General features: G+C 64.2%; 109 protein-coding genes and 1 pseudogene (1 of these 110 cut by a window edge). 48 read left to right on the top strand and 62 right to left on the bottom strand.

Going from position 1 to position 111406, the window contains the following annotated elements:
- Positions 1–722, top strand: a 722-nt coding sequence (locus ACLE20_RS06830) for a porin (RefSeq protein ID WP_410939529.1), incomplete at its 5' end; no start/stop codon positions are given.
- A 178-nt stretch (positions 723–900) separates the two neighbouring features.
- Complete coding sequence (locus ACLE20_RS06835) at positions 901–1848, top strand: tyrosine-type recombinase/integrase (RefSeq protein WP_410939885.1); 948 nt, start codon at positions 901–903, stop codon at positions 1846–1848.
- 207 nt (positions 1849–2055) lie between these two features.
- On the opposite strand, the gene ACLE20_RS06840 is transcribed toward ACLE20_RS06835, so the two are convergent.
- The 3 genes from ACLE20_RS06840 to ACLE20_RS06850 form a co-directional block, all read right to left on the bottom strand.
- Positions 2056–2343: a DUF6894 family protein gene (locus ACLE20_RS06840; RefSeq protein WP_410939530.1), complete on the bottom strand. Its 288-nt coding sequence runs from the start codon at positions 2341–2343 to the stop codon at positions 2056–2058.
- 840 nt (positions 2344–3183) lie between these two features.
- Positions 3184–3363 carry a hypothetical protein gene (locus ACLE20_RS06845; RefSeq protein ID WP_410939531.1) on the bottom strand — a complete coding sequence of 60 codons (180 nt, stop codon included), beginning with the start codon at positions 3361–3363 and terminating at the stop codon, positions 3184–3186.
- Positions 3364–3585: 222 nt separating this feature from the next.
- Positions 3586–5571 (bottom strand): methyl-accepting chemotaxis protein, encoded by a 1986-nt coding sequence (locus ACLE20_RS06850; protein ID WP_410939532.1) that lies wholly within the window; start codon positions 5569–5571, stop codon positions 3586–3588.
- A 308-nt stretch (positions 5572–5879) separates the two neighbouring features.
- Here ACLE20_RS06850 and ACLE20_RS06855 point away from each other — a divergent pair, with 308 nt between their 5' ends.
- The gene (locus ACLE20_RS06855; protein WP_410939533.1) at positions 5880–6116 is read left to right on the top strand and encodes an acyl carrier protein; all 237 of its coding nucleotides are present in this window, start codon (positions 5880–5882) and stop codon (positions 6114–6116) included.
- A 21-nt stretch (positions 6117–6137) separates the two neighbouring features.
- Here the strand turns inward: ACLE20_RS06855 and ACLE20_RS06860 are convergent, their stop codons facing one another.
- The 5 genes from ACLE20_RS06860 to ACLE20_RS06880 form a co-directional block, all read right to left on the bottom strand.
- Positions 6138–6659, bottom strand: coding sequence for a hypothetical protein (locus tag ACLE20_RS06860; protein WP_410939534.1), 522 nt, complete (start codon positions 6657–6659; stop codon positions 6138–6140).
- Between the two features lie 947 nt (positions 6660–7606).
- Positions 7607–7792 carry a hypothetical protein gene (locus ACLE20_RS06865; protein WP_410939535.1) on the bottom strand — a complete coding sequence of 62 codons (186 nt, stop codon included), beginning with the start codon at positions 7790–7792 and terminating at the stop codon, positions 7607–7609.
- Positions 7789–8517 carry a hypothetical protein gene (locus ACLE20_RS06870; protein WP_410939536.1) on the bottom strand — a complete coding sequence of 243 codons (729 nt, stop codon included), beginning with the start codon at positions 8515–8517 and terminating at the stop codon, positions 7789–7791. Before ACLE20_RS06870 ends, ACLE20_RS06865 begins: the two co-directional genes overlap by 4 nt.
- Before the next feature lie 66 nt (positions 8518–8583).
- The gene (locus tag ACLE20_RS06875) at positions 8584–8973 is read right to left on the bottom strand and encodes a hypothetical protein (protein WP_410939537.1); all 390 of its coding nucleotides are present in this window, start codon (positions 8971–8973) and stop codon (positions 8584–8586) included.
- Positions 8970–9281 carry a hypothetical protein gene (locus ACLE20_RS06880; RefSeq protein WP_410939538.1) on the bottom strand — a complete coding sequence of 104 codons (312 nt, stop codon included), beginning with the start codon at positions 9279–9281 and terminating at the stop codon, positions 8970–8972. Before ACLE20_RS06880 ends, ACLE20_RS06875 begins: the two co-directional genes overlap by 4 nt.
- Before the next feature lie 105 nt (positions 9282–9386).
- Between ACLE20_RS06880 and ACLE20_RS06885 the strand changes: the two are divergent.
- The 6 genes and pseudogenes from ACLE20_RS06885 to ACLE20_RS06910 all read left to right on the top strand — a co-directional run.
- Positions 9387–9503, top strand: a pseudogene (locus ACLE20_RS06885) (transcriptional regulator); the annotation flags it as partial.
- Between the two features lie 21 nt (positions 9504–9524).
- Positions 9525–9650, top strand: a complete 126-nt coding sequence (locus tag ACLE20_RS06890; RefSeq protein WP_410939911.1) for a hypothetical protein — start codon at positions 9525–9527, stop codon at positions 9648–9650.
- Positions 9647–9847 (top strand): hypothetical protein, encoded by a 201-nt coding sequence (locus tag ACLE20_RS06895; RefSeq protein WP_410939539.1) that lies wholly within the window; start codon positions 9647–9649, stop codon positions 9845–9847. The genes ACLE20_RS06890 and ACLE20_RS06895 overlap by 4 nt, the downstream gene beginning before the upstream one ends.
- A gap of 231 nt (positions 9848–10078) precedes the next feature.
- Positions 10079–10753, top strand: a complete 675-nt coding sequence (locus ACLE20_RS06900; RefSeq protein ID WP_410939540.1) for a hypothetical protein — start codon at positions 10079–10081, stop codon at positions 10751–10753.
- A gap of 231 nt (positions 10754–10984) precedes the next feature.
- Positions 10985–11218 carry a hypothetical protein gene (locus ACLE20_RS06905; protein WP_410939541.1) on the top strand — a complete coding sequence of 78 codons (234 nt, stop codon included), beginning with the start codon at positions 10985–10987 and terminating at the stop codon, positions 11216–11218.
- A 10-nt stretch (positions 11219–11228) separates the two neighbouring features.
- Positions 11229–11441 carry a hypothetical protein gene (locus ACLE20_RS06910; protein ID WP_410939542.1) on the top strand — a complete coding sequence of 71 codons (213 nt, stop codon included), beginning with the start codon at positions 11229–11231 and terminating at the stop codon, positions 11439–11441.
- A 565-nt stretch (positions 11442–12006) separates the two neighbouring features.
- Here ACLE20_RS06910 and ACLE20_RS06915 read toward each other — a convergent pair.
- From ACLE20_RS06915 to ACLE20_RS06925, 3 genes are all read right to left on the bottom strand, one after another.
- On the bottom strand, positions 12007–12732 hold the full coding sequence (locus tag ACLE20_RS06915) for a hypothetical protein (RefSeq protein WP_410939543.1): 726 nt from the start codon (positions 12730–12732) through the stop codon (positions 12007–12009).
- A 126-nt stretch (positions 12733–12858) separates the two neighbouring features.
- A complete protein-coding gene (locus ACLE20_RS06920) occupies positions 12859–13311 on the bottom strand; it encodes a terminase small subunit protein (RefSeq protein WP_410939544.1) in 453 nt (150 codons plus the stop codon).
- A 26-nt stretch (positions 13312–13337) separates the two neighbouring features.
- The gene (locus ACLE20_RS06925) at positions 13338–13685 is read right to left on the bottom strand and encodes a hypothetical protein (protein ID WP_410939545.1); all 348 of its coding nucleotides are present in this window, start codon (positions 13683–13685) and stop codon (positions 13338–13340) included.
- 30 nt (positions 13686–13715) lie between these two features.
- On the opposite strand from ACLE20_RS06925, the gene ACLE20_RS06930 reads away from it, so the two are divergent.
- The gene (locus ACLE20_RS06930) at positions 13716–13949 is read left to right on the top strand and encodes a hypothetical protein (protein WP_410939546.1); all 234 of its coding nucleotides are present in this window, start codon (positions 13716–13718) and stop codon (positions 13947–13949) included.
- Here ACLE20_RS06930 and ACLE20_RS06935 read toward each other — a convergent pair.
- The 16 genes from ACLE20_RS06935 to ACLE20_RS07010 all read right to left on the bottom strand — a co-directional run bounded on the left by ACLE20_RS06935 (position 13920) and on the right by ACLE20_RS07010 (position 26664).
- Complete coding sequence (locus ACLE20_RS06935) at positions 13920–15689, bottom strand: hypothetical protein (protein ID WP_410939547.1); 1770 nt, start codon at positions 15687–15689, stop codon at positions 13920–13922. The two genes, ACLE20_RS06930 and ACLE20_RS06935, sit on opposite strands and share 30 nt — an antisense overlap.
- A gap of 1 nt (position 15690) precedes the next feature.
- Complete coding sequence (locus ACLE20_RS06940) at positions 15691–17886, bottom strand: phage tail tip lysozyme (RefSeq protein WP_410939548.1); 2196 nt, start codon at positions 17884–17886, stop codon at positions 15691–15693.
- Positions 17886–18170 carry a hypothetical protein gene (locus ACLE20_RS06945; RefSeq protein ID WP_410939549.1) on the bottom strand — a complete coding sequence of 95 codons (285 nt, stop codon included), beginning with the start codon at positions 18168–18170 and terminating at the stop codon, positions 17886–17888. The genes ACLE20_RS06940 and ACLE20_RS06945 overlap by 1 nt, the downstream gene beginning before the upstream one ends.
- Complete coding sequence (locus ACLE20_RS06950) at positions 18167–18481, bottom strand: hypothetical protein (protein ID WP_410939550.1); 315 nt, start codon at positions 18479–18481, stop codon at positions 18167–18169. Before ACLE20_RS06950 ends, ACLE20_RS06945 begins: the two co-directional genes overlap by 4 nt.
- A gap of 131 nt (positions 18482–18612) precedes the next feature.
- Positions 18613–18912 (bottom strand): hypothetical protein, encoded by a 300-nt coding sequence (locus ACLE20_RS06955; protein ID WP_410939551.1) that lies wholly within the window; start codon positions 18910–18912, stop codon positions 18613–18615.
- Positions 18905–19873 (bottom strand): transposase, encoded by a 969-nt coding sequence (locus tag ACLE20_RS06960; protein ID WP_410939552.1) that lies wholly within the window; start codon positions 19871–19873, stop codon positions 18905–18907. The genes ACLE20_RS06955 and ACLE20_RS06960 overlap by 8 nt, the downstream gene beginning before the upstream one ends.
- On the bottom strand, positions 19870–20061 hold the full coding sequence (locus ACLE20_RS06965; protein WP_410939553.1) for a hypothetical protein: 192 nt from the start codon (positions 20059–20061) through the stop codon (positions 19870–19872). Before ACLE20_RS06965 ends, ACLE20_RS06960 begins: the two co-directional genes overlap by 4 nt.
- Complete coding sequence (locus tag ACLE20_RS06970; RefSeq protein ID WP_410939554.1) at positions 20058–20963, bottom strand: hypothetical protein; 906 nt, start codon at positions 20961–20963, stop codon at positions 20058–20060. The genes ACLE20_RS06965 and ACLE20_RS06970 overlap by 4 nt, the downstream gene beginning before the upstream one ends.
- Entirely contained in the window at positions 20963–22432 is a 1470-nt protein-coding gene (locus ACLE20_RS06975) for a replicative DNA helicase (RefSeq protein ID WP_410939555.1), read from the bottom strand. Before ACLE20_RS06975 ends, ACLE20_RS06970 begins: the two co-directional genes overlap by 1 nt.
- Positions 22422–22691, bottom strand: a complete 270-nt coding sequence (locus ACLE20_RS06980; protein WP_410939556.1) for a hypothetical protein — start codon at positions 22689–22691, stop codon at positions 22422–22424. Before ACLE20_RS06980 ends, ACLE20_RS06975 begins: the two co-directional genes overlap by 11 nt.
- Positions 22688–22888: a hypothetical protein gene (locus ACLE20_RS06985; protein WP_410939557.1), complete on the bottom strand. Its 201-nt coding sequence runs from the start codon at positions 22886–22888 to the stop codon at positions 22688–22690. The genes ACLE20_RS06980 and ACLE20_RS06985 overlap by 4 nt, the downstream gene beginning before the upstream one ends.
- Before the next feature lie 11 nt (positions 22889–22899).
- Entirely contained in the window at positions 22900–23118 is a 219-nt protein-coding gene (locus tag ACLE20_RS06990; RefSeq protein WP_410939558.1) for a helix-turn-helix transcriptional regulator, read from the bottom strand.
- A gap of 180 nt (positions 23119–23298) precedes the next feature.
- A complete protein-coding gene (locus ACLE20_RS06995) occupies positions 23299–23994 on the bottom strand; it encodes a hypothetical protein (protein ID WP_410939559.1) in 696 nt (231 codons plus the stop codon).
- A 205-nt stretch (positions 23995–24199) separates the two neighbouring features.
- Positions 24200–25543, bottom strand: a complete 1344-nt coding sequence (locus ACLE20_RS07000; RefSeq protein ID WP_410939560.1) for a tyrosine-type recombinase/integrase — start codon at positions 25541–25543, stop codon at positions 24200–24202.
- Positions 25544–25812: 269 nt separating this feature from the next.
- A complete protein-coding gene (locus ACLE20_RS07005; RefSeq protein ID WP_410939561.1) occupies positions 25813–26139 on the bottom strand; it encodes a hypothetical protein in 327 nt (108 codons plus the stop codon).
- Positions 26140–26154: 15 nt separating this feature from the next.
- Positions 26155–26664 carry a hypothetical protein gene (locus ACLE20_RS07010; protein WP_410939562.1) on the bottom strand — a complete coding sequence of 170 codons (510 nt, stop codon included), beginning with the start codon at positions 26662–26664 and terminating at the stop codon, positions 26155–26157.
- Between the two features lie 298 nt (positions 26665–26962).
- Between ACLE20_RS07010 and ACLE20_RS07015 the strand changes: the two genes are divergently transcribed.
- Positions 26963–27931 carry a ketopantoate reductase family protein gene (locus tag ACLE20_RS07015; RefSeq protein ID WP_410939563.1) on the top strand — a complete coding sequence of 323 codons (969 nt, stop codon included), beginning with the start codon at positions 26963–26965 and terminating at the stop codon, positions 27929–27931.
- 336 nt (positions 27932–28267) lie between these two features.
- The gene (locus ACLE20_RS07020; RefSeq protein WP_410939564.1) at positions 28268–28957 is read left to right on the top strand and encodes a peroxiredoxin-like family protein; all 690 of its coding nucleotides are present in this window, start codon (positions 28268–28270) and stop codon (positions 28955–28957) included.
- A gap of 169 nt (positions 28958–29126) precedes the next feature.
- Here the strand turns inward: ACLE20_RS07020 and ACLE20_RS07025 are convergent, their stop codons facing one another.
- Positions 29127–31406, bottom strand: coding sequence for an MHYT domain-containing protein (locus ACLE20_RS07025; protein ID WP_410939565.1), 2280 nt, complete (start codon positions 31404–31406; stop codon positions 29127–29129).
- A gap of 508 nt (positions 31407–31914) precedes the next feature.
- Between ACLE20_RS07025 and ACLE20_RS07030 the strand changes: the two genes are divergently transcribed.
- Positions 31915–32295: a response regulator gene (locus ACLE20_RS07030; protein ID WP_410939566.1), complete on the top strand. Its 381-nt coding sequence runs from the start codon at positions 31915–31917 to the stop codon at positions 32293–32295.
- 316 nt (positions 32296–32611) lie between these two features.
- Positions 32612–32851, top strand: a complete 240-nt coding sequence (locus tag ACLE20_RS07035; RefSeq protein ID WP_410939567.1) for a DUF6894 family protein — start codon at positions 32612–32614, stop codon at positions 32849–32851.
- Between the two features lie 263 nt (positions 32852–33114).
- Here ACLE20_RS07035 and ACLE20_RS07040 read toward each other — a convergent pair whose 3' ends face one another.
- Positions 33115–34026 (bottom strand): hypothetical protein, encoded by a 912-nt coding sequence (locus tag ACLE20_RS07040; protein WP_410939568.1) that lies wholly within the window; start codon positions 34024–34026, stop codon positions 33115–33117.
- A gap of 323 nt (positions 34027–34349) precedes the next feature.
- Between ACLE20_RS07040 and ACLE20_RS07045 the strand changes: the two genes are divergently transcribed.
- The 4 genes from ACLE20_RS07045 (at position 34350) to ACLE20_RS07060 (ending at position 36768) form a co-directional block, all read left to right on the top strand.
- Positions 34350–34784, top strand: a complete 435-nt coding sequence (locus ACLE20_RS07045) for a ketopantoate reductase family protein (protein ID WP_410939569.1) — start codon at positions 34350–34352, stop codon at positions 34782–34784.
- Between the two features lie 225 nt (positions 34785–35009).
- Positions 35010–35384 (top strand): YsnF/AvaK domain-containing protein, encoded by a 375-nt coding sequence (locus ACLE20_RS07050; RefSeq protein ID WP_410939570.1) that lies wholly within the window; start codon positions 35010–35012, stop codon positions 35382–35384.
- Positions 35385–35414: 30 nt separating this feature from the next.
- Positions 35415–36332, top strand: a complete 918-nt coding sequence (locus ACLE20_RS07055) for a YsnF/AvaK domain-containing protein (RefSeq protein WP_410939571.1) — start codon at positions 35415–35417, stop codon at positions 36330–36332.
- Positions 36333–36495: 163 nt separating this feature from the next.
- Positions 36496–36768: a hypothetical protein gene (locus ACLE20_RS07060; protein ID WP_410939572.1), complete on the top strand. Its 273-nt coding sequence runs from the start codon at positions 36496–36498 to the stop codon at positions 36766–36768.
- Between the two features lie 81 nt (positions 36769–36849).
- Here ACLE20_RS07060 and ACLE20_RS07065 read toward each other — a convergent pair whose 3' ends face one another.
- The gene (locus tag ACLE20_RS07065) at positions 36850–37548 is read right to left on the bottom strand and encodes a FadR/GntR family transcriptional regulator (RefSeq protein WP_410939573.1); all 699 of its coding nucleotides are present in this window, start codon (positions 37546–37548) and stop codon (positions 36850–36852) included.
- A gap of 155 nt (positions 37549–37703) precedes the next feature.
- Here ACLE20_RS07065 and ACLE20_RS07070 point away from each other — a divergent pair, with 155 nt between their 5' ends.
- From ACLE20_RS07070 to hydA, 5 genes are all read left to right on the top strand, one after another.
- Positions 37704–38504: a transporter substrate-binding domain-containing protein gene (locus ACLE20_RS07070; protein ID WP_410939574.1), complete on the top strand. Its 801-nt coding sequence runs from the start codon at positions 37704–37706 to the stop codon at positions 38502–38504.
- Positions 38505–38588: 84 nt separating this feature from the next.
- A complete protein-coding gene (locus ACLE20_RS07075) occupies positions 38589–39260 on the top strand; it encodes an amino acid ABC transporter permease (RefSeq protein WP_410939575.1) in 672 nt (223 codons plus the stop codon).
- On the top strand, positions 39260–40000 hold the full coding sequence (locus ACLE20_RS07080; protein WP_410939576.1) for an amino acid ABC transporter ATP-binding protein: 741 nt from the start codon (positions 39260–39262) through the stop codon (positions 39998–40000). Before ACLE20_RS07075 ends, ACLE20_RS07080 begins: the two co-directional genes overlap by 1 nt.
- A 138-nt stretch (positions 40001–40138) precedes the next feature.
- Positions 40139–41404, top strand: coding sequence for a cysteine desulfurase-like protein (locus ACLE20_RS07085; protein WP_410939577.1), 1266 nt, complete (start codon positions 40139–40141; stop codon positions 41402–41404).
- A 25-nt stretch (positions 41405–41429) separates the two neighbouring features.
- On the top strand, positions 41430–42836 hold the full coding sequence (hydA, locus tag ACLE20_RS07090) for a dihydropyrimidinase (RefSeq protein ID WP_410939578.1): 1407 nt from the start codon (positions 41430–41432) through the stop codon (positions 42834–42836).
- 64 nt (positions 42837–42900) lie between these two features.
- On the opposite strand, the gene ACLE20_RS07095 is transcribed toward hydA, so the two are convergent.
- Positions 42901–44502: an inorganic phosphate transporter gene (locus tag ACLE20_RS07095; protein ID WP_410939579.1), complete on the bottom strand. Its 1602-nt coding sequence runs from the start codon at positions 44500–44502 to the stop codon at positions 42901–42903.
- A gap of 204 nt (positions 44503–44706) precedes the next feature.
- Between ACLE20_RS07095 and ACLE20_RS07100 the strand changes: the two genes are divergently transcribed.
- Positions 44707–45330, top strand: coding sequence for a pyridoxamine 5'-phosphate oxidase family protein (locus ACLE20_RS07100; RefSeq protein ID WP_410939580.1), 624 nt, complete (start codon positions 44707–44709; stop codon positions 45328–45330).
- A 34-nt stretch (positions 45331–45364) separates the two neighbouring features.
- Here ACLE20_RS07100 and ACLE20_RS07105 read toward each other — a convergent pair whose 3' ends face one another.
- The 3 genes from ACLE20_RS07105 to ACLE20_RS07115 are packed head-to-tail and all read right to left on the bottom strand — an operon-like array spanning position 45365 to position 47912.
- Entirely contained in the window at positions 45365–46123 is a 759-nt protein-coding gene (locus ACLE20_RS07105; RefSeq protein WP_410939581.1) for an ABC transporter ATP-binding protein, read from the bottom strand.
- A complete protein-coding gene (locus ACLE20_RS07110; protein WP_410939582.1) occupies positions 46123–46959 on the bottom strand; it encodes an ABC transporter permease subunit in 837 nt (278 codons plus the stop codon). Before ACLE20_RS07110 ends, ACLE20_RS07105 begins: the two co-directional genes overlap by 1 nt.
- Entirely contained in the window at positions 46959–47912 is a 954-nt protein-coding gene (locus ACLE20_RS07115) for a sulfonate ABC transporter substrate-binding protein (protein ID WP_410939583.1), read from the bottom strand. Before ACLE20_RS07115 ends, ACLE20_RS07110 begins: the two co-directional genes overlap by 1 nt.
- A gap of 384 nt (positions 47913–48296) precedes the next feature.
- On the opposite strand from ACLE20_RS07115, the gene ACLE20_RS07120 reads away from it, so the two are divergent.
- The gene (locus tag ACLE20_RS07120; RefSeq protein WP_410939584.1) at positions 48297–49322 is read left to right on the top strand and encodes a zinc-dependent alcohol dehydrogenase family protein; all 1026 of its coding nucleotides are present in this window, start codon (positions 48297–48299) and stop codon (positions 49320–49322) included.
- A gap of 17 nt (positions 49323–49339) precedes the next feature.
- Positions 49340–51100 carry a D-lactate dehydrogenase gene (gene dld / locus ACLE20_RS07125; RefSeq protein ID WP_410939585.1) on the top strand — a complete coding sequence of 587 codons (1761 nt, stop codon included), beginning with the start codon at positions 49340–49342 and terminating at the stop codon, positions 51098–51100.
- Here dld and ACLE20_RS07130 read toward each other — a convergent pair.
- A complete protein-coding gene (locus ACLE20_RS07130) occupies positions 51097–51984 on the bottom strand; it encodes a LysR family transcriptional regulator (RefSeq protein ID WP_410939586.1) in 888 nt (295 codons plus the stop codon). The two genes, dld and ACLE20_RS07130, sit on opposite strands and share 4 nt — an antisense overlap.
- 98 nt (positions 51985–52082) lie before the next feature.
- On the opposite strand from ACLE20_RS07130, the gene ACLE20_RS07135 reads away from it, so the two are divergent.
- On the top strand, positions 52083–53186 hold the full coding sequence (locus ACLE20_RS07135; protein ID WP_410939587.1) for an aldo/keto reductase: 1104 nt from the start codon (positions 52083–52085) through the stop codon (positions 53184–53186).
- A gap of 30 nt (positions 53187–53216) precedes the next feature.
- Here the strand turns inward: ACLE20_RS07135 and ACLE20_RS07140 are convergent, their stop codons facing one another.
- From ACLE20_RS07140 to ACLE20_RS07150, 3 genes are all read right to left on the bottom strand, one after another.
- The gene (locus ACLE20_RS07140; protein ID WP_410939588.1) at positions 53217–58934 is read right to left on the bottom strand and encodes a translocation/assembly module TamB domain-containing protein; all 5718 of its coding nucleotides are present in this window, start codon (positions 58932–58934) and stop codon (positions 53217–53219) included.
- A 162-nt stretch (positions 58935–59096) separates the two neighbouring features.
- Positions 59097–61013, bottom strand: coding sequence for an autotransporter assembly complex protein TamA (locus ACLE20_RS07145; RefSeq protein ID WP_410939589.1), 1917 nt, complete (start codon positions 61011–61013; stop codon positions 59097–59099).
- A gap of 247 nt (positions 61014–61260) precedes the next feature.
- Positions 61261–61521 (bottom strand): glycine zipper domain-containing protein, encoded by a 261-nt coding sequence (locus ACLE20_RS07150; protein ID WP_410939886.1) that lies wholly within the window; start codon positions 61519–61521, stop codon positions 61261–61263.
- A gap of 418 nt (positions 61522–61939) precedes the next feature.
- Here ACLE20_RS07150 and hemA point away from each other — a divergent pair, with 418 nt between their 5' ends.
- The 4 genes from hemA (at position 61940) to ACLE20_RS07170 (ending at position 65266) form a co-directional block, all read left to right on the top strand.
- The gene (gene hemA / locus ACLE20_RS07155) at positions 61940–63154 is read left to right on the top strand and encodes a 5-aminolevulinate synthase (protein WP_410939590.1); all 1215 of its coding nucleotides are present in this window, start codon (positions 61940–61942) and stop codon (positions 63152–63154) included.
- A 135-nt stretch (positions 63155–63289) separates the two neighbouring features.
- Positions 63290–63775 (top strand): DUF2938 domain-containing protein, encoded by a 486-nt coding sequence (locus ACLE20_RS07160; RefSeq protein WP_410939591.1) that lies wholly within the window; start codon positions 63290–63292, stop codon positions 63773–63775.
- Positions 63776–63919: 144 nt separating this feature from the next.
- Positions 63920–64804, top strand: coding sequence for a formyltetrahydrofolate deformylase (gene purU / locus ACLE20_RS07165; RefSeq protein WP_410939592.1), 885 nt, complete (start codon positions 63920–63922; stop codon positions 64802–64804).
- Positions 64805–64876: 72 nt separating this feature from the next.
- Positions 64877–65266 carry a winged helix-turn-helix domain-containing protein gene (locus tag ACLE20_RS07170; protein ID WP_410939593.1) on the top strand — a complete coding sequence of 130 codons (390 nt, stop codon included), beginning with the start codon at positions 64877–64879 and terminating at the stop codon, positions 65264–65266.
- Here ACLE20_RS07170 and modC read toward each other — a convergent pair.
- From modC to modA, 3 genes are all read right to left on the bottom strand, one after another.
- Entirely contained in the window at positions 65241–66314 is a 1074-nt protein-coding gene (gene modC / locus ACLE20_RS07175) for a molybdenum ABC transporter ATP-binding protein (protein ID WP_410939594.1), read from the bottom strand. The two genes, ACLE20_RS07170 and modC, sit on opposite strands and share 26 nt — an antisense overlap.
- Positions 66311–67012: a molybdate ABC transporter permease subunit gene (gene modB / locus ACLE20_RS07180; protein ID WP_410939595.1), complete on the bottom strand. Its 702-nt coding sequence runs from the start codon at positions 67010–67012 to the stop codon at positions 66311–66313. Before modB ends, modC begins: the two co-directional genes overlap by 4 nt.
- Positions 67013–67104: 92 nt before the next feature.
- The gene (modA, locus tag ACLE20_RS07185; protein WP_410939596.1) at positions 67105–67902 is read right to left on the bottom strand and encodes a molybdate ABC transporter substrate-binding protein; all 798 of its coding nucleotides are present in this window, start codon (positions 67900–67902) and stop codon (positions 67105–67107) included.
- Positions 67903–68064: 162 nt separating this feature from the next.
- Here modA and ung point away from each other — a divergent pair, with 162 nt between their 5' ends.
- Positions 68065–68769 (top strand): uracil-DNA glycosylase, encoded by a 705-nt coding sequence (ung, locus tag ACLE20_RS07190; protein WP_410939887.1) that lies wholly within the window; start codon positions 68065–68067, stop codon positions 68767–68769.
- Positions 68770–68874: 105 nt separating this feature from the next.
- Here the strand turns inward: ung and ACLE20_RS07195 are convergent, their stop codons facing one another.
- Both ACLE20_RS07195 and ACLE20_RS07200 read right to left on the bottom strand, forming a co-directional pair.
- Positions 68875–69774, bottom strand: a complete 900-nt coding sequence (locus ACLE20_RS07195; protein WP_410939597.1) for a DMT family transporter — start codon at positions 69772–69774, stop codon at positions 68875–68877.
- Between the two features lie 68 nt (positions 69775–69842).
- Positions 69843–70247, bottom strand: coding sequence for a TetR/AcrR family transcriptional regulator C-terminal domain-containing protein (locus ACLE20_RS07200; protein WP_410939598.1), 405 nt, complete (start codon positions 70245–70247; stop codon positions 69843–69845).
- A 10-nt stretch (positions 70248–70257) separates the two neighbouring features.
- Between ACLE20_RS07200 and ACLE20_RS07205 the strand changes: the two genes are divergently transcribed.
- Positions 70258–70836 (top strand): class I SAM-dependent methyltransferase, encoded by a 579-nt coding sequence (locus ACLE20_RS07205; protein ID WP_410939599.1) that lies wholly within the window; start codon positions 70258–70260, stop codon positions 70834–70836.
- A gap of 97 nt (positions 70837–70933) precedes the next feature.
- Here ACLE20_RS07205 and ACLE20_RS07210 read toward each other — a convergent pair whose 3' ends face one another.
- Both ACLE20_RS07210 and ACLE20_RS07215 read right to left on the bottom strand, forming a co-directional pair.
- A complete protein-coding gene (locus tag ACLE20_RS07210) occupies positions 70934–72196 on the bottom strand; it encodes an HlyD family type I secretion periplasmic adaptor subunit (RefSeq protein ID WP_410939600.1) in 1263 nt (420 codons plus the stop codon).
- A gap of 116 nt (positions 72197–72312) precedes the next feature.
- The gene (locus ACLE20_RS07215) at positions 72313–74082 is read right to left on the bottom strand and encodes a type I secretion system permease/ATPase (RefSeq protein ID WP_410939601.1); all 1770 of its coding nucleotides are present in this window, start codon (positions 74080–74082) and stop codon (positions 72313–72315) included.
- 294 nt (positions 74083–74376) lie between these two features.
- Here ACLE20_RS07215 and cobF point away from each other — a divergent pair, with 294 nt between their 5' ends.
- The 5 genes from cobF to ACLE20_RS07240 all read left to right on the top strand — a co-directional run bounded on the left by cobF (position 74377) and on the right by ACLE20_RS07240 (position 78906).
- Entirely contained in the window at positions 74377–75153 is a 777-nt protein-coding gene (gene cobF, locus ACLE20_RS07220) for a precorrin-6A synthase (deacetylating) (protein WP_410939602.1), read from the top strand.
- A 78-nt stretch (positions 75154–75231) separates the two neighbouring features.
- Positions 75232–76641, top strand: coding sequence for a precorrin-3B synthase (gene cobG / locus ACLE20_RS07225; RefSeq protein WP_410939603.1), 1410 nt, complete (start codon positions 75232–75234; stop codon positions 76639–76641).
- Positions 76642–76643: 2 nt separating this feature from the next.
- The gene (locus ACLE20_RS07230; protein ID WP_410939604.1) at positions 76644–77291 is read left to right on the top strand and encodes a precorrin-8X methylmutase; all 648 of its coding nucleotides are present in this window, start codon (positions 76644–76646) and stop codon (positions 77289–77291) included.
- Positions 77288–78127 (top strand): precorrin-2 C(20)-methyltransferase, encoded by an 840-nt coding sequence (locus ACLE20_RS07235; RefSeq protein WP_410939605.1) that lies wholly within the window; start codon positions 77288–77290, stop codon positions 78125–78127. The genes ACLE20_RS07230 and ACLE20_RS07235 overlap by 4 nt, the downstream gene beginning before the upstream one ends.
- Positions 78124–78906, top strand: coding sequence for a precorrin-3B C(17)-methyltransferase (locus ACLE20_RS07240; RefSeq protein WP_410939606.1), 783 nt, complete (start codon positions 78124–78126; stop codon positions 78904–78906). The genes ACLE20_RS07235 and ACLE20_RS07240 overlap by 4 nt, the downstream gene beginning before the upstream one ends.
- Here the strand turns inward: ACLE20_RS07240 and ACLE20_RS07245 are convergent.
- Positions 78870–79640 carry a cobalt-precorrin-6A reductase gene (locus ACLE20_RS07245; RefSeq protein WP_410939607.1) on the bottom strand — a complete coding sequence of 257 codons (771 nt, stop codon included), beginning with the start codon at positions 79638–79640 and terminating at the stop codon, positions 78870–78872. The genes ACLE20_RS07240 and ACLE20_RS07245 overlap by 37 nt on opposite strands.
- On the opposite strand from ACLE20_RS07245, the gene cbiE reads away from it, so the two are divergent.
- Positions 79639–80895: a precorrin-6y C5,15-methyltransferase (decarboxylating) subunit CbiE gene (cbiE, locus tag ACLE20_RS07250; protein ID WP_410939608.1), complete on the top strand. Its 1257-nt coding sequence runs from the start codon at positions 79639–79641 to the stop codon at positions 80893–80895. The genes ACLE20_RS07245 and cbiE overlap by 2 nt on opposite strands.
- A complete protein-coding gene (gene cobM, locus ACLE20_RS07255; protein ID WP_410939609.1) occupies positions 80892–81656 on the top strand; it encodes a precorrin-4 C(11)-methyltransferase in 765 nt (254 codons plus the stop codon). Before cbiE ends, cobM begins: the two co-directional genes overlap by 4 nt.
- Before the next feature lie 19 nt (positions 81657–81675).
- On the opposite strand, the gene mnhG is transcribed toward cobM, so the two are convergent.
- Genes mnhG through ACLE20_RS07285 form a run of 6 tightly spaced genes read right to left on the bottom strand, consistent with a single transcriptional unit; the run spans position 81676 to position 87676 of the window.
- On the bottom strand, positions 81676–82065 hold the full coding sequence (mnhG, locus tag ACLE20_RS07260; RefSeq protein ID WP_410939610.1) for a monovalent cation/H(+) antiporter subunit G: 390 nt from the start codon (positions 82063–82065) through the stop codon (positions 81676–81678).
- On the bottom strand, positions 82062–82343 hold the full coding sequence (locus tag ACLE20_RS07265; protein WP_323103484.1) for a K+/H+ antiporter subunit F: 282 nt from the start codon (positions 82341–82343) through the stop codon (positions 82062–82064). The genes mnhG and ACLE20_RS07265 overlap by 4 nt, the downstream gene beginning before the upstream one ends.
- Positions 82340–82828 (bottom strand): Na+/H+ antiporter subunit E, encoded by a 489-nt coding sequence (locus ACLE20_RS07270; RefSeq protein ID WP_410939611.1) that lies wholly within the window; start codon positions 82826–82828, stop codon positions 82340–82342. Before ACLE20_RS07270 ends, ACLE20_RS07265 begins: the two co-directional genes overlap by 4 nt.
- Positions 82828–84441, bottom strand: a complete 1614-nt coding sequence (locus ACLE20_RS07275; RefSeq protein ID WP_410939612.1) for a monovalent cation/H+ antiporter subunit D — start codon at positions 84439–84441, stop codon at positions 82828–82830. Before ACLE20_RS07275 ends, ACLE20_RS07270 begins: the two co-directional genes overlap by 1 nt.
- A complete protein-coding gene (locus tag ACLE20_RS07280; RefSeq protein ID WP_410939613.1) occupies positions 84438–84779 on the bottom strand; it encodes a Na+/H+ antiporter subunit C in 342 nt (113 codons plus the stop codon). The genes ACLE20_RS07275 and ACLE20_RS07280 overlap by 4 nt, the downstream gene beginning before the upstream one ends.
- Positions 84779–87676 (bottom strand): monovalent cation/H+ antiporter subunit A, encoded by a 2898-nt coding sequence (locus ACLE20_RS07285; RefSeq protein ID WP_410939614.1) that lies wholly within the window; start codon positions 87674–87676, stop codon positions 84779–84781. The genes ACLE20_RS07280 and ACLE20_RS07285 overlap by 1 nt, the downstream gene beginning before the upstream one ends.
- Before the next feature lie 319 nt (positions 87677–87995).
- Between ACLE20_RS07285 and ACLE20_RS07290 the strand changes: the two genes are divergently transcribed.
- The 3 genes from ACLE20_RS07290 (at position 87996) to ACLE20_RS07300 (ending at position 90524) form a co-directional block, all read left to right on the top strand.
- Entirely contained in the window at positions 87996–88709 is a 714-nt protein-coding gene (locus ACLE20_RS07290) for a response regulator (RefSeq protein WP_410939615.1), read from the top strand.
- Between the two features lies 1 nt (position 88710).
- Positions 88711–89973, top strand: a complete 1263-nt coding sequence (locus ACLE20_RS07295; RefSeq protein WP_410939616.1) for an ATP-binding protein — start codon at positions 88711–88713, stop codon at positions 89971–89973.
- Positions 89974–90107: 134 nt separating this feature from the next.
- Positions 90108–90524, top strand: coding sequence for a DUF3830 family protein (locus ACLE20_RS07300; protein WP_410939617.1), 417 nt, complete (start codon positions 90108–90110; stop codon positions 90522–90524).
- A 74-nt stretch (positions 90525–90598) separates the two neighbouring features.
- Here ACLE20_RS07300 and ACLE20_RS07305 read toward each other — a convergent pair whose 3' ends face one another.
- From ACLE20_RS07305 to ACLE20_RS07330, 6 genes are all read right to left on the bottom strand, one after another.
- Entirely contained in the window at positions 90599–92011 is a 1413-nt protein-coding gene (locus tag ACLE20_RS07305) for an efflux transporter outer membrane subunit (protein WP_410939618.1), read from the bottom strand.
- Positions 92012–92248: 237 nt separating this feature from the next.
- Positions 92249–94897: an EAL domain-containing protein gene (locus ACLE20_RS07310; RefSeq protein ID WP_410939619.1), complete on the bottom strand. Its 2649-nt coding sequence runs from the start codon at positions 94895–94897 to the stop codon at positions 92249–92251.
- A 75-nt stretch (positions 94898–94972) separates the two neighbouring features.
- The gene (locus ACLE20_RS07315; RefSeq protein ID WP_410939620.1) at positions 94973–96601 is read right to left on the bottom strand and encodes a cisplatin damage response ATP-dependent DNA ligase; all 1629 of its coding nucleotides are present in this window, start codon (positions 96599–96601) and stop codon (positions 94973–94975) included.
- Positions 96602–96604: 3 nt separating this feature from the next.
- Entirely contained in the window at positions 96605–97615 is a 1011-nt protein-coding gene (locus ACLE20_RS07320; RefSeq protein WP_410939621.1) for a ligase-associated DNA damage response exonuclease, read from the bottom strand.
- A gap of 64 nt (positions 97616–97679) precedes the next feature.
- Positions 97680–98636 carry a nucleoside hydrolase gene (locus tag ACLE20_RS07325; RefSeq protein ID WP_410939622.1) on the bottom strand — a complete coding sequence of 319 codons (957 nt, stop codon included), beginning with the start codon at positions 98634–98636 and terminating at the stop codon, positions 97680–97682.
- 15 nt (positions 98637–98651) lie between these two features.
- Positions 98652–99902 (bottom strand): NAD(P)/FAD-dependent oxidoreductase, encoded by a 1251-nt coding sequence (locus ACLE20_RS07330; protein WP_410939623.1) that lies wholly within the window; start codon positions 99900–99902, stop codon positions 98652–98654.
- 165 nt (positions 99903–100067) lie between these two features.
- On the opposite strand from ACLE20_RS07330, the gene ACLE20_RS07335 reads away from it, so the two are divergent.
- Positions 100068–101492, top strand: coding sequence for a hypothetical protein (locus ACLE20_RS07335; protein ID WP_410939624.1), 1425 nt, complete (start codon positions 100068–100070; stop codon positions 101490–101492).
- 245 nt (positions 101493–101737) lie between these two features.
- Here ACLE20_RS07335 and lysS read toward each other — a convergent pair whose 3' ends face one another.
- The 4 genes from lysS to ACLE20_RS07355 all read right to left on the bottom strand — a co-directional run bounded on the left by lysS (position 101738) and on the right by ACLE20_RS07355 (position 106572).
- A complete protein-coding gene (lysS, locus tag ACLE20_RS07340) occupies positions 101738–103231 on the bottom strand; it encodes a lysine--tRNA ligase (RefSeq protein ID WP_410939625.1) in 1494 nt (497 codons plus the stop codon).
- A gap of 16 nt (positions 103232–103247) precedes the next feature.
- The gene (gltX, locus tag ACLE20_RS07345) at positions 103248–104705 is read right to left on the bottom strand and encodes a glutamate--tRNA ligase (protein WP_410939626.1); all 1458 of its coding nucleotides are present in this window, start codon (positions 104703–104705) and stop codon (positions 103248–103250) included.
- A 212-nt stretch (positions 104706–104917) separates the two neighbouring features.
- Entirely contained in the window at positions 104918–105697 is a 780-nt protein-coding gene (locus ACLE20_RS07350; protein WP_410939627.1) for a TerC family protein, read from the bottom strand.
- Between the two features lie 185 nt (positions 105698–105882).
- Positions 105883–106572 carry a TetR/AcrR family transcriptional regulator gene (locus tag ACLE20_RS07355; protein WP_410939628.1) on the bottom strand — a complete coding sequence of 230 codons (690 nt, stop codon included), beginning with the start codon at positions 106570–106572 and terminating at the stop codon, positions 105883–105885.
- Between the two features lie 148 nt (positions 106573–106720).
- Here ACLE20_RS07355 and ACLE20_RS07360 point away from each other — a divergent pair, with 148 nt between their 5' ends.
- The 4 genes from ACLE20_RS07360 to xylB all read left to right on the top strand — a co-directional run.
- Positions 106721–107959: an HlyD family secretion protein gene (locus ACLE20_RS07360; RefSeq protein ID WP_410939629.1), complete on the top strand. Its 1239-nt coding sequence runs from the start codon at positions 106721–106723 to the stop codon at positions 107957–107959.
- 113 nt (positions 107960–108072) lie between these two features.
- Positions 108073–109692 (top strand): DHA2 family efflux MFS transporter permease subunit, encoded by a 1620-nt coding sequence (locus ACLE20_RS07365; protein WP_410939630.1) that lies wholly within the window; start codon positions 108073–108075, stop codon positions 109690–109692.
- Between the two features lie 124 nt (positions 109693–109816).
- The gene (locus ACLE20_RS07370; protein ID WP_410939631.1) at positions 109817–110884 is read left to right on the top strand and encodes a LacI family DNA-binding transcriptional regulator; all 1068 of its coding nucleotides are present in this window, start codon (positions 109817–109819) and stop codon (positions 110882–110884) included.
- 12 nt (positions 110885–110896) lie between these two features.
- Positions 110897–111406, top strand: partial view of a xylulokinase gene (gene xylB / locus ACLE20_RS07375; protein ID WP_410939632.1) — the 5' portion only. It continues 948 nt past the right edge of the window; only the first 510 of its 1458 coding nucleotides appear in the window; the start codon lies at positions 110897–110899; its stop codon lies beyond the right edge, outside the window.

Consider the following 111406-nt stretch of genomic DNA (forward strand, 5'->3'; position numbering starts at 1 on the left):
ACGGCGCTCTGTCGTCCTACATCAACATCCAGGCTGACGCTGACGGCGACACCTTCCTCGACGGCGCATGGATCAACATCGCTGGCTTCGACGTCGGTTACTTCTACAGCTTCTGGGACGACGGCCTGTCCGGCGAAACCGACTCGCTCGACTCCTCGTTCGGCGCTCTGCAGAACTCCATCCGTTATACCTATGACGGTGGTTCGTTCCTTGCTTCGATCGCAGTTGACGAAATCGAAGGCGGTTCCTACCCGACCAACGACGACCCGAACGACAGCCTCGGTGTAACCGGCAAGCTCGGCGCGACGATTGCTGGCTTCGACATCTACGGCCTCGCTTCCTACGACTTCGACGCCGAAGAAGCTGCTTTCCGTATCCTGGCTACGGCTGACCTCGGCCCGGGCAAGCTCGGCATCGCTGCTCAGTATGCAACCGACCCGAACTACTACTACGACCAGGCTGAATGGACTGTCGCTGCCGAATACGCAATCAAGGCAACCGAAAAGTTCACCATCACCCCGGCTGCTCAGTACTTCGGCAACGTCCGCGTTGGCTCTGAGTTCTCGAACGAAGATGCATGGCGCGTCGGCGTAACCGGTGGCTACCAGATCACGGAAGGCCTGCGCACGCTCGCTACGGTTAACTACACCGACCGTGACGAAAGCCTGGGCGGCGACAACGAAGACTGGACCGGCTTCCTGCGCCTGCAGCGCGACTTCTAATCTGATCTCCTGATCAGGTTGAGCTACGCCCGCGGTCTCGAAAGAGGCTGCGGGTTGTTGCGTTTGAATCACTGTTGCTGTGCCGTGGTGCGATTCCGGCAGGTGATCAGGAGAATGCAGTTGAAATGGCCGAGGAGTTCGTTCTGACTTACGCTTGCGCATGGTTCGCGAGGTCAGGATGCGACCAACACGATCACGAACACGAACACGAAAGTCTGCCAAGGCAGCGGCCCCGGTTGCGACCTTCAACCTAAACTACCAGTTTAACCAGTCGCCTCCGATCAAGCCTGTTGAAACGGTGAGTTTGAAGACCTTGTTCGATCGCTATCGGGACCATTTGTGGGATCCGGGGTCACATCGCTACAACGTAACTTCCTTCATCCACGAACTGCATGAGCTCCAGTTGGGGGCTGAGTTCTCCGTCTTCACTGACGAAATGCTCGACCGCCTCATCGCTGCCCTTCGCAAACGCGGCAACAGCAACGCCACCATCAATCGCAAGATGGCAGCGCTGAGCAAGTTGCTGCGCAAGGCATTCAAGATGGGCGATATCCATAGCTTGCCAGAGTTCAGGCGCCAGAAAGAGAAATCTGGTCGGATCCGCTTCCTCGACCAAGACGAGGAGGCCCGCCTCTTTGCCGCCATTCGAACACGCAATGAGACGTATTACAATTTTTGCATATTCTTAGTCGATACCGGTGCCAGGCTTGGCGAGGGCATCGCTCTTCGATGGACAGATATCCACCAGAACAGAGTTACGTTCTGGGTCACGAAATCCGGTCGGAGCCGATCTGTGCCTCTTACAGCGAGAGCCTTGGAAACTGTTATACGGCGAAAAAAACGCCTTGGTCCCTTTGCTGACATCGACCAACAGCATTTTAGGGCAACATGGAACCACGCCAAAGTCGAGGTTGGCCTAGGCACAGACAGTGACGTGGTCCCTCACGTTCTCCGGCATACATGTGCTTCACGACTTGTCCGAGGAGGCATTGATATACGCCGCGTGCAGATGTGGCTCGGCCACCAAACTTTGCAGATGACAATGCGCTACGCACATCTCGCCTCTCAGGACCTTGATATGTGCGTTCCTATACTTGAGAATTTTGGACGAAGTGATCCTATATAGCGGGGGAAAGTGCGAACAAGCGCGTACGGGAACAGAACATCGCCCTTCAAAAGCTTGAATTCTGACTGACTGACAAAACTATGTTTTGTCAGTCAGTCAACCGTTGCCTACAGGCAGGGGTTGATAACTCCGGAGGGCGGATTTTCACGAACTGAATGGTCCATTCATGAAGGTATCTTCACTCCAACGCACCGGTCTTCAGCAACCCTAGCTTTGCAAGCGAAAGTAGTACTGCCAGTCGAATTTGAAATTCGCCAATGGCATTAGCTGGCCCAGTGCGTCAGACACGGTGACGCGGCTCAGATACTGATCGTCTGCCCGGATCTCGATGGAAACCAGCCTGAAGGCTTTCCGTGTCTTCAAGCTCTCGGCAGCAAGATCAAGAATCGCATCGCGAGCCTCAGCTTCAGCGCTGAACAGGTTGTCGAGGATGGTCCCTTCAAGATCAGTCAAGTGGTCATCGAAATAGTCGAGATCGAAATAATATCGGTGCATTCCGCCGGTGCCCCTCTGCGGATCAGACCCGCAACGACGACGGGTGCAGCCAACTCAGGCCACGCAAGGCTCGAAGGCTTCAATCACTACACCACCGCAAAGTTGTGTAAAGAAGCGAAATTCGGCCTATCGGCCTGTGACGGACCAACAGGCGACCTTCATGAGATTTTTGGACTTCAGACCCACCTCGACACAATGCGCCTCGATCAAATGGTCAGGGACGAGCGGGTTGCTCTTTAGGAAAGCCAGGTGTCGGAGACCTCTCCGCCATGAACCAAGGGGGATGGTCTTGGCACATCCGACACAGTTCTACCCCTAGAGCAGTGTCAGACCTGGGCCTCTGGAGTGGGCCTTTTTATGTGCCACATATGTGCGCGAGCTGTATACGGGAGCGCCTATCTTCACGTGAACTGTGATCGCCCCGACATCAAGAGGTGAGCAACCCGCAGCGGGGACGGGCATCAGCCTAAAGAATTAAGCCAAGTATCCAGATAGCTACGTCGTGAGCTTCCAGCAGCAAACTACCAGCGAGAAGAACCATGAGGAGCAAGAACATCCAAGTGACGAAGCTTTCTGCATCAAGCTGCAGAAGCCGGTGGCGAGGCGGACGATCCTTCATAGTGATGATCCTATCACAGCACTATTCAGCGGTCATGACCCTGCACTCCAATTTGATCTAATAGGGTCCTTGACCGTAAGCCAAGCGCAAGGTCGTGAGGGTAGGGTCCGGATGTGAAGTCAGAAGACACTGTCCTTCTCGGTGTCACGATCTGACGTCATGGCAATGAAGCCCGCAGCAGCGGTGTCTGCGGGCTTCCTCTCTCGAGGCAAATCGGCCACTCAGGCGTTATTCGTAGAAGCTCTTTCTGCGGTCAACCTGAGCTGCCGCAACCGCTCCGTTTTAGCTCGACGCTGTTCCTCTTCGTGGCTGAGCATCGTCTCGACCACACGTTTCGTCTCATCGATGTCGCCGAGTGCGGCTTGCCCTCGCGGACGACGCTCCTTCTTTTCCTCACTCATCGCGATCCTCCAGGAAGTTGATCGCAGGGAAGTTCTAGGAGCTCGTTCTTCTCCTTCAAGGGTCGATGTCTTTTTCAGCTTACGCTTGGGTCTCGAGCGAAAGGACTTGATGTTCGCCGAAGGTGGTAACGGAACACTCGCCCACGGACGAAGTCCCGAGTCGACGGGCGATACCGAGACGTCTGCGGTTCGGCTGCATGCTCTATGCGAGGCTTCAACTCCTTAGAACTCTTCCCAGTTGTCGCCTGCCGGTGCGGCCGCTGCCGCGGACCTCGCGCCGAAGGAGCTGGCGATGCGGCTGACCATGCTGCGGGCCGGGGAGGGCACGGCGCGGGCCGTTTGTGCCGCTGCGGCCGGTGCGCGCCGAGCAGGCGAGGCGAGACTGGCAGCGCTGTCGATCGCCGGCGTCGAGTAGTACGCAGCCGCACCGCCAAACTGGAACCGGTCGACCAGCTCCTTGAGCCGCGTCGCTTCGCTGGCAAGCGTCGCACCGGCGGCATTGGTTTCCTCCACCATCGCCGCATTCTGCTGCGTCACCTGGTCCATCTGGTTGACGGCCGTGTTGACCTCCGACAGGCCGATAGATTGTTCACGTGCAGAAGTGGCAATGGACTCCATATGCTGGTTGATGGTGACGACCAGCATCTCGATCGTCTTCAAGGCCTCGCCCGTCTGGCTGACGAGCTTGACGCCGTTCTGCACTTCGCCGGAGGAGTTGCGGATCAGATCCTTGATCTCCTTGGCGGCCTGGGCCGAACGCTGGGCGAGCTCGCGCACTTCCTGCGCAACGACCGCAAACCCCTTGCCGGCTTCCCCGGCGCGGGCCGCTTCGACACCTGCGTTTAAGGCGAGCAGGTTGGTCTGGAAAGCAATCTCGTCGATCACGCCGATGATCGAGGAGATCTGGTTGGACGACTGCTCAATCTTGCTCATCGCAGAAACAGCGTCTGATACAACCAATCCAGATTTGCGCGCGCTCTCGTTCGCTTGCACTGCCACAACTCGGGCCTCTTCCGCACGCTGTGAGGAGTTGGAGACGTTGGCGGTGATCTCGTCGAGGGCGGCCGCAGTCTCTTCGAGCGAAGCCGCCTGCTGTTCGGTGCGCTTGGAGAGGTCGTCGGCGCTGCGGCTGATCTCGCGCGAGCCGCCGTCGATCGAGCCGGTGGCGTCGGCGACGGAGGCGAGTGTGGTGCGCAGCTGGTCGACGGCTTGGTTGAAGTCGGCGCGCAGGCTTTCGAACTCCTCGGCGAAGCGGTCGGTCAGCTGGAAGGCAAGATCGCCGGAGGCCAGATGCTTCAGCCCGCTTGCCAGCCCCGTGGTCGCCTGCGCCATTGCTTGCGCCCGGCGACGATCCTGTTCCTCGCGGGCCTGTCGCTCCTGATCCGACAGGCTGCGCTGACGCTCAGCTTCGAATTCCATCTCCATTTTGGTAAGCGCGTTCTGTCGGAAGACCTCAACGGCTTGCGCCATCTTGCCAATTTCATCGGCGCGGCCGCCGTAAGGGATGTTCTTGTCTGTTTCTCCTGCAGCCAAGCCATTCATCGCCTGCGTGATGGATTCGATTGGTGAGGCAATGCTACGGCGCGCGAAAAGCATCGCTCCGACAGCTGCCATGATGGCGAGTACGCTCAAGCTCAAAGCCACAGTCAGCGCGTTCTTGAAAGCTTCAGCCCCAGCTGTGTGAGCTTCTTCAGCCTCTTGGAGATGAATGTTGACCATCTCATCGATCTTGCCGGCAACTGCCTGGGTGATCGGACGCATCTCTGTTTGCAGGACGCGCTTTGCGCCATCATCATCCTGAGCACTGGAAAGGGTCAGCATCTGCTTTCCCTTCGAGGCGTATTCGTCCAACGCTTTCAACACCGCGCCGATGCGAGCCTGCTCGCCTTCCTCTTTTACCAGAGCTGCGTAGGCGTTGATCGTGTCATGAAGGCGCTTGTCTTCGCGAGTGACTGCAGCCACCGCCTCTTTCTCTCCAGCATCGTCAACTGCAAGGATGTGCATGTTATATGCAATGCGTAGATCTGAGAGGGCGGTGTCGGCCTCTTTGGCAAGTTGAACGCTCGGCAGCGTGTCCGTCGAGATCTGCTCGAGCATATGGTTCATGCTCTGCAGGCTTTGTACCGAGAAGAATGCGAACACGCTGAACACCACAGCGAGAAGACCGAAGAGGCAAGAGAGGGCGGTTTTGATCTTGGGTCGCTTCATGGATGTCACCTAGCTGTTCGTTGGCTGTGCAGGCGGAGCCCAGCTCGACAGAGAACCTAAGAGATGAAGCAGTCAGGAAGTGTTAAGCGGCCAGTCCTGAATTTGAGAGACGGTTCTTCACCCTCTGTTATTTGAATTATGTATTCGGGACTGTGCCTCCGCAGGTGTTGAAGAAAGGACAGATGACCAGGCGTAAAGCGCGCGTGCTTGACAATGCCGGCTCGTCTGCATCTTCCTCGCCTTGCTTCAAGCGTCGCCTGCTCTACAGGCACGCAAGCGCATATCAATAGCCGCTTAAGGAAAGTTCGATGAGTGAAGTGCCCGACCGAGTGAAGAGGATCATCGCGTCCTATCTGGATCTCGACGAAGCTGCGCTGCAGCCAGGTACGAGCTTCGCGGAAGATTTGAATATGGATTCGCTTTCCGTCATGGAGCTCATAATAGCGCTGGAAGAAGAGTTCTCAGTTGAGTTTGACCAGGAATCGGTTAGCTCAGTGGCAACGGTAGGTGATGCCATCAAGGCTGTGGAAGCTGCATTACCATAAGGCGCGCTAGATCAGCCGCAGCTAGAGTGACTGCAGGATGAGGTCCGCAGCCTGCCGCGCAGATGTTGACGTGGTATCGATACGGACAGCGGGCTTAGGCATCGCATCCATAGCCTCATCCATCGAAGTCGATAAACTCCGGAGAAGCTCAACCGATCGAAGCTTGCCGAATGCCGCTCTCTCCGGCTCGACGAGCCGACGCTCCTGCTCTTGCTTATCAAGATCCAGCGCCACGAAAACCGTTTCGCCTCCAAGTACCTCAACTATCGATGCGACGTGTTCGGCGAAATTCGCACTGACGGTTGGCTCAGGCGCAAAGGTGAAGATGAGAGATCGACCTGTCCTTGCGGCGGCTGCGATTGTGTCGATCCAAAACTGTTCGCGCAAGCCAACGAACTCTGGCGAACCGAAGGGGAGGACGGCCAAGACAGCATCGACGATGAGATGGTTGTGGAACAGAGCGAAGCCGCTCTTCTCGGCTACGATTTTGGCGATGGTGAGCTTGCCAGAAGCGACAGGCCCATAGATGAAAACCAATTTCATGATGCTTGCCTAAGTATGCTGCAGCTTACTTAAAGGATCTACGTCTCAAACGCTCAACGCACTGTCGTCCTGACGACCTTGCAAAGGTCAGTCCTCTGCGCCGTGGGAGTTCAGTGCCACCAATTATTCAAGCTCGGGAATCTCACCAGCCTGAAACAACACGACTGGTGGTCCATATTCGCCGATGTTCGGATCTGCCTCACGACTCCAAGCGACGACGCCAGCATGCTTATCGGCGATCGCGCGTCTCGCTTGGCGCGCTCCTCAGAATCCATCTGCCGCGGGTCGAAGGCCTGCACGAGGTTGCCCTCGTCATCCTTGTCGAATGCTGCCAATACGATCAACTTGCCCTTGCTGGACATTATTCAGAACCGCTGCTTTGAGCGTCTGGCAGCGCTCGCGCAAAAGAAGAGGCTGACTCGAAATCGACAAAGTCTGGACCAGTCTGGGTTGGGCTTCCTTCCTGGTCGATTTCGTACACCCTGAAGACGCCGTCTATGAGAATCACGTCATATCCATTGACTGAGTTGATACTTGCTGGCTTCGTCATGCCCTGGCCTGTCGTTCGAATCACCTAGCCTAACCCGCGCATAAGAGCGGCGAAAGCCCCAGGGAATGGAGTAACGTCACGCCGATGCACCTAACTTCAATGCTGGTGCTTATGCAGCTTCTCGTTGCGCTGTAGCATTCGCTCAGCCCTCTCGAAGATCCACCGCGACAGCCGGAAGAGCTGAAGCGCGGTCCAGATGTGAAAGAGCCTCATAGGCCGGATCCCCCGCGCAGCATGCCGTCGCTCCGATCGGACTCAGGCGGTTCGGCGTCCGGATCACCGTCTAGCTCATCGAGGAGTGCAATCGCCCTTTCAATCCAAAGCTCGATCTCCTGCCGGCGGAAGGCGAGGAGTGCCGCATGTGGCCTGTCCAGTTTGAGCGGGGTCGGGGCGGCTTTCATCGGCCGGCCCCATGTGACGCGAGCGACTCCTGCATGATCAGATCAGCGCGCTCCTGCTGCCTCTCGGCGACCGCTGCGGCGGTGATGACGAAGACGAAGGCCGAAAGCCCGGTGAGTGCGGCCAGGGCGGCGCGGGATGCCCTGGCGTGCACGGTGGCGATGACGGCGACGTTGCGCATCATTCCGCTCCCGGGACCGTGACCAGAGAACCAAGCAGCCGGGCCTGCAGATCGGCATTCGACCGGAGCGTCTCGAAAAGGCCGGGATGAGTGCCGATGAATTCGACTTTCCGGCGAGCGGCGGCCGGCGTGTGGCATGGGAAGCAAGCAAGGGCGCGAAGAGCATGATCGTATCGCGCCGCCTCCGGCCCGCTCGTCACCAGATCGCCGGCCTCGTCCTTCGTTTGCTGCCAGCCCCGCTCTGCTGCGATGAAATGGCCGATGACTGTCTCGATCGAGCCGTTCTCATTGCTCGAGGCCGAGGTGGATCCGCCCCAGGGGTTCCGCTGATACGCGGCATAGCCATCGTAGACGAGCGCATCGACCTTCACGCCCGCGGCGCTCTCCAGTGCTGTCATGGCCGAGAAGGCGAGCCGCACGATTGCGCGTGCATCACGCTCTACCTGACTGGTTATGTCGCCGTAGGGGATGCAGTCGCGAAAGGTATCGAAGAGGTTCAGCAACTCGGCCACCTGGACCGCAGCGCCGGCGAGGGTTGTCGCCTCGACGAGCGCCAGCTGATCGCGGAGGTTTGCCCGGCGGTCCTCCTGATGATCGACACGCTCACGCGCCTTATTCTGCTCTGCAAGACGGGAGAAAGCATCAGCGCGGGCCAGCTTGCGGGCGATTGCGAGAACAGGGTCGATCGGCATAGCTTCGCCGCCGGCCGGAACGGGATCGTTCGACATAAGTCATTCTCCGGTGATTTTGTGAGTTCGGGGAAGGTCGGAACGAAATGCGTACCGACCTGGGGCTCAGGCTGTCGCTGAAGCGCGATCCTGCAGATTGGCAATGTCGGTCAGGATCGCCTGCGGCTCATGAAGCGCGAGATGTGCGCGCGCCTTCACCGCGAGGTCGTCGATCGACGCGACCGGATGACGCGCAATCTCCATCGCCAGCTCCTCGAGATCCATCTTGAGCGCATCGGCGGTGCGGATCGCGGCGCCACACAGGGCGAAACGCCGGCAGCTCCATTCCGTCGAGCCGTAGGGGATGCCCGCCTCGCGCAGATCCTTGTCGCTCTGGTCGATCAGGCCGGAGCAGATGGTGGCGGCATGATCGTATTCGGCCGAGAGGGCCTCGAAGCGGGCGCCCAGGCTGGCGAGAGACGGCAGGACCGTCGAGGCATTGAGGGCGATGTTCATGCTGCTTCTCCGATCAGTTCGCTGATAGCCTGCTCGATGCGGGCGCGCTCGGCGCCGCGGTCGAAGCGGAAGGAAAGGTAATTGCTGTTCTCCAGGGCGCCGAGGAGGCCGCGGAGGCGTTCGCCATTGGCGCTGGTCAGCATCGCGTCAATGCGAGCCTGACGGGCCTTGGCGGCCGCCTGCTTCTTGGCAACGCGCCAGGCAATCACGAGGCAGGCAGAGAACGAGCCGTCGACGAAGCCCCGTTCGATCTGCTTAGCGGAATAGCGCATGCGGATATCGCGGTAGCGAACCCAGGCGTCCTTCATGATTTCAGAGCGGTTGAACATCAGCTGAGCCCTTGCGGTTTTGATCCAATAGGTTCAATATAATCCCATAGGGCTCATATAACAATCCCTTTTAGATCAAATTTTATGAAAAGGATCATTTTAGTGGATGCTGAGCATTTGAGAGGCGCCAGAGCGTTGCTCCGCTGGTCACAACAGGACCTGTCAGAGAAGTCCGGTGTCTCAGTCCCAACGATCAAACGCTTAGAGGCTATGGATGGCGGCTTGACCGGCCACAGCGCTACGCTGCAGGCATTGGAAAATGCGCTGGCAGCCGCGGGCGTGGTCTTCATCCCCGAGAATGGTGGCGGCGCCGGCGTGCGGCTGGCGAAGCCAAGGGGCACGGCATGAAGGCGCTGCTGAACCATAGCACCGCGCTCGCGATCGTTTTCGCTTCGCTGGTCTACGCCTGGATCAACCATTACGAAATCAGGATCGAGAACAGCATACAGGTGCAAGACCGATGGACCGGATCGTTCTACCGCTGCTCCCTTCAGGCCTGCCGGCAGCTCTATCCTCCAAGCCCTCAAGCCAGCGATGCGGAGTAAAAAACACGCAAACGCTCAAAACTGGAACCGCCAAAACCCCTAAAACCTCAGAGCTCTCCTGTTCAACGTCGCCATTTGTCTCCTCACTGGCCAACGAATTCCACGGTGGATGAGCCCAGCTTGCATCTCGACTCAAGAGATACTCTGCAGCAAGGTTGCAAACTTCTGGGTGTAACGTGGGGAGCATCGCGTGCCTGGCATCATCGAGGACGATCTGCGGAAGACGATGCGATGACGGCCATATGCGCGATTGCCGGTGTCGACGCTATTTGTTCTGCGCTCAATTTGGTCCCATCCGGACATGTTTTTGCAGCGTGTGATGAGAATTGGGTCAGGTGCACTCGCGAATGGCTTTCGGCATCCGGAGGGCTGATTACACTTGTCATCGGCATACTGACCGTAATTTCTTTACGGCGGCAGATTGAGCGCGCCGATCACCATCATCGAGCCAACCTCAAACTCGCCGATCAAAACAATAGAGATAACCTCAGGCTCCAGATGCAGGAGCAATACGACTGCGCCAAAGAGGTGGCGAAGCTTTCTCGTCAAGGTGTTGCCCTAGCTAACGAATTCCTCGCAGAGGCGAAGGGTAAATCCGACCGAGACGTTGCTTTAGTTTTCGCCAACCAATACCGCCATAGGTTTCGCCGCATCATTCAGGGCCAAGCCTACAACTACTTTGGCGATAATTTTTTCTACTCCGACCCAGCGAATGTGACGATAGGCTGGCTCAGGCGATACCTTCATCGCGATTTCATGAAATTCTACCGCAGCAAGGGGCCTTCAATTTCAGGCCCAAGTGCCCGGTTCTTCGTCTGGCGGTACCGGCGCCTGCATCGCATCATGTGGCGCACCTCTAAGAATTTCATGAAGCGCGCTGACGACCTGGTAGGGGAACGCGACTAGGTGGGGTGTCCGTTTGCCCACACCGCGAAGGGCTATCGATAACGAGAGTGCCGAAAATCCCTTCCCCTGAGCCCGCTACATTCGCTACTTCCGCTACACATCAATGTTTTCAATGACATGACCTGCTACATAGGCTGCTACATAGCTGCTACATAGGCTCAGATCGGAGCCATTGCCTTTCCGCCTATCTTCCGGCATACTTTCCAGCATCACTCACAGCATAGGTGGAACATGAGCGACAAGGTGCTTGAGAACAAGCTTCGGAGAATGGCGGATCGCCAGGGCCTCCGGTTGGTGAAGAGCAGATCCCGAGATCCGAACGCGATCGACTACGGGCTCTACGCCCTCATCGACGTGCAGACGAGCGGCGCCGTGAACCCTGTCATTGCCGGGCGCTGGGTTTGCTCTTGGGATCTCGACGATGTGCGCGAGTACCTGACCACCCCGGAAGAAGAAGCGGCTTGAGCTGTAGCCGATGATGAAGAGGCCCGCGGTACGTCAGGGCGAACTGCAGAGGATCTTTCGCGCGGCCAAAGCCGCTGGGTGCACGGTGACGATTGATCTTCAAACGTCGCTCGTCACGGTGCATCCCTTCATTGTGCGTGAAGAGCATTTGATCGCACAGCTATCTGGCCAGCGGCTTGAGGGTCTCGCTGAGCTGGAAGATGACGGCCTGAAACAATGGTGAGGATCCAGGAAAAGGCTGAACGGGCCGTCACGGATTGAGGGAGGCTGGATGATCAAGAAAGTTGCCCTGCGCAAGATGCGGAGGCAATTCTAAATCCCATGTGTGGATAACCCCGAGTCCTACTTCTCGTGCAAATGACGCTTGCACTTCGTCATCCGTATAGAAGATCTGCGCGCCACTAACTTTAGCAATTGCTACGACTTGACGATCGAACTTTACCTGCTGCCAAGGGGCGTCGACGCCGCCGCGCTTATCGCCACCTGAAATTGCAGTTCTGGTTATCGTAGCCAGCTCAATGGCGGCTCGAGCGTCGAACGCTTGGATGTCAATGAGGCAGACCGGTTGATTTCATTGAGTGCCCGCTGAAAGTCTGGAACGATGCATAGCAGTTCGGCAAGGCAGGGAGCGGGTATCAGTATTCGATCGCTCTTCTTGCTGTGGCTGTCGAGCATGCCCTCAACGCGCAAGGCGCAGTGGGGAACGGGCGCGCCAGTGGCTGGATTCGGCCGAGGCTTCGTGTGCGGGTTCAGAGCTAACGACAGGAAGGTATTGTCCAGAGCGACTATCATCTGAGTTGGAGAGGCCTTCCCTCAAGCTTATCTAGCTCGCCAAGCGTTTCCTCAGGCCAGTCTACTCCGACGGCTCTGATCCGATCGACCGATTGCCGCAACGTTTCCTTCTTTACGGGAGTGAGATCAGTAATCGTAAAATCGCTGATCTCCCAGCTTCCATCCTCGCCGCGGGTCCACATCCCGCGCCCGCTGACCTTCACGAATTCAAAGAGGTAATCACGCAATTGTCGGGCAAGGCTCCTCGTGGTGGTGCAAAAGACCACGCCATGAGCCTCGGTAGCTATCCGGACCTTCACATCATCCCTGGTGCCGGCGATGTGGTAAAGCTCGCCAACGAAAGTCGCGGCATCCCGAATTTGGACAGCATCAGCTTCCGCAGGCTTCCGTCCGGGGAAAATGAGGACGTTGCGACCATTCGAATCAGAAAAGTTTCCGCTCGTCCGGTCTTCGCTGAGCATTTCGTTTATGGCTTGAAGCGCTCTCATTGCTTCTCGCGGCGCAGAATTGGCCTTCAACTCCGCCAGCCTTCGTTCGATCGCTGTCTCATGATTTCGATCGATCGCCAACGCTGTAGCGTGGCTTCCTTCAGATATCGAAACGAGATGAATATTCTCGCTGTACCCCAAAAGTTTCTTGATCTCAGAATAATATTCCAGCAGGCGGCCAAACGGCATCGTCTCCGGTTTATAATCCTGAATCTTGAAGGTGTAGGTAGTCACGGTCAGCCTGCCCTGATTAACTCGATGCTACAAATTAAGGGGCCCGTCGTAAACAGACTGCCGCATTAAGCCTGAAAATGAATTGGAATGCCGCACGCAAGGCGCATCCAACCCATTATAAGCGCGTCAAACTGACCGTGTGCGCCCGTCAATTGCCTCCATCAGCGCTCTCACGCTATCGCTGGCCTCATGGGTCATCGTGCCGCCTATGTCGAGCTTATCGCCATACTTCTTCGGCCGCAGCTTGGCTGCCATCCACCTGCGCGCATCGATGCGGAGTGCAGAGCGGCGGATCGCCTCGCCGTTCTCCTGCCAGCCGATCGCTTCGCCGTCAGCGTTCTTCTTCTCCATCCAGTCGTTGCGGCCATCATCGGCGATATCGAGTATGTCGTCGAACATGCTGTCTGCCTGGACTTCGCGCGCGACAGCATATGCGCGCTGGAAGCCCTCGTTCTCCGCAAGCCAGCGCAGGACGGTGCTCTTACCTGGCATGCCCTCGTCATCGCAGATCGAACGCAAGCTTCGGCCGTTCGCGAGTTCATCGAGAATGCGATCTGCAATTTCTTCAGAAAATGCCATATGGAAGTCCTCTCATTTTGCCGGCATCAGTGGAGCGTCGGGCCGCCGAAGTGGCCATAGCGCCGCCGCGCGTCCTCAGCCCGCAGGAAGGCGAGCGCTGTTTCCATATATCGGTCGGCAGCCTCGGCTAGCTCGAGCGCCGGCTCTCCACCCTGCACCAAATCCCTGACGATGAAATCTGTCACCCGTCGCGCCATGGCGATGAAGGCCAAGGCATCGGCGTGGCTCTCGCAGGGGGCATGATCGAGCGCCATCAACGCGCTGGTGATGCCCTCGGCCACCCCATCCTCCAGGAGCGGCCGCAGCTCGACCAGCTCGTCGATGCAACGCACGATGTCCGCGGCCGACTGGACACCATCTCTGTCTGCTGCCATCTTCATTTCCTCTCCTGCCAAGGCCGAACCATGCCGACTATTGATCATGATCCTCAAGGGCGCCGGCCCGAAGGCCCTTGGCCCTGGTTGGGCTTCTGGCTGCTCGTCGGGCTCCTGTGGATCTGGTTCTTCTACTTTCAGATCCCGAACTGGGTTTCGATCGCCATTGGGTTCGGTACCGGCATGATGTTCGCCGTCTGGGCGATCGACATCAGCGGCAACCGGCTGCCTTTCTCATCGCGGGATAAGCGCTCGACCGACTGACGGCGCCTCCTGCGATCCCTCGATGTTCAGGATCAGGTTGAAGAACCTGCGCGCAGTTGGGGACATCTCCATTCCGCGAGCCGCCTGATTGCCAAGGTATGCCTGGGCCGGCTTGGACATCAGCATTCGGCCGGCGATGCGTGGCGCCATGAAGCCAGCAGCCGCGCCGGCTGCCATGCTCGCAGGATCGCCGCCGGAGGCATAGCCCGCGCCACCGCCGAACATGCCTGCGAGGCCAGCTCCAAGCTGCTGCGCGTTGATCCGGCCCGCGGTGCCGCTGTTCGGCATCGGCTGCATTGTCGCCGCACCGGCGCGGGCAAGCTCTGCGAAGTCGCCAGAGCCTCGCGCATAGTTCCGGCGCCCTTGGGTGGTCACGGTCGCCTGACGAAGCGCTTGGGGCGAGATGAGGCCCTGTGCGGCGTTCTCGCCCGCGCCCGTTGCTGCTCGTTCGAGGGTAAGCAAATTGCGATAATTGCCGCGGACCTCCCGCCATGCGCCCACATCGCCAGGGTTCGCGCTGGCCATGCTCCGCTCCATCGCGTCGTCAAGCGAGGTGCGCAGGCCATAAAGCGCCTGCTGGAGCTGCGGATCCTTCGCGCTGCTGCGGGCCATCCGGTCAAGACGAGAGCGCGCCGCCTGATAGGCTTCGCCCTCAAGCGGCCCCTGACCGAGCCGCCGGCCCACATCGTCTATCATCTCCATCACGACCGGCGCGCGCTGGCTTTCGGGAACGAGCGAGGCATATTCGCGCCAGACGCCGCCGAGATCCTGCGCGAGCTGTGCGTCGGGCAGAATCTGATTGCGCGAGGCGAGATCGTCGAAGCGCCCGCCGATCTGGCGAAAAGCGTCGTCGATCGTCTCAGGCGAGGCGCGTTTCGCATCAATGCCCGCACGGCGAAGTGCCGCGGCCGTGAACTGCTCTCCTTGCCGCTCCATCAGATCTGCCGCGCGCTGGCCGCCGAGCTCGCTCTCAGCATAGCGCACGGCATTGTTGCCGGTCCGCTGCCCTGCGGACAGCTGGACGCCCTCTCGCGCCAGTGCCTTTGCTGCCTGGTTTCGTTCGGCATTCGTCAAGAACGGGGAGATAAGGCCTTTCGCGGTTCGACCGGCGGCCGAGGTCGCCAGAGGCAGTGCGCCACCGATGACGAACCCACCCAGGGCTCCATAGCCAGCCTCTTCGGCACGGTTGAGCGCATCGCCTTCTGCTTGCCCCGCACCGCTGGCGCCTCCGAGAAGTAGGCCGTCCACCGCCGATCCGCGCACGACCGAACCAAATCCGCCGCCGCGCGTGATGGCTCGGCCGGCCATGGAGAGGCCCGCCTTGCCGAGCGCTGAAGCCTGCCCGACTGCGCCGGTTACCTGGCCGGCCGCATCGGCATAGGGGTGAGCCGCAGCAAGCGCCTTGTCGCTACCGCGAACCTCCTGAAGGGCCTGGTCATAGGTCAGCTCGGGCTGCCAGGGCAGAACCTTGCCACCGGCCCAGCGCGCGGCCGCGCCGAGTTCGTCCGCGAAGCTGAGGCTCGCCATGTTGGCAGCGCCGCGCCCAAAGGCGTCGACGGCTCCAGCGGCCCCACTGCGTGCGTTTTCGGCATCGAACAGGGCTTGTCCCTCCTCGAATGACAGATGGCGGCCGGCGCGCTGCGGCTGCTGCGGGATCAGGTCGTCAAAGCTGATCCCGGCCGCGCCCGAAGGCTGACCGCCGTTGCGGGGGATTAGGTCGTCGAACGAAATATCGGCCATATCACAGGCCCTCTGGATTGATGCCGCTCTGACGGAGCCGCTGAATGACCGCCTCGCGCGGCGCGCCCTTGGCGATGGCTGCGCGCGCTGCGGCGAGCGGATCGTCAGCGCCGGTTGGGGCCGGGCCGAGGCCGTTCGTACGCGCTCCGATGGCGCCGGCACGCGTGGCACGCAGATCGCGCTCCAGATTGTCCAATTTGGACAGCATCGTTTCCGACGTGTCGGTCGGGCTGATCTGGTACCGTGCCGCCTGATTGTTGGCTTCGGATGCCGACATGCCGGCGCCGGTCAGGTTGCGCACCAGCGCATCGCGACCGGTCTCGATGTCGCGCCATATGTCCATGGGCGCCCCGACACCGATTGCCAGCTTCGCTCCATCGATCAGGCCGGATGCATCGCCTCGCGCAACCTTCTCGCGGATAGCCGGCAGTTCCTCGAGGAAGGCATCGCCCATTCCGATCCGCGCCCCCATCTCGGCCGGGATCTGCGCATTGGTGTTCTTCGGCTCCGTCAGGCGGATCATGCCGTTTGCCGCAGGAGAAGCGGGGCGACCGCCTGCTTGCGGGACAGGGCTGATCGGGGCCGGCGACGCTCCCGGCGCGCCCGGCATCATGGGCTGAGGCATTGCCTCCCGCGTCAGCACATTGCCGCCTTGCGAGGGGACAGTCCCTGCTAAGCTCGGCATCTGCTCGCCGCCCGGCTGGCTGAACACGCCTTGAGGCGTCATGAACATGATCGAGCCATCCGGCGCGGTCACGGTCTTGCCGGCGCCGAGCTGCTGCGCCTGGCCGGGCGTGAGCTGTCCGCTTTCGATCAGGCCATTGAGCGCCTGCGCCTCGACGGAGTTGCCCGAGAAGCGGAAGGGCTGACCAGAAGCCGCCGAACCGCCGGCGGATTTTGTCTCGCCGGTCTCGGGGTTGAACAGCGTGTCATCGTCCAGGCGCTGCCACGACTTTTCAGGCTTTGCGCGGAGGGCGTCGATCTGCGCACGGCGATAATCCATGTCGAGCTGCGTCGAAGGGTCATTCTGTTTCTGCTGCCGCTCATACGCCTGCGTCGCCTGCTCCATTTGCTGCTTCGCGATCAGCTGGAGAACCGCTTTTTTCTCGTTCGAGAGCCACGGATTGCTCAACTGCTGCAGAAGCTCGGGCGTGAGCCCCATGATGGTCTGCGGTGCTGCTTGCGCGGCGGGCTGCGCCACCTGGGCAATCTGCTGATCCGGCCGCGGCTGCGGAACGGGCATAGCGCGTGGCGGCGTGCCGTTCGGCGCGGAGACGTAGGGGTCGACATAGCCCGAGCCTGGGGCTGTGCGCTCGATCGCGGCGGCTGCGTCCGGCATGCCGATGGATGGGTCGAGGCTCGCGACCTCGCGAGGCGCGCTCGCGCCCTGGAAGGTCGGGAGGAAAGAGCTTGCCAGCTGCTGACGGCGCGCAGCCTCGCCGCCTGGGCGGTCGTAGCCTGCGAACTTCCAGGCGTTGTTCATCAACGTCTGCGCCTCTTCAGTGCTCTTCGCTTGGTTGAGGCGCTGGATAAGGCTCGGATCCTCCTGCACGAAGAAGGCGGCCTGCGTTTCCGGCGAGCCGTTGCCCTTCTCCCCGCGCGCCGCGGCGAAGCGTTGCAGATTGGCGAGGCGCTCAGCACGCCAGGACATGACGCCGCCGGCCGTGCCCGCCTGGCCGCTCTGGCTCGGATCGGCCCAGGTCCGGTTCACGTTTCCAGGCGAATAGCCGCTCTCGGCCTTCCCGGTGGCGGCCACGGCCGCCAGTGCATAGGGGTTCTCGACGCCACCGCTTTTCACGCCGTTGACGAAGGCCGAGTACACTTCGTTGCCAGACATGTTCGGCGCCGGGGCGGCCCCGCCTGGGGACGTGGCGGCGACCTGGCCGGCTGTCGAAGACCGGCTATAGAGCTGCCCAGTCAAGATCGAGCGCGCTACATCGGCGCTGGGGCTGCCGCCAAGGGTGCCTAGATACTGGCCGAACCCAGCGTCGGCCGCATCTGTGTTCGCCTTGATCTCCTTGTCGACGCCGGCCGCTCTGAAGCGACCACCCAAAGCCGCAAGGACTGCGCCGGCGCCCTCCATCGCGGTTTTGGGCTTCAAACCCATGATCTGCTTCTTGAGGAGATCGGAGGCCTCGCGCCGACGCTGCAGCTCGTCATAGGAGAGGCCAGTGCTTCCGCCAAACAGGTAGCCCATCAAAGAATCCCCCCACCCTGGCCGCGGAAGCTGCCGTCACGATTGAACATGCCCTGCCCGAACAGATTGCCGATGCGCGTCCGGAAGTCCGGGCGCGCCCCGCCGGGGGCCTGCGGGAAACGAGCGTCACGCATTTGCGAGAGCCCGACGAGGAGCTGCGCCGCGCCTTCGCCGACGTTCTGCGGCTGCTGACCCATGATCTGCTGCATCAGCTTGTCGCGCATTGACAATTGTTGCTGCGGCTGACCGGACGCGCCGGGTGGGATGAGATAGCCGGGCATCATGCAGCTCCCATCCCGTCATTGAGGTCCGAGAGGTCGCCCTTGCGGAAAACGCCCGAGAAGTGCCGGCCGGAGCGCATGAGCTTTTCGGCGGTCGCCACGAAAACGAACTCGTTGGGACTGACGCCAGCGCGGTTGGCGGCGTCGAGCAAGTTTTCGCGGAAACTCTCCATCACCTCGGCCCCGCGCAGCAGGACAGGGACGCGCAGTTCGCGGGCCTTCTTCTCCATCGTGTCGCTCATGATCGATCCTCGATTATCGGTATCGAAGAATCCCACAGACGCGACTAACCTGATAGAGACAACGTTCTGCATCCGTTCGCATCCGTCTACATAACTCCGAGGTTTTTTGCCGGATCGTGGAGCTCGGACGTGCCCCTGAGCGCCTGCGGTCACCCGCATTGCTGTAACAGCAACGCAGCTCTATAGGCCGGGCGGCTTCCGCATCACGTAGCGGACGACTTCAGCAACACATGGTGCAGATGATCTATCGCCCGCCGCACCCGCGGATGATCCCTGTCGCCAGCGCGCAGTGCTTCCAGGCCGTCCATGTCGCCGTGCAGGGCGAGGACAAGCGCCGGTCCGCTTATCACCCATGGCGCGTTGGCGCGCGCCTGGTGCCCGATGCCATGCTCTCGAAAGAGCTTCATGAGCGTGCGGGGATCAAGCCCCGCGATGTGGCGCGCCTCCTTCATGCCGATGCGATCAGCAGGAGCGACCAGAACCGGAAGGATGCTCTCAGCCATGCGCGGCACCTCGCATCTTCTTCCGCCACGTCCCGACCGTCTGCGGACTCACGCCCAGGCGACGGGCGACCTCACGATTCGACAGGTTAGGATCTGCCCTGAGCATCGATCGTATGGCAGCGGCTTTGTCGGCAGTGGTGCGGTGCTCAGATTGCGCACATCGAGCTTGGACGGACCCCGACAGGCGGGACAGGTCAGAGCGCAGAACCGCGATGAGGATGGCGTCTTTCTCATCCCCTCGGGAACGTCCGTAATAATTGAGGTGGCTCATCCACTCCAGCCGCGCCGCATACCCCTGAAAATCGAGAGCTGGCATGGTATCGAGCAGATGTTCGAGTGCTGCCTGCCGCGCGTAAATCCAAATTGGGGCGTCGTAGTGAGGCTCGAAGGCGCTGCGGTCATCCCTCAGCTTCTCCCATGCTAAATACTCCGCCCAGACCGCCGTCACTTCAGTCGGTAGAGGATATGCCCGTTGCAAGGCGCCCCAGACCACAGGCGGCGGATTGCCACTTTGCCAGCCAGCATAGCCGGAGACGTAGGTCTCGTGGCTGTTGCTGAAGCGGCTACGATCGGCGAGGGGATGCAAAGCCGCGCGCAGGAGCTCTTCCTGCTTCGTGTCGGCAAAAACTGCGTCTTCGCTTCCGTACTCCGCCAGCAGCTCTCGGCATCGAGCTTGCCGCTTCATCTCCCTCTCGGAGCGCTCGCGGGCCTGCTTGGCCTTATAGCCAGGCTCCCTCTCTTCCATCCAATCGTCGAAGCCATCGAAGAAGCCAGCCTTCTTGGGTTCTGGCTGGCCGCTCAATTTGGACACTGCCTGAGCGAGTGTCAGGCCGGCGCCTTTCGCTATAGCCTCGGCGCGTGACCGAGCCGCTGCGCGCTCGCCCTCGGTTGCGCCCTCCTTCATCAGGGCGTGAACCTTGCGGAATTTCTCGGTGTCCAATTTGGACGCGGTGGCGGTCATGAGCGCGAGCCTCCATTTTCCTCGGTGCCGGTCGGCGGCGTCTGGCGCGCCTGTGCGATTGCTTCGCAGGCTTGCTTCGCGGTCAGCCCGAAGCGGGCCTTCAGCTCCGGGATGAGGGGATGGGGTGGGCTCGCCAGTGCGGCCAGCCACTCAGCGGCCGCCTGGGCGGGGAGGGGCGCGTTCGTCATGCTGCCTGCTCCCATTCCTTCCAGCCTTCGCCGTCGCCTGCTTGGAGCAGCTTGGCCGGGACCTGCGATCCTGCGTGCCCAGGCATGGGCCCCCACTGTGCGGTTGCCCACATCGCTTGTGTGCGCCCAGCACGCAGACGCTTCTCCCACGTCTCGTCGGTGACCACGGTCGCAGCTGCCGAGTGGAACCCTTCGAACCGGCGCTTCGAGATGAACCGGCAGGCATGGATGGTTTCGTGCTCAGGCTTGCTCTTGAGGAAGGCGATGTACGGGGGGACAGCCGCGACACACGCAGCCCGCTCGGCCTCGTCGAGCTTTTGCCAGGCTTCATAGGCTTCCCGCTTCGACATGTTCGGGCTTCTGGGGTAGGCGATCCAGAAAGCTTCGAAAGCCTCTGGATAGGAATTCACCTTTCTTGCTTTCGCCTTGCCGTCCGGGTTGGGCCCGGACAAAGAACCAATAGGTTCTTCTTTCCTTTCCCCTTCCCTTCCTTTCCTTTCCGCTTTCCCGGCGTGTCTCACGCGTGCCTCACGCGTTGAGCACGCGTCAGTTACCAAAGCATTTTCAGTGGGTTCAGGAATTTCGCTTGGTCGTTCCCGGTTGTTTATGACTTGGTGTCGGTGCCAGCTCGGGATCACCCCGAATTCACGCCCGTCGCACGCGTATTTCCGAACGAAACCACGCGTCGCCAACGCGTCGAGCACGCGTGAAAAGTCGACCTCGTCGTAGGGAAGGATGTCGACCTTCAGCTGCCGCGGGCGCCAAGCGAACCGGCCCTCGCGGTCGCACTGCGTCCAGAGTCCGGCAAATGCTAACCGGAGAGGCAGGCCAGTTTCATGCTCGGCGTCGAAGAGGCCTTCGTGCTTGAAGAAGTCTGGTTTGATCGTCCTGATGCGAGCCATCACACCCTCACTGCGTTGCGCACAGCCGAGCATGCGATATCGATGAACAGGTCGATGGATTTCACCGGGCCGTTCCGCTGCTTGGCGATGATGAATTCGAGCTTATTTTCCACCTGCTCCAGGCGGTCGAGGCGATCGGCTTCCGCGTCGGGGTCCTTCCCCCGCTCCTTGGCCAAATAGTAGGCTTCTCGGTACAGGAAGACGATTGTATCGGCGTCCTGCTCGATCGACCCGGAATCGCGGAGGTCCGACATCATCGGCCGCTTGTCTTCGCGCGTTTCGACGCCGCGGCTGAGCTGCGAGAGCGCCAGCACCGCGATATCGTATTCGCGCGCCATGTTGCGTAGGCCCGCCGATATCTCGGTGATTTCGTGGACGCGGTTGCCTTGGTACCTTGAGGATGCCGCGACGAGCTGGAGATAATCGACGACGAGCACGGCCATCGACGCGCCGCGCTTCTCCAGATCCTCACACATGCGATCGAGCTTGGCGCGGACCTGAGTCACCGACTGGTTCGGTGCATCCTCGATCAGCAGTGGCAGGCGGCCGAACTCGTCGCTTGCAGCCTCGATGACGGCGAACTGATCCGGCGACACTCTGCCGGCGATGAGGTCGGCATAGTGGACTCGGCCGAGGCGGTCATAGGCAAGATCAGTCAGGGCGCGCATGGCCAATGTCTTCGCTCCCATCTCCAGCGAGACAAAACCGACGCCGACATTCGATCGCGCGGCCTTCAGGGCGATCGAGAGCGCGACCGCCGTCTTGCCCATTGAGGGACGAGCGCCGATGACGGTCATCTCGCCCCGCTGAATGCCGCCTGTGGCGTGGTTCACGTCAGCCAGGCCCCACGTTGTGCCAGTGAGCCCGTGGCCTCGGTCGATCGCGTCTTGCACCGCCTGAAGCGCTGCGGCGGACGCCTCGGCGAAGGTGTGCCGCGTCTTGATCTGCCGACCGCTGCCCAACGGTGAGGCAATGTCGTCAATGGCTCGGCTGAGGTGCCGCGCCATTTCCAGAGGGTCGGCGCCCGGGTCCTGCGAAGCTTCAGAAATGGCCGCGGCTTCTTCGCCCAGGGCCAGCCGTCCCCACTGCTGCATGACGGCCGAGATCGACGTCTTAAGCCCAGCGGGGCCACGCACGCAGTTGACCGTCAGGCGCGCCAAATAATCAGCCAGCGGAAAGCCGAGGGCGGATTCTGCTGCCTGCTTCTGCTGTTCCGTGAACATGCGGAGCACGACGCCGGCCGACGCGCTGCCGTACTGCGCTGCTGCGGTCGAGATGTTCTCGAAGATGAGGCGGTGCAGGGGCTCGATGAAGTGCTCTGGCCGCAATGCGGCGGCCTCGAGCTTGACGCTTTTGCTCACGAGCAGGGCACCCAGCACCTCATGCTCGAGCTCTGGGATGAAGCCGGCGCTATGGTGCATCGCCGCGCTTTGTCTGATCGATTGATGCTGATGCGCTTCAGAGGGCATGATTACCCTCCTTTTTCATTTGTTGGTGGATCTGGCGATGATGGAGGCGGCAGAGCCATTTCACATCGAGCGGCCGGTCGTAGTCGTGATGGTGGCCATCGGCGTTCGGCGCGCCGCAGACTTCGCAGTTGCCGCGAATGAGGAGGCCCTTCTTCAGCGCGCTCCGGAGAGCCTGATGCGCCCAGAGTTCTTTAGGGTGGCTATCGTTCCACCGGCTCTGCGAGGTGACCTTCCGGGACCTCTTCGGCGCGTTGGTCATACAGCACCGCCAATGCCTGCAAGCTCGCAGACGGTGCGGGCGTGATAAACTGACAGGTTGAAGCGCCTGGCGACGTGACGGACTGCTGGACTTTCGGAGGAGGAGGACTTAGGTTCCTGGGTATCAAGCGCCGTGCCAACAGCTTTGATGTTCAGAGGAACCCTGTCGCTTCCCGCGACGGGGTTTTTCGTTTTCATCACCGCGCCCCTTATGCCGCAACCGAAGTCGAGAGGCGGCGGTGAGAAGCGAGCCAGCGATCCAAGTCGTCTGGATCGTAGACGACGACCTTGCCGATTTTGATGTAGGCTGGGCCACCGCCCGTCAGGCGAAGTTTCTCGAGGGTGGATGAGGCAAATCCGGTATATTTGCCGGCCTGCTCGGTGCGAAGCTTGGGGCGCTTCGAGATGCCGTCGATGGCATCGGTCATGTGGCTTCCTTTCCTTGCAGCGGACACCGCGTCCGGTGAGAGGAAGCTGAAACCAATTTCGGATTATCGCGATGGGCTAAAGGGTCGGACCCATCCCCGTAATGATGAACTAGAAATGGGCCCGACCCATAGCTACATTATTGTTCTGAATAGAAATTTAGGGTCCGACCCATTTGCAGACTATCGGTTTCTTCCGAGCTGCGATTCAACCTCTCTGAGGAAAGTTGCCATGTACTCGGACTTCGTTTTCCCAAGCTTAGGAAGCTCCGGGAATCGCTTTTCCCATTCGGAGACGAGCACAAGTTCCAGTGCCGCCTTGTTTTCGGAATTGACCCGTCGAGACTGTTCGCCAGCATCGTTCCCCTGTGACGCCACGAAGTCGAGCATGAACTTGAGGAAGGGTGACAGGTAAACCTCAGCGGCGACCGTAGCATGTGCTGGCGGCGGAGGCTGGCTGATGTCGTCCTGCTTGGCGATTAACTGAGATAGTCCCGCCTTCTCGACGTAAATCAGCATGTCCTCGCGGTGCGTGCCGTTGAGAACGAACGTTGCCTCCATCATGCACTTCTGAAACGCGCTGGAATAATCATCTAGCATCCAGAGTTCGGGCCCGAAAAGCGCGTAGGGCTCGCCAGCATAAGGCGATTGCGCTCCGCTGAATTCTCTCGCTGGGATAACCCGTCCGCCTTCCAATGGCCGCAGACCGTACCGCAGACCCGAGCGGCCGATTGCTGTTCCGATAAATTCTTGAACCTCCTTGAAGCGTTTGCGACTGGCTATCAGCTGCTCCTCCTCCTCTGGTCGGATGTAGCGAAGATCGACAGTATCTTCGGGCTTCCAGTCATCCGGAAAGAGAAAAGGACCGACGAGATCCACTGCCCTCGCTAGGAAAATGAAATCGTCCTCAAACGAGTCTCTTGGCCACTTGGATGGCCTGTTCCAAAACTCCCCGGCTTCCGTGAGCCTTGAGCCTGATCTGCCTGCCATTGCTATCCCGCACCGAGAGGCACCTGAAGGCCGCAGGGAAGCCGGTGGTGCGCGCCGGCTTGTCGGATGGCCGTCCTATCCCTGCAGAGCTGATTTACTTTCGCGATTTCTCCAGAGGCACCACATTGTCGCGGGACGAACCGTTGCCTCCCATCGCATCCATGATGCGTGCGCCGATCGCCTCTGAAGCCTTCCGAACGGGATCGGCTTCGAGGTGCGCATAGCGCTCAGTGGTGCGTGATTGCTTGTGCCCGAGAAGCTTGCCGACGATCGGCAGACCCATGTTCGAACCGGCGCCGACGCTGGCGAACGTGTGACGCAGATCGTGGAGCCGGACGCGGAAGCGTGGATTGTCCGCGTCCGCCATCAAGCCGGCGTGCCTCCTGACCGCCGCCCATGGCCGCTTGAGATCGGCGCGCGGCCGACTCTCCCAGGTGCCGTCTGCGCGCTTCCGCGGCCGGCCAGGCACCACATACCGATCGACCCGCGGCAGCTCGGAGAGAATGAGCTGCGCCGGCCCGTTCAGGATGATGGTTTTCTGACCGGTTTTACTGTCGGGAAGGAAGAGCAGCCCGCGTTCAAGGTCGACCATATCCCAGGTCAGGCCAAGAATCTCATTGCGCCTTGCGCCGGTCAGCACATAGAGGCGGAGGGCGGCGGCGACCGTTGCGTCGATCTTCACCCGGCGGTTTTCCGCTTTGGGCGCATGCTTGGTGTTCTTCTCCGGGTCGGGCTCCCAAGGAATGCCGGCCGTCTCGGCTTCGGTGATGGCCTCGCCGAGACGCTGGAGCTCAGCCGAGGTCAGGAAGCGCTCGCGCTTGGCTTCCTTGAACTTCTCGATGCCAGAAGCCGGGTTTTCCATCTTCGGGAGCAGCTTCGCATCCATGGCCCAAGAGAACATGGCGCCGATCACCGCGAGCAGGCGATTGCCGGTCGTGGCCTTTGCTTTCAGCTTCAGATGAATCGGCGCGATATCGAGTGAGGTGATGCTGGCCGCGGGGCGCTTCGAAAGCGTGTCGAGGGCATAGGTCTTCAGAAGATGGCGGTAGAGGTCATGGGTGGTCGGTTTCTTCTTTGCCGCGACATTGTCAAGGTAGGCGGAGGCGAGGGCGCCGAACGTCATCGCAGTCCTGGCTGCCGCCTTCTCCTGCGCCGGGTCCTCGCCCTTCACCACAGATGCGAGGATCCGCTTACCCTCCTCGCGCGCTTGCTCGGGCGTCACCTTCCCCAGCTGAGCGATGGTCACACGCTTGACGCTGCCGGCGCGCCCGGCCCCCGTTCGATACTGAACGATGTAGCTCATGCCGCCGCCCTTGCGGACGCGCACGCCAAAGCCGCGAAGCTCACTGTCGAAGACGTAGAAGTCGGTTCCGTTCGGCTTGATCGCGTCGACTGCGCGCTTCGTCAGCTTGACGGGTTGTTGCTCTGATTTTGGCACGGGGCATCACCGGGGCATCACGGAAAATGAAACTGGCGGATACCAGTGGAAACAGAATATGGGAAAAGTGGTGAGAAAGAAAGGCTTGCGGAAACTGGCAGCAATGAACGGAAACAGAACGAAATTGCGGCCCGTTGCATGGCATGCAAGAGGTCAGCGGTTCGATCCCGCTTAGCTCCACCAAATCTTCCAAATCAAGAAGCATGACCGGCAGCCTCGACCAAGGCCCGATCTTTTTTCGCCCTTGTCGGCCGGTGGTGATCTCTCTCTCAGCCACAGAGGCGGTCGGCGCTGACAAGCGCGCTGCTTTGACCGTCCCGTATGGTTAGATGAGCCACCGCAAGGGCATGGGCTCGGTCGAGCAGCGACAGGCGGTGGGCGATGTTTTGGTCGAGCGCAGCCAGCAGGTTCGGATGGATGTGCAGGAGGCCGCCTGCGTGGCAGGAAAGACCGCCGTCGGCGGAGGCCGTCTTGAGAAGCCGGCCGACATGCGTGCGGGAGACACCGAAACGTTGACCAAGCTCGGTCTGGTCGACAGCGAAGGGGCGGCCCGGAGCCTGGGCCTGCATCTGGGCGAGCTTCAAGAGAAGCAGCATTCCTGCCGATGCCGCTTAGAAGCGCAGGAGCAGTGGCTCAGCAGGAATGATGTCCTTCGCCAGCGGCTCGAGCGCGGCGATCCAGGCGCCGCGCATAGGCCTCGCAGTCTCGAGCGCCCGATAATGGACGCGGATGAAGTCGCAGTCATGCGCGATCAGACTTGCCGTCGGCAAGACGACCCGCATCCGCAGATCATCGGCCACCGGCGCGATCTCGACATGTCCCATCTGCGCGAAGCGCGAGAGGATGCGATCGATCTGGCGCGGGCTGGCGATCTGGAAGAGATCGACCATCCTCTTCAGCCGGCCAATCGTCGGCAGAGTTGTCGGGTCCTCGTCGCGATAGCCTCCCCATGAAGCCATGAGCGCGGCATAGACGATGATGCGGCCGGCATCGAGCATGAGCTCGACGCGCTGCGGGCAGAACTCGTAGAGCGCCAAGAGATCGTCGATGTAGGCGTCGCGGCAATGGTCGAATTTCGGATGAGCAAGGATGTGGTCCGGTCCAAGGTGAACAACCTCCATCCTGCCAATCCTCCAGTTGCTGTGCTCCATGGCGTTGCTGCTGTCGCGATCGGATAGTGCACGCAATCTTCTGCGTGGACATCACGGTCTTCACAATTATCCTGTCGATCGGTCAGCCACTGCTCGAACAAGTTCTTCGCGCGCGCTTGCCGTTAAAGCATTTCGATTTGGAAAGCCGATACGAACTTCCGAATTCATGATCGCGGGGAAGGTTGTCCTTCGTGTTGATCCCAACTTTTCGTGATGCCGAGCACCGTTCCGTTCAATTCCTGTACCGAAAACGAGGTCTATCCCCGTCATGAAGGTTGCGATCCTTGGCGGCGGAGCTGTGGGGCTCGCGCTTGCGGCGAGCCTGGCGACAATTAAGGATTTCAGGGTTTCCCTGCTGCTTCGCGGCGGCGGTGCCGCGGCCTTGCGCAGCGAGGGTCTGCGCGTCGAGAAGCCAGACGGATCGGTCCTCGTGATCGCGCCTGAGGCGCTGGAGGTTATCGACAATCACGCGCCCGGCCCACTCGATCTTGCGTGCGACGTCCTGTTTCTGGCAACCAAGGCCTATCAGGTCGCCGACGTCTTGGAGGATTTGATGTGGCGGACCGACGACGGGCGCCGGCCAGGTGCGATCGTCCTGCTGCAGAATGGATGGGGCTTTGCCGACGAAGCCCGGCGGATCGTCCCGCCGCGCATTCCCGTTTTCAACGGCGTTGTTCTGGCAGGCCTGACGCGCCGTGATGTCAATCATGTGAAGGTCAACGGCGTCTCGGCGCCGCTGGCGATGGGATCCCTGTTCGCAGAAGACAAGGATCCGCTTACCGCTCTGGCGGAGAAGAGCTCCAGTGGTTTGCTCCCGCTCGCCGTGGCCGACGATATCCGCTCCAACGTGCTGCAGAAATTACTTCTCAACACGACGCTGAACGCAACCTGCTCGCTGACGGACTTGACCTATGGCGAACTGTTGACCCTTGAGGTCGTCCGGCCCCTTGCCCTTTCCGTCGCGCGCGAGGCGCTCGATGTGCTTGCTCACGTCTTCCGGTTCAATGCCTTCGCTTCGGCCACGTCATTCCTGGATGACCATTTGCTTCCTCTCATCGTGCCGAGAACGGCAACGCACCGTCCGTCGATGGCGCAGGATATCCGGGAGAGGCGAGAGACGGAGATCGACTATCTCAACGGAGCGATCGTGCGACTGGCGGTCGAGCACGGGCTCTCGGCGCCCGTCAATGAGAGCCTGACGGCGATGATCAAGGCCCGATCGCGACGCGCAGGCTAGAGAGGCTAGTCCCGATCCTCAGCGCCCTGCGCGTTTTTCGCGCGCCGAAGTTCCCCCCTGCTATGTCGAATGTGCGAAGCGTTCTTGATCCGGCGGCGATGCCCGGCGCCTCGGTCAGGTTCGAGATCGACATCGCTTCGGACTCATCGACTCGAAGCATCAACCTTGTGGGGCTCACTTTGCAGTCTTCGACTCACCGAATACGCACCCTCTTTTTAAACCAATGGGAGCAAAGCATGTCCCGTGGATCGGTAAGCTTGGAAGAAACTGCCTCCTGCAAACCGAGAGTTCGAGCAAGGATGAGGCTGTCTCCGCAGTCCAGAATGGAGTTGCCGCATGGTCCTTGCCGAAGAGCTTACGAAGACCGTTGACGTCGTGAGGTCTGCGCTTCCTGCCCCCATCTTCGAGGCGATCGCGCGGTCGATCGGCGACCTCCAGGCGAGCGGAATTTCCGGGAGGGCGGCCAAGGTGGGGGATCGCATCGAGCTCTCGAACTTCGAGGCGCTCGACGGGTCGCCCTTGTCGCTCGAGGACACGATCGGCAAAAGGCCGGCGGTGCTCCTCTTCTATCGCGGCGGCTGGTGCCCCTATTGCAACGTCCCGCTTCGGGCCTATGCCGCCGCCCTGCCCGAGATCGAAGCCTTGGGTGCCGGTCTTGTCGCCATCACGCCCGAACTGCCCGACCATGCGCTTCGCACCGCGGAAGCGGCAGGGGTGGGCTTCCCGATCGCGATCGACAAGGGCAACGCTTTCGCCCGGACGCTCGGCCTCGTCTTCACTCTCCCGGAAGATTTGCGCCCGCTCTACCGCGAGATCGGCATTGATCTGGCCTCCCAGAACGGAGATCAGAGCCATGAATTGCCGATCCCGGCCCTCTATGTGCTGGACGAGACCCGGACCGTACGCTGGGCTTTCGTGGAAGCCGACTTCACGCAGCGCGCCGACCCTCGCGATGTCGTCGCGGCGCTGCGGGCGCTGAAGGAGAGGGCAGGAGCCGCGGACGGCTTGGCACCACTCGGAGCCTGATGGTCCCGGTCGTCATCGAACCGCCGGCTATGCTCAGGTCTCGGCACCGCAAGGGTCATGGATGAGAGAGGGAATGCGCAACCGTCGTTCCCATCGCGGGGATCATCGACGCAAAGAAGAAGAGCTTCAGTCTCCTCATCTCAAGCCGGCAAGCTCTTCTTGATGTTCGTCAGTCCGGCGTAGCTCGCGCCGCTCCTGGCTGGGCCGCATCGGCAGGTAAGCCCGAAACGGCGTTGGTGACCGCATCGATCAGCAGCTCGGCCGAGAAGGGCTTCTGGAGGATGGGGTAGGGCGCGATCTCGTCGGGCACCTCCGCATAGCCTGACGTCAGGACGATCGGCAGGTCCGGATGTTCGACCAGGATGGCGGCTGCGAGCTGCGCGCCGGTCATGCCGGGCATGGCATAGTCGGTCACGACGCAGGCGAGGTCGTCGTGGCGGCGGACGATGTCGAGCGCATCTCTGGCATTTGCGGCCGCATGCACCACGGCACCGGCTTCGCGCAGAATCTCTTCCGTGCTCATCAGGATCAGCGGCTCGTCATCGACGACGAGTACCACCTTGTCCTGCAGGAGACGGGTGGAGATGCGCGGCGTCTCCGGCGCCGGGTCGGCCGCCGTCACGGCCGTTTCGGCGATCGGGAGCCACAGGTCGACCCGCGTTCCCTTGTTAAGCTGGCTTGTGATGATCAGCGTCCCGCCGGATTGTTCGGCGAAGCCGCTGACCATGGCCAGCCCGAGGCCGGTCCCCCGGCCAACGCCCTTGGTGGTGAAGAAGGGCTCCTGCGCCCGGGCCAGCGTCGCCTCGTCCATGCCGCTCCCCGTGTCGATGACGCTCAAGCAGGCGAAGCGCCCCTCGCCGAGGCTCTCGGGGGGCATCTTGCCGGTCTCGACCACGATCGAGATCACCCCTTCTTCCATGGCATCGCGTGCGTTGACCGCGAGGTTAAGCAGCGCCATCTCGAGCTGGTGGGGGTCGGCGTGCACCTGCGGGAGTCCCGTCGCAACATCGGCCCGGAGCGTCACGCGCGGCCCGAGCGAGCGCGCCAGCATGTCGTGCATGCCTGCGACGAGGGCGCTGAGATCGATGGCCTGCGGGTTCAGGCTTTGGCGTCGGGCAAAGGAGAGCATGCGCTGCGTCAGCGCCGCGCCGCGGCGGGCGCCTTCGATGGCGTTGTCGATCATGCGCACGGTGCGCTCATCGGCCGAAACCCGCTTGCGCGCGATTTCCAGGCTGCCGAGAACGACGGCGAGGATATTGTTGAAGTCATGGGCGATCCCCCCGGTCAATTGACCGATGGCCTCCATCTTCTGCGCCTGACGCAAGGCCGCCTCTGCCTTGCGTCGGGAGGTCACATCGACAAGGCCGCCCACGGCACGGATGAATTGTCCCTCCTCGTCCCGCTCGACCCGCGAGGTGGACAGGACGTCGATGAACTCGCCCTCCCGGGTCACGAGCCTGTACTCCCGCTCCAGCAGCTCCCCGATCTCGAGAAGCCGCTTCCAGTCGCTCAGCCTCTGCCGGGCGGAGTCTTCGGTCATGAAGGTGATCAGCGGCCGGCCGATGACGGCGTCCCGCTCGCAGCGCATCATGGCCAGCCAGGCATCGCTGACATCCTCGATCCGGCCGTCTGCGTCGAGGGAATGAAGAGGCAGCGGCGTGCGGCGATAGAGCAAGCGAAACTGCTCCTCGCTCCGCCGCAGCGCCAAGGCCTCCTTCGAGGCGAGAGCGGCGAAGCGGCGGTCGAACATGGCTGCCACGATGGCGGCGAGCAGGATCAGGAAGGTGATGGAGGAGACCGCCAGGGCCAGCGTCCCCTGCTCGACGCTCGCCATCGCGTCGCTGCCTGTCATTCCATCATGCATCCCGAACGAGGCAGCCCGCATGCCGGCGAAATGCATGCCCGAGATCGCGAGACCCATGGCCAGCGCCGACAACCCCTTCTGCAGAAAGCCGCCGCTGCGAAAGGCGAGCCAGAGCGCTGCGACCGCCGCCCCAATGGCGATGAAGACGGAAACGGCGACCCAGGTCGCTTCATAGGAGAGGGTGGCATGCATGCGCATGGCCGCCATGCCGACATAATGCATCGCCAGCACCCCGCCGCCCATGAAGAGCCCAGCGAGCATGAGGGAGAGTGACCCTGCTTCGGCGCGCGCGACGATCGCGAAGCCACCGCCGGTGACGACGATGGCAATGATCAGGGAGAGGAGCGTCAGGAAGGGATCATAGGCAACGGCCATGTCCGGAATGGAGTAGGCGAGCATGGCCACGAAATGCATCGACCAGATGCCACCCCCCATGCAGACGGCGGCGGTTGCAAGCCAGGCGGCGGCTCCAACTCTGGTCGTGGCGACTCTGATGCGTGCGGCGATATCCAGCGCCGTATAAGAAGCAGCAATCGCGATCAGTACCGCCAGCACCACCAGGACGCTGTCGTGAGTTCCTACCATGCCGCCTGCTTCCCCACCCCGTTCCGTCGCCTCCCGCCGCAACATTTCGGGGCTCATCAAGATTTTTCATTCTTAAACCTCAGAAGATCCGACCAATCTCCGAAGCCTTCCCGTGCTCTGCCGGGAATCACGGTCGCATCATTCGCGCTCGCTGGACAGAGTTTCAAGTTGAAAAACCGAAAAGCGTCCGCCGGTTGGGCACCTTTCCCATGCCGTTGCCGTGCGCAATCCGGTCAGATTCGTGTCGTCCGATGGCTATACGGCATCCGGTGAAAGATGTGTGGAGAAAAAACATCCCCCTCAAGCTCGCTGCCGCCTGCCGTAGCTTATCTTGGGGTTGTGGTCTGATAAATAGTACAGTCCAGAGTATGTGCGTTATCCCTTACGCTCCTGTACTGCATCTGTCATTGCACGAAACGACGTTTGTACGAAAACGAACAATAAAACTGTGATAGACATACCGTTGGCTGCCCGCTCCCGAGCGCCGACATATGTGAAGGACTTGGCGATGGATCGTCCTCTTCTGTTAATCGTTGAAGACGAAAGGTTGCTGCATCTCTTCATTGAAGACGCGCTCGATGGGGCCGGGTTCGCCGCCGTATTTTCTGCCGACGCCAAGACGGCGGTGGCCGAACTCGATCAGGACGTCGCTCGCTTTGCAGGTCTCGTGACGGATATCAGATTGGGCAGTATTCTGAGTGGCTGGGATGTTGCTCGCTATGCCCGCAAGCTCCAACCGGCCCTTCCCGTCGTCTATATCACCGGCGACAGCGCGCATGAATGGAGTGCCGAAGGAGTGCCCGGCAGCCTCGTTCTCACCAAGCCCTTCGCCGAAGCGCAACTGGTCACGGCCGTCGCACAGCTCCTGAACGTCCCGCCGCTGACCTAGCCGGGGAGCCCTCTTTCGCGCGCTTGCAGGCATCGATGTCGATGTTCATCCCCGCCCATTTCTCGATCCGGCCGTTGGCATCCAGCATCGGCGCGGCACGGACATTCGTCCAGCGCCATCCATCACTGCGTCCCTGCCGGACTGCTTGGCCGTCCTTATCCGTCGGGATGGTATCAGTTCCTTAAATCGGCTAGCTATCCTTCTATCCTATGCTCACGCGGCAGGCCCTCTACGATCTGTCGGTCGATAAGGCCTGCATCATTCATCTTCGTACGTTTGCGTACATCCCTGCTGCCGACGGAGACGCTCTTTCTCAATGCCCCTCTTCTACTTTCATATCTGCAAAGGGGACATTCGGGTTTGCGACCGCGAAGGCGTTGAGCTTCCCGACCTAGAGGCGGCGCGTGCCGAGGCTCTTGAGGACGCACGCGAGATGATGAGCGATGCTGTGCGCGGCGGGCTCGATATTTCGGAACGGCACATCGAGATCGAAATCGAGACCGGCGAGATCGTCGTCGTCGTCCCCTTCGCCTCTGCCCTGACGAAGGAGACGTGAGTGCCGACGTCCCGCTCTGATGGCGGATGGAATGGCTCGTCGTCGCGGGATCGGTGGCACCCACAGAACGCCGAGCTCGGTTGCGACGCAGCTCGGGCGTTTCGAGGAGAACGGATATGATGCACGCTGTGGAGTCGGTCATCGAGACATCCGTTCTCTTGGTCGAGGACGATAATTCGCAGCGAACGAACTGGCCTCGCGGCTGAACACGCATTCTCGCTCCCGTTCACCTTCGGTGGGTGTCATGCTCCAGGCGTCTGGTCTCAAGGCATGAGCGTCGCCTGAGCGATCGCGCTGTCTGTGGACAGGCCGTTGGTGCCGGCCGCATCAAGCTCCGCCACCGCAACCGCATGCGCGCGATCGAGCAGTGATAAGCGCCCGGCAATATTCCGATCGAGAGCCCGAAGCAGGCTGGGGTCGAGGCGCAGGCGACCGTCCGCCTCGCGTTCCAGGCCGCCATCGGCGGCAGCCGTCTTCAACAGCTTGCCGACATGCGTGCGCGACACGCCGAAGCGCCGTGCCAGTTCGCTGTGATCTACAGCGAAGAAGCGGCCAGGATGAAGGGCTTGCATGTCTACAAGCTTGAACAGGATCATCATGCCTGCCGAGGCTGCGTAGAAGCGGTAGAGCTGCGGATCGGCGGGTAAGATGTCCTTGGCCATTGGCTCGAGGGCGGCAATCCAAGCACTGCGTATGGCCTTGAGGAAGACGAGATCTCCGGCCAGGGGTCGCGCATAGGCGTCACATGCAACCAGTTCGCCGAGCGCCGCATAATGGACGCGAATGAAGGCTCGGTCATGCGCGATGAGGGCCGCCGTCGGCAGCACGATCCGCATCCGCAGATCATCGGCGACAGGGGCGGTCTCGATATGTCCCACCTGGGCAAAGCGCGAGAGGATGCGATCGATCTGGCGCGGGCTGGCGATCTGGAACAGATCGACCGTTCGCTTCAGCCGGCCGACCGTCGGCAGCGAGGAACGGTCGTTATCTCGATAGCCTCCCCAGAGGGCCATGATCGCGGCATAGACCATGATCCGGCCGGCATCGAGCAGCAGCTCGACCCGATCCGGGCGGAATTCATAGAGCGCCAAAAGATCGCTAATATAGAGGTTGCGGCAGTGGCCGAACTTCGGATGAGCGAGGATGCGGTCCGGTGCAAGGTAGGCAACCTCCATCAGATCAACCCTTGGATTCCGTGAAACGACCGGTTCAACGCGTGACGGCATGTATTTACGGCACTTCTGGTATCACGGCCAAGTATTACACGCTATTTTCTGCGTGGACATTCATGTCTGCCATTTTAACATGCCCACACATTGATCTTCTACTTGTTTCGGGAGTGCGAGAACCTGCCAGATGCGCGGCCGGTTTTTCGAAATCAGCCGCGAACATTGGGGATCGAGAACGGAGCTTCTACCGTAAGTTAATTCTTCGCTCCCGGTCGAGGGGGAGTGCCGTTGGATCAGTTCATGTTCCAAGAACGGGGCCTGACCTTGTCATGATGGTTGCGATCTTCGGCGGTGGAGCTGTGGGCCCGACGCTTGCGGCCAGCCTGGCAGGAAATCTCGATCATCGGGTCGTCCTGCTGCTCCGCGGCGGCGGTGGTCCTACCTTGCGCAGCGACGGCCTCCGGGTTGAGAAGCCCGACGGATCAAGCGTGGTGATGACGCCGGACGCGCTTCAGCTCATGGATAGCCAATCGCCCAGCCCGCTCGATCTCGCCTGCAATCTCCTCTTCCTCGTTAGCAAGGCCTATCAGGTGGTCAGCGTCCTGAAAGATCTGATTTCACCAACCGAAGAAGGACGTCGGCCCCGTGCGATCGTCTTATTACAGAATGGCTGGGCTTTGCCGATGAAGCGCGAGCCCGGCATTGCCGGGGATGAGCATTCTCGGGCCTTTCCGGTGAACTCCCGTTCACCGGAAAGGCTCTAGGTTCTTATCTTTACTGCATAATCCGACGCCGAAGCGATCTCGCTTCGGCTGAAAACACTCCAGAAGGTAATCCTGCACTCAAAGACGCACGGTCTTCGGCCCGCGAAACCGCTGTCCGACCGTCTCGGACGGCGGCGCATGACCACAACAGTCTCGTTTGAAGCTGTCGAGAGGAACATTCGGACTCCGGCATGATTACCCATTCCGGAAACCGGGTGATGATACATGACCGCCGACAGTGATGAGACAATCGAGCGTGTCGAGGAGCGCGTCACCGTCGGAAAGAAAGTGGTGACGACCGGGCATGTCCGCGTGTCGACATCCAGCCACCTCGTCGAGGACATCGCCGCCGCGACCTTGTCGGGCGTCCGCGTCGAGGTCACGCGCAAGCGACTGGACCGGCCGATCGAAACCGTGCCGGAGGTTCGCATCGAAGGGGACACCACCATCATTCCCGTCGTCGAAGAGATCCTGGTCGTGGAAAAGCGGCTGGTTCTCGTCGAGGAGATTTTTGTCCGCAGGGTCGAGACCACTGAGGACGTCGAGGTACCGGTGACGCTGCGCAAACAGAGCGTCACGGTCGAGCGTATCGAAGAGTAGTGAGAACCGCACAAACGGAAGGAAACAGCCATGTCTTATACCGACCAGACGACGTCATCCTACGGATCGAACACGATCACCGCCTTCTTCGACAGCCAGGCGGAAGCCACACGCGCCATCGAGCGCCTTGTCTCCGCCGGTATTTCCCGCGAGTCGGTGCGGCTCATCGCCGATACCGGCAGCGACACCCATCGCACATCGACCATGCATGATGACGGGAAGGGCTTCTGGGCCAGCCTCGCCGATCTCTTCATGCCGGATGACGACCGCACCGCCTATGCGGAGGGTATTCGCCGCGGTGGCTTCCTCGTCACCGTCTCCGATTATCCGGCTAACCTCTCCGACACCGCGCTCGATATTCTCGATGACGAGGGTAGCATCGACATTGATGAGCGGGCTCGCTCTTGGGAAAGCGAAGGCTGGTCGCGCTCCTCTGCCGCTTATGCCGCCGGCGATTCCGAGTATGCAGGACGCTCTGGCTCTGCCGGACAGTCCGGCTATGAAGGCACGCGCGACTCTGCGACGTCGACCGATCTCGATGCGGATGGCGAGGAGGTGATCCCAGTCGTGCAGGAAGACCTGCGCATCGGCAAGCGCGATGTGAACAACGGCCGCGTCCGCGTCCGTTCCTATGTCGTGGAAACGCCGGTGAACGAAAGCGTCTCGCTGCGTGACGAAAGGGTCGAGGTCAGCCGCCGCGCCGTCGATCGTCCCCTGAGCGATGCGGATACGGCCTTTACCGATCGCACCATCTCCGCCGAAGAGCATCGCGAGGAAGCAGTCGTCTCCAAGGATGCCCGCGTGGTCGAGGAGATCTCGCTGAAGAAGACGGCCGAGCAGCGCCAGGAAACCATTTCCGACAGCGTGCGCAAGACCGAAGTCGAGGTCGAGGACGAGCGCGAGAGCGGTCTGCGCAACTCGGGCACGACCGGCTTCCGCCGCGACTGACTTTCGCTGAGCGGGATGGCGACGCTCACTCCGCTCGTCTCTTTTGGTAGCGCAGCGCCGGTTCATCCAGCGTTGCGCCACCGTCCCTAGCTCTCGCATCCCCGCATTAACCTCTCCTTTACCATCGCGCGCAAGAATTTGCCGGTGGCAGTAGGAGTGTGCGATGCGCAAGATCGAGATCGTCGATGACCTTTTCCTGCGGTTTCCCGGCCGCGGCGGCGAGTTCGACGTCGGGGTCGAAGTCGGAGTCGTCAGCGTGCTGATGGCGCAATCGGTTCCCTTCATCCAGCGCACGCTGTCGATCAACGCCGTCGAGCAACTGCGTCCGATCGCCGAAAGCCTCCGCTACAGCCTGACATCGGTGCCGGCAGAGCAAGGCATGGCGATGCTGACCCTCACCCCTCGCTCGAAGCGCCCGATGCTGCGGATCGTCTGACATCTGAGGTCCACCTGATTCCCGATCGCACAGGCAGACTCCGCGCGACGAGTCGACCCCTCAAGCCCATGGAGAGGAGCGCTAGGGAAGCAGCCCGGCACAGCGTGCCGTGTTGCGGATATGGGCTTCCATTTCCAGCTTTGCCTCCGCCGCCTTGTTGGCCGCCAGTGCCGCGGTGATGCGCCGGTGCTCGGCAATCGAATCGCGCATGCGTTCTGGATCGGTAATCGGGATGGGCTGGCGCTGCGTTTCCGTGACCTGATCGCGCACCGTATGGTAAAGCGCCTGCAGCATGGCGTTCGAACAGGCCGAAACGATGATGCCGTGAAAGGCGAGGTCGGCTTCGACATTGGCCAGGCGATCCTGCCGCGCCCAGCAATCCTCCATGGTCTCTGTGGCGCGCTCCATCTGGTCGAGTTGCAGCTGTGTTAGCCGCCCGGCAGAGAGCCGGGCGATCTCGCCCTCGAGCAGGATGCGTGTCTGGAACACGTCGAAGACGGAGTAGCGGTCGGAATAGCGCCAGGGCGCCATCTCGCCGCTCGCGCCCTGCGCAGTCGCCGCCGGATCGGCGACGAAGGTGCCGCGGCCGGCCTCGGTCTTGAGCAAGCCGAGCGTTTCAAGCGTGAGCAGCGCTTCCCGCAGCGAGGCGCGACTGACGCCAAGCTTCTGGGAGAATTCGCGCTGCGAGGGGATCCGCTCGCCGGGCTTCAGGGCCCCGGTCTGGATCATCGACTGGAGGTCCCGGGCGACCGATTGGGGAACAAGCGTCTTGTTGAACATGAAGGTCCCGTGCGGGCTAAAGCGGCGTCGTCCGCTCAAAATCTTATTTTCGAAGGCCATTGCCAAGCCGGAAGCTTCATGCTTTTTTGGCCAGACTGGTCTGACCAGTTAGACCATGGTGAATGAGTCACGTTCATAAAACAAGGGGAACTCTCATGACACGCACACCCACCCGCACCCTCTCGGTGCTCACCGGCTTTCTCGCCCTTCTCGGCTCGATGGGCGCGGCCACGGCTGCCGATCTCACCGTCGGCGCCAATATCGGCAACGTGCCGTGGGAATTCGAAGATGCGAGCGGCAAGGTCACCGGCTTCGAGGTCGATCTCGTCAACGAGATCGCCAAGCGCCTCGGCAAAACCGTCGAATTCGTCAACACCCCGTTCAACGGCCTCTTCCCGGCCGTCCAGTCCGGCCGCATCAATATGGCGATCTCTTCGATCACCATCACCGAAAAGCGCCTCGCTTCGGTCAGCTTCGCCCAGCCCTATTACGACAGTGACCAGTCGCTGACTGTGACGGCAGCCTCGGGCATCACCGGCCTGAAGGACATGGGCGACAAGGTCGTCGGCGTCGACACCGGCTCGACCGGCGACATGTGGGCCGAGGCGCATAAGGGCGACTACAAGCTTGTCGAGATCCGCCGCTTCGAAGGCCTGCAGCCCGCCATGCTCGACCTCGTCGCCGGCCGCGTCGATGGCTACATCTCCGACATTCCGGCGCTGCTCTACTATGTGAAGGACAAGCCGGAGCTCAAGGTCGTGGAGCGCATTCCGACCGGCGAGAAGTACTCGATCATGTTCAACAAGGGCGATCCGCTGGCCACCGAGGTCAACGAGGTGATCACCAAGCTCAAGGGCGAAGGCTTCATCGCCAAGCTGCACGAGACCTGGTTCGGCGCCAAGGCCGAGGACACGACCTCGACCGTCGCCGTGCTCGACATGCCGAAGGCGAAGTAAGCCGAAGCCTTGCTTCAATCCTGCATCGCAGGAGCGGGGCCGCAACCGCGGCTCCGCGCCCTGCCCGGGGAGCCTTAGGCGCCAATGACGCTCATCAATACGTTCTTCAACTGGCAGGTGCTGATCGCCAGCCTGCCCCAGCTTCTGTCCGGACTGTTGATCACGCTGCAGATCGGCGTGGTCAGCATCATCTGCGGCCTGATCGGCGGCCTGTTCCTGGCGATCGCGCGGCTTTATGCGCCGGGACCAGCGAAAGCGCTGATCCGCATCTATATCGACATCTTCCGCTCGATCCCGCTGCTCGTGCTGCTGATCGTCGTCTATTACGCGCTGCCTTTCGTCGGCATCCGCCTGTCGCCCTTTCTCTCCGCCGTCGCCGCCCTGTCGCTCGTCTCCGCCGCCTATACGGCCGAGATCTTCCGCGCCGGCATCGAAGCTATTCCGCATGGCCAGTTCGAGGCCTCCGCCGCGCTCGGCCTCTCCAACAAGGATATGATGGTCGACGTGATCCTGCCCCAGGCGATCCGCATCGTCATTCCGCCGCTGACCAACAACTGCATCAATGTGATGAAGGATACGGCGCTCGCCTCCGTGGTCGCCATGCCAGACCTGCTGAAGCAAGCAACGCAGGCCCAGGCGCTGCAAGCCAATCCGACGCCGCTGATCGGCGCGGCGATCATCTATGTGGCGCTGCTCTGGCCGATGGTCGCGATCGTCGCCCGGCTGGAAAAGCATTTTGCTCGGGGGAAGCGCTGATGGCCGGCCCGATCATCTCCATCCGCGGCCTCACGAAGGCCTATGGCACCTTCACCGTGCTGCACGGCATCGATCTCGATATCGCCGAGGGCGAGGTGGTCTGCGTCATCGGGCCGTCCGGCTCCGGCAAATCGACGCTGATCCGCTGCATCAACCATCTCGAGGCCTTTGCGCCGCAGAGCACCATCGATGTCGACGGCATCCGCGTCGCACCTGGCAAGGCGCTCGCCAAGGTGCGGGCCGAGGTCGGCATGGTCTTCCAGTCCTTCAACCTCTTTCCGCATATGAGCGTGCTGAAGAATGTCATGCTTGCGCCGATGCGCGTGCGCGGCACCTCCAGGGCTGAAGCCGAGCGCAAGGCGCGCGAGCTGCTGTCCCGCGTCGGCATCGGCGAACAGGCGGAGAAGTTCCCCGGCCAGCTCTCCGGCGGCCAGCAGCAACGTGTCGCCATCGCCCGCGCGCTGGCCATGGAGCCGCGCGTGCTGCTCTTCGATGAGCCAACCTCCGCACTCGACCCGGAAATGGTCGGCGAGGTGCTGGATGTGATGCGCAAGCTCGCTGGCACCGGCGTCACCATGGTCATCGTCACCCATGAAATGGGCTTTGCCCGCCAGGTGGCTGACCGCGTCATCTTCATGGATGGCGGCCGCCTGGTCGAGGCCGGAGCGCCGGCTCAGATCTTCGACGCCCCGCAGGAGGAGCGTACCCGCAGCTTCCTGCGCGCCGTGCTCAATCACTAGGCCGGATGATTTCAGATCGGACCGATCTGAAATTTGAATCCGGCCTAGAACCAAAGAAGCAGAGCATGATGTCGGCCGAAAACCGCAAACACTTTTCGGCATCATGCTCGAACAAGAAAAGTCCGGGAGTTTCGCCCAATGTCCACAGCCAAGCCGCTCGATCTCGACTATGTCCGCAGCCAGTTTCCGGGGCTTGGCCGCGGCTGGACCTTCTTCGACAATGCCGGAGGCTCGCAGATTCTCAAAGGTGCGCTGGAGCGCATCAATACCTTCCTGATCGAGAAGAACGTGCAGATCGGCGGCTCCTATGCCGTGTCGCAGGAGGCGGCCAAGGCGCTTTACGAGGCCCGCACCGCCGCCATGCATCTCGTCAATGCAAGCCGGCCGGAAGAGATCGTCTTTGGCTCATCGACCACGGCGCTTCTGCAGAATCTCGCCCGTGCCATGCAGAGCCAGCTCTCCCCCGGCGACGAGATCATCATCACCGTCAGCGATCATGAGAGCAATATCGGCCCCTGGGACCGGCTGCAGGCGATGGGCGTCGTCCTGAAGATCTGGCCGCTCAACAAGGAGACGCTGACGCTGCGCCTCGACGACCTTTCGCCGCTGATGAGCGACCGCACGAAGCTCGTCTGCGTGACGCATGTCTCCAACATCCTCGGATCGGTCAATCCGGTGCGCTCGATCGCCGATTTCGTCCACGCCCGCGGCGCGCGCCTCTGCGTCGATGCGGTGGCCTATGCGCCGCACCGGGCCGTCGATGTCCAGGCGTTCGATGCTGATTACTACGTCTTCAGCCTCTACAAGACCTACGGCCCGCATTATGCGCTGATGTACGGCAAATATGATCTGCTGCTCGAACTCGACACGCTCTACCACTACTTCTACGGCAAGGACAAAGTGCCGGGTAAGCTCGAGCCGGGCAATCCGAACTACGAGCTTGCCTATGCGACCTGCGGCATCGTCGACTACCTCGCCACGCTCGGCGAGAAGGCCGGCGCGAGCGGCACGGTGCGCGAGAAGATCGAGGCGGCGTACCGCGCCATCACCGTGCAAGAGGATGCGCTGACCGAGCGGCTGCTTGCCTATCTTCGGGCGCGCAATGACTGCAGGATCGTCGGCCAGCCCGTCAACCGGGACAGCCAGCGCGTGCCGACCATCGCCTTTCGCTTCGACGGGCGCGAGGCCGGCGAGATCTGCCGGGCGATGGATGGAGAGCAGATCGCCATGCGCTTTGGCGACTTCCATTCGCGCCGCCTTGCCGAATATCTGGGCCTGACCGACCATGGCGGCATGCTCAGGGTCTCGATGGTGCATTACAACACGGTGGAGGAAGTCGACCGCTTGACCGCAGCGCTCGATCGCATTCTGGCTGGTGACGCCGGTCTCGCCAAGGCAAGCTGATCAGCGGCAGAGAGGAGAACGGACGATGCGCTTCGACACGGTGATCCGCAACGCGACGGTGGTGACCGCCAGCGATAGCTTCAAGAGCGATATCGGTATCAAGGACGGCCGCATCGCCGCGCTCGCTCTTGGGTTGACCGAAGCGGGCGAGGTGATCGATGCCACCGGGCTCCTCGCCTTGCCGGGCGGCATCGACAGCCATGTCCATCTCGACCAGCCGTCCGGCGACGGCATTGTCATGGCCGATGATTTCGACAGCGGCACCCGCTCGGCCGCGATCGGCGGCAACAGCACGGTGCTTGCCTTCTGTATGCAGGAGAAGGGCCAGTCGCTGCGCGAGGCGCTGAAGGTCTACCACGCCAAAGCCGACGATAAGTGCCATGTCGACGTCGCCTTCCATCTGGTCATCACCGATCCGACGCCCGAGGTACTCGGCCAGGAACTGCCGGCGCTGGTGGAGGATGGCTATACCTCGCTCAAGGTCTTCATGACCTATGAGGGTCTGCGGCTGCGCGACGACGAGATCCTGGCGACGCTCGATACCGCGCGCCGCACCGGTGCGCTGGTCATGGTCCATTGCGAAAACGAGGATGCGATCCGCTATCTGATCGGCCGGCACGAGGAGGAGGGGAAGTTCGCCCCGAAATTCCATGCGAGCACCCGGCCGGTGGCGGCGGAGCGCGAGGCGACGCACCGGGCTTTGTCACTGGCGGAAATCGTCGACGTGCCGATCGTCATCGTTCATGTCTCGAACCGAGAGGCGATGGAAGAGATCCGCCGCGCCCGGCAACGCGGCCAGAAGATCGCCGGCGAAACCTGCCCGCAATATCTGATGCTCACGGCCGACGATCTCGACCAGGAAGCCCTGGAGGGCGCCAAATATGTCTGCTCGCCGCCGCCGCGCGACAAGGCGAGCCAGGATGCCTGCTGGGAAGGTTTGGAGCAGGGCGTGTTCGACCTCTTCTCCTCCGACCACTGCCCCTTCCGCTTCGACGACGCGGAAGGCAAGCTGAACGAGAAGGGCAAGCGGCATTTCCGCTGGATTCCGAATGGCATTCCGGGCGTCGGCACCCGCCTGCCGATCCTGTTTTCTGAAGGTGTGCGCAAGGGGCGAATCGACCTCAACCAGTTCGTGGCGTTGACCGCCACCAACCATGCCAAGCTCTATGGCCTCTATCCACGCAAGGGCACGATCGCCATTGGTGCGGATGCCGATATCGCGCTCTGGGATCCGGAGAAGCGGATGACGCTGACCAATGATCTCCTGCAGCACGGCGCGGATTACACGCCCTATGAGGGCCTGGCTATCGAGGGTTGGCCTGTGCGCCTGTTGGTGCGTGGCCGGACCATCGTCGAGGATGGTGCGCTGACGGAGCAGGAGCGCCCGACCGGCACCTATCTCTCCCGCGGCAAGTCCTCCCTCGTCCGCTGAGCGCGCCCGAGGCTGACAGCTCGGACGCATAGGTTTTCGAAAATATCGAAGCGCCCGGCTTTTCTCAGAACACCTGGCGAAGGGCGAGGAAGAGGAGGAAGGCGAGCGCGATTGAGGCGGGCAGGGTCAGCACCCAGGCCGCCAGCATCGCCCGCACCGTCGACCATTGCAGACCGGACCCATTGGCTGCCATCGTGCCGGCCACGCCGGACGAGAGCACATGGGTCGTGGACACCGGCAGGCCGAAATGGTCGGCCGCGCCGATCGTTGCCATGGCCACGACCTCAGCCGCCGCGCCCTGGCCGTAGGTCAGGTGCGTCTTGCCGATCCGTTCGCCGACGGTGATGACGATCCGCCGCCACCCGACCATGGTACCGAGCCCGAGCGCCAGCGCGACGGCCACCTTCACCCAGAGCGGGATGAACTTCGTCGCATTGTCGACCGCCTGGTGATAGGTGCGCACAGCAGCGAGGTCCGCCTCTTCCATCGGCAGAAGCTTCTTCTTGTCGATCAGCTTCAGCGCTTCGCCGATCAGGTAGATGTCGTTGCGGATATTGCTGACCAGATTGGTCGGAACGGCTTCGAGGGTCGGAAAGGCCGCCACTTCGGCGCTGGTTGCATGAATGTAAGTTTGGAGCGCCGGGGTCGTCTGATCCGACCAGGTCTTGGTGCGCACCGCCTCGCCGACCACCGCCTTGAAATCCCCAGCCTCCGCGCCCGGCTTCACATATTTGCCGAGCGACTGCTCGACTGCGACCGAGGCCGACTTATAGGCGTCCAGGTAATTGACATCCGGCGTGCGGTTGAGGGCGAAGGCGGTCGGCACGAGACCGATCAGGATCAGCATGATCAGACCCATGCCCTTCTGGCCGTCGTTCGACCCATGGGCGAAGCTGACGCCGGTGCAGGTGAAGATCAGCAAGGCGCGGATCCAGAGCGGCGGCGGCGCATTGCCGGCCGGCTCCTGATAGAGCGCCTTATTGCGGACGACCGTCTTCATCAAAAGCAGCAGGAGAGCAGAGAGGCCGAAACCGATCAGCGGCGAGATCAGGAGCGACAGGCCGATATTGGTCGCCTGCGACCAGTCCACCCCGCTGGTGGCGCTGCCGGCGGGTGCCAGGAACTGGTTGGCAAGGCCGACGCCGATGATCGAGCCGACGAGCGTATGGGAACTCGAAGAGGGGAGGCCGAAATACCAAGTGCCGAGGTTCCAGATGATGGCGGCGATCAACAGAGCGAAGACCATGGCAAGCCCCGAGCCGGACCCGACCTGCAGGATCAACTCGACGGGCAGCAGCGCCACGATGCCGAAGGCAACCGCGCCGCTGGAAAGGAGCACGCCGAGGAAATTGAAGAAGCCGGACCAGACCACCGCGATTTCCGCGGGCATGGACCGGGTGTAGATCACGGTCGCAACCGCATTCGCCGTATCATGGAACCCATTGACGAATTCGAAGCCAAGCGCGATCAAGAGGGCGAGCCCCAGCAGGATCCACGGAACGGACGCCGCCTCTGCCAGGTCCTGCTGCAGCGCGAAGCCGACATAGCCGAGCCCACCGAGCAGGATCACCGCGAAAAGCGGCAGGAACCAGCGGCCGAGCGATCGCCTGTCCAGAGGATGGTTGCGCTCCGGTGTGGACAGGTTCGGTAATGACATCTCGGCCATGATCAATCCTCGGTTGGGTCAGGTGTCAGTAGGCCCGGAAGATGAAGCTCTCATGACGGCAACCTGCAGTTCAGGCGTCGCTGTTTGAGCGCCTCTTTTTCCAAGGCGGCAGCTTACGGACAGCTTTCCAATCGGCGACGGATTGCCAATAATGCGAATGGGTCGGTCGCTCGGACAGTGACCGCCTCGAGGGAGAGATCGGCAATGCCCTACCATTTTCTCGAAGTCGCAGTGACGCCGAGCGTCAGGGCTGCCCAGGCGGAGATGGGCGTCGAGCCGATCTGGCTCGGCCCCCATGACCGCCCCTCGGATCGCTTCACGGAGAGCGAGGTTGGCTTCATCGCCACGCGCGACAGCTTCTACATGGCGTCGGTGTCCGAGACCGGCTGGCCCTATGTCCAGCACCGGGGTGGCAGGGCCGGCTTCCTCAAGGTCGTCGATCCGCAGACGCTGGCCTTCGCCGATTATCGCGGCAATCGTCAATATATTAGCGCGGGCAATCTCGCGGCCAATGATCGGGCGTGCCTGTTCCTCATGGATTATCCGCGGCGGGCCCGGCTCAAGATCTACGCCCATGTGGAGCGGCTAAGGCTCGAGGAAGACAGCGCGTTGACGGAGCTCGTCACCGATGCGGGCTACAAGGGCAGGGCGGAGCGGATCTTCAGGCTTCGTCTCGAAGCCTTCGACTGGAACTGCCCGCAACACATCGTTCCCCGTTATACGGAGCAGGAGGTCGAGCAGGCGGTGCTGCCGCTGCGCGAGCGCCTGCAGCAGCTGGAGGCCGAAAACGCCGCCTTGCGTGCGCGCCTGCCCGCCGAGGGGAGCTGACGCAGCCCAAACCGGTGCCGGAGGCGATCGCGGCCTAGACCGTTTCGAGGATTGCGCGTTGCAGGTCGACGGCGCGCGGGTCGGCGAGCTCGCGCCGCGGCCGCTCCAGATCGACGGCGATGTCGAGGGCGATTTCGCCGGCCTTCAGGACGATCACCCGATCAGCAAGGGCGACGGCTTCCGCGACGTCATGGGTGATCAGCACGGTCGTGAAGCCGCGCTCGCGCCAGATACCTTCGAGCAGGCGGTGCATCTCGATCCGCGTCAGGGCATCGAGGGCGCCAAAGGGCTCGTCGAGCAGCAGGATCTGCGGGCGGCTGACCAGCGCGCGCGCCAGGGCGACGCGCTGCTTCTGCCCGCCGGAGAGGACGGAGGGCCAGTCTTCCTCGCGGCCCTCAAGGCCGACGCTTGCGAGGGTTTCGATGGCCGTCCGGCGCCAATCGGGCCCGCGGGCGATGCCAACATTTTCCACCACGCGCTGCCAGGGAACGAGGCGCGCTTCCTGGAAAAGCAGCCGCACCTCCGGCCTCAAGCCAAGGACCGGCTCGCGATCGATCACCACCCGTCCATCCGTCGGCCGATCGAGGCCGGCGATGAGGCGGAGCAGGGTCGACTTGCCGCCGCCCGAGCGGCCGACCACCGCCAAGAATTGCCCGGCGGGGACGGTCAGATCGAAGCGCTTGAGGACCTGCAGTGCGCCGAAAGACTTGTCGACGCGCGACAGGCTGATCGCAAGCCCACCTTGCCCTTGGCTGATCGCAGACTGATCCGGCTGTCTTTGGGCAATCGTCATCAGCGCGTCCCTTGCGCCGTTTGATAGGCGGGATGCCAGGCGAGCACGCGTTTCTCGATCAGGCGCGTCAGGCTGTCGGCCAGTTTGCCCAGGACCGCATAGATGATGATGCCCAGGAGGACGACGTCGGTCAGAAAGAATTCGCGTGCATTCATCGTCATATAGCCAATGCCGCTATTGGCGGAGATGGTTTCGGCGACGATCAGCGTCAGCCACATGAAACCGAGCGCATAACGCAGCCCGACCAGGATCGATGGCAGGGCGCCGGGGAGAATGATGCGCGTGATCAGCGCCTTGCGGTCGAGCCCATAGATCCGCGCCATCTCGATCACCTGCGGATCGACCGTGCGCACGCCGTGGAAGGTGTTGATATAGATCGGGAAGAACACGCCGATCGAGACGAGGAAGATCTTGGCCGTCTCGTCGATGCCGAACCAGAGGATGACGAGCGGGATCAGCGCGAGATGGGGCACATTGCGCACCATCTGCAGCGTGCTGTCGAGCAAGGTCTCCGCCGATTTGAACAGGCCATTGAGAATGCCGGCCAGAAAGCCGAGACCACCGCCGATGGCGAGACCGATCAGGGCGCGCTGGGTCGAGATCAGCGTGTGGTAGACAAGCGTGCCATCGAGAAGCGCATGCCACCCCGCGAGCGCCACCGTGCTTGGCGCCGGCATCAGCCGCGCCGTGACAAGACCGGTGCGCGCCGCGATCTCCCAGACGATCAGGAGGACGATCGGCAGCGCCCAGGGCGCCAGCCTTTGCCAGAGGAGGTGGCTGCGCGAGGGCGCCGCCCGCTCTTCCTCCGACAGGGCTGCGAGCGTGGCGTCCGCCATCAGGCTCCGCCCTTCCGCACCACATCGGCAATGCTGAGCTTCTTCGGAATGAGGCCGAGCGCGAAGAAGCTGTCGGCAATCGCCTGCTGCTGCGCGACGACGGACGCGTCGAGCGCCTTGACGCCATAGGACTGGCGGTCGAGGGCGCGGACGAGAACAGGTTCGGGAATGCCGACCGAAGGCGAAAGCTCGGCTGCGGCGGCAGCCGTGTTCGACTTGGTCCAGACATCGATTTCGCCGATCGCCGCGATGACGGCGTCGATCGCATCCGGATTGGCCTCCACGAAGGGGCGGGCGCCGAGGTAGAACTGGTGATTGGGCACGATGCCCTCGCCATTGCGCAGCTCGCGCGCCTCGATCGCCACTTCGGCAGCCGCCTGGAAGGGGTCCCAGATCACCCAGGCGTCGACGGCGCCGCGCTCGAAGGCGGCGCGGCCGTCCGCCGGCGGCAGGAACGAGACCTTGATGTCGGTATAGGCGAGCCCCGCTTCTTCCAGCGCCTTGACCAGCAGATAGTGAACATTGGAGCCCTTGTTCAGCGCCACGGACTTCCCCTTGAGGTCGGCGACCGTCTTGATCGGGCTGTCCTTGGGAACCAGGATCGCCTCGCCGCGTGGTGCCGGCGGCTCATGGGCAACGTAGACGAGCGGAGCGCCGGCGGCCTGGGCGAAGATCGGCGGCGTTTCCCCGGTCGAGCCGAAGTCGACCGCGCCGACATTCAGCGCCTCGAGCAACTGCGGGCCGGCCGGAAACTCGGTCCACTGCACCTTGTAGCCGATCGCCTCCAGCTTCGTCTCCAGCAGCCCCTTGCCCTTCAACAGCACCAGCGTACCGTATTTCTGGAAACCGATGCGAACCACCTTGTCCTCGGCGAGCGCCGGGCCCGCGCCCAGCAGAGGAAGGGTGGCAGATCCAGCCAGCAATCCGGTGAAGCCACGTCGGGTGATGCACATCGGAAACTCCTCTCAAGATCGCCAAAGCCGGTCGGTATCGTTCCCTGTCAGAATTATAGCAATTCTGTAGATAAAACAGGAATGCAATACCGCATGGCGCCCCGTTCCGGAGAATGTTCGGCCAAGCATAACCGGAAATTGGGCAATCTTTTTTCGCCGCTGTCGTGGCGCGAGAGGGTGCGCAGAGGCGCGGCCCCATGGTTGTCCGTATGTTTTTGCTTGCGGTCCGGCGGACGGTCGTTTGATCGACCGAGAAGGCGACCTTTCCTGCCATCATCCCTCGAAACTTTCCGTGTTCCGCTTGACCAAGGGCCCGCTCCCGGCGTTCATCGGGATGATCCGTCGTGTCTGGAGGAGGGCTACGGGTTGTGTTTGGGAGGATCGATGAAAGCCTTGTTTCTGGAAGATGTCGGCCGGCTGACGCTGCGCGACGTCGAACGGCCGGTGCCGGGGCCGGCGGAGCTTCTGGTACGGGTCGAAGCCTGCGGCATTTGCGGCACGGACCGGCATCTGTTCCGTGGCGAATTTCCGGCGCGGCCGCCGGTGACGCTCGGACATGAGTTTTCCGGCGTGATCGAGGCCGTTGGGAATGCCGTCACCGGGTTTCAGCCAAGCATGCGAGTCACGGGCGACCCGAATATCGCCTGCGGTCACTGCGCCCAATGCCAGAAGGGCCGCGTCAATCTCTGCCTTAATCTCCAGGCCATCGGCATCCATCGCAACGGGGGCTTTGCCGACTATGTCGTTATCCCGCAGAACCAGACGCATGCGCTGCCTGAAACGCTTGACCCGCTGGCTGGCGCCTTCTGCGAGCCGCTCGCCTGCTGCCTGCATGGCGTGGATCTGGCGAAGATCGCCGTCGGCGCCTCGGTCGTCGTCATCGGCGGCGGCGTGATCGGCCTGCTCACCGTACAGCTGGCGAAGCTGGCTGGCGCGAGCCGCATCGTGCTCGTCACCCGTAGTGCCGCCAAGCGCGACCTCGCGATCCGCCTCGGCGCGACCGATGGCCTTGACCCGGCGGGGGGCGACGTTGAGGTGCGGCTCTCCAGTCCGGAAGGGCTTCTTCCTGGCGGGGCGGATGTCGTGTTCGAATGCGCCGGCCTGGCGGAAACAGTCGAGCAGGCCCCGCGGTTGACCGCGCGCGGCGGAACTTGCGTGCTACTCGGCGTGCTTCCGGCGGGAGAGCGGGTTACCTTCGAGCCCTTCGATCTCCTCTTTCGCGAGGTGGCGGTCATCACCTCCTTCCTCAACCCCCACACCCATCGCCGTGCTGCGGCATTGATCGCCAGCGGCGCCATCCGCGTCGCACCGCTGGTCAGCCGCACCATCAGCCTCGCGCAGGCGGTGGAGGCGATCAGCCAGCCGGCCGGCGGCGGCGAGATCCGGGCGCTGGTGGTGCCGGGCGGCTGAGGACAAGAGACGCAGAGATGGCAAATCCGACAGCAGAGACAGCGCCCATGGGCGATCCCGCCGCGCTTCTCGAGGCACTTCGCTGCGTGGTGGGGCGAGCCCATGTGCTGGTGACGCCGTCCGCCCAACGTCGCTTCCTGCGTGGCTACCGCTATGGCGGCGGCGCGGCGGCCGCGGTCGTTCGCCCCGGCTCGCTGGTCGAATATTGGCGGGTGCTCGAAGTTTGCGTGGCGGCGGAGGTGGTGATCATCTCCCAGGCCGCCAATACCGGCCTGACCGGCGGCTCGACGCCCTTTGCCACCGATTATGACCGGCCAGTGGTGGTGATCAACACCATGCGGCTGAAGGGCCTGCATCTCATCGCCGATGCGACGCAAGTCGTCGCCTTGCCGGGCACCACGCTGAACGAGTTGGAGATCGCGCTCGATCCGCATGGCCGCGAGCCTCATTCGGTCATCGGCTCTTCCTGCCTCGGCGCTTCGGTGATCGGCGGGGTCTGCAACAATTCCGGCGGCGCACTCATCCGCCGCGGCCCTTCCTATACCGAGCTCGCGCTCTACGCCCAGCGTGACGCAGATGGGCGTCTGGTGCTCGTCAACGCGCTCGGCATCGCGCTTGGCAACGAGCCGGAGGAGATGTTGGCACGACTCGATGCCGGCCGCTTTGCCGATGTGGACATCCGCCAAGGAGGGGTCGCCTCGGACCGCGACTACGAGGCCCATGTCCGGGCGATTGGCGAGGAGACGCCGGCGCGGTTCAATGCCGATCCACGCAAGCTTCACGGCGCCTCCGGATCGGCGGGCAAGCTCGCCGTCTTCGCTGTCCGGCTCGATACGTTCCGGAAGGAGCAGGGAACGACGGTGCTGTATGTCGGGACGAACGATGCCGCCGCTCTCCAGGCGATCCGCCGTCAGCTGCTTTCGAGCCCGCTCCCTCTGCCGATCGCGGCGGAATATATTCACCGCGAGGCATTCGAGATCGCCGAGACCTATGGCAAGGACACCTATCTGCTGGTCAAGTGGCTGGGCACGCGGCGGCTTCCGGCCTTCTTCGCTCTGAAGAGTCGGCTCGATGCGCTGTTCGAGCGGCTGCCCCTCCTGCCCGCCAATCCGGCAGACCGGGTGCTCCAGGGCCTGAGCCGGCTCCTGCCCGCCCATCTACCCGCACGGCTCAGGGACTATCGCGAGCGCTTCGAGCATCATCTGATGATCAAGGTTTCCGCCGAGGCGCTCGAGGAAACGCAAAGCCTGATCGGCGACGCGCTTGCCGGCCGAGACGGGGCCAGCTTCGCCTGCGACGCAGCGGAAGGGGCCGCGGCCTTTCTCCATCGTTTCGCGACTGCCGGCGCAGCGGTGCGCTATTCCATCATCCACGGCCGCGAGACTGGTGGCCTGGTGGCGCTTGACGTGGCGCTGCCGCGCAACAGCCTCGACTGGTTCGAGACGCTTCCCGCCGAGACCGCTGAGAAGACCCTGAAGCGGCTCTATTACGGGCACTTCTTCTGCCATGTCTTCCATCAGGATTATGTGCTGGCGCCCGGGCAGGACTGGCTGGCCGTGGAACATGAGCTTCTCGCCCTGCTTGCCGCCCGTGGGGCGCGCTATCCGGCGGAGCACAATTTCGGCCATCTCTACGCCGCGCCGGCCGAGGTGCTGGCGCACTATCAGGCGCTCGATCCCTGCAACTGCTTCAATCCCGGCATCGGCCAGGCATCGCCGCGGCTGCGCTGGAAGGGGGAGGCGAGGCTGCCAACGAGCGAAGAGGCCACGTCCTCTTAGGCCCGCAAGGCCGCGATCAAGGCGCGCAGCGCAGTGGGGGTCTGGCGGCGGCTTGGATGGTAGAGGTGGAAGCCGGGAAAGGGCGGACACCAGTCGGCGAGCGCCTGCACCAGCCGGCCGGACGCCAGATCCTCGGTCACATCCTGCTCCATGATATAGCCGAGCCCGGCGCCGGCACGCACGGCGGCGAGCGCCAGATCGGCATCATTGGCGATGAGCGGCCCGCCGGTGCGGATCGAGATGGCGCGTCCGTCCTTCTCGAACTCCCAGGGCAACAGCCCGCCTGATGTCGCCAGCCTGTAGCCGATGCAGCGATGGGCGGCGAGATCCTGCGGGGTCTGCGGTGCCGGATGGCGGGTAAAATAGTCCGGCGTGGCGACGACGACGGTGCGCAATTCGGGCCCGAGCCGGATCGCGATCATGTCGCGATCGACCGTCTCGCCAAGCCGGATGCCGGCATCGAACCCGCGTGCGACGATGTCGGTCAGCGCGTCATCGACATTCACCTCCACGGCAATTTCGGGATGGGCGAGCAGAAAGGCCGGCAGCCTCGGCACCAGGACATGGCGGGCCGCATAGGCGAAGGTGGTGATCCGCACCGTGCCGGAGGGTTGGTCGCGCCAGTCGGCCAATGCCGCGACCGCTGTGCCGATGCTGGCAAGCGCGGGGTCGAGCGCGCGCAAGAGGTGCTCGCCGGCTTCCGTCGCCGCCACGCTGCGGGTGGTGCGCGCCAGAAGCCGGACGCCGAGCCGCGCCTCCAGCCCGCGCATCGAATGCGAGAGAGCCGAGGGTGAAATCCCCAGGGCTGCGGCGGCGCGACTGAAGCTCTTCAGCCGGGCGACCGTGGCGAAGACAGCGAGATCGTTGAGGACGGAACGGGCCATTGCTGCACTGTGCTCACAAGTCCATGCGGCGGGCAACCGCTTATCCCGGCCCGGCTGTGGCGCTAATTCCTGCCGCAGGATCAACTGGGAGTTTGATAATGACGCTCACCACTTACCGCACGCTCGGCCGTTCCGGCCTGATCGTCAGCCCTCTGGCGCTCGGCACCATGACCTTCGGTGCCGGCCGCTGGGGCGCCGACGAGGCCGCCTCGCGCCAGCTCTTCGATGCCTATGTTGACGCCGGCGGCAATTTCATCGACACCGCCGATCTCTATTCCGCCGGACAGAGCGAACTCATGCTCGGCCGCTTTCTTCAAGAGAGCGGCCTGCGCGACCGGCTCGTGGTGGCGACCAAATCCGGCTTTCCGCGCGCTGACGGCACGCCCCTCTTCGGCGGCAATGGCGCCAAGAACATCCGCCTGGCGCTCGACCAGTCCCTCATGCGCCTGAAGACCGATTATATCGACCTCTACTGGATGCATGTCTGGGACCGGACGACGCCCGCCGAGGCGGTGCTGGAGACGCTGGCCGCTGCGGTGCGCGCGGGCAAGATCCTGCATTACGGCTTTTCCAACACGCCGGCCTGGTATGTCGCACGGGTCGCGACGCTGGCCGAAGCCCATGGCTTGCCGCGGCCGATCGGCCTTCAATATGCCTATTCGCTGATCGACCGGGGTGTGGAACTCGATCTCGTCCCCGCTGGCCTCGAGCTTGGCCTCGGGCTTGTGCCCTGGAGCCCGCTCGCTGCCGGCCTGCTGACCGGCAAATATGGGCGCGACAAGCTCGGCGATGCCGACCGGGCTTCGGAAATGCCGAACAGGGGCAGTGCGGCGGGCTTGGAGGGGAGCGACGGCCGGCTGAATGGCGACAATCCCTTCGGCGGCATGCTGTTCACCGAGCGCAACTTCACCATCGTCGACGAGGTCGTCACGGTCGCCGGCGAGCTCGGCGTCACGCCTGCCGAGGTGGCGCTGGCCTGGGTGAGCGGGCGGCCGGGTGTTTCCTCCGTCCTGATCGGCGCCAGCCGGCCGCAGCAGCTCGTTCAAAACATCGCCTCGCTCGACCTGGTGCTGGACGCGTCGCATCTCGCCCGGCTGGAGGCCGCCACGGCCCTGCCCGCGCTCAATCCCTACTTCATCTTCCAGATGCCGCGTGAGCGGATCTTCGGTGGACAGAGTGTCGAGCCCTGGAAAGGGGCGTGAGACGAGCGTGACGCGCCGAACGACAGCGCGTCAATATTCCTTCTCGTAGAAGACGCCGGCGCCGGCACCATTGCCGCCGGCTTCGCCGCGCAGCTTCACCCCGCGGCCGACATCGAGGTTGATCACCGCCTTGCCGCCGCCGGCCTCGGTGCCGGATTGCAGCTCGAGATAGGTGCGGTCGTTGAGATAGCGGCCGGCCCGCACCGAAGCACCGCCAGCAGCATCGGTCGAGACATCGAGATCGTCGACGCCGAGCTTGTTGCGCAGGCCGTCGAACAGCGTGCCGCCGGAGCCACCGGCCAGCTGGCTTACGGCCGCTGCCAGCTGGGCGATCTGCACGGGCGAGAGGTTGGAAAGCGAGCGGTTGAAGATCAGCTGCGCCAGGATCTCGTCCTGCGGCAGGGCGGGGGCGGAGGAGAAGTTGACCTGCGGATTGTTGGCAAGGCCCGCGACATTGACGGTGATCGTCGTCGAATTGACGGTCGAGGTGGCGTCGAGATCGAGGGTCGGGATCAGGTCGCCGCCGAAGGCGATCGAGCCGTCGGTGAAGTCGATCCGCCGGCCGAGCACCTCCAGCCGGCCACGCCGCATCTGGAAGCCGCCATTGACGATCGGCGTCACGGCATTGCCGCGGATGGTCAGATCACCGCCAAGCTCGGCATCGATGCCGCGACCGCGCACGAAGATCCGCTCGGCGCTGACCGTCAGGTCGAAGCCGATGCCACCACTCTTCTTGGCCGCGCCGCCATTGCCCTCGTCCTTCTTCAGCTTGGCGAGCATGCGCCGCACCTCAGGCGGGGCATTACGGTGGCGAATATCGATCTCCGACAGCGAGGCCGGCAGTTTTTGCGGCACGGTGATCGAGGCCTTCGGCACGTCGACGCGGCCGGAGAGCAATGGCGAACCGGTAAGCGGCCCGGTCAGTTTCAGCGCGCCGCTGAGATTGGCGGTGACGAGGCTGCCATCGACATAGGTCGCCCGGTCGAGGCGGATGTCGAGATCGGCCGGGAAGCCGGAGGCCGGCGCCGTGCCGATCGTGCCGGAAACGGACAAGCTGCCGCCGGTGGCAAGCCGGCCGGTCAGGCGCACGATCCGCGCCTGCTGGCCTTCCAGCGCCACCTCGGCATTGATGGCGTTGATCGTCTGGTTGCGGCGGGCATCGATGAGCCGCGCACCGGAGGTCGAGATCCGACCGGTGATCGCTGGCGCCGCGACGGAGCCGCCGACCGCCACATCCACATTGGCCGAGCCGCTTAAAAGAAAGCCCTGCTGCGCCAGGATCGGCCCCAAGACGCCAAAGGGGAGGGCGCCGGTGAAGCGCATGTCGATCGGGCGATTGCCAGCCAGGCCCAAGCTGCCGCCACCGCGAAAATCGAGCCCTCCGCCGCCGGAGAGCGTCGTGTCGACGGTAAGGCTGTTATTGGCAAACGTTCCCTTGGCGGCAATGGCGAGCGCGCCGACGCCGGCGCTCCGCGCCTGCGCCACGCTGGCATCGGCCCAACGCAGATCATAGGCAACGTTCGGCGCCGCCGCGGTGCCCTTGGCATCCACCCGACCACTGATCGTGCCTTGTGCGCCGAGCGAAGGCTGGACGGTGTTGGCGAGGCTCGCCGGCAGCCGGTCGAGCCGGACTGCGAGGTCGAGCTGCTCGCCCGCCGTGCCGGTCACCGTCACCGTGCCGCCCGACGCGCCAATTTGAAGATCGGCGAGCCGCACGCCGCCGTTTTCGATCGTGATCGCGGTCGGCTTCGCCAGGCGAAGCGCAATGCCGCGCGGCGCGGCGGAGAAGGAGGAGAGATCGATGCGCGTCGCGCCATCGGCGCTGGTGATGACGGCCTTGGCGGCAAGGGGCGCATTGTCGTAGGTGCCCGTCAGCGCCAGTTCGGTGCGGTTCTGGGCCGGCTGTTCGAGATCCAGCCTCAGCCCCGTCACCTTGTTCTGGCCCTGGATGATCTCCTGAACGTTGAGGCGCCCGCGCAGCGTCAGGGTCTTCAGGTCATTGATGGTGAGATCGATGTCGGGCCGCAGGATCGCCAAGCCGTCGCGGCGGATGCCCGAGCCCTGCGCTTTCAGGCTGAGCGCCGTGCGGTCGCCCTCGCTGGTGATCGTGGCAGCGCCCGTGAGATCACCTTCGGCGCGCTGGCCGGCCAAGGCGGCGAGCAGGCTGATATCCGGCAGGGTGAAGCGGATCGATCCGTTCGGCAGGAAGCTGTCGGTCAGCTCGATCGAACCATCGACCACGTTGGGGCCGACGCGCAAATTGAGTGCCGGGATGCGAATGCGCCCTTCCGTGCTGGCGACGGTGCTGCGCAGGTCGATCACCTGGCGGTCGAGCGTCCCGGTGGCGGTGATCTCTGCGCTCGGATTGGCGGGGTCTGCCGTGACAGTGGCCGCCGCGACCAGATCGGCGAGCGTCCGGCCGGCCAGTGTCGCGCCATTCGAGCGAATCTCGGCCTTCACCAGCGGTTTTGCGAGCGCGCCGGTGGCGTCGATCGTGAAGCGCGCCGTGCCCTTGGCGTCGGGCAGCAGGCGGCCGAGGTCGGGCAGCGTGCCGGCAAGCGCCGCCGTGATCTGGTCGTTGGCGAGCGTCAGCGAACCGTTGGCGGCGATCGATCCGGAGTCGAGTGCCAGATTGGCGAGGTTCAGCGTACCATCGGCCGCGCGGGTGACACTGCCAGCAAGGCTTATATCTGTCGCGAAGCGGCTGGCCGCTGCCGGCGGCAGGGCTGCGGGCGGCACAGCGGCGCGGAATGTGGCCCTGAGGCTGCCATCGGAAAGCTGGAAACGGCCGTTGACCGCGCCATCGAGTCCGGCGCTGTCGATCGTCGCCGGATCGAAGGTAACGGCGTCGGGCGTCAGGCCAAGCGTCGTCTGGAGGGTCAGCGGCCCAGGAAGCAGGCGGCCGAGATCGGCGCTGACGAAGCGTGTCGCGTCTGCCTTGATGGTCGCGCGAACCTGACCCTCCCGGCCGGTGATATTGAGCCGCTCGCTCGTCGCCGTCACATCCAGCCCTTCGAGCCGCGCCTGCGGCGTCGCCACATAGGCGAGCCGCGCCTTGGCGTCGATGACCGCGGCATCGAGCCGGCCCTTGGCGGCGATGTCGGCGGAGGCGATCGCCACCCGCGCTTCGCCACCGGCCATCGGGGTTGCATATTCGACCGCCGGATTGCCGCGCACGGTGATGACGGCATCAAGCGTCTCGCCGACCAGGCCCGTGATCGTGGCCGTGCCGCCAGGCAGGCCGATCTCGAAGCCATCAAGCCGAAGGCCGCCCCCCTGGAACACGAGCTCCTTGGGCGAGGAAAGTTCCAGCGGAATGCCGCGGGGCGCGACCGCCAGCTGGTCGACCGTGACGGAGGGACCGGCGGGGCCGGTGGCGATCCGGCCCTGCAGCGAGAGCGGCGCCTTGTCATAGGTCCCGGTGAGCGCAAGGCTCGTCTCTTCCCCCTGGCGGTCGAGCTCGACCACGGCATCGTCGACCCGGTTGGCGCCCTGCGCCGCACTGTCAGCGGTGATCCGCCCTTCGGCATTCAGGGTGCCGAGATCGGCAATCGTCACCTCGGCGCGCGGATTGGTGACCGCGAGGTCGCCGCGGGTCAGGGAGTCGCCGGTGGCGGTGATCGAAAGCCCGGTCTTGCCGTTGTCAGAGGTGATCGTCGCGCGTCCCGTGAGATCGCCGGCGGCCGTCTGGCCGGCGATCGCCGCCAGCGGCGCGATGTCCGGAAGCGTGAAGTCGAGCGAACCGCTCGGCTTGAAATCGGGCGTGAAGGCAAGCGCGCCGGTCACCCTGTTTTCGCCGACCGTTGCTTGCAGCGAGGGGATCGAGAGGGCGCCGTCTGTCACCGCGAGCTTGGCATCAGCAGCCAGAGCCTGGCCTTCGATCGTGCCATTCACCGTCGCGCTGCCTTCCGGCAGCCCGTTCCTCAAGACCATGTCGGCATTGATCACCAGGCCGGTCACGCTCTTGCCGGCAAGCCGCGCCTCGTCGGAACGGATCGCGGCCTTCAGGCCCAGCGCATCGAGCGGGCCGGACAGGGCGGCGGTGAACTGCGCCGCACCCGTGCCATTGGCCACGAGCGGCGCGATGTTGGGAACGGTGCCGGCAAGATTAACCGTCAGCTGGCCGTTGCCGAAGCTGACCCCGCCTGTCGCCTGCAACGCCGGCGAGTCGAGCGCCAGATTGCTCACGGTGAGCGTTCCATCGGCCGCCGTCTCCAGCCGGCCCTTCAGCGCGACAGGCCCGCCGACGCGGCGTGCGGCGGCCGGGGGCAAGGCAGCGGCCGGAGCGGTCGCGTCGAGATCGATGCCGAGCGTGCCGTTCAGAAGGGAGTAAGCGCCAGTAATCGTCGCGTCCAGCGCCGTCGTGTCGAGCCGCAGCGGCGAAAAGCCGATCGCCTCGGGTGTTACGTCCAGCATTCCCTCGAGCGACAGCGGCCCCCGGATCAGCCGGTTGAGGTCGGCAAGTGCCAGCGCGGTCGAGCCGGCGGTCAGCGAGACGGTGATCTTGCCGCGACGATCGGTCAAGTTGAAGGCGTCGCTATGGGCCGCCAGCATGGCATTGTCGATCGTGCCCTGCGGCAGTACGGCGCGCGGCACCGAGGCTTTTACGTCGAGCACCGCCGAGCGCGCATCGCCGATCAGCGTGAGGTCGGCCGAGCCGATCAACAGCGTGGCGGTTTGGCCGGACAGCGGGAAGGAGAGCGGCGCCGGACCATTGACCCCGGCAATGCGGGCGCGCAAATCGTTCTGCCCGACGCTGCTCAGCGTTCCCGAGGCGTCGATGGTCACCGCATCGGTCGAGAGCCGGCCGCGGTCGATCTTCAGGGCCGTGCCGCCCTCGAAGGCGGTGGCGAGGTCGATCGTCGTGCGACCGGCAAAGAGCGGGCGGAAGGGTTCCGGCAGCAGGGCGGAGAAGCTGCCGCCGCCAGTCAGCCGCACCGTGCGATAGCCATCGGCGGCCAGCGTGTGCTCCCCGTCGAGTTTGAGCACCTCCGTGCCGTCGAGTGCCGCCGTCGCCGTGCCGTTCCATTTGGACAGCGGCCCGTCGCCGGTGACCCGGATCGAAACGGCGGGGTCGGCCGGCAAGCTGAGCGCCTGGGCAAGCAGGCCGCCTTTCGGCTCGTCGATGCTCGCCTCCAGCCGCAGCGCATTGCCGGCGGGATCGTAGACGAAATCGGCGAAGGCGCGGGCGTCGGGCCGGTCCGGCTGGGTGGCGTTGATCTTGGCGGCAATGCTGGAGGTGGTGGCGGTGAGCGTGCCGTCGGCCGAAAGCTGTTGTGGCGTGCCGAGGAGCGGCGCGCCGAGCGCGATCCGCTGCAGCTCGAACCGATCGAGCTGAACCTCGACCGGCAAGGTGAAGCCAGAGCTCTGAGCCGGCGCCGGCTCGGTCACGACCGGCGCACGGGCGACTTCAACCCTGCCGGCGCGCAGCAGCTCCGCCTTGAACCGCCCGGAGAAGAGGGCGGTGGGCGACCAGGCGAGTTCCACGTCACGGATCTCAGCAAAGACGCCTTGCGTATCGGAAAGCGTAATGGCTTCGGCCTTGAAGTTGCCGGTCAGCAGCGCGCCCGGGCCGGTGATGCGGATCGTCTGGTCGGGCGAGGAGGCATAGGTTTCGATCAGACCGGCGACAAGGCGGGCGCCCGGCGGCGTGAAGCCGACAAACAGCACGCCGGCAAAGAGCAGTACGACGACAATGCCAAAGAGGATGGCGGCGCCTTTGAGCGCAGTCATGAACAGGTGTCTCATCGTCTCTCCCGTCCCGGTCGGCGTCTCGTCCGGGCCTATGCCTTACCCTGCCTGCACGGCGGATCTGGCGGTCTTCTCTCTGGCGAACCCCTTGTGCGCCATCATCATGTCACTCCAGAGGCAGCCCTTTGTCCGCCCAACTGCGCCGGTTCTCCGGCGCAGTCAGAAGGATTGGCCGATGCCGGCATAGATGCCGTAGCGCGTGCCGCCGTCATAGGGATTGAGCGGCACGGCGAAATCGACCCGGATCGGCCCGAAGGACGTGTTGTAGCGAACGCCGATGCCGGCGCCGATCTTCACGTCGGAAAAGTCGGGCGCAGTCTTGGTCGAGACCGCCGCCGCATCGACGAAGGGCACGATGCTGATCGTGTCGGTGATGCCCACCCGCGCTTCGGCGTTGATATTGACATAGGATCGTCCGCCGAGCAGGTCGTCATCGGCATTGCGCGGGCTGATTTCCTGATAGGCGAAGCCGCGCACCGTGCCGCCGCCACCGAGATAGAAGCGGCGCGTGGCGGGAATGTCGGTCAATTCGCTGCCACCCGCGACGACGCCGGCCGAAAGCCGGGCGGCGAGCACCGTGCGGTCATCCGGGCCGATGCCGTAATAGCCGGAGATCGAGCCCTCGAAGGAGGAGAAGACCGTCGAGCCATAGATGTCGTAGCTCGGCTTGATGCTGGCCGTGGCGCGGTAGCCTTCGGTCGGGTTCAGCGTGTTGTCGCGCGCGTCGCGAACGAAATCGATTGGGAGGGCGGGCACGAGGTAGCGCCGCTTGTCGTCATAGGCGTCTTCCTCGATGTTCATCCAGCCGAGTTCCGCGCCGACCGACAGCGTGTCGATCGCTGTCAGTTCCTTGCTGACGCTGACAAGGCCGGTGATCGTCTGGGCCTTATATGCGTCTGGGTCGAGCATGGCAGCCCGGATGCTGGCGTTGAAGGCGGTGGTGGGGCCGAAGGCGCCGGGCTTGGTGAAGAGGATGCCGGCGGAATAGTCGAGCGCGGTCGCGTCCAGCGTCTCGCCGAGCCGGCTGACGGAGCCTTCGATACGCAGCGATTCCGCTTCGCCGAACAGGTTGCGGTGACCCCAATAGCCCTGCAGCCCGAAGCCGTCGGTGGAAGAGAAATCGGCGCCGACGCCGAAATAGCGGTGCTTGCCTTCCGAGACCTCGATGGTCAGCGGCAGGCTGCCATCGCGGTCCAGCGTCTCGGCCTCGCGAATGGTGATGGAGGAAAACACCCCGAGCTTGCGCAGCCGCTCCTGCGCTTTGCGCATCTCCTCCGGCGAATAGCGCTGGCGCTGGTCGAGGCGCGAATATTCGCGCACGAAGTCCGGGTTGACCGTGCGCGCGCCCTTGATCGCGACAGTGCCGAAGGGCGCCACGGGGCCGCTGTCGGCGGCAATGGTGACATCCACCCGATTGGTCTTGTGGTCGGCCACCGCGGTGCGGGCGGAGAGCTTGGCGAAGGGGCGGCCACCTTCCTTCAGGTCCTCGACCACCTTCTCGCCAGCCTTGATGATCAGAGTCGAGTCCGCGCGCTCACCCGGCTCCAGGTCGTAATCCTTCGGATCGCGCCCGCCGGCATCCTTCTCGAACGTCACGGTGCCGAAGGTGAAGACCGGTCCGGGATTGACGGTGACGACGACCGGCACCGGCGCGCCGTCCGGGAAATCCGGGTCGGGAGGCAGGGAATCGAGCGGCTGGCCGTTGACGGTCACGTCCACCGTGCCGCCATAGCGCGCCTTTTCGTAGAGCGCCGCCAGCAGCCGGTCGCGATCGTCGCGCGCGCGCAGCGCAAGACCGAGATCGCCCGAGACCGGCTGGTCCTCGTCCTGCTTCAGCCGCGAGGCGTTTTCGATCGCCTCTTTCAGTTCCGTATCGTCGGTGTTGTCGTTGAGCGTCAGGCTGTATTCGACGGGATCGATGACCTTGGCGGCCTCTTCCTCATCCTTGCCCCAGAGCTGAATGCCGAAGAGCTTGAAGGCCATGGCCGGAGACAGCGATCCGCACAGAAAGAGGCCTGAAAGCGCGAGCGCCAGGCCGGCCTTCCGATACGCAGGACTGAGAAACGGCAAAGGCATTCGATTCCGCATCCCGTGCGAGAAGGTGCCGACAACGCCCGCCCACGGATAGCGACCGCCGCCACGGACTGACGCCCGCTTATGGGAAGGCACCCTACACATCCTGGAGGCGAGCCTGAAGCCCTTGTACGGCTTTCAACAAGTCCTCGCGGCAAATACGGGCATGAGTGTGACGTTCGGGCGACAAGCGGGCACGGGACCCGCTTATCCTCGTGATCGATCACGGCTTTTGCCGCAAGGCTTTGGCTCAGTAGCCGCGGCAATCGTCGATATAGCGGCGGCCGTAGCGATCGCGATAATAGCACTGGCCCGGCTGTTCGGAGACCCGGCCGATCACCGCGCCGGAGACGCCGCCGATCGCTGCGCCGACGGCTGCGCCGCGCACATTGCCGGTGACCGCGCCGCCGATGATGGCACCCGAAACGGCGCCGATGCCGGCACCCTTTTCGGTTTGGGTGCAACTCGCGGCCGTGAGGCCGACAAACGCGAGGATGATGGCTTTCTTCATCATGGCTTCTCTCCTTTGACCCGGCACGTCTGTTGCGTCCGGTTTGAATGGGTGGGTTCTCTGTCGAATCTCGGTTTTCGTTCGGCACGTGGTTGCGTTGCAAGCCCTCCCCAGCGCCGCCGATCAACGGCCGGAAGGTGACACGAGATGAGATGAACAGAAGCTGAAGACAACGCGGCTTGCGCAATGGTCGTTCAGAACAGGCCACCTGTAAGGTTAGAAAGAGGTTAAGAGCGCATGGCGATCTCTGCTGAGCGGTCTTGACCCCGACCATACTGGAATGGAAGAAGGCGATCGGCTATTCTGGGTGTGCCCCGGGGTAGGGGCCAATTGCCGCAGCCATGGCGAGAGGCGTCAAATTGCAATTGACGCAGCTGGCGCATTTTGCGCAAGAGAAGGCCGTGGTTTGGAGACAGGCATGGATTTCGAGCGTTTTTTCAAGGCGGAACTGGACGGACTTCATCAGGAAGGCCGCTACCGCGTCTTCGCCGACCTTGAACGTCAGCGTGGCGCCTTCCCCAAGGCGCGCCGCCACACGGCCGATGGCGTCAAGGACGTGACCGTCTGGTGCTCGAATGACTATCTCGGCATGGGCCAGCATCCGGCCGTCATCGAGGCGATGAAGTCGGCGATCGACCACTGTGGCGCCGGTGCCGGCGGCACCCGCAACATTTCCGGCACGACGCATTACCATGTCCTGCTCGAGCGCGAACTTGCCGATCTGCATGGCAAGGAATCAGCCCTGCTCTTCACCTCCGGCTACGTGTCCAACTGGGCCGCGCTCGGAACGCTCTGTTCGCGCATTCCCGGCGTGATCGTCTTTTCGGACGCCGGGAACCACGCCTCGATGATCGAGGGCATCCGCCACTCGAAATGCGAGCGGGTAATCTTCAAGCACAATTCTGTGGCCGATCTCGAAGCCAAGCTGGCCGCCGCCGATCCGAAGGCGCCGAAGATCGTCGCCTTCGAGAGCGTTTATTCCATGGATGGCGACATCGCGCCGATCCGCGAGATCTGCGACGTGGCCGACCGCTACGGCGCGATGACCTATCTTGATGAAGTGCACGCCGTCGGCATGTACGGCCCGCGCGGCGGCGGCATCGCCGAGCGCGAGGGGCTGATGGACCGGCTGACGGTCATCGAAGGCACGCTGGGCAAGGCCTTCGGCGTCATGGGCGGCTATATCGCCGCCTCCGCCGCGCTCTGCGACTTCATCCGCTCCTTCGCCTCCGGCTTCATCTTCACCACCGCGCTGCCGCCGGCGCTCGCCGCAGGCGCGCTGGCGTCAATCCAGCATCTGAAGACCAGCCAGGTTGAGCGCTTCGCCCATCAGGAGCGGGTTCGCCGCCTGCGCGGGCTGCTCGACCGCAACGGCATCCCGCACCTTTCCAATCCCAGCCATATCGTACCGGTCATCGTCGGCGACGCCGCCAAGTGCAAGTGGATCTCCGACCTGCTGCTCGACAATTGGGGCATCTACGTCCAGCCGATCAACTATCCGACCGTGCCGAAGAAGACCGAACGCCTGCGCATCACCCCGACGCCCTTGCATTCGGATGCCGATCTCGACCATCTGGTTGGCGCCCTGCATCAGCTCTGGTCGCGTTGCGCGCTGGCCCGCGCGGTGGCCTGAGGCGGCATTCGGTCCGCATCTTTCTGCTTGGGCCCGCTTCGGCGGGCCTTTTGCTGTGGGCGGATGCGCCGCGGACGTGCATGAAGCGTCGGGATATGCTTTCAGAAGAAAGCGGAGAATCGGGAGGCAGGTGCCATGGGCTGGGGCGAAATTTTGTTGCGGGGCGTGGTCATCGGCGCGGGCGGGACTGTGCTCATGGATCTCTGGGCCGTGTTTCTGGCGCTGGCCTTCGGACACCCCAAGGCCAATTGGGCGCCGGTCGGCCGCTGGTTCGCCCATCTCTCCCGGGGCACAGTCTTCCATACCGATATCGGCCAGGCAGCCTCCTTCCCGCAGGAAAGTGCGCTCGGATGGGCCGGCCATTATGCGGTCGGCATCGTCTACGGCATCGTTCTCGCGCTGGTGATGGGTAGCGCCTGGCTCGCCGCGCCAACCCTGCTGCCGGCGCTGGTCTGGGGCATCGTCACGGTCGCGGCCGGCTGGTTCCTACTGCAGCCTGGGCTTGGCCTCGGCGTCGCTGCCTCGAAACTGCCGAACCCCAATCGGGTGCGGCTCTTGAACCTTGCTGCCCATGTCGCCTTCGGCCTTGGGATGTGGATCACGGCGCTCTTGATCGCCTGAGCCTGACGCACTGCCTTGATCGTGTCAGCCGATGTCGCGGACGGATGGACGGCCGGCACGGCGGCACGCTAGCTTGGCCCCCGCATGCGGCCGCAGGGGGAGCCTGGTCGCCTGCGCCCGCCGAAGAGCCCCGAGAGACTGTCCATGAAAAGCTATGTCCTGACCGTCACCTGTCCTTCCACGCGCGGCATCGTCGCGGCCATAACCGGCTATCTGGCGGACAAGGGCTGCTACATCACCGATTCCTCGCAGTTCGACGACCTTCATACCGGCCTGTTCTTCATGCGCCTCACCTTCACCAGCCAGGAAGGCGCGGCGATCGACGAGCTGGAGTCGGGCTTCGCCCCGGTCGCCGAGCGCTTCGACATGACCGCCTCGATCCGCGACCTCGAGACGCGCATGAAGGTGCTGCTGATGGTCTCGCGCTTCGGCCATTGCCTGAACGACCTGCTCTATCGCTGGAAGATCGGCGCGCTGCCGATCGAGATCGTCGGCGTCGTCTCCAATCATTTCGACTATCAGAAGGTCGTGGTGAACCACGATATTCCTTTCCACCACATCAAGGTAACCAAGGACAACAAGCCCCAGGCCGAGGCGCGGCTGATGGAGATCGTCGAGCAGTCGGAGGCGGAGCTGATCGTGCTCGCGCGCTACATGCAGGTGCTCTCCGATGCGGTCTGCAAGAAGATGTCTGGCCGCATCATCAACATCCACCACTCCTTCCTGCCGAGCTTCAAGGGCGCCAATCCCTACAAGCAGGCTTATGAGCGCGGCGTGAAGCTGATCGGCGCCACCGCTCATTACGTGACCGAGGATCTCGACGAAGGCCCGATCATCGAGCAGGACACGATCCGCATCACGCACGCTCAGTCGCCGGAGGACTATGTCAGCCTCGGGCGCGATGTCGAGGCGCAGGTGCTCTCGCGCGCCGTCCATGCCCATATCCACCATCGCGTCTTCATGAACGGCAACCGCACCATCGTCTTCCCGGCAAGCCCTGGCTCCTATGCCTCGGAGCGCATGGGCTGACGACGGCCGCAGCCCAGGGAGCGGTGAGAAGTCTGGCTTGACAGGCGCGGCCGAAACCGTCCCCATGGCGCCATGTCGCACCTCCCCGCTTCGCCGCTTCGTCCCGTTCTCCGCGTCGATTTCCCTGGCGAACGCCTGGGGCGCGGCAAGATCGCGCTGCTCGAAGCGATCCGCGAGACCGGCTCCATCTCGGCGGCCGGCCGGGCGCTCGGCATGTCCTATCGCCGTGCCTGGCAGCTGGCCACGGCGCTGAACACCATGTTCGGTCAGGAGGCGATCGCCTCGCAGCGCGGCGGCAAGCAGGGCGGCGGTGCGGCCTTGACCCCCTTCGGCGAAGAGCTGATCCGCCGCTTCCGGTCCATGGAGAACAAGGCCGCTACTGCTCTTCAAGAGGATCTCGACTGGCTCGATGCGGCGCGGCGTCCTCAAGAGCCGGCTAAGGATCAAGAGCCACAGTCTTGATCACCGCATGGACCTTTTGTCCGACGCTGAGCGCCAGCAGCTGACAGGATACAGCGGTAATGCGGGCGGACAGGGCCGTTCCTCGGCAGTCGAGCATCACGTCCACCTGATCCTCGCCTGCCGGCACCAGGGCGGTGATGGTCGAATCGATCACGTTGAGTGCGCTCAAGCCCTCTGGTCGCTGCGTGGCGATCAGGACGTCGCGCGCGGCGATCCGCAGCCGCACGGTTCGGCCGGGGACAAGCGCCCGTTTCGGCAGCTTCAGCTGAACCGCACCGGCTTCGATGATCGTCAAGCGCGGGTCCGGCTGTTCGGCGCTGACGGTGCCGTGCACCACCGTTCCCGCCTCGCGCCGGTCGATGCTGAGGCTCGCCGAGGGCAAGCTCAGCATGTCGGCGGCACTGCCGCTGCCGGCAAGCCGGCCTTGCTCGATCAGCAGCACCCGATCCGCAAGACGCGAGACCTCGGCGACGGAATGGCTGACATAGAGGATCGGCACCGCCGTCTCGTCGCGCAGCCGCTCGAGAAAGGGCATGATTTCCGCCTTGCGCCCCTCGTCCAGCGAGGCGAGCGGCTCGTCCATCAGCAGCAGGCGCGGCGCCGCCAGCAGCGCACGGCCGATCGCCACGCGCTGCTTCTCTCCGCCGGAAAGGCCCTCCGGCCGGCGCGCGAGCAGGGAGGCGATGCCGAGCAGGTCGACCACCCGGTCGAAGTCGCCGGCATCCGTCCGTCTTGAGGAAAGCCAGCGTCCGTAGAGCAGATTGCGACGGACGCTGAGATGCGGAAACAGGCGCGCCTCCTGGAAGACGGTGGCAAAGCCACGGCGGTGCGCCGGCAGAAAGCGGCGCGTCTGCGTGTCGACGAGGGTTTCGCCGTTAAAGAGGATGCGCCCTTCATCCGGGCGGAGCAGGCCGGCGACCAGGCGGACGATCGAGGTCTTGCCGGCACCGGAGCGGCCGAAGAGCGCGGTGATCCCGCCGCCGGTTTCGAAGGTGAGGTCGAGAGAGGCGGCGCCGAGCCGGTGGCGGATGGAAAGGCTCAGCGTCATGCCGCCTCTCCGCGCCTGCGCGCCGCATGGGCAAGAAACTCCGACAGCATCAGCGCCGTCATGGAAAGCGTGAGCGATACGAGCGTCAGCCGCAGCGCGCCGGCATCGCCGCCCGGCACCTGGGTAAAGCTGTAGATGGCGGAGGCGAGCGTCTGCGTTTCGCCGGGAATATTGGAGACGAAGGTGATCGTGGCGCCGAATTCGCCCATGGCCTTCGCGAAGGAGAGGATCATGCCGGCGATGATGCCTGGCAGGATGAGCGGCAGGGTGACGGTGGCAAAGACCAGGACCGGTGGGGCGCCGAGCGTGGACGCTGCTTCCTCGAGCTTGCGATCCACCGCCTCGATCGACAGGCGGATGGCCCGCACCATCAGCGGAAAGCCCATGACTGCACTGGCGAGCGCCGCACCCGTCCAGCGGAAGGAGAGGACGAGGCCGAAGGCCTGGTCGAGAAATGCGCCGATCGGCCCCCGCCGGCCGAACAGGATCAGCAGCAAATAGCCGGTGACGACCGGTGGCAGGATGAGCGGCAGGTGGACGAGACCATTGAGGAGCGCGCGCCCCGGAAAACGCCCGCGTGCCAGGGCGAGGGCGATCAGCAGGGCAGGGGGCAGGCTCGCCAGCATGGCCACGGTCGATACCTTGAGGCTGAGGCGGATCGCCACCCATTCCGCCTCGCTCAAGACCAGCCAGTCCACATCCGTCCCTTCCCGCGCCGCTCGTCCGCTTTTTCCGCCTGTCCGGCTTGGCGGCGGTAAGCGCTCTGCCTCCCGCGGAGGCTCTCTGCCTGTTACTGCGATTCCTTGGGGAGGAATGTAAAGCCCTGCGCCTCGAACAGCGCCTTGGCCTTGGCTGAGCGGAGGAAAGCGAGGTAGGCCTCGGCTCCGGGGTTGGTGCTCGCCTTCAAAATCGCGGCGGGGTAGAGGATCGGCGGATGGCTATCGTCGGGAAAGGTGCCGACAATGCTCACGCCCGGATCGGCTGCCGCATCGGTCTGGTAGACGATGCCCAAGGGTGCCTCGCCGCGGGAGACGAGGAGCAGGGCAGCCCGGACATTTTCAGCACCTGCAACATCCGCCTCGACTGAGGGCCAGACGCCGAGCGACTGCAGGGCCGCCTTGCCATATTTGCCGGCCGGTACGCTGTCGACCGCGCCCATGGCGAGCTTGCCGCCTTTGAGCGCGCCCTTCAGATCGAAGCCTGGCGCAATGGGAATCGGCTGCGCCTTGGCCGCGCCGATCAGCACCAGCCGGTTGCCGAGAAGATTGGTGCGGGTCTCCGAGCGCACGAAGCCCTTGCTCTCCATGGTGTCCATCCAGGCGAGGTCGGCGGAGATGAAGAGATCGGCGGGCGCGCCGGCTTCGATCTGCTTGGCGAGCGCCGGGCTTGCGGCATAGGAGGCGGTTGCGGCCTGACCGGTCTCGGCCTGAAAGGCGGCATTGATGGCGTCGAGTGCGTTCTTGAGGCTCGCCGCCGCAAAGACCGTCACGGGCTCGCCTGCCTGTGCCAGTGGCGCAGGCGCCGCTGAGCCAAGGCCAACGGCGGCAAGACCGACGACCAGCATCCTCATCATCACCCGTCTTTTCATGTGCGAAAGCCTCCGTTCGGCGTCGTATTTGCTCGAATATAACGAAGTCCTGAAAGTTGACCAGCGCTATATTCGGAAAAATATAATGCCCGGCAAATGGGGACGTGGACTTGTCGCAGGGGCGGGATGATCTATCGTCCCTCCAATCGAGTTTCGAAGGAGATGCATGGCGTGGCAGGCGGAGAGGTGAAGCTGGAGGAGAGCTGGAAGACGGCGCTCGCCGCGGAGTTCGAGAGCCCCTACATGGCCGCACTCCGCCAGTTTCTGCAGAGCGAGAAACAGGCGGGCAAGCAGATCTTCCCAAAGGGATCGGAATATTTCCGCGCGCTCGATCTCACGCCGCTCGACGAGGTCCGCGTCGTTATTCTCGGCCAGGACCCCTATCATGGTGAGGGCCAGGCCCATGGCCTCTCCTTCAGCGTCCGCCCGGGCGTGCGCCTGCCGCCCTCGCTCGTCAATATCTACAAGGAACTGCAGGCCGATCTCGGCATTCCGCCCGCCCGCGATGGCTTTCTCGAGCATTGGGCGCGCCAGGGCGTGTTGCTGCTCAACAGCGTGTTGACCGTGGAGCGCGCCCTTGCCGCCTCGCATCAGGGCAAGGGCTGGGAAAAATTCACCGATGCGGTCATCCGCGCCGTCAATGCCAAGCCGGAGCCGGTGGTCTTCATCCTCTGGGGCTCTTACGCGCAGAAAAAGGCCACCTTCGTCGACCGTGACCGCCACCTGGTGCTGCGCTCCGCCCATCCCTCGCCGCTTTCCGCCCATAACGGCTTCTTCGGCAGCAAACCCTTCTCCCAGGCCAACGCCTTCCTGAAGGCGCACGGGCGGGGGGAGGTGGATTGGGGAAGGGGAGGGAGTGATCAGTGAGCAGTGATCAGTGAGTAGCGAATAGGTAGTAGGAAGTGCGTACGCCGCTATCCTGCAAGGCTCCTTACCGAGAACGCGATCTGGCTACGACTTACTGATCACTGATCACTGATCACTGATCACTATTCGCTCCCTCCCCGCCCGCCTCGCCACCACACTCTCCCGCCACACGGTGAAAATCCCGGCGCTGATCACGATCAGGGCGCCGGCGATCATGGGGAGGGTGAGCACCTCGTTGAAGAGGGTGACGCCGATGATCGAGGCGAAGACCAACTGGAGATAGGTGACCGGCTGGATCTCAGAGGCATCGAGGCTCTCATAGGCCTTGATCAGGAAGTAATGGCTGGACGAGCCGGTGAGGCAGAGGAGGACCATAAATCCCCAGTCCGCTGGCGCGAGCGTCGTCCAGTAGAAGGGGCCGATCAGGCTGATTGCCGCTGCCCCGGCGGCGCCGGTATAGAAGAAGCTCGTCATGGCGCTGTCCTCGCGGCTGACCAGCCGCGTCGTCACGACATACAGGGCGAAGACCAGCGCGCTGCAGATCGGCACGATCAGGAACGGCTCGATCGTGCCGCCGCTGGGCTTGAGGATGAGCAGCACGCCGACGAGTCCGACGGCAATCGCGCTCCAGCGCCGCCAGCCGACGCGCTCGCCGAGGATGAGGATCGACAAGAGCGCCACGAAGATCGGCCCGACGGAGAAGATCGCCTGCGAACGGGCAAGCCCGACATGGGCGAAGGAATAGACGACGAGCACGATCTGCAAGACGAGCAGCAGACCGCGCAGCACCTGCACCACCGGCCGGCGCGTGCGGATGGCGGCGCTGAGCCCGCCCGGCGAGCGGGCGGCGATCAGGATCACGAAACCGGCAAAGGCCCAGTAGCGGATCATGGTGATGAAGATCGGCGGATAGAGGCCGCCGAGATGTTTCGAGATCGTATCCTGCGCCGTGAAGATCAGGATGGCGATGAAGAGGGAGACATATCCTGAGCGCTTCGACGTCATGACAGCCGACATAGCCTCTCGCGCGTCGTTCGCCAGCAAAAAGCGCGGAGAGGGCCACATTTCCCGAGTTATGCACGCTCACTGGATTGATAAGCGGTAACGAACAAGTCAACAGCACTGGTCACACGTGCCTCTATTCCAGCAATCACGCCTTCGACGCCGACACCAAGGGGCAGCCTGTAATTGGCGAGGCCCTGCCACATTCCGATGAGCTGCTCAGCAGCCTCTGAGGCTGAGGGCACGGCAAGTTCGCCTTGCACCATGGCCGCCTCGATCATCGCTGTAAGATTGTTGTGGGTTTGACCGGGGCCTAATTCATAGATAAGGAAGGCAATGTTTCTGACGGGGACATTCAGCCTTATATTTTCTTTGATCGCATTTGCATTCAAAAGCAAAACAACAGAGTTTCTCAATATAACTCTAACAGTCATGGCCGCCCTGTCGGCACTTGCCGCGATATATGGGTTCGGCATGGCCGCATACATGACCTACACGAGTCGGATCGGTAAGAAACGGAAAAGGGAGCGTCTACTTAACCTCAAGGGGCAGCTTGCCCCGTGGACAGGTCGGGAAGATGTCCTTGATGTCGGCTGTGGCCGCGGCCTCATGATGGTGGGCGCTGCGCGACGGCTGACAAGCGGAAAAGCTGTCGGCATCGACCTTTGGCGCGAAGAGGATCAGGCCGAAAACACGCCGGAAGCGGCTCTTGAGAATGCTCGCCTTGAAGGCGTTGCGGATCGCGTGAGCATAGAAACAGGCGATGCCCGTGCGCTACCCTTCGCCAATGCCAGCTTTGACGTCGTGCTGTCGCATTGGGTGATCCACAACATACCCGAAGCGGCAGACCGCGCCCGCGCTTTGGATGAAATGATGCGCGTTTTGCGGCCGAGCGGTGTGCTGGTGCTGGCCGATATTGCCAATAAGTCGGAGTATGAGGCCCATCTTAGAACACAGGGTTTGGCCAATATCCGTGAAGTTACGGGCGGATTAGAGGCTCAAATTGCTGGTATTCTGAGCGGTGGGGCGTTCAAGCCGCAAGCATTGGTTGGCATCAAAACTTGATTGCTGTCTCATAATGGCGACCTTGCGAGCTGTTCGACGCTCCTGACTTTTTGGATCGGGCAGCCGCCCGATCCGCGCTGCCGTTGCCTGTCGCCGGTCAATCCTCGCGGAAGGTCCGCTGCATCTGCTCGGTCAGTGGCTTGGCGAGGTAGGAGATGACCGTCCGGTTGGCGATGCGGATATAGGTCTCGGCCGGCATGCCCGGATAGAGCTGCAGATCCTTGAGCTTGGCCAGGCTCTCCGGCTTGGGCCGGATCCGGATCGGATAATAGCTGACGCCGGTCCGCTGGTCGGTCACCTGGTCGGGCGCGATGTTGACGACCTCGCCATCGACCTCGGGTGTCGTGCGGGTGTTGAAGGCGCTGAAGCGGATGTCGACCGGCTGGCCGGGGGTGATCTGGTCGATGTCGTGGGTGGCGACACGCGCTTCGACGGTCAGGCTGTCGGCCTCCGGCACCACCAGCATCAGCACTTCGCCGGGATTGACGACGCCGTTGACCGTGTGAACGGCGAGCTGCGAAATCCGGCCGGCGATCGGCGAGGTGATGTCGAGGCGCTTCAGCTGATCGAGCGCAGCGACGCGGCGATCCTCGTTCTCGGCGATCTTGCCCTCAACCTCGGTCAGTTCCTTGGCGTTTTCGCTGCGCATGTCTTCGTCGAGCTGCAGGATCTGCAGGTCGATTTCGCTCGATTTGCCAGCCGCCTGGGCCCGCGCCGCCAGCCGGGCGCCGCGCTCGCCCTCGAGCTGGGCACGGTCGCGCTTGAGCGCAGTGACGCGCTGCATCGAGACGAGGCCCTGAGCGTAGAGCTTGTCGACGCCGTCGAGTTCGTCGGCAATCAGCTTCAGTGAATCGCCGACCGCGGCAAGCTGCACCGTCTGTCCCTCGATCTCCTCCTTCAGCTGCGCCTTGCGGGCGTTGAGCTGATTGACCATGCCGACCCGCGCGCTCTTGCGGTTTTCGAAGAAATTTCGCTCGCTCTCTGCCAGGATGCGCACGGAGTCGCCCGACGTCAGGGCCGTCAGGTCTTCCGGGATTGTGAAGGTCTCGGCGCCGAGCTGCTCGGCGCGGATACGGGCGCGCCGCGCATAGAGCTGGGCCAGCGAATTCTGCACGATCGACAGATTGGCTTTCACCGTGGTCGGGTCGAGCCGCAGCAGGACTTCGCCCGCATCGACGCGCTGGCCTTCGCGAACCAGCAATTCGCCAACGATGCCGCCGGTCAAATGCTGAATCTTTTTGACATTGGTGTCGACCACCACCGTGCCGGAGGCGACGATGGCGCTGGACAGCTCCGTGGTCCAGGCCCAGCCACCGATGCCGCCGACCAGCACCGCTGCCATGACGCCGACGGCGAGCATGTGTTTGGAGAGCGAGCGGCGAGCCGTTCCGCTTCCTCCTGCAGCGCGCGAAGGTGCGGGAGCCTGCGCCGGTACGGTAGCTGGGGTTGAGGCGGAAGTCCGTTTCGAAAGCTGGTTCACTTGCTGGTCTCCGGTCCGTCGCTCACGACCTTCAGCGCTGCCGGGCCGCCCACTTGGGCGACTTGGCTCTGGCGGCCTGGCTGGCGGAGGATCTGGGCCAGAACCTCGTCCTTCGGGCCGAAGGCCTGCATGCGACCATCGGCCATCATCAGGACGAGATCGACGCTGGTGAGCGCGCTCGGCCGATGGGCCACGACGATGACGATACCGCCGCGGGCGCGCACGCTGAGGATCGCCTCGGACAGCGCCTGCTCGCCGTCGGCATCGAGATTGGAATTGGGCTCGTCGAGGACAACCAGGAAGGGTTCGCCATAAAGCGCACGGGCGAGGGCCACGCGCTGGCGCTGGCCGGCGGAAAGCGCCGAGCCGCCATCGCCGATCTCGGTCTCATAGCCGTTCGGCAGCTTGAGGATGAGGTCGCTGACGCGCGCAGCCTTGGCGGCCGCCACGATCGCCTCCGACGAGGCATTCTCCTCGAAGCGGCAGATATTCTGCGCGACCGTGCCGGCGAAGAGTTCGACATCCTGGGGCAGATAGCCGATATGCTTGCCGAGCCGGTCCGCATCCCACTGGTCGAGCGCTGCGCCATCCAGCCGCACCGCGCCGCGGAACGACGGCCAGACGCCGATCAGCGCCCGGGCGAGCGAGGATTTGCCCGAGGCGCTCGGTCCGACGACGCCGAGCGCGCTGCCGGCGCGAATGGTGAAGGTGACATCGGCAAAGGTGATGCGCTGAACGCCGGGCGGGCCACCCGCCAGGTTCTCCGCCGACAGCCGTTCGCGGGGCGCGGGCAGGGCCATCGGCTCGTCCGCCTCCGGCAGAACCTTGAGAAGGTCGTTCAGCCGCGCCCAGCTCTGTCGGGCCAAGACGAAGCCGCGCCAGTTGGCGATCGCCAGTTCCACCGGCGCCAGCGCCCGGGCGGTGAGGATCGAGCCGGCGATGATGATGCCGGGTGAGGCCATGCCCTCGATGACCAGCAAGGCGCCGGTGGCGAGCACGCCGGACTGCAGCGCCATGCGAAAGACCTTGGAGAGCGAGCCATAGCCGTTGGAAACGTCCGAGGTCGTCTGATTGTACTGCCGGTAGAGGGCGTTGCGCGTCTCCCACTGCTGCGACATGCGCCCCAGCATGCCCATCGACTGCATCACCTCGGCATTGCGCTGCGAGGCCTGGGCGAAGGCATTGCGCATATTGCCGGCTTCTGACGCTTTCTTGGACGGGCCCTGCGTCCCGCGATTGGTGAGGAAGGTGAGCACCACGAGGATGAGCGACCCGCCGATCGCCACATAACCGATCACCGGATGGAAGAGAAAGCAGATGCCGATATAGAGCGGCAGCCAGGGCAGATCGAAGAAGGCGGCCGGCCCGGTGCTTGAAAGGAAGGAGCGCACCTGGTCGAAATCGCGCAGAGGCTGCAGGCCATCGCCATGGGTGCGGATCTTCAGCGGCGAGCGGACGACCGCGCGGTAGATGCGCGAACTCATGGCCTCGTCGAGCGCGCCGCCGATGCGCACGAGCATGCGGCCACGCACGGTTTCGAAGGCGCCCTGGAAGCAGTAGAGCATCAGCGCGAGCAGGCAGAGCGCGATCAAGGTCGGGATGCTGCGGCTCGGCAGCACGCGGTCATAGACCTCGAGCATGAAGAAGGAGCCGGTCAGATACAGGATATTGACCAAAGCGCTGGCCACGGCGACCCCGATGAAGGCGCCCTTGCAACTGCGCAAGGCTTCCGCCGGTTCCGCACTCTTCGTCTTGCTGATCGCCATCGTTCCTCGCGCCCGGCGGCCCCGCGCCGTCCGGTCTCTTTATGGGCCATGGATCGTTTCAAAAGCTTTTCCAAAGGACCCATTCTCCCTGGAGAACAGTCCACGCGCCACGAATCCAGCCTACTCCCGGTCTCAAGGCGACAATCATGGCTTTTTTTACGGTGCCCGACCTCCATGTGCAATAGAAATATCTAATGTAAGTGTCTGTTTTCTGAAGAGATCGCGAGGAGAAAGATCTCTTCTTGCCAGATCGTTCCGGCTCGGCAAAAGACAGTTTGCACAAAGGACAGACAGATGCGCCAGGTCTTCGTTGTCGGAATTGGAACGGGCGATCCCGATCATCTTACCTTTCAGGCCGCCAAACTCCTGGCGCGCGCCGATGTCGTCTTCATTCCCTTGAAAGGCGAGGAGAAGCAGGCGCTGGCGGATCTGCGTCGGGAGATCATGCGCCGCCATGGCCACCCCGGGCAGAGGGTCGTCGAGTTCGCGCTTCCCCGCCGCCGCACCGAGGGCATCGGCTATGCAGAGGGTGTCGCCGAGTGGCACGCCGCCATCGCCCGGCTCTATGCTTCGCTGCTCCGCGAGCATCTGGGCGAGGATCGGGCCGGCGCCTTTCTCGTCTGGGGCGATCCGATGCTCTACGACAGCACGCTGCGCATCCTCGATCGGGTGCGTGCGCTGAACGCTGTGCCGTTCGCGGTCACCATCGTGCCGGGCATCACCAGTATCCAGGCGCTCGCCGCCAGCCATGCGATCCCGCTTAATGCGATCGGCCAGCCGGTGACGATCACGACCGGGCGGCGGCTCAGGGAGAGTTTTCCGGATCCGGCGGGCACGGCGGTGGTCATGCTCGACGGCGAGCAGGCCTTCTTGAACCTCGACGATCCGGAGACCACCATCTATTGGGGCGCCTATCTCGGCCTGCCGCAGGAGGTGGTGATTGCCGGCAAGCTCGGCGCGGTCAAGGACAGGATCGTCGAAACGAGGGCCGCGCTGCGCGCCGAGCACGGCTGGATCATGGATATCTATCTCTTGCACCGGGCAGAAGCGGAAGCCGCAGACGAGGCTTGAATTTGCATGGCACGGCTCCGGTGGGTATGACGGAGTTTTGGATCGACCAGCCGCCGGCAAAGCCCGGCCCGGAAAGCCATGAACGCCAAACCGACGATCACCCTGGCAGATGCGCAGGCAGCTGGTGTCCCGCCCGGCACACGCCGCGGCGCCTGCCCGAGCCTTGCCGCGCCGATGGCGACCGGCGATGGGCTACTCGTGCGGTTGCGGCCCGAGGGGGGCGCCCTGTCGCTCGCCGCACTCGCCGCTCTCGGCCAGGCGGCGGACCGCTTCGGCAACGGCCGTCTCGATGTAACGGCGCGGGGCAATCTGCAGGTCCGCGGCCTGCGGCCCGATACGGTGGACGGCTTTGCCGCGGCGCTGGATGATGCCGGGATTGCGGTCGAGAGTGGAACAGCCATCGAGGTGCCGCCTCTGGCCGGGATCGACCACTCGGAACGCGCCGACCCACGCCCGCTCGCCGCTGAGCTCAAGATCGCAAGCCGCGCCGTCTCCCTGGCGCCGAAGCTGACGGTCATCGTCGATGGCGGCGGATGGCTGTCGCTGTCGGATCAATCGGCGGATCTGCGGCTGGAAGCCGTCAGCGCTGTTGCCTGGAGACTGGCCTTGGCCGGCACGGCGGCCACGGCGCAGCCTATCGCCATTGTCGATGCCGCGCAGGCGGTCGAGGCCGTTCGGATCTGCTTTGCTGCCCTTGCGAGTCTCGGGCCGGCGTCGCGCGGGCGGGATCTGGACCCCGCCTTTCTTCAGCGCACGGTGCTTTCCGAATGTCTGGCGCAGCCTGTCCCGCAAACTGCGCCCGCGAGCGCCGCCAAGGGGGTGAGAATGGGCAAGCCGATCGGCCGGCTGGATATTCCCGGTTGCCCGGCGCTGGGCGTCGCCCCGGCTTTCGGGCAAATGCGGGCAGAGGCTCTGATGGGCCTGGCGGAGTTGGCAGCACGATTTGGCGTGGATGCCATCCGGCCAGTGGCCGGCCGGGCCCTGTTGATGACCGGGCCACTTCTCCAAGACGCCGACACGCTCGCCCGATGTGCGGCAGAGCTCGGTTTCAGTGCCGATGCCGCCGATCCGGTGCACAGGATTGCTGCCTGTACCGGGCGGGCCGGCTGCGCCTCGGGTGGGCTCGATACGCAGGCTGCCGCGCGGCGCGTGCTCGCGGCAGCGCCGAGCCTTTTTGATGGCTCGCTCGATCTTCATCTCTCCGGCTGCGCCAAGGGCTGCGCCCGTCCTGCGCCGGCCGGCCTTGTCCTGGTCGCGACGCCTTCCGGCAAGGGTCTCGTCGTCGGCGGAACGGCATCAAGCCGGCCGATCGGCTATCAGGAGGAAGGGAGGCTCGGCGAGGCGATGTCGACGCTCGCTGGGTTGGTGGAGGCGGAGAAACAGGTTGGCGAATCGGTTGCGGCCTGCCTTAAACGGCTGGAGCCGGAGCGGATCGCGGCCGTGTTTTCCAGAGGCGGACCGGAAGCCGGCCTGCCGCGACAGGATTGAGAATGCTTCAGACGACTGAGCCCGGTTACGATTACATCAAGGATGGCGCCGCCATTTACGAGCGTTCCTTTGCCATTATCCGGGCCGAGGCGGATCTGACGCGCTTTTCAGAGGAAGAGAGCGATCTCGCCGTGCGCATGATCCATGCCTGCGGGCTGGTGGAGGCGGCACGCGACTTCGTCTTCTCGCCGGGCTTCGTGACGGCCGCTCGCTCTGCCTTGGCCAAGGGTGCGCCGATCCTCTGCGATGCCTTCATGGTGGCCCAGGGCGTAACGCGCGCCCGCCTGCCGGCCGGCAACGCTGTTCTTTGCACGCTGCGCGAGCCTGAGGTGGCGGCGCGCGCTTCCGAGATCGGCAATACCCGCACGGCCGCCGCGCTGACGCTCTGGGGCGACCGGCTGGAGGGCGCGGTGGTGGCGATCGGCAATGCGCCGACGGCACTCTTCTTCCTGCTGGAAATGCTGCGCGATGGCGCGCCGAAGCCGGCGGCGATCCTCGGCATGCCGGTCGGCTTCGTCGGCGCGGCGGAATCGAAGGATGCCCTGGCCGAGAATTCCTATGGCGTGCCCTTCGCCATCGTGCGCGGGCGTCTTGGCGGCAGCGCGATCACGGCGGCGGCGCTCAATTCGCTCGCGAGGCCGGGCCTATGAGCGGCGCTCTCCACGGCCGGCTCTACGGCGTCGGGACGGGGCCGGGTGATCCGGAGCTCCTGACGCTGAAGGCGCTCCGCATCCTGCGCGAGGCGGATGTGCTCGCTTATTTCGCCAAGGCCGGCCGCCGCGGCAATGGCCGCACGATCCTCGACCGGCTGGAGGGAGAGGGACTGCTGACCGCGCTCCTCGGCACGGCCCCGTCCGGTGACCTCGGCAAGGCCGAGCGGCTGGAACTGCCGCTCTATTATCCGGTGACCACCGAGATCGACAAGGAACATGACGACTACAAGGACCAGATCGGCGCCTTCTACGATGAATCCGCCGCCCGCCTTGCCGCCCATCTCGATCGGGGCGCGACGATCGCGGTTCTGAGCGAGGGCGATCCGCTCTTCTACGGCTCCTATATGCATCTGCATGTGCGGCTCGCGCCGCGCTATCAGGCGGAGGTGGTGCCGGGTGTCACTGCCATGTCCGGCTGCTGGTCGCTGGCCGGCCTGCCGATCGTGCAGGGGGACGATGTGCTCTCCGTCCTCCCGGGCACGATGAGCGAAGCCGAGCTTTCCCGGCGACTGGCCGATACGGATGCGGCCGTCATCATGAAGGTCGGACGCAACCTGCCGAAAATCCGCCGGGCGCTGGCAGCTGCCGGCAAGCTCGCCGAGGCCATCTATGTCGAGCGCGGCACGATGCAGAATGCCGCCACGCAGCCGCTTGCGGAAAAGGCGGACGACGTGGCGCCCTATTTCTCGCTGGTGCTGATCCCCGGCTGGCGGCAGAAGCCTTTGCCCGTCCCGGTGATCGAGGCGCTGAGTCTTGCGGGCGTCGCCACGTGAGCGCGGAGACGGGAGCGGCCGGCCGCGTCACCGTCATCGGCACGGGACCCGGCGATCCGCGGCAGATGACTCCCGAGGCCAGCGAAGCCGTGGCCCGCGCCACGCGCTTCTATGGCTATGGCCCCTATCTCGACCGGTTGACGCTGAGGCCCGACCAGAAGCGCATCGCCTCGGACAATCGCGAGGAGCTCGACCGCGCCAAGGCGGCGATCGAGGATGCGCTCGCCGGCCACGAGGTCTGCGTCGTCTCCGGCGGCGATCCCGGCGTCTTCGCCATGGCGGCAGCACTTTGCGAGGCGATCGACCATGGGCCGGATGCCTGGAAGGCGATCGGGTTCGAAGTCGTCCCCGGCGTCACCGCCATGCTGGCGGTCGCCGCGCGCATCGGTGCGCCGCTCGGCCATGATTTCGCGGCGCTGTCGCTCTCCGACAATCTCAAGCCCTGGGCAGTCATCGAGCGCCGGCTGCAGCTTCTTGCCGAGGCGGGGCTGGTGATCGCACTCTATAACCCGATCAGCCGCGCCCGGCCCTGGCAGCTGGGCGCCGCCTTCGACGTGCTGCGCGCCGTGCTGCCGCCGACCGTTCCGGTGATCTTCGGCCGTGCGGCCGGACGTCCGGACGAGGCGATCCGGGTGCTGCCGCTTGGGGCAGCCGATCCTGCGCTCGCCGATATGGCCACCTGCGTGATCATCGGCTCGCCGGAGACCCGCCGCGTGCCGCGGCCGGGCCAGAGCGAACTCGTCTATACGCCGCGCTTCTTCGCAGGCGCCAGCACATGATCGGCGAAGGCCAGCACCTCGTCTATGCGCGACGCCTGGCGGAGGTCGGGGAGCGGCGGGCGCGCCACGAGGATGACCGGCAGGCCGATCCGGCGGGCGGCGGCGATCTTTCCATAGGTTGCAGCACCGCCGCTGTTCTTGGCCACCACCACCTCGATGCCCCGCGCGCGCAGCAGCGCCTCCTCCGCCGCCTCGTCGAAGGGGCCGGTCGCAAGCAGGCTCTCCATGCGCGGCAGCGTCAGCGGCGGATCGACGGGGTCGACGCTGCGGATCAGGTAGGCATGCTGCGGCGCTGCCTCGAAAGCCGCCGCTTCCTGCCGGCCGATCGCCAGGAAGACGCGCTTCGGCGCGTCGCCAAGCGCAGAGACCGCTTCCGTCACCGTCTCCACCTCCTGCCAGCGATCGCCGAGCTGTTTCTGCCAGGCCGGGCGGGTCAGCTGGATGGCGGGCACGCCGGTCTCGGCTGCCGCACGGGCCGCATGGGCGGAAATCCTGGCCGCGAAGGGATGGGTGGCGACCACCATGAGCCGAAAACTGCCCTCTTTGAGAAAGCGCGCCAGACCCTCCGCGCCGCCAAAGCCGCCGACCCGCACGGGCACCGGCTGAGGCCGGGGCGAGAGCGTGCGGCCCGCGAGCGAGAGCAGGGGCGCGAGATCAGGGCGTGCGGCAAGCGCTTCAGCGACCGCCTTGGCTTCCGTCGTTCCGCCCAGAATGAGCACCGGGTGTGGACCCATGTCTGATCGCTCCGCCTCGTCTCATGCGCCCTGGCTCACCGTGGTCGGGCTGGGCGAAAACGGTCTAGCGGGTCTCGGCCGCGAGGCCAAGCAGGCGATCGCCGCGGCGCGAACTGTCTTCGGGGGCACCCGGCATCTGGAGCTGGCACAAGATCTGATTACCGGCGAGGCGCAGGCCTGGCTGAGCCCCTTCGAGCGCTCAATGGAGGCGGTGGCGGCGCTGCGGGGTACGCCGGTGACGGTGCTTGCTTCCGGCGACCCATTTCTTCACGGCGTCGGCGTCACGCTCGCGCGGCGGATCGACCCTGCGGAGATGCGGGTCATCCCGGCACCCTCGGCCTTCAGCCTCGCGGCGGCGCGGCTCGGCTGGGCGCTGCAGGAGACGGTCTGCCTCTCGCTGCATGGCCGCCCGATCTCGCTCATCCGCCCGCATCTCCACCCCGGCACCCGTATCCTGGCGCTGACATCGGACGAGACGGGCCCGGCAGCGCTGGCAGCGCTTTTGACCGAAGCCGGCTTCGGCCCTTCACGGCTGACCGTGCTCGAAGCGCTGGGCGGCCCTCGCGAGCGGATAAGGCTGAGCGCAGCGCGCGAACTGGCGCTCTCGGACTGTGACCCCCTGAATATCTGCGCGGTCGAGGTCGTGGCTGAGCGCGGTGCCGCGATCTTCGGGCTGGCGCCCGGTCTTGACGATCACCTCTTCGAGCATGATGGCCAGATCACCAAGCGCGAGGTGCGGGCCCTGACCCTCTCCGCCCTGCGCCCGCGGCGTGGCGCGCTGCTTCTCGATATCGGCGCCGGGTCCGGATCGATCGCGATCGAATGGATGCTTGCCGATCCGAGCCTCAGGGCCATCGCTGTCGAGGCGGTGCCGGAGCGCGCCGCGCGCATCCGCCGCAATGCCGAGCGATTCGGCGTTCCGTTTCTGCGCGTGGTCGAAGGCCCGGCCCCGGCGGCGCTTGCCGATCTTCCCGCGCCCGATGCGATCTTCCTCGGTGGCGGCGGCAGCGAGCCCGGTGTCCTGGATGCGGCGCTGGCGCTGCTTGCGCCGGGCGGACGGCTGGTCGCCAATGCGGTGACGCTGGAGATGGAGGCGGTGCTGCTCGCCCGCCATGCCGCGCTTGGCGGGTCGCTGCTGCGCATCGACATCGCCCGTGCCGCGCCGGTCGGCGGGATGACCGGCTGGCGCCCGGCCATGCCGGTCACCCAATGGACCTATGACAAGCCTTCAGGCGAGGAGACCGCGCGGCCATGACCGTTCATTTCATCGGGGCAGGGCCGGGTGCGGCCGATCTCATCACCCTGCGCGGCCGCGATCTCATCGCCCGCTCGCCGGTCTGCCTCTATGCCGGGTCGATCGTCTCGCCGGAGCTGCTCGCCTACTGCCCGGAAGGTGCCCGCATCATCGACACCGCGCCGTTGTCGCTCGACGAGATCGAGGCGGAATATCTGCGCGCCGAGGCGCAAGGGGAGGACGTGGCGCGACTGCATTCCGGCGATCTCTCCGTCTGGAGCGCTGTGGCCGAGCAGATCCGCCGGCTGGAGGCGCATGGCATCGCCTATACGCTGACGCCGGGCGTGCCTTCCTTCGCGGCGGCCGCGGCGGCGCTGAAGCGCGAGCTTACCATTCCGGGTGTTGCCCAGAGCCTGGTGCTGACGCGCGTCTCCGGCCGTGCCTCGTCCATGCCGGGCGGGGAAACCCTGGCAGGCTTCGGCGCCACCGGCGCGACGCTCGCCATCCATCTTGCCATCCACGCCCTGCCGCAGGTGGTGGCCGAGCTCACGCCCCTCTATGGTGCCGACTGCCCGGTCGCCATCGTCGTCAAGGCGAGCTGGCCGGATGAGCGGGTGCTGCGTGGCACGCTGGAGACGATCGAGGCGCAGGTGGCAGCCGAGCCGATCGAGCGCACGGCGCTGATCCTGGTCGGCCCGTCGCTCTGCGCCGAAGAGTTTCGCGAGAGCGCGCTCTATGACGCCGCCTATCAGCGGCGGTTCCGCGGGCGGGACGGGCTGTAGTCGAGAGAGGCCGGCGTCGTCAGACTGTTGCTTCGGGATCGATATCCACATTCGCCTCGGCCGTATCGGCCTTGCGCGGCACCTCGGTCGAGCCTTCCGCCCGGTCGCGATAGAGCGCGGCCTGGCTGAGCAGGGTCAGCGAGACAGGCGTGGTCAGCACCACGAAGAGGATGATCAGCACCTCATGCAGGATGAAGCGGCTCTGCAGCACCAGGAAGGTGAGCATGGAGGCCAGCGAGATCAGCACCACGCCACCGCTGGTCGCGAGCGTCGGCGCATGGATGCGCTCGTAGAAGCTCGGCAGGCGCAGGAGGCCGAGCGCGCCGACGAAACTGAACAGAGCGCCGGCAAGCAGCAGAAGACAGACCGGAATGGCGGCCCAGAGCGGCAGGTCGAGGATCGTCGTCATTCGATCACCTCGCCGCGCATCAGGAACTTGGCAAAGGCGATGGTGGAGACGAAGCCGAGCAGGCCGATCGTCAGCGCCGCCTCGAAATAGAGCGTGTTGGCGGTGCGGATCGCGAAGGTGATCAGCATCAGCATGCCGGTGATATAGAGCGCGTCGAGCCCGAGAATGCGGTCCTGCGCGCGTGGACCCCTGACCATGCGCACCAAGGCGCAGAGCATGGCGGCGCCAATCAGGATCTGAGAGAGGAGAATCGACCAGATGATGAAGAGCTCGGTCATTCAAAGATCTCCTTCAGAAGCCGCTCGTAGCGGTCGGTGACGATCGCCTGCCAGTCCTTGCCGTCGCCCGTGTCGAGCACATGCATGAGCAGGAGATGGGTGCGCCGGTCATATTCGATCCAGGCCGTGCCCGGAGCGGTGGTGAGGAAGATCGAGAGCAGCGCGATGGCATTCTCGTCGTGAAGCGTCAGCCGCAGCGTCACGAAGCTCGACTGGGTGATCGGCCTGCGCCGGCGCAGCAGCGTGCGGAAGACGGTGAGGTTCGACTGGGCGATATCGACGACCAGCGTGCCGAACAGCCGGAACGCCGCTCCGATCCGTCGCAGCCGCGACTTGTGCGGCGTCAGATTGGTCATCGCCCAGGCAAGCGAGATGGCGAGAATGCTGCCGAGCACGATCGCGCCCGGGGAGACGGACTGGTTGACGAGCAGCCAGAAGGCGAGCAGCGAGAGCGAGAGCAGCGGGAAGGGGAACCAGTAGCGCATCACCGAGCCTCTTCCGGAAGATTCGCAGGCTCGAGCACCCGGTTGATATAGCCCTGCGGCACGTCGATCGCGCGGGCGGTGGCCGTCAGGTATCGCAGCGTCGGCCCGGCCTCCAGCGTCAGGAACAGGCAGGCGCTCAGCAGCACCAGCACCGGTGTGATCTCGATCAGCCGGACCCGCGGGATCGTGCCTTCGATCGAGGTCCAGAAGGTGCGGATGCCGACGCGGGTCATGGCGATCAAGGTTGCGAGGCCGGAGAGGATGATGAGCGCGGTGAAGCCCCATTCCCGTCCGCCAAGGATCGGCCGGCTGGTGTCGTCGCCGGTGAAGAGACCGTGCAATAGCGCGAACTTGGCGAGGAACCCGGAGAGCGGCGGCAGGCCGGCCATCAGCATGGCGCAGGCAACGAAGCAGAGGCCGAGGACCGCCAGCGTTCCCGGAACGGCGGTCGAGATCTCCTGCTCGAGCTGGTCTTCGTCGATCTCGCCATAGGCCTCCATCGTCACCGCCAACACGTCTGCGCCAGCGTCCCGCGCGCGATCGACCAGTTCGATCAGGAGGAAGAAGGCGGAGATGCCGAGCGTGGAGGAGAGGAGATAGAAGAGCATGCCCGGCAGAACAGCCGACTCATTCAAGCCGATGGCGGCCATCAGCGAACCGGAGGAGACGAGCACATAATAGCCGGCGAGCCGCCCCATGGCCTGCGACGCAAGCACGCCGATCGTTCCGAAGGTGATGGTGGCGAGCCCGCCATAGAGCAGCACGTCCTGTCCGAAACCTTCCGAAGCGCCGGCTGCATTGCCGAAGAGCAGGACGGAGAGGCGGAGCAGTATATAGACGCCGACCTTGGTGAGGATGGCGAAGATGGCAGCGACCGGCGGCACGGCCGCGGAATAGGCGGCTGGCAACCAGAAACCGAGCGGCCACATGCCGGCCTTGACGAGGAAGGCGACGCCGAGCACCGCCGCACCGGTTTGCATCAGCATGCGGTTCTCGGCGCTCAAGTCGGGAATGCGCAGCGCCAGATCGGCCATGTTCAGCGTTCCCGCCGCGCCATAGATCAGCGCCACGCCGATGAGGAAGAGCGAGGAGGCGGCGAGATTGACGGCGATATAATGCAGCCCTGCCTTGACGCGGGCCGGCCCCGAACCATGCAGCAGGAGGCCATAGGAAGCGGCGAGCATGATCTCGAAGAAGACGAAGAGATTGAACAGATCCCCGGTCAGAAAGGCGCCGTTGATGCCGACCAGCATGAACTGAAACAGCGAATGGAAGTGGAAGCCCGCCTTGTGCCAGCGGGCCATGGCAAACATCTGTGCGGCAAGCGCCATCAGCGTCGTCAGTGCGATCATCACCGCCGACAGCCGGTCGAGCACCAGCACGATGCCATAGGGCGCCGGCCAGTTGCCGAGGCGGTAGACCAGGCTGCTGCCATCAACCGCCGTCGCGGCAATCGTCATCAGCGTGATGGCGATCAGGAACAGGATCAGGCTCGAGACGAAGGCGATCGTCCCCTTCATCATCCGGTTTCGGTCGTTGAGCGGGATCAGCGCCGCCGCCGTGACGAAGGGCAGGAGGATCGGCGCGATGATCAGATGGCTTGCCCAGCTCATCGCCCCTCCCGCCCGTCGACGTGGTCGTTGCCGGTCAGGCCGCGCGAGGCGAGCAGGACGACGAGGAAGAGCGCGGTCATGGCGAAGCCGATGACGATGGCGGTGAGCACCAGCGCCTGCGGCAGCGGATCGGTATGGGTGAGAAGTCCGCCGGCGCCGCCCTTTTCGAGGACCGGCGGTGCATCGACGCGCAGCCGCCCCATGCCGAAAATGAAGAGATTGACCGCATAGGAGAGCAGCGCCAGGCCGATCACGACCTGATAGGTGCGCGGGCGGAACAAGAGCCAGACGCCCGAGGCGGTGAGTACGCCGATGCCGGCGGAAAGAACAAGTTCCATCAGCGCAGATCCTTGGACAGGCGGGCACTGCGCATGTTGGCCCGCGTGGTGCGTACCGACTGGTGGGCGAGCGCAATCAAGATCAGCACGGTGGCACCGAGCACCAGCGAAAAGACGCCGAGATCGAAGAGAATGGCGCTCGCCAGCGGTACCTCGCCGACGATCGGTAGATGCGCATAGCGCGAATGGGAGGTGAGGAAGGGATAGCCGAAGATCCAGGAGCCGAGCCCCGTTGCGGTCGATACAAGCAGGCCGATGCTCATCCAGCGCAAGGGGTGGATGCGCAGCCGCTCCTCCACCCAGCGCGTGCCGCCCGCCATATATTGCAGGATGAAGCCGATCGACATGGCAATGCCGGCCGCAAAGCCGCCACCCGGCAGATCATGGCCGCGGAAGAACAGGAAGGCGGCGAACATGCCGATGACCGGGAACATCCAGCGCATGACGACGCTCGGGACGAAGAGATATTCGTCAACGCTCTCGCCGCTCGTCCGGTCCGGGTGCTTGTCGTCGAAGGCATTCTGGATGCGCTGCTGCTCCGGCGCGCCCAGGCTCTCCTCCGCCGGGCGGAAGCGCAGGAGCAGGGCAAAGACGGTGAGCGCGACGATGGCGAGCACGGCGATCTCGCCGAAGGTGTCGAAGCCGCGGAAATCGACGAGCGTCACGTTAACGACATTGGTCCCCCCGCCTTCCGAATAGGCACGTTCCAGGAAGAAGCTGGAGATGGTTTCCGGCACGGGCCTCGTCATCACCGTGTAGGAGATCAGCATCATGCCGACGCCTGCCACCACGGCGACGCCCAGGTCCCTCAAGCGGCGCATGCGCACCGCGAAGGTCATGTCGGCCGGCTCATCGGTCTCGAAGCGCTTGGGCAGCCAGCGCAGCCCGAGCAGGATCAGGACGGTGGTGACAATCTCGACCAGGAGCTGGGTGACGGCGAGATCCGGCGCGGAGAGCCAGATGAAGGTAATGCAGGTGACGAGCCCGGCTCCGCCGAGCAGAATGAGCGCCGCCAGCCGGTGGAACTTCGCCTGATAGGCAGCCCCGATCGAACAGGCGATGCCGATCGCCCAAAGCAGCGCGAAGGCCGGGTCGATGTTGCGCAGCACGAAGGGCGCGGGCACGAAGCCCTGCATCAGGAGCGGCGTGGCGCCAGCTGCGACGGAGACGAACAGAAGCACCCGCAATTGCGGCTGCAGGCGGCGCGTGCCGGCATGAGACTCGATCCAGCGCGCCCATTTCCAGGAGACCGTGACCAGCACCCGCTCGAAGATGCGCTGTCCTTTCAGCTGGCGGAAATAGGGCGGACCCTCGACGCTGGTGTTCAGATAGCCGCGCATCAGCATGTAGAGGCCGATGCCGCCGATCAGCGCGAAGATGCTCATGAAGAGCGGCAGGTTCCAGCCGTGCCAGACGGACAGGCTGTAGGGCGGCGTCTGTGCGCCGAGCACGGAGATGACGGCTGTGTGCAGGAAGGGCCCGACGGTCAGCCCCGGAATGATGCCGACCAGCAGGCAGGCGAAGACCAGGAACTCGACCGGCGCCCGCATGAAATGCGGCGGCTCGTGCGGGCTCTTCGGAAGGTCGGTCGCCTCCGGCCCGAAAAAGACGGCATAGATGAAGCGCAGCGAATAGGTGACCGAGAAGAGGCTCGCCAGCGTCGCGACATAGGGGGTCACCGTGTCGAGCAGATTGATCTGGTGGGTCTCGATCGCTTCGGCGAAGAACATTTCCTTGGAGAGGAAGCCGTTGAGCAGCGGCACGCCGGCCATGGCCGCGCTCGCCACCATGGCGAGCGTTGCGGTGATCGGCATGTGTCTGAGCAGCCCGCTCAGGCGCCGCATGTCGCGCGTCCCGGTCTCATGGTCGATGATGCCGGCGGCCATGAACAGCGAGGCCTTGAAGGTCGCGTGGTTCAGCGTGTGGAAAATGGCGGCGACGGCAGCGAGCGGGCTACCGAGGCTGAGCAGCGTGACGATGAGACCCAGATGGCTGATGGTCGAATAGGCAAGCAGGCCTTTGAGATCCTGCTGGAAGATCGCGAAGAAGGCGCCGAGCAGCAGGGTGCTGAGCCCCGCCAGCCCGACGATCCAGAACCAGCTCTCCGTGCCGGCCATGACCGGCCAGAAGCGGGTGAGCAGGAAGATGCCGGCCTTGACCAGCGTGGCCGAGTGCAGGAAGGCCGAGACTGGGGTCGGCGCGGCCATGGCATGCGGCAGCCAGAAGTGGAAGGGAAACTGCGCGCTCTTGGTCAGCGCACCGAGCAGGATCAGCACCAGGATCGGCAGGTAGAGCGGATGGGAGCGGATCGTATCGCCCGAGGCCAGCACCACGTCCAGATCATAGCTGCCGACCACATGGCCGATCAGCATCAGCCCGACGAGCAGGCAGAGCCCGCCGGTCCCGGTAATCGTCAGCGCCATGCGCGCACCCTCGCGCGCCGCGGCATTCTGGTGCCAGTAGCCGATCAGCAGGAAGGAGACGATGCTGGTCAGTTCCCAAAAAATGGCAAGCAGGATCAGGTTGCCGGAGACCACCAGGCCCAGCATCGCGCCCATGAAGGCGAGGAACAGCGAGAAGAAACGCGGCACCGGGTCGCTCGCCGACATGTAGTAGCGGGCATAGACGACAACGAGCAGGGCGATGGCGCTGATCAGGCCGCTGAAGAGCCAGGCGAAGCCATCCATTCTCAGGGTGAGATTGAGCCCCGCTTCCGGCATCCAGGCAAGATCGACCTTCAGCACGCGGCCGTCGATCACGAACACATAGAGCGCAGAGGTGATCGCCAGGCAGAGGAAGGCGACGATGCCCGCAAACCAGGCGGAGGCATGTCCCTTGTCCCTCGGAATGGCGATGGCGACGAGGCTCCCGGCGAAGGGGGCCGCGACGAGAAGCATGAGAAGGGTCTGCGCGATGTCGATCGGTCCGGATCCTGCTGGCTGTCGGGTTTCAGTCCCGCCTTGGCGGTGGCGGGGAAGCGGCGTGGCGATCGCCCGTGCTCGGCGCTCCGTGACGCGCTTCGCATGATTTATGAAGGCTTTGGAGGCGGCTGCCAACCCGCAAGGCCGGATATAAAGGCTTGAGCCTGCAGATCTACCCTCACATTCGACGTGACTGAAACGAAGCATGTCTGGACGCGCGTCCGGACATGTTTTGATACGTACCGGCTGCGCCCAGCGGCTGGCTTTTGCCGGTCGCCCCATTATGATCTGCATCATGGACCCGCTGCCGCATATTCTCGTCGTCGATGACGATCCCGAAATCCGACGGCTGCTCGGTCGCTATCTCGATGGCCAGAATTTTCGCGTGAGCCTCGCCGGCAGCCGGGCCGAATGCGAGACGCGTCTGGCGGAATCGCGTGTCGATCTGCTGGTGCTCGACGTCATGCTGCCGGATGGCTCCGGCCTCGATCTCTGCCGCAGCCTGCGGGACCGCATGCCGCAGCTCTCGATCATTCTGCTCACGGCCCTCAAGGAGGATGTCGACCGCATCCTCGGACTGGAATTCGGCGCGGATGATTATCTCGGCAAGCCGTTCAATCCGCGTGAGCTTGCGGCACGCATCCGCGCCGTGCTGCGGCGGGGGCGGAGCGAGCCGCAACCTGTCGCGGAGCGGCGCTATGCCTTTGCCGGCTATGTCGCCGATATCGAGATGCGGACGGTAATCGCGCCCGACGGGCGCGATGTGGACCTGACCGGTGGCGAGTTCGAACTGTTGCTCGTGCTCCTGCAGCGTCCAGGCCGCATCCTGTCGCGGGAAGCTCTGCTCGACCTGACGCAGGGCCGTTCGGCCGACCCCTTCGACCGGTCGATCGACATTCTGGTCAGCCGGCTGCGCCGCAAGCTCGGTGATGACAGCGCCTTCAACATCCTGAAGACGATCCGCAACAAGGGCTACCAGCTTTCGGTACCGGTCGAGAGGGTATCCTGACATGCCGATGCTGTCGCTGCGCACCCGCTTCACAGGCCTGCTGGTGGCCGCCGTGCTCTTCGTCATGGTGACCGCCGCCTTCGTGACGGCAACCATCCTCGCCAAGCCGCCGGAGGCGCTCTTCGACCTTGCCATGGCCGAAAAGGCGGAAATGGCCCGCCTCCTGCTCGACAGCGACCCGACTGCCGCCACCCGGCTCGCCATCCCTATTCGTGCGACGCCACCTTCGGTGGTCATCGACCGGGAATTGACCGATCGGGTCCAGCGTCAGGCAGAGGCGCGCGGCTACTCGGTCGACCTGCTGATTGCGCGCAGCGGCCGGACCATGGGCCGCGACCTTGCCATCCAGCTCAAGGACGGGCGCTGGGCCCTGCTCGGCAACCCCGGCCGCGCCGCCTTTCCATTGAAGCCGCTGACCGCCTATCTGACGCTGGTGGCGCTGGGCGTGCTCGGCGTGGCGATCTATGCAAGCGCGGTCATGCTGCGTCCGCTGCGGCTCTTGGAGGACACGACTGCGGCGATCAGCGCCGACGGCAAGATCCCGCGCATCGAGGAGACGGGGCCGATCGAGGTGCGGACCACGGCGCAAACCATCAATCGGCTGGCGGCCCGCCTGAATGCCGCGATCTCCAGCCGCATGCGGCTTGTCGCTGCAGCCGGTCACGATATGCGCACACCCCTCACCCGGATGCGGCTGCGGGCCGAGTTCGTCGGCGATGCGGAAGAGCGAGCCTTGTGGCTGAAGGATCTGGAAGAGCTCGACCAGATCGCCGACAGCGCCATCCGCCTCCTGCGCGAGGAGATGGGGCCGGGGCTGCGCGAAACGATCGCGCTCGATCCGCTGCTCGAGGATGTCGTGAACGAGCTGGTGGAGATCGGCCTGCCGGTCCGTCTTGGCCAGGTGGATACGGTGGAGCTGACCGCTTCGCCTTTCGCGCTGAAGCGCGCGCTGCGCAATCTCATCGTCAACGCGGCCACCCATGGCGGCGGGGCGGAGGTGAGCCTGGAGGCCCGGGACGAGGAGGCCGTGCTCTCGATCGTCGATGAAGGGCCGGGCATTCCCGAACATCTGCTCGGCCGCGTCTTCGAGCCCTTCTTCCGCGTCGATGGCGCGCGGCGCAAGTTGCTGCCGGGCGCCGGCCTCGGCCTGGCGATCGCCCGCGAGATCATCGGCAACCAGTTCGGCAGCGTCTCCATCGCCAATCGGCCGGGCGGCGGCCTGCAGCAGACCGTACGCCTGCGCCGCACGACCAAGGCCGCATGAAGAGCGGGGAGCGGCCGGGGCTTCCTGTCGCAGGCAGTCGCACGCGCGACGCTGTCGCGTGTCGCCTGCCGCACCATGGCACGCTAAGAGCGGGCGGTTGATGCGCGCGGCGCGGCAGTGGCAGGAGAATCAGTGTGAGCGACCAAATCATTGTGACGGCGGGGCCCTTCCGCTTCGAGGCACGGCTGGAAAGCCAGGCTGCGCCGAAGACGGTGGCGGCGATCCGGCGCCTGCTGCCCTATCGGCAGAAGATCATCCATGTGCGCTGGAGCGGCGAGGGGCTGTGGATCCCGCTCGGCGACGAGGATTTCGGCGTCGGCTATGAGAATGCCACCAGCTTCCCGGCACCGGGGCAGATGCTGCTTCATCCAGGCAGCGTCAGCGAAACGGAGATGCTGCTCGCCTATGGCGGTGTCCGCTTCGCCTCCAAGGTCGGCCAGCTCGCCGGCAATCACTTCCTGACCATCACCTCAAATCTCGAGGATCTGCCGAAGCTCGGCAAGCTGGCACTCTGGGAAGGGGCCCAGCCGCTGCTGCTCTCCGCCGCCTGAACCAGGCCTTCAGCGCAAAAGAAAAGCGCCGGTCCGCGGAGGCGGCCGGCGCTTTCGATGTTCGACGACAGAGTTTACTTGCTGGCGACTTCGACCGAAGAGCCACCGCCGATCGCAACGTTGAGCGCCACGTAGTTGGCAGCAAGGCTGCGGATGGCTGCGGCCAGCTGGATCCGCGACTGCGACAATGTCCGTTCGGCATCGAGAACGTCGAGCAGCGAGGTGGCGCCGCCGCGATAGCTTTCGCGCGCCAGGCCGAGCGCCTGTTCATACGAGGTGACCAGGCGGCGAAGGGCAGCGACGGTCTCGTAATTCTTGCGCAAAGCGATCAGGGCGTTTTCCACATCCTCGATCGCATCCAGCACCGTCTGTTTCCAGGTCAGGTATTGCTGCTGCGCGGCCGAGCGATTGGCTGCGACCTGAGCCCGGCGCTCTCCGCCATTGAAGATCGGAATGTCGAGCGTCGGACCGAAGCCCCAGCTCGTCAGATTGCCGGTGGCCGTGTCGCCGAAGGTGCGCGAGGCGTTGATCGAGCCGCTGAGCGACAAGCTTGGATAGAGCCGGGCTTCCGCAACGCCGATCTGGGCCGTGGCAGCCGCCAGGCGACGCTCCGCTGCGCGAATGTCCGGACGGTTGCGCACGAGATCGGCGGGGATGCCGATCTTCGTGTCATAGCGCGGCCAGGGCTGCGCCGTGCCGCGCGTCAGTTCCGCGGTCACGGAATTGGCCGGCAGGCCGAGCAGGGTGGCGATGTGGTTGGCCGCCTGGCGGAAGCCGGTCTCGTAGGCCGGTAGTTCCGCAAGCGTCGAGTTGACGAGGCCCTCGGCCTGGACGACGTCGAGGCTTGAGGCTGCGCCAGCGGTACGGATGTCATTGGTGAGCTTCAGCGTCTCGCGGCGCGAGGACAGGCTAAGCTTGGCCAGCGCCAAGGCCTCCTGATTGTAGCGCGCATCGATATAGGATGTCACGAGATCAGAGAGATAGGCGAGCCGCGCGACATTGATGTCGTTATAGGCCGCATCGAGCGAGGCATTGGCCGATTCGCGGGCGCGGCGATACTGGCCGAACAGGTCGATCAGCCAGGATGCGTCGCCGCCAGCCGACAGAGACTTGGTCTCCGTATGGCTGACGCCCGACTGGCGGCGCAGATAGGAGCCGTCCGACCCCTGGACATTGCCATCGGCCGAAGCGTTGACCTGCGGCAGGCCACCGGCGCCGGCGATCACCACATTGGCGCGAGCCTCGTTGATTCGCTCGAGCGACTGCAGAACGTCGAGGTTCTGGTTCATGCCCTGGGCGACGAGGCTGTCGAGCCGCTTGTCGCGGAAGGCCTGCCACCACGGATTGAGCGTCACATTGCCGGCCGGGGTCTCGCTCTTGGAGAACTTCGCAGGCACAAGTGGCGGCGGAACTTGATAATTCGGTCCAACGACGCAACCGGACAAAAGAAGCATGCTCAAGGGCAGGAGGGCGTTTGCAATCTTCATAACAGTCCCCATCCAACCGTGCCACGCGGTCGGGTAACGATTGATTCACCATGCCGTCTTAGCAGGTTCGTGACGCTAAGCGAGACCTGGTTCGAAAAAATGAGGGCCATCCGCAATTTGCCCTGCAGAGTGTTTCCTCTACGCCACGCTTGCCTAGCCGGTAACCATGAGAGAATACTTCAAATCATTGTTAAAATTTGATTAACATCTCTGCGACTTCGGTCCGATTTTAACCTTTCAGGCGGATTTTGCCTGCTGAGCCTGTGCATAAGCCAGGAACTCGTCGGCGCTCATCGGTCGGGCCAGCGCGTATCCCTGCAAGGCATCGCAACCAAGGGTACGCAAAAGTTGCACGTGAGCGGTGGTCTCGACACCTTCGGCGATCACCTCGATGCCCAGGGTCTTGCCGATCTCGACGATCGAGGAGACGAGACGACGCTGGCGCGGCGCTTCCAGCATCGGCGTCACGAGCTTGCGGTCGATCTTCAGCCGCCGTGGCGTCAGCTTCAGCAGGCTGGTGATCGAGGCATAGCCGCTGCCGAAGTCGTCGATCTCGATATCGATCCCGAGAGCCTTGATGGCGGCGACATTGTTCAGCAGCAACCGGTCGTCCTCGTCGAAGAAGATCGATTCGAGGAGTTCGAAGGAGAGGCGGCCGCGCGGCAGGGGCAGGGCGGCCAGGCGTTCGGCCAGATGCTCGTCGCTCAGCCGCGCCCTCGAGATATTGACCGAAATTTTCGGCACGACCACGCCCATCATGTCCCAGCGCCGCGCCTGGTCCAGCGTCTGTTCGAGAATGCGCTCGTCGATCTTGGCGACAACATTGATGCTTTCGGCCGTCTTGAGAAAGCTGCTCGGCGTCAGCAGGCCGCGCGTCGGATGCCGCCAGCGCGCCAAGGCCTCGACACCGGTGACCGTCAGCGTCTGTGGGCAAAACTGCGGCTGGTAGAAGGCGATGAAGTCATCATTGTCGAGGGCGCGCAGGATGTCGTCAGCCGTGCGCCGGGTGACGAGAGCAGCGACCTTGAGCGTCGGGCTGAAGATTTCGGCCCGGTTTCGCCCGCGGCGCTTCGCCTCGTAGAGAGCCAGATCCGCGTCGATGAGCAGCTGCCCGAGCGGCTGGCCTTGTTCGTGATGCGCAAGACCGATGGAGACGGTGAGGCGGATTTCCTGTCCTTCCCAAAGCATCGGCTCTGCCATGGCTTCCAGGATTTCGCGCGCCAGCGATTCGCTCTCGGCCGGACCGGCGCCGCGCCGCAGGATCAGGAACTCGTCGCCGCCGATCCGCCCCACCGTATCGAGCGGACCGGCCAGGGCGGTCAGAATGCGCGCCGTATGGCAGAGGACGGCATCGCCCGCGGCATGGCCGCCAGTGTCGTTGATGTCCTTGAACCGGTCGAGATCGATATGGAGGAGGGTGAGCGGTGTTGCAGGCTCCGGCGACTGCGCCAGGAGCTGGTCCAGCGCGCGGCGATTTGTGAGCCCCGTCAGCGAATCATGCAGTGCATTGAATTCCATCTGCCGGCGGGCGCGTTCGATTTCCTCGCTCTGGGCCACCGCCCGGCGGCGGGCCTCGTCGAGCCTCTCGGTCTTTTCCGTCTCGGCCGTCACATCCCAGTTGACTCCGACCATGATCCGCCCGTGCCGGGCGCTCGGATCGAGCGTGCCGACCGCCCTTATATGGCGCAGGCGACCATCCTCGGTGCGGATGCGGAACCGGGTCTGGAAACTCTGATTGGTCACCAGCGCATCGGTGAGCGCCGCGCGGGCTGCCGCCAGGTCATCGGGAAGCAGCATGCCCTCCCAGGTCGGCAGAGTCGGCTGAAAGTCGGCGGGCTGGCCATAGAGTTCGCGCATCTTGGCATCCCAGATCATCGTGCCGCGATCGATATCCAGCTCCCAGATTCCGGTCTGCGAGCTGGAGAGCGCCAAGCCGAGGCGATACGACAGGGCCTGCAGCCGCGCCTGGCTGAGGCGCAGCACGCCCAGCGTCGTCTGGCGATTCTGCAGGAGCAGGCTGGTGACGAAAGTCGGCACGACCACCAGCAGGCCGGCGAGCACGAGGAGCATGCGCACGATCGGCTGATTGGGCGGGGGCGTATCCCAGCCATTCTTCGGAAGAGCGCGGATCGTCCAGTTGCCGCCAGGCAGGTCGATCGTCATCGCCACCGGATCGCTGGCGGCAAGCGTCGGCTCGCCGAAGAAGACATCGTCGGCCTTGCCATCGCGCCCGGCGATGGCGATGTCGATCGTCGGGGAGGAGAGCAGACCGGCGTCGCGGTAGATGTCCTCGATGTCCAGCACGCCGGAGAGAATGCCGGTCACGCTGCGGGTACCGGCGGTGTCCGCGGAGAAAAGCGGATAGCGCGCCACCAGCCCGACGCCGCCTTGGCGAAGCGCCAGGGGCCCCGCCACCACCAGCCGCTCTTCATCGCGCACCCGCATGGCCACCGCGCTCTGGCGTGGATCGGTGCGATAGTCGAGCCCGAGCGCCGCCCGGTTGGCTTCGGCGGGGTAGACTTCGGAGACCACGAAGCCCGGCGCATAGGCGAGCGAGCGCAGATGCCCACCGTCACGGAAGACGGCTTCGGCCAGCCGTTCGAACTGACCGGGCTTGGCGGCGGGCTCTGCGCTCATCGCCGCGGCGATGCCGCGCAGAAGTTGGATGTCGGTGTTGATCGCAATTTCGAGCGAGGAGCGGATCGGTTCGAGCTCAGAGGCGACGGCGGCGCGCAGCTGGCTTCGGTTGAGCGCGCGGTTCTGCAGGTCGGCGAGAAGCGCAGCCGCGATCACGATCAGCAAGACCAGCAGCGTCGGGAGGAACGCCAGAGCGAGACCGCGCGGCGTGCCCTTGTTCTCCCCCGTCGGTGCGGAACCGTTGTCCATTCTTTTTCCCGTCCGCGTCTAAACGTTCGTGGATACTGACGAATGGATCTTAAGATTCCGTCTTGACCGGGTCTCTCAATCGACGGGTTCGGCGCTGGCGATCATCGCGACCAGGGTCTCCAGCCGGTCGGCGTCGCGTGGCAGTTTGTCCTGGCGCAGCCGGGCGATGCGAGGAAAGCGCATGGCGACGCCCGACTTGTGCCGGCTCGAAAACGCGATGCCCTCGAAGGCGATCTCCAGCACGAACCCATGATCCGCCTCTGCCCGCACGGCGCGCACCGGGCCGAAGCGCTCGGTGGTGTTGTTGCGGACATAGCGGTCGAGCACTTCGAGTTCGGCATCGGTGAAGCCGAAATAGGCCTTGCCGACCGGAACCAGCATGTCGCCCTTCTCGCCCTCGGTCCAGACACCGAAGGTAAAGTCGGAATAGTAGCTGGACCGCTTGCCATGGCCGCGCTGGGCATACATCAGCACCGCATCGATATTGTAGGGCTCACGCTTCCACTTGAACCAGGGTCCCTTCATCCGCCCGGCGGTATAGGGACTGTCCTTGCGCTTGAGCATGATGCCCTCGATCACCGGATCGGGCGGGGTGGCGCGCAGCCGGTCGAGCTCTTCCCAGGAGGAGAAGGGCACGAGCGGCGACAGGTCGAAATGCAGCGGCGATGTGCCCTCGATCAGGGCCGTGAGCGCGGCGCGGCGCGTTTCGAAGCTTTCCGGGCGCATGTCGCGGTCGCCGTCAAAAAGCAGGTCATAGCCGCGCACGAAGGCCGGATAGTCCTCGATGGTCTTGCGCGTCACCGCCTTGCGGTTCAGCCGCTGCTGCAGGTCGGAGAAGGTGCGCGTCGCCTGGTTGGAGCGCAGCGTTCCGCCGACCAGCAGCTCGCCGTCGATCACGCCCTCGAAATCGATCGCGTCGAGCACATCCGGGAAGGCGCCGGAAATATCGTCGCCGCTGCGGGAATAGAGCCGGCGCGTGCCCGCGAGGTTGGCGAGCTGCACGCGAATGCCGTCCCATTTCCATTCGGCGACGAAATCGGCGGGATCGAGCCCGTCGAGGTCCTTGTCGCCGACCGGGGTTGCCAGCATCACGGAATGGAAGACGGCCGGCATGGTCAGCGCCGGTCGGCCGGTATGGCCCTCCAGCCAGGCGAAAAGCTCGACATAGGGCGGCAGCATGCCGTGCCAGAGCGTTTCGATCTCCGCCACGTCGACGCTGCCGAGCTCGGCCAGCGCCTGCTTGACCAAGCGCGCCGAGACGCCGATGCGCATCGAGCCGGTGATGAGCTTCAGGAAGGCGAAGCGCGAGGAGCCGTCCAGCCTATCCAGCAGACCACGCACCAGGCTGCGCACATCGGCCCGCCCGACCGTTTGCAGCTGCTTGACGATCGCGCCGAGCGAGAGATCGCCGAGCTCGGCATCGTCGGGCTCCGTGCCATCCCAGACGAGCGAAATCGTCTCGGCGAGGTCGCCCACATAGTCGTAGGAATATTGAAACAGCACCGGGTCCATCCGCTCCAGCATCAGCTGGCGCAGCAGGTTGGGCTTGACGGTGGAGAGGCTCAAGTCCCCGGCGAGGGCTGCCAGCGCGTAGCCGCGGTCGGGGTCCGGCGTGGTGCGGAAGTAATCGGCGAGCAGGCGGATCTTGGCGTTGCGCTGCGGGGTGAGGACCAGGCGGTCGATGAGCTCGGCAAAGGCGTGCATGGCTCATTCTCCCTCGTCGTCATAGCCGACGAGATGCAGCGGCCGCGCGCGGATGCCTTCCAGCTCGCACCAGCGCACCAGCGCCTCCTCGCGCCCATGGGTCACCCAGACCTCGCTTGGGCGGATCTCGCGGATCGTGTCGGTCAGCTCGGCCCAGTCGCAATGGTCGGAAATGATCATCGGCAGCTCGACGCCGCGCTGGCGGGCGCGCTGGCGCACCAGCATCCAGCCGGAGGCGAAGATCGACACCGGATCGGGAAAGCGCCGCGCCCATTTGTCGGCGAAGGCGGAGGGCGGGCCGATGACCACGGCCCCGGCAAAGGTCGCCTTTTCGCCGGCCTTGATGGTTGCGGGCCGCAGCTCGCCGAGGTCGATTCCCTGCGAGACATAGTAGTCGCAAAGCTTGGCCAGCGCGCCGTGAATATAGATCGGCTCGTGATATCCAGCTTCGCGCAGCAGGGCGATCACCCGCTGCGCCTTGCCGAGCGCGTAAGCGCCGACCAGATGGGCGCGCTCGGGAAACTGACGCAGCGAGGTCAGCAGCTTGCCCACTTCGCCGCGATCATCCGGATGGTGGAAGACCGGCAGGCCGAAGGTCGCCTCGGTGATGAAGACATCGCAGGGCACCGGCTCGAAGGGCAGGCAGGTGAGATCGCGCCGCCGCTTGTAGTCGCCCGAGACCACGATGCGGGTGCCGCCCGCCTCGACCGCAATCTGCGCCGAGCCGAGGCAATGGCCAGCCGGGTGGAAGCTGACGCGCACATCGCCGATGCTCTGCGTCTCGCCGAGCACCGCTTCCTGCGCCGTGCCGCAGAACTCCGCGCCATAACGGATTGCCATGATCTCCAGTGTCTGGCGTGTGGCCATGACATGGGTGTGCCCGGAGCGCGCATGGTCGGCATGGCCGTGGGTGATCAGCGCCCGTTCGACCGGCTGCACCGGATCGACATAAAAGCCGCCCGCCTCGCAGAACAGGCCCTTGGGGGTCGGATAGAGCAGGGTGTCGGGTCTCATAGATCGAGACATAGCCGATGCGATGCCACGCGCCAGAGCCGGCCGCGGGATTCTTTCGCGCCTCTCAGCCTGGACGGCGGGAGAGCGTCTCGTCGATCAGCGCCAGAACCGCAGCAGAATCGATGCCGGTGCAGACAGACTGGCTCGGCAGTCCGTCCCAGGCGCTCGGCGGGAAGCTGCGGCTGTCCGGCTTCTGGATCGTCTGGCCATCGGCAATGCCGCCGCAGACCGTGCGGATCGCGCCGTGGCGGAGCGTGAAGAGCTCCGGCGCCACCACATAGACGCAGGCGCAGCTGTCATGCACCACCATGCCATCCTCGACGAGGCGGCCGTAAAAATCGATGTAGAAATCGGAGATGCGGGCCAGCAGTGCCGGCCGCTCGCCGCCGCGTTCCGCAATGGCGGCGAGCTGGCTGCGGCTCATCACCGTCTGCATCGTCACATCCAGACCGACCGCCACGACCGGCCAGGCCGCACCGAAGACGATATCGGCGGCTTCAGGATCGCCGTGGATATTGGCTTCCGCCGCGGGGGTGATGTTGCCCGGCACATCGAAGGCGCCGCCCATGATCACCACCTGCTTAACCAGCGTCGCGATCTGCGGATCGTCGTTCAGGGCGCGTGCGAGATTGGTCATGCGGCCGACGGCGACGAGGGTGATCTCGCCCGGATGGGCGCGGATCGTATCGATGAGGAAGCGGTGGGCGGGGCGGGGATCGGGGCTGCCCGTCACCGTCTGCGGCACGCCGATATTGCCGAGGCCGTCATCGCCATGGATGAAGGTCGGCCAGCCGACATGGGGGCGGGCGGGGTCGATCGTCTCGCCGATCCCCTGCGCCACCGGAGCGGAGATCTGCCACTCCTGCTTCAGGTAGAGCGCATTGCGCGTCGTCGTCTCGATCGCGGCATTGCCGAAGATCGTGGTGATGCCGAGGAGCTCGATCTCCGGATGCTGGTGGAGGAAGAGCAGCGCCATCGCATCATCGACGCCGGGATCCGTATCGAAGATCACCTTGTGCATGGGAAGTCCTTGTGCTCAGCCGCGCTGGAAGCGGCGAATGGAGAAGGGGGCAAGGCCGCGCGCCGTGTCGGGGTCATTGCCGTCGATGAGATCGGCGATCAGCCGGCCGGTGGTGGCCGAGAGCGTGAGGCCGAGATGGCCATGACCGAAGGCCATGGCGATGCGCGGATCGGTCGGGCTGAGGCTGATGACCGGCAGCGAATCCGGCGTGGACGGACGCCGTCCCATCCATTCGATGCCCCCCTCGTCAGTGAGCGCCGAGACATAGCGGCGCATCTTGGTGCGCATGGCGCGGGCACGGGCGAAATTGGCCGGCGCCTCCGGCCGGGCGAGCTCCACCGCCCCGCCGATCCGCAAGGCGCCTTCGAAGGGGCTGGCGACGAAACCGTGGTCGGCGAAGAAGATCGGCATCGGAAGCGTGAAGGGCGGTGTCTCGTAGGTGGTGTTGTAACCACGCTCGGTCTCCAGCAGCACATCGAGCCCGAGGCCGCGCAGCAGCCCACGCGACCAGACGCCTGCGGCGATCACGACCTTGTCGAAGCGGTGCGCCGTGCCGTCGCTGCCAGTGAGGGCCACCCCGCGCCCCTCCGGGCGCACGGCGGTCACCGCCTGTTCAATGATCGAAGCCTCCCGACCGACATGCGCCTGAAGCGCGCGCAGGTAGGTCGTCGGGTGGCGGAAGGTCTGGTAGCCCGAGGAGACGATGCCGCCGGCAAAGGCACCATCGAGCGCCGGAATGCGGGCGCGCACTTCGGCAGCGCTCAGCCGCTCGATCGAAAAGTTGAGCTCCTCGGCCGTCCTGCTTTCATGGCGAAAGGCTGTATCGAGGCTGGCTTCCCGGTCGTAGAGGGTGAGCGCGCCGGTCGCGCGCAGCGGGTCGACGATGCCGGCCAGCCCCGAGAGCGCCCGGTGATCCCCCTCGATCCGGCGCATGAGCGAAATGAGAGCGGTGCGTGTTGACGCAGCTCGCGCCGGGCTTGCCGAGCGGAGGAAGGCGGCAAGCCAGGGGCTGAGCGCCGGCAGGTCGCGCCAGCGAAGGGTGAGGGGACCGAGCGGGTCGATCAGCCAGCGGGGCACCTGGGTCAGCATGTCCGGTCGGGCGATCGGGTCCACCTCCGGCACGGCGAGAATGCCGGCATTTCCCGCCGAGGCCGGAAGGCCGGCAAGGTCCGGCTCGAACAGCGTGACCGCATGACCGCGTTCTGCAAGTGTGGCCGCCACCGCGCATCCGATGATCCCGCCGCCCGCCACGCCGATGCTTGCCATTGTCCTGCCATTCCGCCTGTTTTGATCTGCGTCTCTTGCGGCAAGAGAGCCTGTGCGATCAAGCCCCCGCGGCCGAGTTAAACCTTCCTCAACGCTGTTCCTTTACCGTTCGCGACCATCAGACGGGGTGCGAGCCACCCCATGGCGGAACGGGGGAGCGGAGGCGTGAAGAAAATATCGTTCAAGATCCGTTTCCCGAAAAAGCTTCTCCTTTCGCTGGCCGGGCTATTGCTCGTCGGCGGTGCGGGGGCGGGTGCTGCCGTCTATCTCGGCTATCTGCCGCTCGGCAAGATGCCGGCGGGGCATGATGACGCCGTCGAGGTCTCTGGTGTCGCCTGCACCACGCTCGACATGATCAAGCTGCAGCGTAATGGTCAGCGCTGGCTGAGAAAGATCGTCACCACGGAAGGCGCCGACGGCGTCGAGCGCGTGCGCACCGCCTTGCGGGTGGCCGGGGTGATGGCCAAGAGCGAGAAGGCGGATCTCTACCAGGTGATGGTGCTCGACCATGCCGGTCCGACCAGCCGGGCGGAGCGCCGCGGTCCGGCTATCGGCGCCGAGGTGCTCTTTGCCCCGCATCCCGATCGCCTGCCCTCCATGTCGGCGCCCTTCGAGGCGCGCTACATCAATGCCGATGCCAACGAGGCCGGCCTGTTCATCGGACAGGAAGTGGTGCTGTCGCCGGACGATGTTCGCGCCGCTTTGACGGCGATGACGGACCGCACCGACTGTGCCGATCCCAACGCCGCCGTCGCCGCGGCGGATGCGGCGGAAGGCCATGGCGGCGGCCACGCCAAGCCGGCCGAGGGGCATGGCGAGGCCGCGGCCGAGGGGCATGAGGCCGCGCCGGCAGAAGGGCACGGCGAGCCGGCAGCCGAGGGGCACGACAGCGCAACGGCGGAGGGCCACGGCGCGCCTGCCGAAGGCGAGGCATCTGCCGCGGAAGGCGGCCACGAGGCGCCGGGCGGCGAGAAGCCAGGGTTCCTCTCCTCGATGCTGTCGATGATCCCCGGACTCGGCGGCAGCGACAAGCCGGCACCCGAGGCCGCGCATGCCCCGGCTTCTGCAGCCGAGGGCGCCCATCCGCCGGCCGAGGGAGCCGCCTCCGCCGCGCATGCGGGCGAAGGTGACGAGATGCCGGCCGGCTCCCCGCCTGCCGCGGAAAAGGGCCTTCTCTCATCGCTGATGGAGAAAATTCCCTTCATCGGTGGAGACAAGGCAGACGACGCGGCGAGCGAGCATCCGCCGGTCGAACACCAGGTGGTCGGCGACCCGGCTCACACCGCACCTGCCGCCAATCCGCCGATCACCCCCGTCCACCCGGCCGAGACTGCCGCATCGCCTCACGGCCCCGCCGCGCCCGAGTCCGCCGACGCCCATCAGGCCGCAGCCACGCCGCAGGGTGAACTCTCGCCCGAAGCCGCCGATGTCGATGCCGCCCAGGCGCCGCCGCATGCGGCCACGGCCGAACATCCGGTCACAGTCCCGAGCGACGCGACCGACAAGGCCGAAACCCAAGCCGAAGCCGCGCCCGCCACGCCCGCCGATCTTCCGGCCCAGGATCCTCACTCGACCGCCGCAACACACTGAGGCGCACGGTCCCCGAACCGGCGTCCATCGCTCGCACCGGATAGGACTCCGCCACCTCCCTGCCTCCGCCATGCTCGGGCCTGTCCCGAGCATCTGCAACGGCGGCCAAGGTTGCGACGATCATGTGTGGCGACGCCCTGCGGCCAAGGGGGATTTGCCACGACCGAGAGGGAAGACGGCACCGGACAGAGGCGGAGACGACGGTAGATCCTCGGCACGCGGCCGAGGATGACGGGGGTTGGAGGTCAGTCGGCCTTGGCGCGGCGGGCGGGGAAGAGGATGACGTCGCGGATCGAGGGGGCGTTGGTGAGCAGCATGATCAGGCGATCGACGCCAATGCCGAGGCCCCCAGCGGGAGGCATGCCCTGGTCGATGGCGTCGAGGAACTCGTCGTCGAGCTGCTTGTCCTTCTCGCCGCGAGCATGGGCCTGCTGCAGCTGCTCGACCATGCGGGCGCGCTGTTCTTCCGGGTCGTTCAACTCGGAGAAGGCATTGCCCAGTTCCCAGGCATTGCAATAGGTCTCGAAACGCTCGACGAGCCGCGGCTCGCCCGGCACTTCCTTGGCGAAGGGCGAAATGTCCTTCGGGAAATGGGTGACATGCGAGGGCTGGATCAGCGTGCCTTCCACCTTCTCCTCGAAGATGAAGGCGAGGCATTCGCCCCAGGTCGCGTCCTTCTCCACCTCGAAGCCGGCTGCCTTGGCGGCGGCGCGGGCCTCCTCGTCGGTCTCGATCGCCAGGAAGTCGATGCCCGTCGCGTCCTTGACCGCATCGGGCATGGGCACGCGGCGGAAGGGGCCGGCAAAGGAGATCTGCTTGTCGCCGAAGGTGAGCTCGGTCGTGCCGTGGATGGTGGTGGCCAGCGTCGAGAACAGCCGCTCCACGAGGTCCATCATGTCCTCGTAATCGGCATAGGCCCAGTAGCACTCCATCATCGTGAATTCGGGATTGTGCCGGGTCGACACGCCCTCATTGCGGAAATTGCGGTTGATCTCGAACACCTTGTCCGAGAGACCAGAGACCAGCGTGCGCTTCAGGAACAGTTCCGGCGCAATGCGCAGATACATGTCGAGCTTCAGCGTGTTGTGATGCGTCTTGAAGGGCTCTGCTGTCGCGCCGCCATAGATCGACTGCAGCATCGGCGTTTCCACCTCCATGAAGCCGTCCGTTTCCATGAAGCGGCGGATGGCGGAGATGATCTGCGAACGCTGGCGGAAGCGCAGCTTCGATTCCTCATTGGTCATGATGTCGAGATGGCGCTTGCGATAGCGCAGCTCGATATCGGAAACGCCATGCCATTTTTCCGGCATCGGCAGCAGCGCCTTGGTGAGCATGGTGATCGCCTCGGCATTGATCGTCAGCTCGCCGCGCTTGGTGCGCCGCACCTTGCCGGTGACGCCGATGATGTCGCCGATGTCGATCATCGGCAGCAGCGCGCGGGCGGCCTCCGGCGTCGTGTCCTTGTGCGAGAAGATCTGGATCTTGCCCGAGGCGTCATGGACATCCATGAACATGCCGGAATTGCGCGAGGAGTAGACCCGGCCGGCCACGGTCACCTCGTCGCCGGACTCCGTGTCGGGCGCGAGATCGGCATATGTCTCGGCCAGCTCGCCATTGGTGATCGTGCGGTGGAAATGCGCCGGATAGACGTCGCCGATCTGGTCGCGCAGCAGCTTGAGCTTCTGCGCGCGAACCTCGGTCACGTCGGAGGAGAGCGCGGTTTCGGTCTTCTCGGTCATGGTCGTGAACCTCGTCCTACTTGCCACTGCCGGCCATGGAGGCCGCGATCTGGCCGGCGACCTTCAGGCGCTGGCGCACGACCGAACGGCCGAGAATGGCCATGGAATCGAAGAGCGGCAGCGAGCGCTGCGAGCCGGAGACGGCGACGAAGAGCGGTGCCAACACCACCTTGAGCTTCTTGCCCATCCGGTCGGCGATCGCCCGCAGCTCGGCTTCCACCGAAGCCGCGTTCCACTCGACGATCTTCTCGAGATCGGCCTGCACGGTCTTGAAGATCTCGTTCAGTTCGTCCGGCGTGGACTTGATCTTGGCGAAGGCGGCGGCGTCGAGGTGCAGGTCCGACTTCAGCAGAAAGCCGGCCAGATCCGGCAGCTCGCCGAGCTTGGAAATGCGCGACTGCGACAGGCGCAGGCCCTCGCGGATGCGGTCGTTCTCCATGGCCCAGTCGAGCACGCGGGCAATGAACTGCTCTTCGCTCAAGCCCTCGCGCAGCCAGCGGCCGTTCAGCCAGTCGAGCTTCTGCACGTCGAAGATCGCACCGGCCTTGGAGAGGTTGTCCGGGTCGAACTTGGCGGAGAGTTCGTCCATGGTCAGCATCTCCTCGCCCTCGGCGATCTGGATGAAGAACAGGCCGAGGAAGTTCATCAGCGCCTCCGGCAGATAGCCGAGCGCGGAGTAATAGGAGATCGAGGTCGGGTTCTTGCGCTTGGACAGCTTCGACTTGTCGGCATTGCGCATCAGGGAGAGATGCATGAAGACGGGCGGCTCGAGGCCGAGATAGCGATAGAGCAGAATATGCTTCGGCACCGAGGCAAGCCACTCTTCGCCGCGCGCCACATGGGTGATCTGCATCAGATGGTCGTCGATCACATTGGCCATGTGATAGGTCGGCATGCCGTCGGCCTTCAGCAGCACCTGCATGTCGACCGCATCCCACGGGATCTCGACCGGGCCATAGACGCCGTCGACGAAGGAGCAGACGCCCTCCGTCGGGATCTTCATGCGCACCACATGCGGCTCGCCGGCCTCGACACGGTTCGTCACTTCATCGGCTGAGAGATGCAGGCAGAGCCCGTCATATTTCGGCGGCTTGCCGGCGGCGCGCTGTGCCTCGCGCATTTCTTCGAGTCGCGCCGGCGTACAGAAGCAGCGGAAGCCGTGGCCGGCCTCGACGATCTTCTCCACATAGGGCTTGTAGATGTCCTTGCGGTCGGACTGGCGGTAGGGGCCAAAGGGGCCGCCAATGTCCGGACCTTCCGCCCAGTCGAGCCCGCACCATTTCAGCGCGTCGAGCACCTTCTGCTCAAATTCCGGAGTCGAACGCGTCGCGTCCGTATCCTCGATGCGCAGGATGAAGGTGCCGTTGTTCTTCTTGGCAAAGAGGTAGTTGAAGAGAGCGATATAGGCCGTGCCGACATGCGGCTCGCCGGTGGGGGAGGGGGCGATGCGCACCCGGACTGGTCTGTCGGTCATGGTCTGGCCTGTGGCCTCCGATCAGGAGGCATCAAAGAAGGAGCTTTCGGCGGAGGCAGCCCTCTTCAGGCCGCGCGAAGGCGGCCGGCCGGGCCGGCTCCAGGTCGCGGTCCTGAGACCATATTCCCCCGGCTGCGTCAAGACGAAGCCCGAGCCTCCGGCCTCTCCCGGACCTGGCGACGCCGGTGCAATCGCCCCGGCGTCGCCGCGCCTCAGTGGTGGGTCGGCGGCAGGCCGCCCTGGGCGGCCCTGATGCGGTCGCGCCGGCGGCGCGAGAACATGTTGAGCGCCTCGACGCCGGCGGAGAAGGCCATGGCGGCGTAGATATAGCCCTTCGGCACATGCACGCCGAAACCTTCGACGATCAGCGTGCCGCCGATCATCAGCAGGAAGGCGAGCGCCAGCATGACGATGGTCGGGTTCTTCTCGATGAAGTTGGCAAGCGGTGTCGCGGCCAGCAGCATGACGCTGACGGCGGCGATGACGGCGATGAACATGATCGGCACATGCGGCGTCATGCCGACGGCGGTGATGATGCTGTCGATCGAAAAGACGAGGTCGAGAATCAGGATCTGGCCGATCGCCGAGGCGAAGGTGACCTGCGCCACATTCTTGCCGGCGCCGACCAGATCTTCCTTGCTGTCGGTCACATCCACCGAATGGTGGATCTCCTTCGTCGCCTTGTAGACCAGGAACAGGCCCCCGGCGATGAGGATCAGGTCCTTCCACGAGAAGTCATGGCCGAAGGCGGTGAAGACCGGCTGGGTGAGCTGGACGATCCAGGCGATGGTGAAGAGCAGGCCGAGGCGCATGACGAGCGCCAGGCCGATGCCGATCTTGCGGGCCCGCTCGCGCATCTCGGCCGGCAGCTTGTTGGTCAGGATGGAGATGAAGATCAGGTTGTCGATGCCGAGCACGACTTCCATGACGACGAGGGTGACAAGAGCGACCCAGGCGGTGGGGTCCTGGAAGATCAGCAGGAAATCCTGCATCGGGGAGGGTCCTTCCTCGATGGAAAAGAGCGGATACGGCCTCGTCGAAGACAGACGAGACAAGCGAGCGACAGTCGGTCGATCCGGACGACCCGGACAACCGATGGCTAATCTATGATTCGCAAAGAGAAGGGCAAGCGTACCAACACCAGCAAAGGCTGCGGGATCCGGTCACTTTTTCGCGTTCAGCCGCGTTTATAGCTCTTGAGGAACATGGAAACGGCGGCGGTGACCATCCGCTCCACCTCCACCTGCTCCGGCGGCTCGGTCATGAAGCCGAAGATGCGCCGCTTGAAGAGCCCTGGCATGCAGAGCTCGATGAACTGGCGGGCGGCGAGGTCGGGATCGTCCATCTCGAGCACGCCCTCCGCCACCTTCTTTTCCAGAAAGGCCTTGAGGATCGTATAGCCGTTCTCCGGCGAGCTCGAGAAGAAGCGCTGGCAGAGCGCCGGCATGCGCTCGCTGACCCCCAGCACCATCTTCATGCCACGCACCGTCTGGTCCGAGCACATATGGGTGACGAAGGCGATGCCGAAATCGTGCAGAGCCTGCTCCACCGGGCCGTTGACATGCAACAGCGACTTCACGGTGGCGACGATGCGGGCGCGCTCCCGCTCGATCATGGCAACGAAGAGATCGTCCTTGCTGTCGAAATAGACATAAATCGTGCCCTTGGAGACGCCGGCCTCTCGGGTGATGTCGTTCATGCTGGCCGCGTCGAAGCCGCCGGCCATGAAGACGCGCTTGGCGCCATCGATGATCTGCTCGCGCTTGACCGGATCCTCACCGGCAGCCTTGCGGCCGCTACCTGGCGCGGCACCAGCGGCGGGCACCGGGCTTGCGGCAACGGACTTCCTTCGCTCGGCAGTCGTCATGGCGACATCGGACCTTTCTTAATGACCCAGTTATATTTCGAACCACGCGGTTCGATTTGCTCTTGATATGGGCGATGAAGGGAGCTATGTCAATTCGAACCGAACCGTTCGGTTCAATTTCGCACGATCTTAAACAGGGATCCGGCCCATGGCAGGTTCAAGCAGCAAGGCGGCGCATGTGCGCCCGGTGGATGAAGGTTTCGAGGCAGAGAATGCAGCCGGCGTCGATCCGGCCGCCGAGGCTCGTCCCGAAAGCCCGCCTGCGGAAGCCCGAAAGAGCGAGGCGCCGGTTGCAGCGCCAGCCGCACCCTTGACGGCGAAGAAGTCCGGCAAGGGCAAGCGTGTGCTGCTGCCGATCATCGCTCTCGCGGTGCTCGGCGCTGCTGGCTGGTTCGGCTATGAATGGTGGACCACCGGCCGCTTCATGATCTCCACCGACGACGCCTATATCGAGGGTGACCTCACTTCGATCGCGCCGAAGGTCTCCGGCTATGTCGAGACGGTGAATGTTGTTGCCAACCAGCATGTGAAGGCGGGCGATCCGCTGGTGACCCTGGACAATGGCGACTACCGCATCGCCGCTGATCAGGCCGAAGCGCAGATCGCCACCGAGCGCCTGTCGCTGAAGCGCTTTGATGCGCAGATTGCTGGCGCAAAGGCGAGCCTCGACCAGGCGGAAGCGCAGAAGAACGCGCTCGCCGCGGCCGTGCGCGGCGCTGAGATCGCCCAGAAGCGCGCAAGCACCCTGCAGTCGAAGGAGGTCGGAACGGTCGCCTCGCTCGACCAGGCCAATGTCGCGCTTGATCAGGCGCGGGCCAATCTTCTGGCAGCCGATGCGACGATTCAGGCGGCCTCCGCCAATATTTCGGTTCTTGAAGCCCAGCGCGCCGAAGCCGAGAGCACGATCCGCTCGCTGGAACTTTCGCGCGACAAAGCCGAGCGCGATCTTGGCTTCACGGTCCTCAAGGCACCCTATGACGGCGTCGTCGGCAATCTCGCCGTCCAGGCAGGCGATCTCGTTTCGGCGGGTCAGCGGCTGGCGGCCCTCGTGCCGGTCGATGCGCTCTATATCGACGCCAATTTCAAGGAAACGCAGATCGCCGGCCTCGTCCCCGGCTCCAAGGTGAAGGTCCATGTGGACGCCTATGACGAGGAGCCGATCGAAGCGACCGTGCAGTCGATTGCCCCGGCCTCCGGCTCGGTCTTCTCTCTGCTGCCGCCTGAAAATGCGACAGGCAATTTCACCAAGGTGATCCAGCGCGTGCCGGTGCGCATCGCGCTGCCCAAGGAGGCGTTGGAGAGCGGCCGCCTGCGCGCGGGCCTGAGCGTCGTCGTCGATGTCGATACCCGCACCGCGCCGTCGGCGAAAGAGACCGCCGCCCGCTAGGCCCGGCGAGACGCCGGCTGGCCGGCGCCTCCTTCGGCCCCTTGTTCCGCAGCAAATCGCATGCCCTCGGATCGGCCCATCCAGCCGCCGAGGCGCAGCTATTGGAGTGAGCCATGGCTCAGACAGCAGCAGCAACGGCCGGCGGCGCGCTGGCAGGCCCCGGCCGAACGGCCGCGCCGGCGGCGCCCAGTGAAACCATGGACCCCAGGCGGCTGATCGCCTTCTTCGCCATGGTCGTCGGCATGTTCATGTCGATCCTCGACATCCAGATCGTCTCGGCCTCGCTCGCCGAGATCCAGGCCGGTATTTCCGCCGGCTCCGACGAGATCGGCTGGGTGCAGACCTCCTACCTTATCGCCGAAGTCATCATGATCCCGCTGTCGGGCACGCTGGCGCGCATCGTCTCGACCCGCGTGCTCTTCGCCGCCTCTGCCACCGGCTTCACCATCGCCAGCGCGCTCGCGGCGACGGCGACCAATATCGACCAGATGATCATTTATCGTGCGCTGCAGGGCTTTATCGGCGGCGGCATGATCCCCTCCGTCTTTGCGGCCGCCTTCACGATCTTCCCGCCCTCCAAGCGCACCATCGTCTCGCCGATCATCGGCCTCATCGCGACGCTCGCGCCCACCATCGGTCCGACGGTCGGCGGCTATCTCAGCCACGCCTTCTCCTGGCACTGGCTGTTCCTCGTCAATATTCCGCCAGGCATCGTCGTGGCGATCGTCACCTGGAACTTCATCGATTTCGACAAGCCGGAGCTTTCGCTCATCCGCAAGTTCGACTGGTGGGGGCTCCTGTCCATGGGTGTCTTCCTGGGCGCGCTCGAATATGTGCTCGAAGAGGGCAACACGAATGACTGGTTCAGCGACAGCCATATCCTGATGGGCGCGGTCGCGAGCGTCGTTGCCGCGGTCGTGTTCTTCTACCGTGTCTTCACGGTCGATTTCCCAGTCGTGGACCTCCGCGCCTTTTCCAATCGCAACTTCGCCTTCGGCTCGCTCTTCTCTTTCATCATGGGTATCGGGCTCTACGGGCTCACCTATCTCTACCCGCTCTATCTCGGCCAGATCCGCCACTACGATTCGCTGATGATCGGCGAGACCATGTTCGTTTCGGGATTGGCCATGTTCGTTACCGCACCGATCGCCGGCGTGCTTTCCGGCAAGCTCGATCCGCGGGTGATGATGGTGATGGGTTTTGCCTCCTTCTCGCTCGGCACCTGGATCATGAGCGGGATCACGGCGGACTGGGATTTCTACGAATTGCTGATCCCGCAGGTGCTGCGCGGCTTCGGCATGATGATGTGCATGGTGCCGATCAACAATGTCGCGCTCGGCACGCTGTCGCCCGATCGCATCCGCGGTGCCTCAGGCGTGTTCAACCTGACGCGCAACCTCGGCGGCGCCGTCGGCTTGGCCGCGATCAACACGATCCTGACCCGGCGCGAGGACATGCACTATGCCCAGCTCTCCGAACACGTGACCTGGAGCAATCCGGAGGCGATGGAGATGCTGAACAACATCGCCGGCAATTATGCGAGCCATGGCATGGACGGCTCGGTGATCGCGCTGAAACGGGTCGCCGGTATCGTCCAGCAACAGGCGGCGATCCTCTCCTTCGCAGACGTGTTCTTCATCCTCACCGCCCTGTTCACGGGCCTGATCCTCTGCGTCTCCTTGATTAAACGCCCGCAAATGCAGGCTCGCGGCGGCGGTGGCGGCGGGCACTAGTTCTCAGATCACGGGCGTGCACCGGACTGACGAACCGGGTGCGTAACCTGCGCCGCCACGCGCCTCCAACTTTCTGATTTACGTACATCAGAAAATCCTCTAAGCCTTTCGGCCGGAGGAGAGCATGCGGCCGACGGTACATGATATTGCTGCTGAGGCAGGGGTCAGTCTGGCCACGGTCGACCGCGTCTTGAACCGGCGGCCGGGCGTCAAGGCGGCCACGCGGGCCCGTGTCGAGGCGGCGATCAGCGCGATCGGTTACGAGCGCGACATGGCGGCGGCCAATCTGGCGAAGAGCCGCGTCTATTCCTTTCTCTTCATCCTGCCCTCGGGCGACAATTCCTTCATGCGCGGGCTCGAAAGCCGGGTGCACGAGGCCGTGCGTCGGGCGGCGGTCGATCGGGTCGCGATCTCGCTCGTGACGGTCCCGCCCTTCGATGCGGCCTCGCTTGCGGCAGCGCTCGATGCGGCGCGGGAGCTGCAACCGGCCGGCGTCGCCGTGGTGGCGGTCGATGCGCCCGAGGTCGAGGCGGCGGCGATGCGGCTCAAGGAGGCCGGCATTCCGCTGGTCACCCTCGTCTCCGATCTTCCTGCGGAGTGCCGCAGCCATTTCGCCGGGATCGACAATATCGCGGCCGGGCGAACGGCGGGCGGGCTGATGCGCCGCTTCGCCGGCCCTGAGCCGGGCCGGATCGCGGTGCTCGCCGGTTCGATGCGCGTCATCGACCATCGCGAGCGGCTGGAGGGGTTCCGGCAGGCGGTGGCGCCCGCAGGCCATGTCATCCTGCCGGTTCTGGAAGCGCATGACGATCCGGCCGCCGCCGAGCGGCTGGTCGGCGCGCTTCTTACGCAGGAGCCGGAGCTTTCCGGCATCTACAGCCTCGGCGCGGGCAATCGCGGCCTGATCGCCGCGCTTCGTCTGCAGAAGCAGGCGCGTCCGCGGGCGGTCATCGCCCATGAGCTGACCGCCCATACCCGCGCGGCGCTCGAGGCCGAGCTGATCGATGCCGTTCTCAACCAGGATGCCGGCCACGAAGTGCGCAGCGCCATCCGCGTGCTCAAGGCACGGGCGGACGGCGTCGCGGTGATCGCGGCGCAGGAACGGATTCGCATCGATATTTTTCTCAAAGACAATCTGCCCTTCGCCGAGGGTGGAGACGAGGCGCCGGCGCCATCGCCGGACGCGGCATAGGAGACGGCACGCATGTATCTCGGCATTGATCTTGGAACCTCGGGCGTCAAGGCGCTCCTGATGGACGACGACCAGCGGATCGTCGGCTCCGGTTCAGGGGCACTCGAGGTCTCGCGTCCGCAGGCCGGCTGGTCGGAACAGGATCCCGCCGATTGGATCAGGGCGACGCAGGAGGCGATCGCTGCACTGAAGGCCGCCCATCCCGCCGAACTGGCGGCCGTGCGCGGGATCGGCCTTTCCGGGCAGATGCATGGGGCCACCTTGCTCGACGCCTCCGACACCGTGCTCCGCCCCTGCATTCTGTGGAACGATACGCGCTCCTTCGCGGAAGCGGCGGCGCTCGACACCGATCCGCGATTTCGCGCGCTGACCGGCAATATCGTCTTCCCTGGCTTCACCGCGCCGAAGCTCGCCTGGGTTGCCAAGCACGAGCCGGAGACCTTCGCCAAGGTTCGCTGGGTGCTGCTGCCGAAAGATTATCTGCGCTTGTGGCTGACAGGCGAGCACATGTCGGAAATGTCC

This window comes from Rhizobium sp. YIM 134829, from assembly GCF_046546455.1.

Bases quoted from the DNA above. Each gene is read 5' to 3' on its own strand.
- ACLE20_RS07020 (WP_410939564.1), top strand. From the start codon at position 28,268: ATGGTCCTTGCCGAAGAGCTTACGAAGACCGTTGACGTCGTGAGGTCT.
- cbiE (WP_410939608.1), top strand. From the start codon at position 79,639: ATGTCTGATCGCTCCGCCTCGTCTCATGCGCCCTGGCTCACCGTGGTC.
- ACLE20_RS06985 (WP_410939557.1), bottom strand. From the start codon at position 22,888: ATGAAAACGAAAAACCCCGTCGCGGGAAGCGACAGGGTTCCTCTGAAC.
- ACLE20_RS07130 (WP_410939586.1), bottom strand. From the start codon at position 51,984: ATGGCCCGTTCCGTCCTCAACGATCTCGCTGTCTTCGCCACGGTCGCC.
- ACLE20_RS07120 (WP_410939584.1), top strand. From the start codon at position 48,297: ATGAAAGCCTTGTTTCTGGAAGATGTCGGCCGGCTGACGCTGCGCGAC.
- ACLE20_RS07065 (WP_410939573.1), bottom strand. From the start codon at position 37,548: ATGTTCAACAAGACGCTTGTTCCCCAATCGGTCGCCCGGGACCTCCAG.
- ACLE20_RS07010 (WP_410939562.1), bottom strand. From the start codon at position 26,664: ATGGAGGTTGTTCACCTTGGACCGGACCACATCCTTGCTCATCCGAAA.
- ACLE20_RS07310 (WP_410939619.1), bottom strand. From the start codon at position 94,897: ATGGACAACGGTTCCGCACCGACGGGGGAGAACAAGGGCACGCCGCGC.
- hydA (WP_410939578.1), top strand. From the start codon at position 41,430: ATGCGCTTCGACACGGTGATCCGCAACGCGACGGTGGTGACCGCCAGC.
- ung (WP_410939887.1), top strand. From the start codon at position 68,065: ATGCATGGCGTGGCAGGCGGAGAGGTGAAGCTGGAGGAGAGCTGGAAG.
- gltX (WP_410939626.1), bottom strand. From the start codon at position 104,705: ATGACCGACAGACCAGTCCGGGTGCGCATCGCCCCCTCCCCCACCGGC.
- ACLE20_RS06965 (WP_410939553.1), bottom strand. From the start codon at position 20,061: ATGACGAACGCGCCCCTCCCCGCCCAGGCGGCCGCTGAGTGGCTGGCC.
- ACLE20_RS07115 (WP_410939583.1), bottom strand. From the start codon at position 47,912: ATGTGCATCACCCGACGTGGCTTCACCGGATTGCTGGCTGGATCTGCC.
- ACLE20_RS07315 (WP_410939620.1), bottom strand. From the start codon at position 96,601: ATGCACGCCTTTGCCGAGCTCATCGACCGCCTGGTCCTCACCCCGCAG.
- ACLE20_RS07280 (WP_410939613.1), bottom strand. From the start codon at position 84,779: ATGGAACTTGTTCTTTCCGCCGGCATCGGCGTACTCACCGCCTCGGGC.
- ACLE20_RS07080 (WP_410939576.1), top strand. From the start codon at position 39,260: ATGGCCGGCCCGATCATCTCCATCCGCGGCCTCACGAAGGCCTATGGC.
- ACLE20_RS07055 (WP_410939571.1), top strand. From the start codon at position 35,415: ATGTCTTATACCGACCAGACGACGTCATCCTACGGATCGAACACGATC.
- ACLE20_RS07140 (WP_410939588.1), bottom strand. From the start codon at position 58,934: ATGAGACACCTGTTCATGACTGCGCTCAAAGGCGCCGCCATCCTCTTT.
- lysS (WP_410939625.1), bottom strand. From the start codon at position 103,231: ATGACCGAGAAGACCGAAACCGCGCTCTCCTCCGACGTGACCGAGGTT.
- ACLE20_RS07205 (WP_410939599.1), top strand. From the start codon at position 70,258: ATGACCTACACGAGTCGGATCGGTAAGAAACGGAAAAGGGAGCGTCTA.
- dld (WP_410939585.1), top strand. From the start codon at position 49,340: ATGGCAAATCCGACAGCAGAGACAGCGCCCATGGGCGATCCCGCCGCG.
- ACLE20_RS06900 (WP_410939540.1), top strand. From the start codon at position 10,079: ATGACGGCCATATGCGCGATTGCCGGTGTCGACGCTATTTGTTCTGCG.
- ACLE20_RS07320 (WP_410939621.1), bottom strand. From the start codon at position 97,615: ATGAGACCCGACACCCTGCTCTATCCGACCCCCAAGGGCCTGTTCTGC.
- ACLE20_RS06855 (WP_410939533.1), top strand. From the start codon at position 5,880: ATGAGTGAAGTGCCCGACCGAGTGAAGAGGATCATCGCGTCCTATCTG.
- ACLE20_RS07195 (WP_410939597.1), bottom strand. From the start codon at position 69,774: ATGACGTCGAAGCGCTCAGGATATGTCTCCCTCTTCATCGCCATCCTG.
- ACLE20_RS07275 (WP_410939612.1), bottom strand. From the start codon at position 84,441: ATGAGCTGGGCAAGCCATCTGATCATCGCGCCGATCCTCCTGCCCTTC.
- cobM (WP_410939609.1), top strand. From the start codon at position 80,892: ATGACCGTTCATTTCATCGGGGCAGGGCCGGGTGCGGCCGATCTCATC.
- ACLE20_RS06870 (WP_410939536.1), bottom strand. From the start codon at position 8,517: ATGTCGAACGATCCCGTTCCGGCCGGCGGCGAAGCTATGCCGATCGAC.
- ACLE20_RS06945 (WP_410939549.1), bottom strand. From the start codon at position 18,170: ATGATGCCCGGCTATCTCATCCCACCCGGCGCGTCCGGTCAGCCGCAG.
- ACLE20_RS06865 (WP_410939535.1), bottom strand. From the start codon at position 7,792: ATGATGCGCAACGTCGCCGTCATCGCCACCGTGCACGCCAGGGCATCC.
- ACLE20_RS06920 (WP_410939544.1), bottom strand. From the start codon at position 13,311: ATGGCATTTTCTGAAGAAATTGCAGATCGCATTCTCGATGAACTCGCG.
- cobG (WP_410939603.1), top strand. From the start codon at position 75,232: ATGAACGCCAAACCGACGATCACCCTGGCAGATGCGCAGGCAGCTGGT.
- ACLE20_RS06950 (WP_410939550.1), bottom strand. From the start codon at position 18,481: ATGCAGAACGTTGTCTCTATCAGGTTAGTCGCGTCTGTGGGATTCTTC.
- ACLE20_RS06980 (WP_410939556.1), bottom strand. From the start codon at position 22,691: ATGACCAACGCGCCGAAGAGGTCCCGGAAGGTCACCTCGCAGAGCCGG.
- ACLE20_RS06905 (WP_410939541.1), top strand. From the start codon at position 10,985: ATGAGCGACAAGGTGCTTGAGAACAAGCTTCGGAGAATGGCGGATCGC.
- ACLE20_RS07360 (WP_410939629.1), top strand. From the start codon at position 106,721: ATGGCAGGTTCAAGCAGCAAGGCGGCGCATGTGCGCCCGGTGGATGAA.
- ACLE20_RS06935 (WP_410939547.1), bottom strand. From the start codon at position 15,689: ATGGCCGATATTTCGTTCGACGACCTAATCCCCCGCAACGGCGGTCAG.
- ACLE20_RS07075 (WP_410939575.1), top strand. From the start codon at position 38,589: ATGACGCTCATCAATACGTTCTTCAACTGGCAGGTGCTGATCGCCAGC.
- ACLE20_RS06850 (WP_410939532.1), bottom strand. From the start codon at position 5,571: ATGAAGCGACCCAAGATCAAAACCGCCCTCTCTTGCCTCTTCGGTCTT.
- ACLE20_RS07295 (WP_410939616.1), top strand. From the start codon at position 88,711: ATGCCGATGCTGTCGCTGCGCACCCGCTTCACAGGCCTGCTGGTGGCC.
- ACLE20_RS07015 (WP_410939563.1), top strand. From the start codon at position 26,963: ATGAAGGTTGCGATCCTTGGCGGCGGAGCTGTGGGGCTCGCGCTTGCG.
- ACLE20_RS06875 (WP_410939537.1), bottom strand. From the start codon at position 8,973: ATGAACATCGCCCTCAATGCCTCGACGGTCCTGCCGTCTCTCGCCAGC.
- ACLE20_RS06910 (WP_410939542.1), top strand. From the start codon at position 11,229: ATGATGAAGAGGCCCGCGGTACGTCAGGGCGAACTGCAGAGGATCTTT.
- ACLE20_RS07085 (WP_410939577.1), top strand. From the start codon at position 40,139: ATGTCCACAGCCAAGCCGCTCGATCTCGACTATGTCCGCAGCCAGTTT.
- ACLE20_RS07325 (WP_410939622.1), bottom strand. From the start codon at position 98,636: ATGCACAAGGTGATCTTCGATACGGATCCCGGCGTCGATGATGCGATG.
- ACLE20_RS07150 (WP_410939886.1), bottom strand. From the start codon at position 61,521: ATGAAGAAAGCCATCATCCTCGCGTTTGTCGGCCTCACGGCCGCGAGT.
- ACLE20_RS07365 (WP_410939630.1), top strand. From the start codon at position 108,073: ATGGCTCAGACAGCAGCAGCAACGGCCGGCGGCGCGCTGGCAGGCCCC.
- purU (WP_410939592.1), top strand. From the start codon at position 63,920: ATGAAAAGCTATGTCCTGACCGTCACCTGTCCTTCCACGCGCGGCATC.
- cobF (WP_410939602.1), top strand. From the start codon at position 74,377: ATGCGCCAGGTCTTCGTTGTCGGAATTGGAACGGGCGATCCCGATCAT.
- ACLE20_RS06895 (WP_410939539.1), top strand. From the start codon at position 9,647: ATGAAGGCGCTGCTGAACCATAGCACCGCGCTCGCGATCGTTTTCGCT.
- ACLE20_RS07265 (WP_323103484.1), bottom strand. From the start codon at position 82,343: ATGACCGAGCTCTTCATCATCTGGTCGATTCTCCTCTCTCAGATCCTG.
- ACLE20_RS07350 (WP_410939627.1), bottom strand. From the start codon at position 105,697: ATGCAGGATTTCCTGCTGATCTTCCAGGACCCCACCGCCTGGGTCGCT.
- mnhG (WP_410939610.1), bottom strand. From the start codon at position 82,065: ATGACGACGATCCTCGACCTGCCGCTCTGGGCCGCCATTCCGGTCTGT.
- ACLE20_RS07070 (WP_410939574.1), top strand. From the start codon at position 37,704: ATGACACGCACACCCACCCGCACCCTCTCGGTGCTCACCGGCTTTCTC.
- ACLE20_RS06925 (WP_410939545.1), bottom strand. From the start codon at position 13,685: ATGGCAGCAGACAGAGATGGTGTCCAGTCGGCCGCGGACATCGTGCGT.
- ACLE20_RS06970 (WP_410939554.1), bottom strand. From the start codon at position 20,963: ATGGCTCGCATCAGGACGATCAAACCAGACTTCTTCAAGCACGAAGGC.
- ACLE20_RS06940 (WP_410939548.1), bottom strand. From the start codon at position 17,886: ATGGGCTACCTGTTTGGCGGAAGCACTGGCCTCTCCTATGACGAGCTG.
- ACLE20_RS06960 (WP_410939552.1), bottom strand. From the start codon at position 19,873: ATGACCGCCACCGCGTCCAAATTGGACACCGAGAAATTCCGCAAGGTT.
- ACLE20_RS07045 (WP_410939569.1), top strand. From the start codon at position 34,350: ATGATGGTTGCGATCTTCGGCGGTGGAGCTGTGGGCCCGACGCTTGCG.
- ACLE20_RS07025 (WP_410939565.1), bottom strand. From the start codon at position 31,406: ATGGTAGGAACTCACGACAGCGTCCTGGTGGTGCTGGCGGTACTGATC.
- ACLE20_RS06835 (WP_410939885.1), top strand. From the start codon at position 901: ATGCGACCAACACGATCACGAACACGAACACGAAAGTCTGCCAAGGCA.
- ACLE20_RS07100 (WP_410939580.1), top strand. From the start codon at position 44,707: ATGCCCTACCATTTTCTCGAAGTCGCAGTGACGCCGAGCGTCAGGGCT.
- ACLE20_RS07135 (WP_410939587.1), top strand. From the start codon at position 52,083: ATGACGCTCACCACTTACCGCACGCTCGGCCGTTCCGGCCTGATCGTC.
- ACLE20_RS07285 (WP_410939614.1), bottom strand. From the start codon at position 87,676: ATGCTTCTCGTCGCGGCCCCCTTCGCCGGGAGCCTCGTCGCCATCGCC.
- modC (WP_410939594.1), bottom strand. From the start codon at position 66,314: ATGACGCTGAGCCTTTCCATCCGCCACCGGCTCGGCGCCGCCTCTCTC.
- ACLE20_RS07305 (WP_410939618.1), bottom strand. From the start codon at position 92,011: ATGAAGATTGCAAACGCCCTCCTGCCCTTGAGCATGCTTCTTTTGTCC.
- ACLE20_RS07200 (WP_410939598.1), bottom strand. From the start codon at position 70,247: ATGCCGAACCCATATATCGCGGCAAGTGCCGACAGGGCGGCCATGACT.
- ACLE20_RS07270 (WP_410939611.1), bottom strand. From the start codon at position 82,828: ATGCGCTACTGGTTCCCCTTCCCGCTGCTCTCGCTCTCGCTGCTCGCC.
- ACLE20_RS07145 (WP_410939589.1), bottom strand. From the start codon at position 61,013: ATGCCTTTGCCGTTTCTCAGTCCTGCGTATCGGAAGGCCGGCCTGGCG.
- ACLE20_RS06880 (WP_410939538.1), bottom strand. From the start codon at position 9,281: ATGAAGGACGCCTGGGTTCGCTACCGCGATATCCGCATGCGCTATTCC.
- ACLE20_RS07160 (WP_410939591.1), top strand. From the start codon at position 63,290: ATGGGCTGGGGCGAAATTTTGTTGCGGGGCGTGGTCATCGGCGCGGGC.
- ACLE20_RS07060 (WP_410939572.1), top strand. From the start codon at position 36,496: ATGCGCAAGATCGAGATCGTCGATGACCTTTTCCTGCGGTTTCCCGGC.
- ACLE20_RS07330 (WP_410939623.1), bottom strand. From the start codon at position 99,902: ATGGCAAGCATCGGCGTGGCGGGCGGCGGGATCATCGGATGCGCGGTG.
- ACLE20_RS06845 (WP_410939531.1), bottom strand. From the start codon at position 3,363: ATGAGTGAGGAAAAGAAGGAGCGTCGTCCGCGAGGGCAAGCCGCACTC.
- ACLE20_RS06860 (WP_410939534.1), bottom strand. From the start codon at position 6,659: ATGAAATTGGTTTTCATCTATGGGCCTGTCGCTTCTGGCAAGCTCACC.
- ACLE20_RS07005 (WP_410939561.1), bottom strand. From the start codon at position 26,139: ATGCTGCTTCTCTTGAAGCTCGCCCAGATGCAGGCCCAGGCTCCGGGC.
- ACLE20_RS07290 (WP_410939615.1), top strand. From the start codon at position 87,996: ATGGACCCGCTGCCGCATATTCTCGTCGTCGATGACGATCCCGAAATC.
- ACLE20_RS06955 (WP_410939551.1), bottom strand. From the start codon at position 18,912: ATGGCTGAGAGCATCCTTCCGGTTCTGGTCGCTCCTGCTGATCGCATC.
- ACLE20_RS07245 (WP_410939607.1), bottom strand. From the start codon at position 79,640: ATGGGTCCACACCCGGTGCTCATTCTGGGCGGAACGACGGAAGCCAAG.
- ACLE20_RS07030 (WP_410939566.1), top strand. From the start codon at position 31,915: ATGGATCGTCCTCTTCTGTTAATCGTTGAAGACGAAAGGTTGCTGCAT.
- ACLE20_RS07370 (WP_410939631.1), top strand. From the start codon at position 109,817: ATGCGGCCGACGGTACATGATATTGCTGCTGAGGCAGGGGTCAGTCTG.
- ACLE20_RS06840 (WP_410939530.1), bottom strand. From the start codon at position 2,343: ATGCACCGATATTATTTCGATCTCGACTATTTCGATGACCACTTGACT.
- ACLE20_RS07170 (WP_410939593.1), top strand. From the start codon at position 64,877: ATGTCGCACCTCCCCGCTTCGCCGCTTCGTCCCGTTCTCCGCGTCGAT.
- ACLE20_RS07355 (WP_410939628.1), bottom strand. From the start codon at position 106,572: ATGACGACTGCCGAGCGAAGGAAGTCCGTTGCCGCAAGCCCGGTGCCC.
- ACLE20_RS07105 (WP_410939581.1), bottom strand. From the start codon at position 46,123: ATGACGATTGCCCAAAGACAGCCGGATCAGTCTGCGATCAGCCAAGGG.
- ACLE20_RS07050 (WP_410939570.1), top strand. From the start codon at position 35,010: ATGACCGCCGACAGTGATGAGACAATCGAGCGTGTCGAGGAGCGCGTC.
- ACLE20_RS06975 (WP_410939555.1), bottom strand. From the start codon at position 22,432: ATGCCCTCTGAAGCGCATCAGCATCAATCGATCAGACAAAGCGCGGCG.
- ACLE20_RS07035 (WP_410939567.1), top strand. From the start codon at position 32,612: ATGCCCCTCTTCTACTTTCATATCTGCAAAGGGGACATTCGGGTTTGC.
- ACLE20_RS07110 (WP_410939582.1), bottom strand. From the start codon at position 46,959: ATGGCGGACGCCACGCTCGCAGCCCTGTCGGAGGAAGAGCGGGCGGCG.
- ACLE20_RS07230 (WP_410939604.1), top strand. From the start codon at position 76,644: ATGCTTCAGACGACTGAGCCCGGTTACGATTACATCAAGGATGGCGCC.
- ACLE20_RS07235 (WP_410939605.1), top strand. From the start codon at position 77,288: ATGAGCGGCGCTCTCCACGGCCGGCTCTACGGCGTCGGGACGGGGCCG.
- modA (WP_410939596.1), bottom strand. From the start codon at position 67,902: ATGAAAAGACGGGTGATGATGAGGATGCTGGTCGTCGGTCTTGCCGCC.
- ACLE20_RS07210 (WP_410939600.1), bottom strand. From the start codon at position 72,196: ATGCTCGCCGTCGGCGTCATGGCAGCGGTGCTGGTCGGCGGCATCGGT.
- ACLE20_RS07040 (WP_410939568.1), bottom strand. From the start codon at position 34,026: ATGGAGGTTGCCTACCTTGCACCGGACCGCATCCTCGCTCATCCGAAG.
- hemA (WP_410939590.1), top strand. From the start codon at position 61,940: ATGGATTTCGAGCGTTTTTTCAAGGCGGAACTGGACGGACTTCATCAG.
- ACLE20_RS06990 (WP_410939558.1), bottom strand. From the start codon at position 23,118: ATGACCGATGCCATCGACGGCATCTCGAAGCGCCCCAAGCTTCGCACC.
- ACLE20_RS06930 (WP_410939546.1), top strand. From the start codon at position 13,716: ATGCCGACTATTGATCATGATCCTCAAGGGCGCCGGCCCGAAGGCCCT.
- ACLE20_RS07215 (WP_410939601.1), bottom strand. From the start codon at position 74,082: ATGGCGATCAGCAAGACGAAGAGTGCGGAACCGGCGGAAGCCTTGCGC.
- ACLE20_RS07095 (WP_410939579.1), bottom strand. From the start codon at position 44,502: ATGGCCGAGATGTCATTACCGAACCTGTCCACACCGGAGCGCAACCAT.